Origin of the sequence: Caballeronia pedi, from assembly GCF_001544915.2 — a bacterium.
GTDB classification, from domain to species: Bacteria; Pseudomonadota; Gammaproteobacteria; order Burkholderiales; family Burkholderiaceae; genus Caballeronia; species Caballeronia pedi.
In genome coordinates, this window is sequence record NZ_FCOE02000028.1 from 1 (window position 1) to 106124 (window position 106124).

General features: G+C 62.3%; 91 protein-coding genes and 1 pseudogene. 44 read left to right on the forward strand and 48 right to left on the reverse strand.

Going from position 1 to position 106124, the window contains the following annotated elements; all coding sequences use genetic code 11:
* Window positions 1-383 precede the first annotated feature (383 nt).
* The 4 genes from AWB80_RS30050 to AWB80_RS30065 form a co-directional block, all read right to left on the reverse strand.
* A complete protein-coding gene (locus AWB80_RS30050; protein ID WP_061178408.1) occupies window positions 384-1304 on the reverse strand; it encodes an alpha/beta hydrolase in 921 nt (306 codons plus the stop codon).
* Window positions 1305-1348: 44 nt separating this feature from the next.
* Window positions 1349-2809, reverse strand: coding sequence for an aldehyde dehydrogenase (locus tag AWB80_RS30055; protein ID WP_087131687.1), 1461 nt, complete (start codon window positions 2807-2809; stop codon window positions 1349-1351).
* Window positions 2810-2823: 14 nt separating this feature from the next.
* Window positions 2824-3870: a zinc-dependent alcohol dehydrogenase family protein gene (locus AWB80_RS30060; protein ID WP_244206814.1), complete on the reverse strand. Its 1047-nt coding sequence runs from the start codon at window positions 3868-3870 to the stop codon at window positions 2824-2826.
* Window positions 3871-3938: 68 nt separating this feature from the next.
* The gene (locus AWB80_RS30065) at window positions 3939-4739 is read right to left on the reverse strand and encodes an SDR family NAD(P)-dependent oxidoreductase (RefSeq protein WP_061178338.1); all 801 of its coding nucleotides are present in this window, start codon (window positions 4737-4739) and stop codon (window positions 3939-3941) included.
* A 247-nt stretch (window positions 4740-4986) separates the two neighbouring features.
* Here AWB80_RS30065 and AWB80_RS30070 point away from each other — a divergent pair, with 247 nt between their 5' ends.
* The 3 genes from AWB80_RS30070 to AWB80_RS30080 all read left to right on the forward strand — a co-directional run bounded on the left by AWB80_RS30070 (window position 4987) and on the right by AWB80_RS30080 (window position 8985).
* Window positions 4987-6240 carry a CaiB/BaiF CoA transferase family protein gene (locus tag AWB80_RS30070; protein WP_061178339.1) on the forward strand — a complete coding sequence of 418 codons (1254 nt, stop codon included), beginning with the start codon at window positions 4987-4989 and terminating at the stop codon, window positions 6238-6240.
* A 72-nt stretch (window positions 6241-6312) separates the two neighbouring features.
* Entirely contained in the window at window positions 6313-7239 is a 927-nt protein-coding gene (locus AWB80_RS30075; RefSeq protein ID WP_061178340.1) for a LysR family transcriptional regulator, read from the forward strand.
* 468 nt (window positions 7240-7707) lie between these two features.
* Window positions 7708-8985 (forward strand): MFS transporter, encoded by a 1278-nt coding sequence (locus tag AWB80_RS30080; protein WP_244206816.1) that lies wholly within the window; start codon window positions 7708-7710, stop codon window positions 8983-8985.
* A 218-nt stretch (window positions 8986-9203) separates the two neighbouring features.
* On the opposite strand, the gene AWB80_RS30085 is transcribed toward AWB80_RS30080, so the two are convergent.
* Window positions 9204-10292 carry an alpha/beta fold hydrolase gene (locus AWB80_RS30085; protein WP_244206795.1) on the reverse strand — a complete coding sequence of 363 codons (1089 nt, stop codon included), beginning with the start codon at window positions 10290-10292 and terminating at the stop codon, window positions 9204-9206.
* Between the two features lie 90 nt (window positions 10293-10382).
* Between AWB80_RS30085 and AWB80_RS30090 the strand changes: the two genes are divergently transcribed.
* Window positions 10383-11339, forward strand: coding sequence for a LysR family transcriptional regulator (locus AWB80_RS30090; RefSeq protein WP_061178411.1), 957 nt, complete (start codon window positions 10383-10385; stop codon window positions 11337-11339).
* A 38-nt stretch (window positions 11340-11377) separates the two neighbouring features.
* On the opposite strand, the gene AWB80_RS30095 is transcribed toward AWB80_RS30090, so the two are convergent.
* Window positions 11378-12532, reverse strand: a complete 1155-nt coding sequence (locus AWB80_RS30095) for a porin (protein ID WP_087131689.1) — start codon at window positions 12530-12532, stop codon at window positions 11378-11380.
* A gap of 630 nt (window positions 12533-13162) precedes the next feature.
* Here AWB80_RS30095 and AWB80_RS30100 point away from each other — a divergent pair.
* A complete protein-coding gene (locus AWB80_RS30100; RefSeq protein WP_061178343.1) occupies window positions 13163-13531 on the forward strand; it encodes a BON domain-containing protein in 369 nt (122 codons plus the stop codon).
* Window positions 13532-13569: 38 nt separating this feature from the next.
* Here AWB80_RS30100 and AWB80_RS30105 read toward each other — a convergent pair whose 3' ends face one another.
* The 5 genes from AWB80_RS30105 to AWB80_RS30125 form a co-directional block, all read right to left on the reverse strand.
* Window positions 13570-14379: an enoyl-CoA hydratase/isomerase family protein gene (locus tag AWB80_RS30105; protein WP_061178344.1), complete on the reverse strand. Its 810-nt coding sequence runs from the start codon at window positions 14377-14379 to the stop codon at window positions 13570-13572.
* 187 nt (window positions 14380-14566) lie between these two features.
* Window positions 14567-14818: a hypothetical protein gene (locus AWB80_RS44465; protein WP_167390480.1), complete on the reverse strand. Its 252-nt coding sequence runs from the start codon at window positions 14816-14818 to the stop codon at window positions 14567-14569.
* Window positions 14819-15043: 225 nt separating this feature from the next.
* Complete coding sequence (locus tag AWB80_RS30115) at window positions 15044-15898, reverse strand: alpha/beta hydrolase (protein WP_244206797.1); 855 nt, start codon at window positions 15896-15898, stop codon at window positions 15044-15046.
* A gap of 249 nt (window positions 15899-16147) precedes the next feature.
* Window positions 16148-17080: an electron transfer flavoprotein subunit alpha/FixB family protein gene (locus tag AWB80_RS30120; RefSeq protein WP_061178346.1), complete on the reverse strand. Its 933-nt coding sequence runs from the start codon at window positions 17078-17080 to the stop codon at window positions 16148-16150.
* Between the two features lie 16 nt (window positions 17081-17096).
* A complete protein-coding gene (locus AWB80_RS30125; RefSeq protein WP_061178347.1) occupies window positions 17097-17846 on the reverse strand; it encodes an electron transfer flavoprotein subunit beta/FixA family protein in 750 nt (249 codons plus the stop codon).
* 253 nt (window positions 17847-18099) lie between these two features.
* Here AWB80_RS30125 and AWB80_RS30130 point away from each other — a divergent pair, with 253 nt between their 5' ends.
* The 8 genes from AWB80_RS30130 (at window position 18100) to AWB80_RS30165 (ending at window position 26297) form a co-directional block, all read left to right on the forward strand.
* Complete coding sequence (locus tag AWB80_RS30130) at window positions 18100-19254, forward strand: CaiB/BaiF CoA transferase family protein (RefSeq protein WP_061178348.1); 1155 nt, start codon at window positions 18100-18102, stop codon at window positions 19252-19254.
* A 153-nt stretch (window positions 19255-19407) separates the two neighbouring features.
* Window positions 19408-20550, forward strand: coding sequence for an acyl-CoA dehydrogenase family protein (locus AWB80_RS30135; RefSeq protein ID WP_061178349.1), 1143 nt, complete (start codon window positions 19408-19410; stop codon window positions 20548-20550).
* Between the two features lie 82 nt (window positions 20551-20632).
* Entirely contained in the window at window positions 20633-21130 is a 498-nt protein-coding gene (locus AWB80_RS30140) for a MaoC family dehydratase (protein WP_061178350.1), read from the forward strand.
* Window positions 21131-21141: 11 nt separating this feature from the next.
* Window positions 21142-22353 (forward strand): thiolase family protein, encoded by a 1212-nt coding sequence (locus tag AWB80_RS30145; RefSeq protein WP_061178351.1) that lies wholly within the window; start codon window positions 21142-21144, stop codon window positions 22351-22353.
* A 19-nt stretch (window positions 22354-22372) separates the two neighbouring features.
* Window positions 22373-22801 carry a Zn-ribbon domain-containing OB-fold protein gene (locus AWB80_RS30150; protein ID WP_061178352.1) on the forward strand — a complete coding sequence of 143 codons (429 nt, stop codon included), beginning with the start codon at window positions 22373-22375 and terminating at the stop codon, window positions 22799-22801.
* Between the two features lie 67 nt (window positions 22802-22868).
* Window positions 22869-24110, forward strand: a complete 1242-nt coding sequence (locus AWB80_RS30155; protein ID WP_061178353.1) for a CaiB/BaiF CoA transferase family protein — start codon at window positions 22869-22871, stop codon at window positions 24108-24110.
* Window position 24111: 1 nt separating this feature from the next.
* Window positions 24112-25260 (forward strand): CaiB/BaiF CoA transferase family protein, encoded by a 1149-nt coding sequence (locus AWB80_RS30160; protein WP_061178354.1) that lies wholly within the window; start codon window positions 24112-24114, stop codon window positions 25258-25260.
* A gap of 107 nt (window positions 25261-25367) precedes the next feature.
* The gene (locus tag AWB80_RS30165) at window positions 25368-26297 is read left to right on the forward strand and encodes a LysR family transcriptional regulator (protein ID WP_061178355.1); all 930 of its coding nucleotides are present in this window, start codon (window positions 25368-25370) and stop codon (window positions 26295-26297) included.
* A gap of 44 nt (window positions 26298-26341) precedes the next feature.
* On the opposite strand, the gene AWB80_RS30170 is transcribed toward AWB80_RS30165, so the two are convergent.
* The 5 genes from AWB80_RS30170 to AWB80_RS30190 all read right to left on the reverse strand — a co-directional run bounded on the left by AWB80_RS30170 (window position 26342) and on the right by AWB80_RS30190 (window position 32544).
* Window positions 26342-27523, reverse strand: coding sequence for a CaiB/BaiF CoA transferase family protein (locus AWB80_RS30170; protein WP_061178356.1), 1182 nt, complete (start codon window positions 27521-27523; stop codon window positions 26342-26344).
* A 91-nt stretch (window positions 27524-27614) separates the two neighbouring features.
* Complete coding sequence (locus AWB80_RS30175; RefSeq protein ID WP_061178357.1) at window positions 27615-29579, reverse strand: AMP-binding protein; 1965 nt, start codon at window positions 29577-29579, stop codon at window positions 27615-27617.
* A gap of 16 nt (window positions 29580-29595) precedes the next feature.
* A complete protein-coding gene (locus AWB80_RS30180; RefSeq protein WP_061178358.1) occupies window positions 29596-30801 on the reverse strand; it encodes an acetyl-CoA C-acetyltransferase in 1206 nt (401 codons plus the stop codon).
* Window positions 30802-30894: 93 nt separating this feature from the next.
* Window positions 30895-31644 (reverse strand): SDR family NAD(P)-dependent oxidoreductase, encoded by a 750-nt coding sequence (locus AWB80_RS30185; RefSeq protein ID WP_061178359.1) that lies wholly within the window; start codon window positions 31642-31644, stop codon window positions 30895-30897.
* A 24-nt stretch (window positions 31645-31668) separates the two neighbouring features.
* The gene (locus AWB80_RS30190; RefSeq protein ID WP_061178360.1) at window positions 31669-32544 is read right to left on the reverse strand and encodes a MaoC family dehydratase; all 876 of its coding nucleotides are present in this window, start codon (window positions 32542-32544) and stop codon (window positions 31669-31671) included.
* A 241-nt stretch (window positions 32545-32785) separates the two neighbouring features.
* On the opposite strand from AWB80_RS30190, the gene AWB80_RS30195 reads away from it, so the two are divergent.
* The 4 genes from AWB80_RS30195 (at window position 32786) to AWB80_RS30210 (ending at window position 36010) form a co-directional block, all read left to right on the forward strand.
* The gene (locus AWB80_RS30195) at window positions 32786-33937 is read left to right on the forward strand and encodes an acyl-CoA dehydrogenase family protein (protein ID WP_061178361.1); all 1152 of its coding nucleotides are present in this window, start codon (window positions 32786-32788) and stop codon (window positions 33935-33937) included.
* A gap of 19 nt (window positions 33938-33956) precedes the next feature.
* The gene (locus AWB80_RS30200; RefSeq protein WP_061178362.1) at window positions 33957-34160 is read left to right on the forward strand and encodes a hypothetical protein; all 204 of its coding nucleotides are present in this window, start codon (window positions 33957-33959) and stop codon (window positions 34158-34160) included.
* Between the two features lie 184 nt (window positions 34161-34344).
* A complete protein-coding gene (locus AWB80_RS30205; protein ID WP_061178412.1) occupies window positions 34345-35214 on the forward strand; it encodes an IclR family transcriptional regulator in 870 nt (289 codons plus the stop codon).
* A gap of 7 nt (window positions 35215-35221) precedes the next feature.
* Window positions 35222-36010, forward strand: a complete 789-nt coding sequence (locus tag AWB80_RS30210) for an IclR family transcriptional regulator (RefSeq protein ID WP_061178363.1) — start codon at window positions 35222-35224, stop codon at window positions 36008-36010.
* A gap of 42 nt (window positions 36011-36052) precedes the next feature.
* Here the strand turns inward: AWB80_RS30210 and AWB80_RS30215 are convergent, their stop codons facing one another.
* The 3 genes from AWB80_RS30215 to AWB80_RS43550 all read right to left on the reverse strand — a co-directional run bounded on the left by AWB80_RS30215 (window position 36053) and on the right by AWB80_RS43550 (window position 38685).
* Complete coding sequence (locus AWB80_RS30215) at window positions 36053-37345, reverse strand: acetyl-CoA hydrolase/transferase family protein (protein ID WP_061178364.1); 1293 nt, start codon at window positions 37343-37345, stop codon at window positions 36053-36055.
* A 76-nt stretch (window positions 37346-37421) separates the two neighbouring features.
* On the reverse strand, window positions 37422-37997 hold the full coding sequence (locus tag AWB80_RS30220; protein ID WP_061178365.1) for a DUF2889 domain-containing protein: 576 nt from the start codon (window positions 37995-37997) through the stop codon (window positions 37422-37424).
* 172 nt (window positions 37998-38169) lie between these two features.
* Window positions 38170-38685: a hypothetical protein gene (locus AWB80_RS43550; RefSeq protein ID WP_143328160.1), complete on the reverse strand. Its 516-nt coding sequence runs from the start codon at window positions 38683-38685 to the stop codon at window positions 38170-38172.
* 32 nt (window positions 38686-38717) lie between these two features.
* Between AWB80_RS43550 and AWB80_RS30230 the strand changes: the two genes are divergently transcribed.
* A complete protein-coding gene (locus AWB80_RS30230; protein WP_244206817.1) occupies window positions 38718-39155 on the forward strand; it encodes a YybH family protein in 438 nt (145 codons plus the stop codon).
* Between the two features lie 38 nt (window positions 39156-39193).
* Here the strand turns inward: AWB80_RS30230 and AWB80_RS30235 are convergent, their stop codons facing one another.
* Entirely contained in the window at window positions 39194-40189 is a 996-nt protein-coding gene (locus AWB80_RS30235) for a LysR family transcriptional regulator (protein WP_087131690.1), read from the reverse strand.
* Window positions 40190-40219: 30 nt separating this feature from the next.
* Between AWB80_RS30235 and AWB80_RS30240 the strand changes: the two genes are divergently transcribed.
* The 4 genes from AWB80_RS30240 (at window position 40220) to AWB80_RS30255 (ending at window position 44151) form a co-directional block, all read left to right on the forward strand.
* Window positions 40220-41245 (forward strand): alpha/beta hydrolase, encoded by a 1026-nt coding sequence (locus AWB80_RS30240; RefSeq protein ID WP_244206801.1) that lies wholly within the window; start codon window positions 40220-40222, stop codon window positions 41243-41245.
* A gap of 70 nt (window positions 41246-41315) precedes the next feature.
* Window positions 41316-42251, forward strand: a complete 936-nt coding sequence (locus AWB80_RS30245; protein ID WP_061178368.1) for an alpha/beta hydrolase — start codon at window positions 41316-41318, stop codon at window positions 42249-42251.
* Window positions 42252-42256: 5 nt separating this feature from the next.
* Window positions 42257-42976: an SDR family oxidoreductase gene (locus AWB80_RS30250; RefSeq protein WP_244206803.1), complete on the forward strand. Its 720-nt coding sequence runs from the start codon at window positions 42257-42259 to the stop codon at window positions 42974-42976.
* 17 nt (window positions 42977-42993) lie between these two features.
* The gene (locus AWB80_RS30255) at window positions 42994-44151 is read left to right on the forward strand and encodes an NADH-dependent flavin oxidoreductase (RefSeq protein WP_061178369.1); all 1158 of its coding nucleotides are present in this window, start codon (window positions 42994-42996) and stop codon (window positions 44149-44151) included.
* A gap of 37 nt (window positions 44152-44188) precedes the next feature.
* Here AWB80_RS30255 and AWB80_RS30260 read toward each other — a convergent pair whose 3' ends face one another.
* Together AWB80_RS30260 and AWB80_RS30265 are read right to left on the reverse strand one after the other, a co-directional pair.
* Window positions 44189-45886 carry a GMC family oxidoreductase gene (locus AWB80_RS30260; protein ID WP_087131692.1) on the reverse strand — a complete coding sequence of 566 codons (1698 nt, stop codon included), beginning with the start codon at window positions 45884-45886 and terminating at the stop codon, window positions 44189-44191.
* 54 nt (window positions 45887-45940) lie between these two features.
* Window positions 45941-47440: an aldehyde dehydrogenase family protein gene (locus AWB80_RS30265; RefSeq protein WP_061178370.1), complete on the reverse strand. Its 1500-nt coding sequence runs from the start codon at window positions 47438-47440 to the stop codon at window positions 45941-45943.
* Between the two features lie 270 nt (window positions 47441-47710).
* On the opposite strand from AWB80_RS30265, the gene AWB80_RS30270 reads away from it, so the two are divergent.
* Window positions 47711-48316: a TetR/AcrR family transcriptional regulator gene (locus AWB80_RS30270; protein WP_087131693.1), complete on the forward strand. Its 606-nt coding sequence runs from the start codon at window positions 47711-47713 to the stop codon at window positions 48314-48316.
* Between the two features lie 12 nt (window positions 48317-48328).
* On the opposite strand, the gene AWB80_RS30275 is transcribed toward AWB80_RS30270, so the two are convergent.
* The 3 genes from AWB80_RS30275 to AWB80_RS30285 all read right to left on the reverse strand — a co-directional run bounded on the left by AWB80_RS30275 (window position 48329) and on the right by AWB80_RS30285 (window position 52182).
* Window positions 48329-49222 (reverse strand): alpha/beta fold hydrolase, encoded by an 894-nt coding sequence (locus tag AWB80_RS30275; protein WP_061178372.1) that lies wholly within the window; start codon window positions 49220-49222, stop codon window positions 48329-48331.
* A 2-nt stretch (window positions 49223-49224) separates the two neighbouring features.
* Window positions 49225-50673 (reverse strand): MmgE/PrpD family protein, encoded by a 1449-nt coding sequence (locus tag AWB80_RS30280; protein ID WP_061178373.1) that lies wholly within the window; start codon window positions 50671-50673, stop codon window positions 49225-49227.
* Window positions 50674-50793: 120 nt separating this feature from the next.
* Window positions 50794-52182: an MFS transporter gene (locus AWB80_RS30285; protein ID WP_244206805.1), complete on the reverse strand. Its 1389-nt coding sequence runs from the start codon at window positions 52180-52182 to the stop codon at window positions 50794-50796.
* A 266-nt stretch (window positions 52183-52448) separates the two neighbouring features.
* Between AWB80_RS30285 and AWB80_RS30290 the strand changes: the two genes are divergently transcribed.
* The 8 genes from AWB80_RS30290 to AWB80_RS30325 all read left to right on the forward strand — a co-directional run bounded on the left by AWB80_RS30290 (window position 52449) and on the right by AWB80_RS30325 (window position 59515).
* Window positions 52449-53336 carry an HpcH/HpaI aldolase/citrate lyase family protein gene (locus AWB80_RS30290; protein WP_061178375.1) on the forward strand — a complete coding sequence of 296 codons (888 nt, stop codon included), beginning with the start codon at window positions 52449-52451 and terminating at the stop codon, window positions 53334-53336.
* Between the two features lie 31 nt (window positions 53337-53367).
* Window positions 53368-53829 carry a MaoC family dehydratase gene (locus AWB80_RS30295; protein WP_061178376.1) on the forward strand — a complete coding sequence of 154 codons (462 nt, stop codon included), beginning with the start codon at window positions 53368-53370 and terminating at the stop codon, window positions 53827-53829.
* A 26-nt stretch (window positions 53830-53855) separates the two neighbouring features.
* Entirely contained in the window at window positions 53856-55022 is a 1167-nt protein-coding gene (locus AWB80_RS30300) for an acyl-CoA dehydrogenase family protein (protein WP_061178377.1), read from the forward strand.
* Window positions 55023-55185: 163 nt separating this feature from the next.
* Complete coding sequence (locus AWB80_RS30305; RefSeq protein WP_061178378.1) at window positions 55186-56424, forward strand: CaiB/BaiF CoA transferase family protein; 1239 nt, start codon at window positions 55186-55188, stop codon at window positions 56422-56424.
* Window position 56425: 1 nt separating this feature from the next.
* On the forward strand, window positions 56426-57592 hold the full coding sequence (locus AWB80_RS30310; protein ID WP_061178379.1) for a CaiB/BaiF CoA transferase family protein: 1167 nt from the start codon (window positions 56426-56428) through the stop codon (window positions 57590-57592).
* Between the two features lie 3 nt (window positions 57593-57595).
* Window positions 57596-58393 (forward strand): nitroreductase family protein, encoded by a 798-nt coding sequence (locus AWB80_RS30315; RefSeq protein ID WP_244206806.1) that lies wholly within the window; start codon window positions 57596-57598, stop codon window positions 58391-58393.
* A gap of 11 nt (window positions 58394-58404) precedes the next feature.
* Window positions 58405-58728: a carboxymuconolactone decarboxylase family protein gene (locus tag AWB80_RS30320; protein ID WP_061178381.1), complete on the forward strand. Its 324-nt coding sequence runs from the start codon at window positions 58405-58407 to the stop codon at window positions 58726-58728.
* Between the two features lie 13 nt (window positions 58729-58741).
* Window positions 58742-59515: an enoyl-CoA hydratase-related protein gene (locus AWB80_RS30325; protein WP_087131704.1), complete on the forward strand. Its 774-nt coding sequence runs from the start codon at window positions 58742-58744 to the stop codon at window positions 59513-59515.
* 57 nt (window positions 59516-59572) lie between these two features.
* Here AWB80_RS30325 and AWB80_RS30330 read toward each other — a convergent pair whose 3' ends face one another.
* From AWB80_RS30330 to AWB80_RS30340, 3 genes are all read right to left on the reverse strand, one after another.
* Complete coding sequence (locus AWB80_RS30330; protein ID WP_061178382.1) at window positions 59573-60370, reverse strand: IclR family transcriptional regulator; 798 nt, start codon at window positions 60368-60370, stop codon at window positions 59573-59575.
* Window positions 60367-61125: an IclR family transcriptional regulator gene (locus AWB80_RS30335; protein ID WP_244206810.1), complete on the reverse strand. Its 759-nt coding sequence runs from the start codon at window positions 61123-61125 to the stop codon at window positions 60367-60369. Before AWB80_RS30335 ends, AWB80_RS30330 begins: the two co-directional genes overlap by 4 nt.
* Window positions 61126-61360: 235 nt before the next feature.
* Window positions 61361-62290 (reverse strand): LysR substrate-binding domain-containing protein, encoded by a 930-nt coding sequence (locus tag AWB80_RS30340; RefSeq protein WP_061178384.1) that lies wholly within the window; start codon window positions 62288-62290, stop codon window positions 61361-61363.
* A gap of 111 nt (window positions 62291-62401) precedes the next feature.
* Here AWB80_RS30340 and AWB80_RS30345 point away from each other — a divergent pair, with 111 nt between their 5' ends.
* From AWB80_RS30345 to AWB80_RS30375, 7 genes are read left to right on the forward strand one after another with little or no spacing between them, the layout of a single operon-like run.
* Window positions 62402-63574, forward strand: a complete 1173-nt coding sequence (locus AWB80_RS30345; protein ID WP_208635711.1) for an acyl-CoA dehydrogenase family protein — start codon at window positions 62402-62404, stop codon at window positions 63572-63574.
* Window positions 63575-63595: 21 nt separating this feature from the next.
* On the forward strand, window positions 63596-64345 hold the full coding sequence (locus AWB80_RS30350) for an electron transfer flavoprotein subunit beta/FixA family protein (RefSeq protein ID WP_061178386.1): 750 nt from the start codon (window positions 63596-63598) through the stop codon (window positions 64343-64345).
* Between the two features lie 13 nt (window positions 64346-64358).
* Entirely contained in the window at window positions 64359-65291 is a 933-nt protein-coding gene (locus tag AWB80_RS30355; RefSeq protein ID WP_061178416.1) for an electron transfer flavoprotein subunit alpha/FixB family protein, read from the forward strand.
* Window positions 65292-65333: 42 nt separating this feature from the next.
* Entirely contained in the window at window positions 65334-66188 is an 855-nt protein-coding gene (locus tag AWB80_RS30360) for an HTD2 family dehydratase (RefSeq protein ID WP_061178387.1), read from the forward strand.
* A gap of 34 nt (window positions 66189-66222) precedes the next feature.
* Window positions 66223-67419: a CaiB/BaiF CoA transferase family protein gene (locus AWB80_RS30365; protein ID WP_061178388.1), complete on the forward strand. Its 1197-nt coding sequence runs from the start codon at window positions 66223-66225 to the stop codon at window positions 67417-67419.
* Window positions 67420-67422: 3 nt separating this feature from the next.
* Window positions 67423-68277 carry an HpcH/HpaI aldolase/citrate lyase family protein gene (locus AWB80_RS30370; protein ID WP_061178389.1) on the forward strand — a complete coding sequence of 285 codons (855 nt, stop codon included), beginning with the start codon at window positions 67423-67425 and terminating at the stop codon, window positions 68275-68277.
* 56 nt (window positions 68278-68333) lie between these two features.
* On the forward strand, window positions 68334-70028 hold the full coding sequence (locus AWB80_RS30375) for an electron transfer flavoprotein-ubiquinone oxidoreductase (RefSeq protein ID WP_061178390.1): 1695 nt from the start codon (window positions 68334-68336) through the stop codon (window positions 70026-70028).
* Between the two features lie 120 nt (window positions 70029-70148).
* Here the strand turns inward: AWB80_RS30375 and AWB80_RS30380 are convergent, their stop codons facing one another.
* From AWB80_RS30380 to AWB80_RS30425, 9 genes and pseudogenes are all read right to left on the reverse strand, one after another.
* Window positions 70149-71573 carry an MmgE/PrpD family protein gene (locus tag AWB80_RS30380; RefSeq protein ID WP_061178391.1) on the reverse strand — a complete coding sequence of 475 codons (1425 nt, stop codon included), beginning with the start codon at window positions 71571-71573 and terminating at the stop codon, window positions 70149-70151.
* Between the two features lie 33 nt (window positions 71574-71606).
* Window positions 71607-72896 (reverse strand): MFS transporter, encoded by a 1290-nt coding sequence (locus AWB80_RS30385; protein ID WP_061178392.1) that lies wholly within the window; start codon window positions 72894-72896, stop codon window positions 71607-71609.
* Between the two features lie 79 nt (window positions 72897-72975).
* Entirely contained in the window at window positions 72976-74385 is a 1410-nt protein-coding gene (locus AWB80_RS30390; RefSeq protein WP_061178393.1) for an MmgE/PrpD family protein, read from the reverse strand.
* A gap of 212 nt (window positions 74386-74597) precedes the next feature.
* Window positions 74598-75668, reverse strand: a complete 1071-nt coding sequence (locus tag AWB80_RS30395) for a zinc-dependent alcohol dehydrogenase family protein (protein ID WP_061178394.1) — start codon at window positions 75666-75668, stop codon at window positions 74598-74600.
* Window positions 75669-75727: 59 nt separating this feature from the next.
* On the reverse strand, window positions 75728-77218 hold the full coding sequence (locus AWB80_RS30400) for an aldehyde dehydrogenase family protein (protein WP_061178395.1): 1491 nt from the start codon (window positions 77216-77218) through the stop codon (window positions 75728-75730).
* 27 nt (window positions 77219-77245) lie between these two features.
* Window positions 77246-78136, reverse strand: coding sequence for an SMP-30/gluconolactonase/LRE family protein (locus AWB80_RS30405; RefSeq protein ID WP_061178396.1), 891 nt, complete (start codon window positions 78134-78136; stop codon window positions 77246-77248).
* A gap of 65 nt (window positions 78137-78201) precedes the next feature.
* Window positions 78202-79009 (reverse strand): annotated as a pseudogene (locus tag AWB80_RS30410) (enoyl-CoA hydratase/isomerase family protein).
* A gap of 154 nt (window positions 79010-79163) precedes the next feature.
* Window positions 79164-79961 carry an SDR family NAD(P)-dependent oxidoreductase gene (locus tag AWB80_RS30415; RefSeq protein WP_061178397.1) on the reverse strand — a complete coding sequence of 266 codons (798 nt, stop codon included), beginning with the start codon at window positions 79959-79961 and terminating at the stop codon, window positions 79164-79166.
* A 706-nt stretch (window positions 79962-80667) separates the two neighbouring features.
* Window positions 80668-81777 carry a porin gene (locus AWB80_RS30425; protein ID WP_087131695.1) on the reverse strand — a complete coding sequence of 370 codons (1110 nt, stop codon included), beginning with the start codon at window positions 81775-81777 and terminating at the stop codon, window positions 80668-80670.
* Between the two features lie 448 nt (window positions 81778-82225).
* Between AWB80_RS30425 and AWB80_RS30430 the strand changes: the two genes are divergently transcribed.
* The 5 genes from AWB80_RS30430 to AWB80_RS30450 all read left to right on the forward strand — a co-directional run bounded on the left by AWB80_RS30430 (window position 82226) and on the right by AWB80_RS30450 (window position 88953).
* The gene (locus AWB80_RS30430) at window positions 82226-83725 is read left to right on the forward strand and encodes an aldehyde dehydrogenase family protein (RefSeq protein ID WP_061178398.1); all 1500 of its coding nucleotides are present in this window, start codon (window positions 82226-82228) and stop codon (window positions 83723-83725) included.
* 33 nt (window positions 83726-83758) lie between these two features.
* Entirely contained in the window at window positions 83759-83980 is a 222-nt protein-coding gene (locus AWB80_RS30435) for a hypothetical protein (RefSeq protein ID WP_061178399.1), read from the forward strand.
* 9 nt (window positions 83981-83989) lie between these two features.
* A complete protein-coding gene (locus AWB80_RS30440) occupies window positions 83990-86035 on the forward strand; it encodes a hydantoinase/oxoprolinase family protein (protein WP_061178400.1) in 2046 nt (681 codons plus the stop codon).
* Window positions 86036-86042: 7 nt separating this feature from the next.
* Window positions 86043-88013: a hydantoinase B/oxoprolinase family protein gene (locus tag AWB80_RS30445; protein WP_061178401.1), complete on the forward strand. Its 1971-nt coding sequence runs from the start codon at window positions 86043-86045 to the stop codon at window positions 88011-88013.
* Between the two features lie 148 nt (window positions 88014-88161).
* Window positions 88162-88953 (forward strand): helix-turn-helix transcriptional regulator, encoded by a 792-nt coding sequence (locus AWB80_RS30450; protein ID WP_160147484.1) that lies wholly within the window; start codon window positions 88162-88164, stop codon window positions 88951-88953.
* Between the two features lie 273 nt (window positions 88954-89226).
* On the opposite strand, the gene AWB80_RS30455 is transcribed toward AWB80_RS30450, so the two are convergent.
* The 11 genes from AWB80_RS30455 to AWB80_RS44110 all read right to left on the reverse strand — a co-directional run bounded on the left by AWB80_RS30455 (window position 89227) and on the right by AWB80_RS44110 (window position 105070).
* Window positions 89227-90435: a pectate lyase family protein gene (locus AWB80_RS30455; RefSeq protein ID WP_425266901.1), complete on the reverse strand. Its 1209-nt coding sequence runs from the start codon at window positions 90433-90435 to the stop codon at window positions 89227-89229.
* A 24-nt stretch (window positions 90436-90459) separates the two neighbouring features.
* On the reverse strand, window positions 90460-91512 hold the full coding sequence (locus AWB80_RS30460) for an SDR family oxidoreductase (RefSeq protein ID WP_061178420.1): 1053 nt from the start codon (window positions 91510-91512) through the stop codon (window positions 90460-90462).
* A 73-nt stretch (window positions 91513-91585) separates the two neighbouring features.
* Window positions 91586-93649, reverse strand: a complete 2064-nt coding sequence (locus AWB80_RS30465; protein WP_087131696.1) for a BTAD domain-containing putative transcriptional regulator — start codon at window positions 93647-93649, stop codon at window positions 91586-91588.
* Window positions 93642-94775: a KpsE/RkpR family capsule polysaccharide export protein gene (locus tag AWB80_RS30470; protein ID WP_244206811.1), complete on the reverse strand. Its 1134-nt coding sequence runs from the start codon at window positions 94773-94775 to the stop codon at window positions 93642-93644. The genes AWB80_RS30465 and AWB80_RS30470 overlap by 8 nt, the downstream gene beginning before the upstream one ends.
* 19 nt (window positions 94776-94794) lie before the next feature.
* A complete protein-coding gene (locus AWB80_RS30475) occupies window positions 94795-95514 on the reverse strand; it encodes a P-loop NTPase family protein (protein ID WP_061178423.1) in 720 nt (239 codons plus the stop codon).
* Between the two features lie 5 nt (window positions 95515-95519).
* Window positions 95520-96992 (reverse strand): ABC transporter permease, encoded by a 1473-nt coding sequence (locus tag AWB80_RS30480; RefSeq protein WP_061178403.1) that lies wholly within the window; start codon window positions 96990-96992, stop codon window positions 95520-95522.
* Between the two features lie 10 nt (window positions 96993-97002).
* Window positions 97003-98148, reverse strand: a complete 1146-nt coding sequence (locus AWB80_RS30485) for a polysaccharide biosynthesis/export family protein (RefSeq protein ID WP_061178404.1) — start codon at window positions 98146-98148, stop codon at window positions 97003-97005.
* A 55-nt stretch (window positions 98149-98203) separates the two neighbouring features.
* A complete protein-coding gene (locus tag AWB80_RS30490; protein WP_244206813.1) occupies window positions 98204-100321 on the reverse strand; it encodes a glycosyltransferase in 2118 nt (705 codons plus the stop codon).
* Between the two features lie 83 nt (window positions 100322-100404).
* The gene (locus AWB80_RS30495; RefSeq protein WP_061178405.1) at window positions 100405-102882 is read right to left on the reverse strand and encodes a hypothetical protein; all 2478 of its coding nucleotides are present in this window, start codon (window positions 102880-102882) and stop codon (window positions 100405-100407) included.
* Window positions 102883-102916: 34 nt separating this feature from the next.
* Window positions 102917-104176 (reverse strand): nucleotide sugar dehydrogenase, encoded by a 1260-nt coding sequence (locus tag AWB80_RS30500; protein ID WP_061178425.1) that lies wholly within the window; start codon window positions 104174-104176, stop codon window positions 102917-102919.
* Window positions 104177-104518: 342 nt separating this feature from the next.
* A complete protein-coding gene (locus tag AWB80_RS44110) occupies window positions 104519-105070 on the reverse strand; it encodes a tyrosine phosphatase family protein (RefSeq protein ID WP_061178406.1) in 552 nt (183 codons plus the stop codon).
* Between AWB80_RS44110 and AWB80_RS44115 the strand changes: the two genes are divergently transcribed.
* Window positions 105071-105499 (forward strand): NUDIX domain-containing protein, encoded by a 429-nt coding sequence (locus tag AWB80_RS44115; RefSeq protein WP_061178407.1) that lies wholly within the window; start codon window positions 105071-105073, stop codon window positions 105497-105499. It abuts the gene before it with no gap.
* The last annotated feature ends 625 nt before the right edge of the window (window positions 105500-106124 follow it).

Here is a 106124-nt window from a genome sequence, read left to right on the forward strand (position 1 = left end):
TCTCGGCCGCTGCTTCATTTGCAACACCTCCGCTCTCACGCAGATTCTAGGCGTTGCATCGACCGGTTGAATCCGCGGTTCCGAATGGTGCAATGTTGGCATGAGAACGCAATCCCTTCGCTTCGTGTTGGCTCATATCGTGGCCAACAGGCTCCGACTGCAAAGGTCGCCGCAGCAGGTTGCTGGGTGGCTCAAACACGTCCGGCTGGGCAACGACAATTACCACGTGTCGCATGAGACCATCTATCACAGTCGTTTCATTCTGGCGGGGGGGCGTTGCGCAAAGGAGCTGACCTCCGAGAAGCGTATTTATTCGCTCCACTAAAGCATCGCCATGCTGTCCGGGCTACCTGGCGCACGCTGAACCCGGACAGCAAGGACCCTCATACGTACTGTTTATAAAACGGGATCAGTCTGGCAAGAGCCTGGGCGACCGGCTCCGGTTTGTCGTACAGATCGTAATGCGACCAACCTTCGACGACGACAAGCTCCTTTTTCTTCGACGCTGCACGGCCAATAATTTCGCAGCCGTCTCGATACGCCCCAAAGGCACCCACCTTGTCCCCGACCACGACCATCAGCGGCTGTGTAAGCAGTACTTCCGCCAGGTGGAACGCGTCCCAGCCGACCGCTGCGGCCTGGTGCGAGAACAACGAACGATTTAGACCGTTCGGTTTCTGTCCGCGAGGCGTGCGATAGTACTCGGTCGCGCCCGTTACGTCAGTCTCCGTGATTCCGCGTTTCTTTGCCTCCTCGGGGGACGGCGGGAGAAGATCATCGACGCGCAATGAAGTACCGCGTGCTTCGGCCGTGCGCTGCTTCGCCATTGCTTCCAGCGCACCGATGGGATCGTAGCCGCTGAATCCCTCACGCATAAGTCTGCCATAGTTGGCGCCTGTAACGGTTCCCACTGCCTTGATGCGACGCTCGGTCATCGCCGCGTTGATCGCGTAGCCGCCACCGCCGCAGATGCCGAGCACGCCGATGCGCTCTTCGTCGACATAGGGTAGCGTCACCATATAGTCCGCGACATGGCGGAAATCCTCCACGCGCAGCGTCGGATCTTCAATGAAGCGCGGCGCGCCTCCACTTGCTCCCTGAAAGCTGGCGTCGAAAGCGACGACGACGAAACCTTCCCTGGCCAGCGCCTCACCGTAGACGTTGCCGGACGTCTGCTCCTTGCAGCTACCGATCGGGTGAGCACTGATGATTGCAGGATACTTCCCGGCTTCGTTAAAGCGGGGAGGAAAATGAACGTCGGCCGCAATATCCCAGTACGGTGTTTTGATGCTAACGGTCTTCATATAACTTACCTCGATGGACATAGCTAGGTTTCATCTTGCAGGCGTCAGGCCATGACGATTGTCTTGGATTCCATGAAAGCCACCAAGCCCTCGATGCCGCCTTCTCGCCCGATTCCAGACTGTTTGAAGCCCCCGAAGCCAATCGAAAAATCGGTGCGAGGACCGTTATGTCCGACCGTGCCGGATCGGAGTTGCCTGGCCGCTCGCATCGCTCGCTCTCGATCGTTGGTGAAGACGGCCGCGTTAAGACCAAAGGGCGTGTCATTGGCGACACGGATTGCGTCTGCTTCGTCGTTGACCGGAATAACGCTGAGCACCGGGCCGAAGATTTCTTCCTGAGCGATCGCCGACCGGTTATCGACGTTGCCGAACACGGTCGGTTCGAAGAAGAATCCACGTTTGATATGCGGCGGTCTTCTGCCTCCCGTCGCAAGCAAGGCGCCTTCTGCTACGCCCTTGGCGACAAATCGATCGACCGTATCGCGCTGGCGAGCGCTTGCGAGCGGGCCCGACGTCGTTTCTACCTCGAACGGGTCGCCCAGCACGATTTTTCCCGCGACGTCGGACAGCGCCTGGACCATCAAGTCGTGTTTGTCGCGCGGTACGATCACACGGGTAAGGCTGTGACAGATCTGCCCGGTGTTGTAGCCAAAGTAAGACTCTCCTAGCGTCCGGGCGGCGGTCTCGATATCGTAGTCGTCGAGGACGATTGCGGGCGATTTGCCGCCGAGTTCGAGCGTGACGCGCGCCACGCGATCGCCGGCAATGGACGCGATTCTCCGGCCGGCGGCAGTCGAGCCGGTGAAAGTGATCTTGTCGACCCCGGGATGACGAACGAGTTCTTCGGAAACGTCGCGATCCGCCGTTACGACGTTAATCACGCCGGGGGGAAGGCCGATTTCCTCGCAAATCTCCGCGAACATATAGGCAGAGCATGGTGCTTCCGGAGGTGACTTGACGACAACTGTGCATCCCGCAAGCAAGGCGGGTGCTGTCTTGTAGGCCATCAGTCCGGCAGGGCCGTTCCAGGGAATGATTTCAGCGACGACGCCGACCGGTTCGAATACGCGGTATGCCTGGTTTCCCGTGACCGCGCGATGTTCCTCCTCGAACGCGAACGTCGATGCCATTGCCGCATACTGACGGAAGGCGCCGCTAATGAACAAGCCGATACGCGGCTGAGCGACCTTGTATACGATGCCTGTTTCGGTCGACCATACGCGCGCGAAATCATCGTTGCGCTCTTCAAGACGCTGCGCGAACCGTTCGAGATACGCCGCGCGTTCCTGCGGACTCAGGCGCGGCCATGGTCCCGTGTCGAAGGCCTCACGAGCCGCGGCCACGGCGCGCTGCATATCCGCTGACGAAGCCTTGGCCACCGTTGCAACCACTTCCTCCGTCGAGCAGTCGAGCACTTCGAACGTTTCTTCGGTCGACGGTGCAACCCATTCACCGCCGATGAAAAGGCGCCGCGGATGCTTCAGTTGAATTGTTCTTGCTGACATTGATACCTCTTTCGTCAGAATAGGAAGACGCCTTTGCCACCCGTCTGATTGTTGAAGTTTGCGTAGGCTTCACTCGCTTGCTCGAGCTTCCACTCGTGGGTGAAAAGCCGATCCACTTCCACGCCGTGATGCGCGATAAAGCGAGCACACTCCCGCATGGCAATTTCGGAGAAGGTGAAGGATCCCACCAGCATCCTTTGCTTGCCGATGAGATCTTTCATGACGTCGAGGGTGACATTTCCGCCCACGGCGACGAGAGCAATACGCCCCCAAACCTGCGTGCTGCGCACCGCCTGACTCCTCGCTGATTCGACGCCCGCGCACTCCACGGCGCACGAGACACCCTTACCACCAGTGAGCTTGAGAATTTCATCGACCGGGTCCACCCTGCTTGCATCGATCGCGTGCGCGACGCCGAACCCCTTCGAGCGTTCGACGCGTTGCGGGTTGATGTCGATACCGAACACCTCGACGCCCATCGCGGCCGCGAGTTGCGCGGTCGAGAGTCCCACAGGACCCAGGCCGTAGACTGCGAGCGAATCGCGTGCGCTGATATTCAGGCGCAAAAGGGCACCATACGCCGTACCGGTGCCGCAGGCCACGGCGGCGCCGCCTTTGAACGAGACGTCCGCAGTCAAATGCACCAGCGACGAGACGGGCACCTTCATGAAATCCGCGTGCCCACCGTGGCTCGATACGCCATAAATACGTGCATCGTGCTCGCAGAGCTGAGTCCAGCCGGTTCTGCAGTGATCGCAGCAGCTACAGCCTGCGTAGTGAAAAACAATCACACGATCGCCGACCTTGAATGACCTCCGGTCGACGTCCGGTCCGACAGCCGCTATGACACCGCAGGGTTCATGTCCGCCGATAACCCTGTCGGACTCGGCGCGATCCGCAAGTCCGAGCATGGCGAGCGAATGCTTCATCCCATCCCGGTAGTAATGCAAGTCTGTGCCGCACATTCCTGAAGCCTTCATTTCGATGATGGCCTCTCCCGTGCCGGGAACGGGATCGTCGAAGTCACCGACTTCGACCCTGCAATCGCCTTGAAAAATCATGCCGCGCACTGAAGTCTCCAGTTCGTCACATCCGTCTTCGCGGATGGTTTCACGCTCTTGCGAGCGGATCAATGAATGGTGAGGCCGCCGGTCGGACTGAGCGTTGCGCCCGTGAGATAAGCCGATTCGTCGGAAGCGAGAAACGCCACCACACGACCGATATCTGTCGGCGCCGCGACGCCGAGCGGACAACCGGCGACGATCTTTTCGTATTGTTTGCGGTGATGTTCCGATACCTTGCTTGCCTCACCGAACACGGCCTCCCAGGAGGGACTGTCGCGCACGACCGTGACGCAAACGCAGTTGACGCGTATCCGGTCGCGAGCGAGTTCTCTGGCAATCACCTTGCTTGCGCGGATCAGTCCCCCCGCGAATGTCGACACGGCGGTTTGCCCCGGTGTCGGCACGCGGCCACCTTCGGAGGTCAGGAAGATGACGCTGCCTCCTCCGCGAGGGCGCATGAAGGGCAGTGCCGCCTGAACCGGTAACAGCTTCGCGCTCGTATTCTCAGCGACGACGGCTGCCACGCGCGCCAGATCGATTTCGACGAATGGACCGCGCACTTGCGGCGAGCGGGCCTCGTCGTCGTTGCCGCCCGCATTTGCGACGACGATGTCGATGCCGCCGTATCTGCTCGCGGTCTCTTCAGCGAGTGCTGTCATATCGTCTTTGGATCGCACGTCGCCTGCGATGAAATCGGCGGTGGCGCCGCTTTGCCGCAATTCCGCGAGGACAGCGTCGGCTTTTGCAACGCTGCGCCCGCTGATCACCACGGTGGCTCCGGCCGCCGCGAGCTGCAACGCGACGCCCTTGCCGATGCCGCCGGTGCCGCCGGTGACGACGGCCACCTTCCCTTCCAGATTGCTCATTGCTGTGCGCCTTCGATGGTTTAACAAAGTCGGCTCGCGCGAGCCCGAAATCAATCCTAGTCGCGCGGCTCATCCAAAGCGATTGCCGTTTTTCGAACCTGTGCTTGATGTTCCGTGAATCGGTTCGTCGACGAATGCATTCGTATCTTTGCAACGCCGCTTTCACGAACCGTCAATCGTCACTACAGATCGCTGGGGATAGCATTCGAGGCAGGTCGAAAAGCACAGACAGAGCAAGGAGACAGATATGGAAGCAGCCGTTCAATCCGAGCGCGCCACGCAAGCGACAGCAGCCGACCGTCCGCTGTCGGGCATTCGCGTTCTGACCGTCGAAAACTTCATCGCCGCGCCGTTCGCGTCGATGTGGCTCGCCGATGCTGGCGCTGAAGTGGTCAAGATCGAAACGCCCGACGGCGGAGACTTTGCACGCAGCACCAGCCCGACGAAGCCCGGCGTCGACGGCAGGCCGAGCGGCTTGTCGTTCCTGCGCGCGAACCGCAACAAGAAGAGCGTAACCCTCGATCTCAAGCATCCCGAAGGCAAGCAGGTGTTCACGTCGCTTGCGGCCGAGGCGGACGTGGTGCTCGAAAACCTGCGGCCGAACGTGATGGACCGCCTCGGCCTCGGTTATGCGGAACTCAGCCGCATCAATCCACGGCTCATCTACGCCGCCATCTCCGGTTTCGGGCACGCCGATAATCAACCGAGCCCATACGGCGACTTGCCGGCATTCGATATCGTCGGCCAGGCGATGAGCGGCCTCATGTATCGCCCTGAACGCAGCGGAGATCGCCCCGTCTATCTCGGCTTTTCGCTCGCGGATATTCAATGTGGCAATCTCGCGCTGCATGGAATCATGCTGGCGCTGCTTCATCGGGCACGCAGCGGCCGTGGCAAGAAGATCGATATCTCGATGGTCGACGCATCGCTCGTCCTCAACGAAATCTCGGTCACCATGTATTCGGCGACGAAACAGGTCGCGCCGCCGGGCGTACACGCGGTCACCGCACCCTTCGGCACGTATCGGGTGGCGGACGGCTATATCGTCATAGCGGTGATCGGTGAGCACATCTGGAAACGCTTCTGCGAGGTCATCGGCCGGCCCGAACTCGTCGGCGAGGCCTGCTTCGAAAGTGGCACATCCCGGCGGCAGAACATGAACGCGCTGAATGCGCATATCGACGCATGGCTCGACGGCAAGTGCCGCGACGAAGCCCTGGGCCTGCTTCGCGCGGGCGGCGTGCCATGCTCGACGGTGAACGATGTCCCCGATCTTTTCGCCTGCCCGCACGTCGCCGCGCGCAACATGCTGATGCAACTCGACGATCCCGTGTGGGGCACCATTCACGTCACGGGCAACCCGATCAAGATGTCCGACGTGCCCGAGCCGGAAAGCAACTTGCCGCCGCTGCTCGGCGAGCACAGCGAGGGCGTCTTACGCGACTGGCTAGGCATGAACGAAGCGCAGATCGGAGCGCTGCGCGAACGGCATGCGATCTGAACGTGTCCGGCTCCATGCCGATTGACGACCGATTAGGGCGGGCATAGGCTCTGAACTATTCAGGGAGCCGCCATGACCGGACTGAGCGTCCACACACTGACCCGACGCGTCGATTTGTTCACGTTGCGCCTGTTTCTCTCGGTCGTCGAGGAGCAGCAGATGCGGCGCGCCGCTCAGCGCGAGAACATTACCCCGCCCGCCGCAACGCGGCGCATCCAGGAGCTCGAGGAAGTCGCGGGCATCGCGCTGTTCGAGCGCATGCCGGGCGGCATGACGCCCAGCCCGGCGGGTGAAGTACTCGCGCGTCACGTGCGTCTCATGTTCGCCAATTTCGATGTCATGCGACGGGAGATCGCCGAATTCACCGAAGGTGTCCGCGGGCAGGTCGGCATCAGTTCGACGAGCACGATCATCGTTCATTTTCTGGCGAGAGAGATAGCCGATTTCCGGCGCGACTTTCCGCTCGTGGATATCGATCTGCACGAGGATGCCAACGTCAATGTCGTCGGCGCCGTGCTGTCGGGCAAGGCCGATCTCGCGATGTTCTATGCGACGAACGACGTTCACCACGAGGGTCTCGATATCGTCGAATACCGCACGGACCGGCTCGCCGCAATCGTGCCACGCAAACATCCGCTCGGCGAGCGCGCCAGCGTAACCACGGGCGATCTGCTCGACGAAGACCTGATCGGCATCTCGCCGACTACGTCGATGATGACCCAGTTGCGCCAGGCGGCGGCCGCGCTTGGCCGAGACCTGCGCCTGAAGTACACGGTGACGACCATCGAAGCGGCGCGCAGTCTCGTCAGGGCCGGGCTCGGCGTAACGATCCAGCCGGAGAGCATGCTGCCGAAGGAAGAACTCGCCGCGCTGACGATAGTGGCGCTGGACGAACCGTGGGCGAAGCGGCAACTGTGCATCGGTTCGAAGCGCGGCGTGTCGCTGACGCCCGCGGCGAGGGCGCTCATCGCGCAACTCACGGCTTCGGCCGGGGAGTGAGCGCACAGCCTCGGACTGTAGCCCGCACCGCACTTCGAACTCGCGATTTCTTCGGCCGGATCATGTCCGTGCATCCCTTCGACAACGGCCTTGGGCTCGTGGCGCAATCATTCGCCGATCGTACGGGCCGCGCGGCGCGTGCGAGCCGCATCACTGTGTGAACGCCGACTGTCATCGCCCCCCTGATTGCGTGCGCAATCGTATAGAACAACCACCTTAGGCGCGCAATCGCGTTCGAGCAATTGCAATGATTCGAATTGGCGATTCGAATCATTCGAATCGACAGGCCGTGGCGGAATTCGGGAATATCGAAGAGGCGATTCGAAAACCATCACTAGGTTGGCCGATTTCGCCTGCCTATATTAAAGCGGCTCATTCGAAGCGTCCGCCATCAGGCATCCAAATAAACAGACAGGAGACGATGTGAACCCTTCTTCACCCCCGACACGAAGCAGCCTATTCGTGGTCATGCTGTGTTTTTTGACGATCGCGGTCGACGGCTACGATCTCATCGTCTACGGCGCGACCATCCCGCGTTTATTGGAAGAGCCCGGCTGGAACCTGAGTCCCGCGAGCGCGGGGATGATCGGCAGCTGGACCCTCGCCGGACTGATGGTGGGCCTGCTCGGCGCAGGTCCGCTGTCGGATCGCATCGGGCGTCGCAAGCTCATGATGGCAGGCGTGTTGTGGTTCTCGCTCGGCTCGCTGCTCTGCGCGATCGCGCATTCGCCGCAGGCGCTCGGCATCGCGCGTTTCGTCACCGGGATCGGGCTCGGCGGCGTTGTGCCGTCGTCGGTGGCACTGACTATCGAATACGCACCGCGCAGCCGTCGCCAGCTCTACAGCGCGATCGCGCTCACGGGCTATCCGGTCGGCGGCGTGTTATGCGCGCTGCTCGCCATCGCGACGCTGCAAAGTCAAGGCTGGCGTCTGCTGTACGGCTACGGCGCGTTGTATGTATTGATCTTGCCGGTCATGTGGTTCTTCCTTCCTGAATCCGTGAGCTATTTGCTGGACCGCGGCCGCACCGATGAAGCGCGTACGCTCGCGGCACGCTACGCAATCGATCTCGATGAAGTTGCGCGCGATGAAGAGGAGCATCGTCGAACACGCGTCGCGGCTGCGGGCGCGCGGGGGTACAGGTTGCTGACATCGCCCGAATTCCGGTCGGCGCTGCTTCTGTTCGCGCTGGTGTGCTTCTGCGGGCAACTCGTCGTCTATGGCCTCAACGCGTGGTTGCCGCAGTTGATGCGCAAGTCCGGTTATGCGCTCGGCTCGTCGCTGCAGTTTCTGCTGGTGATGCAGTGCGGCGCCGTGTTGGGGAACCTGACAGGATCGTGGCTCGCGGACCGGCTGGGACCGAAGCGCGTACTCGTGCCGTTCTTTCTGATCGGCGCGGTCTCGTTGCTCGTGCTGAGCCAGAAGCCGGATTACGTGTGGCTCACGCTCGCGGTATTCGGCGCGGGCCTCGGTTCGATCGGCTCGGTGACGCTCGGCTACGGTTATATCGGCGCATACTTTCCGGCATCGTGCCGTGGCTCTGCGATCGGCGCCGCGCAAGGTATCGGGCGCATCGGCTCGATTCTCGGACCGATGATCGGCGGATGGGTGCTCGGCTCGAACCTCGATCATCACTGGAACTTCTACGCGTTCGCGATTCCCGCCGTGATCGCCGCAGTGGTCGTGACGTTGATTCCGAGGGCCGCGCCATGCGAAGTCGAGTATGTGCAGGCAAAGAGCACATGACGGCGGTGAGCGATAGGTGAAATGCACGCGCGATGATTGGTGCACGCTCGCCAAGGGGAGGGGGAGTGTGCATCCCGCCGGTACATCGATGGTCGAAGCGCCGGCTTATTCGCGTTTGCGTGCGCGTGAGACGTGCGCAATTCGAAAAGTAGGCCACATGCACGGTTAAATCTCCTGCTTGCGACGCAATCCAGACTGGCGAGGCAAGTAAGGCGCCGTCACGCGCAGTCGTAGAGACGCCGGGTACGCGGCCCTTCAGCTTGTGCAATCCTCACGATGTATCGCATCGCCTCTTCACCATATATGTCGTTGCCTTCCCAAGCGCTTGCGTGTCCCGCGTCCCGCAAGTTCACATACTCGGCATGTGGGCACAACCTAAGAAACTCCGCGACGCCCGTGTCGCTCACCACATCGGAGTGTTCGCCACGCATGAGCATCGTGGGCAACGTGAGCTTGCGCGCGGATGCGCACAGCCGTTGACGGCGGCGACCCATGTCGCGTGGCCATGCAACAAAATGCGGATCCCAGCGCCAGCGATTGATACTCTCGTCCTTCGGCCGCAAACAAAGCGCGGTCGGCGAGTGGATGGCATCGTCGCGTGGTTCGAAGCGACTGGACCCGCGCCGCAGCGATGACTGGATACGCGCTACGCCCGCGGGTTCCGTTTGCGGCGCAATGTTGACGAGAATGAGGGCACGCGCGTCCACATAGCCTTCTCCGACCGCGAGCAGGCTGGTCGCACCGCCCGTCGCTGCGCCGACGAGCACGGGACGCAGCATGCCCAACGACGACGCGATGCTTTCCAGATCGCGCACCATGGCAAGCTGGCTGTAGTTTGCGTCCGGCGGCCAACCAGAGTCTCCGTGACCGCGGGCATCGAATGAGACGGCGAAGAAGCCTGCCTCGCCGAGCATCATGCCCGTCCGGCGCCATGAGTGGCGTGTCTGTCCCGCGCCGTGCAGCAAAATCACAGGAATGCCGCCGGGGTCGCCCCACGAGTCGCCAGCCAGAAGAACGCCGTCCGCGCTTCTCAACCGATGCATGGGTCGGGAATCGTTTATCGGAAGCGTGCGTGCGTGGACTGAGGACATCATTTTCATCTGCTTGCTCTTGACCTTGTTTCGAGGGCGTAGACCGAATCTCTTTCGGCTACGCATATGTCCAATCTCAAGCCGAAGCGTGCCCGTGTCAACCGCTTGACCCATATTGTTCCGTATATCGAATTGACCGCGATAATTCCTCAGCATGGCCAGGAGCGCGTCGAGAGGCGATCGACGATTGGCTTGAACGGTGCTTTCCGCTACCATCAGGCTCTCTCGATTCTTCCGCAAGCGGCGCTCTCCACCGCTTCATGTTCGCGGACCGACTTCTTTTCGACACTCAACACAGAACCCAAGATGGACAGGCTCCAAGCGATGCGCACATTCGTCCGGGTGGCGGAAGAGGGCAGCTTCACCGTCGCAGCAGAGCGCATGGGCATCGCCACGGCGGTCGCGTCGCGCGCCGTATCCAGCCTGGAAGCGCACTTGCGCACGCGGCTCTTCAATCGCAGCACGCGGCGTGTCGCGCTAACGGAAGCCGGACAGCGCTATCTGCAACGCTGCCAGCACATTCTCGGCTACATCGAGGAAACGGAGGCAGAAGCGGCAGACGCCCAGGCGCGACCTTCCGGGCGCTTGCGCGTGCATGCCACGACGGGCTTCGGGCAGGCCCACATGGTGCCGGGCATTATCCGCTATCAGGAGCAATATCCTTCAGTCACGGTCGATCTGACGCTCTCGCAGCATGTGCCCGACATCCTCGACGAAGGTTACGACGTCACGCTCCAGGTGAGTCCCGCCGAACTGCCCGATTCAGGGCTGGTTTCGCTGCGGCTCGGCACGGTGCACAGCGTGCTGTGCGCCGCTCCCGAATATCTGCGCGATCACGGCACGCCGCAATGCGTCGAGGACCTGGCGGAACACCCTTGCCTGCAGATCGTCACGCATGTTTTTCCACGAGACTGCTGGCATCTGGACGGACCCAACGGTCGCGAAACGCTCGCGCTCAAGCCGACGACGTTTCAGGTGAACATTGCCGAAGCGCTTGCAGGCGCATTGCGAGAGGGAATCGGCATCGGAGCCCTGCCGATGTCGTCAGCCGTGCCCGCGCTCGCGAACGGGGCACTCGTGCGCGTGCTGCCGGAGTACCAGTTGCAGCAGTTGACGGTATACGCGCTATACGCCTCGCGCGAGTATCTCGACGCGAAAATCAGGACCTTCGTCGACTTTCTCAAAGACTACATTCCGATGTCGCTCGCCGCCGGCGACACCGCGCTGAGCGTACAGAAAAAAGCGGCCCGCAAGGGCCGCTAGTCACCTATGCGCACGTGCGCCGGCGCATTCCGGCGTACTTAGAACTTGTGCCGCATCGCGATGCGCACGAGCACCTGATTCTTTGTCGTCGATGCATCCGGCGCGGCCGTCCCGCCCGTACCGAAAGTGTCCGGAGCGAGCGATGCAACGGGCGCATCGCCGACCGCGCGCTGCCACGCGCCGAGCAGGTAGACATCGGTGCGCTTGCTGAGGAAGTAGTCAGCGATCAACTGGAACTGGTGATACTTCGGGTTCGCATCGGTCGAATGCAGCTTGCCGTCGGTGAAGCTATAAATGCCGGCGAGCGATAGGGCCGGTGTGAGAAAGTAGTTGGCATTGACTTCGTAGTTATCGAAGGAAAGCCGGTCGGTCGCCGAATCGAATTTCGAGTGGCTGTAGACGAATGCCACCCTGCCGCCATTGAACGAATACGCGCCGCCCCCGGCTATCACGTCTTCCTTGGTCACGGCCGAGGGCAGCCCGCTGGTTCCCAGGGCGGAGGTGCGGGTTACGTTGATGTAGTCGCCGGAAATCGCGCCCACCGTGTTGCTGTTGGGCGAATTCAGGTGGAGGTAACCCACGGCGAGATTGACCGACGAAACAGCATACGATGCCCCGAGGCTCCAGACACGATTGCTCGCGAAACCGGAGTTCGCGGCGCCAGTATTGGCACTGTTGCTAAAGCCGTACAGGCCGCCGAACTTGAGGCCGCGAAAATCGGGACTCGCGTACTTCACCGAATTGTTGATGCGAAAGTCGTTGTCGAGATTGTCGTTGTCGAACGGGTGCGCGAGGCCGGTATAGGGAATGCCGCTCAGCGCCTGGACGTAGTCGACGACGGAGTCGTACTGCCGTCCGAAGGTGAGGCTGCCGAACCTGTCGTGGCTCACGCCGACCCATGCCTGACGGCCGAACTCGCGACCGCCCTGCTGGAGCGAGCCTGTGGCGAGCGCAAAGCCGTTCTCCAGCTGGAAGATGGCTTTCAGTCCGCCTCCGAGATCTTCGACGCCCTTCAAGCCCCAGCGGTTGCCCTGGAGCACGCCGGTCGTCATCGTGAAATTGGACTTTCCGCCGTCGTTATTGATGTAGTTGAAGCCCGCATCGAGCAGGCCATATAACGTCACGCTGCTTTGCGCGTGGGCCACGCCCGCGCAGGAACCGAGTGCCGCAACCATTAGAATTCGCTTCTTCATCGACCAGTCTCCATGTTATGTCGGTAAGGAATGTGTTCCAAACTCGTGACACTTTCGAATTGATTAGGCATCCGGAAGTTGCAAGCGTGTGCTGTTCTCGTGAAGACACACGTCACGTCTTTTTTGCACACAATGAAGCTCGCGGCCGTCGCCCGTCAACGCAGACCCGCAAAACATTCCGTACTTCGAGACGCCGAAGTTTTCTTCGAACCCTGTGAGGAGAAATTCGGCACGAAACCGCAGCGACAACTTGAATCTGGCCGTTGGAATACATGAAGAGAAGAGGGGGATACGTCCTCGAAGCCACGCTGCTTCGCGGCAATTGGATGGTAAGGCCGCGAGCGGCGGCCCAGCCTGCCTGATCGGGCCAACGGACATAGACGTCTGGCGTATTTCCGAAGAACGGAACAGAAAGCCGCAGTCCGTTGACCCGCGGCGCGGCGCGTCTATGATCAAACACTGCTCGCTGCGGAATGGATCGCTTCCCGGCGAGCTTTTTTTGCGTCGTCGAAATAGCGTTACACGCCATTACCAGCATGAGGAAGGCGGCTATTCGAAGCGACACATAACACCATCCAATGGCTCTTCTTCCCGGAAGTAGCGCAGCATCTCGACAGGAGGAAACACTCTATGAAGGCAACTCAGGCATTCAAGCTGGCTGTCAGTGTCATGTTAATCGGCGCGTCGCTTCAGGCGTACGGTCAGGATGCCTCCGCACCCGTCGGAGGCGCGAGCGAGACGGCTCGCACCGCTGCGCAGCAGAACAAGGCTGCAAGAGCCGCCAACCGGGCGCTCTCCCGTAGGGTGCGCGCCGCGCTCGCAAAGGACAAGAATATCGATGTCGCCAACGTTACCGTGCGCGCGAAAGAGGGTGCAGTGACGCTGCAGGGTACGGTGCCGGATTCATCACAAATCGACCGCGCTACCGGGGTTGCGCAGAGGGTAGCCGGCGTCACCTCGCTTAAGAACGCGCTCACGGTTCGCCCTGCGGGAAGTTGAGCGAGCGCGGTTGACACCGCGCATCGCCGTGCCGCTGCCTACTGGGGTAACCGGGCTGAAGGAAAGTCCGGCTGTCGCTTGCCGCGCATTGCTGCCACGCCTTCTTTTACGTCTCCGCTGAGGAAGCACAACATCTCCATGGCGAGCGAGTTGTCGAAAATGGGTCCCGCCATGCGCATCCAGTTGTTGAGCGACTTCTTGGTCGCGCGGATCGCGGTCTGGCTACCGCGCGCCAGATTGGCCGCGATGGCGAGCGATTTGGTCAGCACGTTGGAACGCGGCGCACAGAAGGAGACGAGGCCGATACGTTCGGCCTCTTTGCCGTCGACGAAGTCCGCCGTCATCAGGTAGTACTTGGCCTTGGCCATGCCGCAGAGCAGCGGCCATATGATGGCGCCGTGATCGCCCGCCGACACGCCCAGACGCGCGTGGCCGTCGGTCAGGCGTGCGTCTTCCGCCATCACGCTGACGTCCGCGAGCAGCGCGACGACAAGCCCCGCTCCCACGGCTGTTCCGTTGATGGCGGAGATGATGGGCTTATCGCAGGCCAGCATGTTGTAGACGAGGTCGGAGGCTTCCTTCATCACACGCATGGTTGCTTCTTGACTGGTCGACATCTCTTCGACCACGGATAGATCTCCGCCCGCAGAAAAGGCTCGATCGCCCGCACCCGTTACCACGATCGCCTTGACCGTTGGATCATCGTTGGCCACGCCCCAAACCTGCGTGAGTTCCCAGTGCATTCTGTTATTGGTCGCGTTCATGACCTCCGGACGGTTCAGTGTGATGAGCAATACGCCGTCAGCCTGGCGCTCGAACAGAAGGAACTGAAAGTCTTCGTATCGCATGTGTGATTCCAGAGTTGAGTTGAACGATGACGACGTACATTGAACTCGCCAACATCGAAGGCTGCAATGCATGTGGCGCGGTCGTTCCGTACTTTGACCATCGTGCGAAATCGGTCTGCTCAAACCGGGGACGGCCCCTTGGAACACCGCAGATGCTGCCGCCGCGCTCATTAGCTCCGTCGCTTGCTCAATCAAACATACGTTCGCGAGATGAACGTTCGTGATGCTCATTCACCTGGCGAGTTGTGCAGTCAAAGTACGGAACGGGTTGATCGGCGCCGTTGACACTAGGTTGCGGCGGGTCGCACGATGAATGCAATGACAAACGCATTTGCAGCGGGTGGCCGAAGCGGGAGATGGTGATGGACGTGACGAGAAAGACCTTGCGCGACGCAATCGAGAGTTGGCTGACACCGAACGGCGCGATCCCTTTTCGCATTCACTTTCTGCGGCGTGCGGCATGCAGACGATGCGTGAGGATCGATGCCCGGGCGGCGAAGGGCGACGTCGCGATCTGCTTCTTCCAGCACGAAGACGGCGCGTGGCATGTATTCCCGCCGCTGCCGCGTCACGCGACGATGCGCATCGCCTAGCCGTCGCCGATGCATGTGCTCGGTTAGTTCGAAACGCGTTAGTCAGACAGCAGCGCACGTCGACGCAGCGATCACGCGACGAGGCCGCGGAGCCGTTCACAGATGAAGCCGAGCGCGCGGCGGCTGCCGGGAAGCACGCCGATCATCATCAGAAAGCCATGCATCTGCCCCTGTGCACGAAGATGATGAACAGGCACGCCTGCCTGTTCGAGGCGCCGAGCATACGCTTCACCCTCGTCGCGCAGTACGTCGTGTTCCGCGGTGACGATGATCGCCTCCGGCAATGTGGAGAGATCGGCTTCACGCAATGGCGATGCGAGACTCGCATGTCGGGCCGTGTCGGTTGGCGCATAGTGCGTCCAATACCACATCATCACCTCGCGATTGGTCAGAAGCTGATTCTCCGGTGCGACGTACGACGGTCGATCGAAAGTGCAGTCGGTCACTGGATAGACGAGCAGCTGACCTTTGAGTCGCACCGTGCGTTCGTGACGGGCGAGCAGCGTCACCGCGATCGCGAGATTCGCGCCCGCGCTGTCGCCGCCCACGAGCACCGGCAATTCGACGCCGAGCAACGCGATCCGTTGCGCGGCGAGCCACTGCGTCGCTTGCCATGCATTGTGTACCGGCCCCGGGAACGCGTGCTCCGGCGCCTTCCGGTATTCGACAAGCGCAACGGCGACACCCGCTCCCGCAGCGATCTCCCGGCAGAGCGGCGTGAATTCGTCGACTCCACCGACGACCCAGCCGCCGCCATGGAAGTACACGACCAGTGCTTGCGGTCTTTCGTCCGGCACGAAGAGGCGCGCACGGAGTATGCCGCCGTCGACGGGGATATCAAGTGGAACGATGGCGCGTACCTCGGCGCCGGCGGACAGGATCGTAGTGATTTGCGCAAATGCGGCGCGCGCCTCCTCCGGCGTCATCTAATGACGTGGCTTCGATGCTACCGCGGCGAGCTTGTCCATGAACGCGCGGGTTTCGAGGTCCAGGCTCATGACTCAAAGCGCCTGACGGCGTGACGAAGCGCGGTATTGCGGGAGACGGACGGCGGGCGGTGCGATGCGGGCTTCGGGTGCATCGGGTGCCTCTCTGGTTTTATCGTGCGTCACGTACACGTCACGCACACGTTACGCACGGTTGCTCGATGTCCGTCCGCGCTTGCGCGGGTGGCTCTATAGTTCGCTTGCGAGTTCCGGCACGAGCGCGAAGAGATCGCCGACGACACCGTAATCGGCCACGCTGAAGATCGGCGCTTCCGCATCCTTGTTGATCGCGACGATCACCTTCGAATCCTTCATACCCGCCAGATGCTGGATCGCGCCGGAGATGCCGACCGCGATATAGAGCTGCGGTGCGACGATCTTGCCGGTCTGGCCGACCTGATAATCGTTCGGCACGTAGCCCGCATCGACTGCAGCGCGCGATGCGCCCAGCGCTGCGCCCAGCTTGTCCGCCAGCGGCTCCAGCACCTTCGTGTAATTTTCGCCGCTGCCCAGGCCGCGACCGCCCGACACGATGATCGTCGCGCTCGTGAGTTCCGGGCGATCCAGCTTCGTCACTTCACGGCTGACGAACTGCGACTTGCCCGCGTCCGGCGACGCGTCGATTTTCTCGACCGATGCGCTGCCGCCTACCGCAGCGACCGGATCGAACCCCGTCGCGCGCACCGTGATGACCTTGATCGGATCGCTCGACTGAACCGTTGCTATCGCGTTGCCCGCGTAGATCGGACGCTCGAAGGTATCGGCACTGTCGACTTTCGTGATGTCGGAGATCTGTGCGACGTCCAGCATCGCCGCGATGCGCGGCGCGACGTTCTTGCCATACGCAGTGGCCGGCGCGAGGACGTGCGAATAATCCTTCGCGATGTTCAGCACGGTCGCCTCGACGTTTTCCGCCAGCCCCGCTTCGAGCTGGGGCGCGTCGGCCAGCAGCACTCTGGAAACGCCTGCGATTTTCGCCGCCGCGTCCGCCGCGCCTTGGGCGTCGTGGCCCGCGACGAGCACGTGAATGTCGCCGCCGATCTTCGCTGCTGCCGCAACCGTATTCAGCGTCGCGGCCTTGAGCGACGCGTTGTCGTGTTCCGCGATTACGAGAATCGTCATGTCTTTCTGCTCCCTCTCACAGTACCTTGGCCTCGGTCTTCAGCTTTTCGACCAGTGTCTTCACATCCGGCACCTTCACGCCGGCTGCCCGCTTCGCTGGTTCGGCAACTTTTAGCGTCCTGATCCGCGGCGCGACATCTACGCCGAGGTCTTCGGGCTTCACGGTTTCCAGCGGCTTCTTTTTCGCCTTCATGATGTTCGGCAGCGTCACGTAGCGCGGCTCATTCAGGCGCAGGTCGGTCGTGACGACGGCCGGCAGCGTCAGCGAAAGCGTTTCCGTGCCGCCGTCCACTTCGCGCGAGACAGTTGCGAAGCCGTCGGCGATTGTTATCTTCGATGCGAACGTCGCTTGCGGGAAGCCGGCCAGCGCAGCCAGCATCTGCCCCGTCTGGTTCGAGTCGTCGTCGATGGCCTGCTTGCCGAGGATCACCAACTGCGGTTGCTCCTTGTCGACCAGCGCTTTGAGCACCTTTGCGACGCCCAGCGGCTCGACGCTGTCGTTCGACTGCACGAGGATCGCGCGATCCGCGCCGATCGCCAGCGCCGTGCGCAGCGTTTCCTGCGCCTGCGCGACGCCGACCGACACGGCGATCACTTCGGTTGCGACGCCCGCTTCCTTCAGCCGGACCGCTTCTTCCACTGCGATTTCATCGAACGGGTTCATCGACATCTTCACACTCGCGATGTCGACGCCCGACTGATCTGATTTGACGCTGACCTTCACGTTCGCGTCCACGACACGCTTGACGGGGACCAATACCTTCACTTTGCATCTCCTTTCCATTCAACATTGAACCGAAGGCCGCGTGTGCGGCCATTGCATTGGTATGGTGTTCACAGTGGCGGTTCGATCGGCGTTGCGTCAATACCGCTCGAACGATGGTTCCGTACTTCGGAAGGCTGCGGGATCGCCTAATTCGCGGTTTCGACTGCAGCGAAATGCCGGTTCGACAAATCGAAATTGGACTGCCTGCCTGACACGGGTAAGCTCAACGGGCGCTTCCATGGAGACACTCGCGATGCACAACGCTAAAGGGCCGCTTGCAGGTATCAGGATCGTGGAACTAGGTGGTATAGGGCCTGTGCCGTTCTGCTGCATGCTGTTGTCGGATCTTGGCGCCGATGTCATTCGTATCGACCGGCCGCCCGGCTACGACGGCGGTCAGCCCGGCGATCCCCGCTTCAACCTGCTGAATCGCGGCCGACGCAGCGCCGCACTCGATCTGAAGAAAAAGGAAGCGGCCGAGGCGATCCTCAAGCTCGCCGGTCAGGCCGACGCGTTGATCGAGGGCTTTCGCCCGGGCGTCGCGGAGAAGCTGGGACTCGGCCCCGACGCTTGCCTTGCGGCGAACCCCGCGCTCGTCTATGGCCGCATGACCGGTTGGGGGCAGCATGGGCCGCTCGCGCAGGCGCCGGGCCACGACATCAACTACATCTCTCTGAGCGGCGTGCTGCACTCAGTCGGCGTGGTCGGCGGACCGCCCGTGATTCCCCTCAATCTGGCGGGCGATTTCGGCGGCGGCTCGCTGTATCTTGCGCTCGGCGTGGTATCGGCGATTCTCGAGAGCAAGCGCTCGGGGAAGGGGCAGGTAGTGGACGCCGCGATGGTCGACGGCTCCGCTTCGCTGATGACGCTCTTCTACGGAATGTTCGCGAGCGGGTACTGGAAGGACGAGCGCGGCAGCAATCGTCTGGACTCCGGTGCGCCCTGGTACAACGTGTACGAGACTGCCGACGGCCGCTGGCTCAGCATCGGCTCGAACGAAGCGCGTTTCTGGCGCAATACACTGGCGATGCTGGGCTTGCGCGAAGAAGAGATGCCTGACCAGCACGATCGTTCCCGCTGGCCGGAGATGCATGCGAAGTTCACAGCGATCTTCCGAACGCGTACCCGCGACGAATGGTGCGCGCTCGCCGAGGGCCGCGATGTCTGCATCGCGCCGGTCATGTCGCTGGCGGAAGCGCCGGACCATCCGCACTTGCGCGCACGGCAGACGTTCGTCGAACGCGACGGAGTCATCCAGCCGGCGCCCGCGCCACGCTTCAGCAGAACGCCCGGCGAGATCCAGTCGGCGCCTGCGCTGCCCGGCGAGCATACCGACGAGGTGCTCGGCGACTGGGGATTTACCGCCATCGAACTCGAAAGGCTGCGCGAGGCCGGCGCGATCGCGTGACGTCGCCGCGGCCGTATGGGCCGCAGCCGATTTCGATATTTCGAATCGTCACTTCAGAAACGGTCAGTTGGTTTGCGGCGCGTGAAGTCATAAGCTCGTTCCACGATGAACATGCGGCTGCTTCAGCAGACGTCAACACATGGAGCGAAGACAATGGCTAACTTTCTCGACGACTCGCAAACGATGTGGCTCGAAACCGTGAACAAGTTCATGGACAACGAGATCACGGTCGAATACGTGCGCAAATGCGACACGAACCGCGACTACCCCTACGAAGCGTATGAAAAAATCGCGCAGCAAGGTTGGCTCGGCATCCTGATTCCGGAAACCGAAGGCGGTTCGGGCGGCGACATCTTCGACTATTCGCTGATGGCCGAAGGGCTCGGCAAGTTCGGCTTCGACTTCGCGTGCTCGGTGCTGGTGCCGACGTTCACCGCGATGAACATCACCAAATTCGGCACGCCGGCGCAGAAGAAGCAATACGTGCAGCCATTCATCGACGGCAAGATCCGCTTCTCGGTGTCCATCTCCGAACCCGATGCAGGCTCCGACGCCGCGAACACGAAGACGCGCGCACGTCGCGACAGCAACGGCGACTGGGTCGTCAGCGGCCAGAAGCTCTGGTGCAGCGGCGCCGCCGCGAAGAACACAGTGATCGCGATGCTGGTGCGAACGAGCACGGATGACAAGCACAAGGGCCTGTCGGTGCTGCTCATTCCGAACGACACGCCGGGGATGGTGATCAACAAGCTGCCGACGTTGTCGCGTCACGCGACGGGCACCACCGAGATCTTCCTCGACGAAGTGCGCGTGCCTGCCGATGCGCTGCTGGGCGAGGAAGGGCAGGGCTGGAAAATCATCACCGAACACCTCGAACTCGAACGTTGTGCGGTGGCCGCGGCTTATACGGGCAATGCACAGCAGGCCGTCTCGACGGCCACACGTTACGCACACGACCGCATTCAGTTCGACCACCAACTGTACGACTTCCAGGTGATTCGCCACATGCTCGCCGACTGCCAGACCAAGGTCGAGGCCGCGCGCCTGCTGTGCTATCGCGCCGCGCGGATGGCAGCCGATCACGTGCCGTGCAGCCGCGAAGTCTCGATGGCGAAGCTGTATGGCTCGGAAACGCTGAAGGAATGCGCGCTGGCCGGCATGCAGATTCTCGGGGGCTACGCGAATCTGCCGGAAGCGGACATGGAGCGTTATCTGCGCGAGAGCATCCAGTCGACGATCGGCGGTGGCACGTCGCAGATCCAGCGCACGATCATCGCGAAATCGATGCGCCAGTAACCTCTTTCCATCTGTCGCCGGCGCGGCGCGCTTGACGCCGCCGCGCCGTATTCGAGCATCCAACTGATCAGGAGACCCCGCCATGAGCGGCATCAACAACAGCATCAACATTCCCCTCGACGAACTGGAAGTCGGCATGAAGTTCCGCTCGCCCGGCCGCACCGTGACCGAAAGCGACGTCGTGATGTTCTGCATGTTCACGGGCAACTGGATCGAAATCCACTCGAACAAGGAATATGCGGAGAAGACGCGCTGGGGCGAGCGCATCGTGCAGGGCATGCTGACGTTCTCGCTGATCTCCGGCCTCCTGCAATTCGGCCCCGCGATCCAGGCAAATTATGGCGTCGACAAGATGCGCTTCCTGAATCCGGTGAAGATCGGCGACACGGTCTACGCGAGCGCCGAGGTCATCGCCAAGAAGGAAAAGGACGACAAGTTCGGCGTCGGCACGATGCTGATCCAGGCGTACAACCAGCGCGGCGAAGTCGTGCAGCGCAGCGAATGGAGCCTGTTGATGCTGCGCAAGCGCGCGGACCTCGATGCGCTGATCGCCGAAGCGCAACCCGAGTTCAAGGTCTGAGGAGCGCAGCCATGACTCCTCGTCCAGTTGCGGCGATCGTCGGCATGGGCGATGCCTATGCATCGCGCGCGAATCGCAAGGATCCGCTGCAGTTGGCCGCCGAGGCAACGCTCGACGCGCTTGCGGAAGCGGGCATCCGCAAGGATCAGGTCGATGCGGTGTTCACGGGACGTTCGCCATGGGCCGACAAGCGTTCGCAGTGGAGCAACATCTTCATCTCGCACATGCAGATGCCGGTGACGATCACAAGCGAGGTGACGATGCATGGCGCGGGCCTGACGTCCACGCTTGCCATCGCTTCGCAGATGATCGCGGCGGGGCGCGCGGAATACGTGCTGTGCCTGCAGAGCGACGCCACCGAGTTGTTCGTCGACGCGGTCGCGATGGGCGCGGAAGCCGATGCCGATCCGCAGTTCGAGATTCCGTACGGCCCGACGATTCCCGCGCTCTACGCGCAGGCCGCGCAGCGCTACTTTCACGAATTCGGCATCACTGAAAGCGATCTCGCCGACGTCGCGATCGCGAACCAGCGCTGGGGGCGCCATCATCCGCACGCGGCGAAGGCGAAGTTCGGCGAGATCGATCGTGCGACGGTGCTGTCGTCCCCCTATGTCGCGACGCCGCTGCGCCGCTGGATGTGTTCGACGTGGGGCGGCGGCACGGGTGGCGCGTTCGTCGTGACGTCGCCGGAGCATGCGCGCCATGCACGCGATCCCGTGTATTTGCTCGGGTACGGATCGGCGACGACGCACGAATATCTGACCGACCGGATGAACATGCGCCATTGCCGCTACGAAAGCCTCGGCGCATTCCCGAACCTGACCACCACGGCCACGGCCGAAGCGGCACGCCAGGCCTATGCGATGTCGGGGCTGGCACCGTCCGATATCGACATGGCGCAGATCTCGGTGAATTTTGCGCACATGGGGCCGATCGTGATGGAGGACCTGGGGTTCGCGAAGAAAGGGCACGGCATCGACCTCTATCGCGAAGGACGAACCGGAGTCGACGGCGACCTGCCGACCGACACGAACGGCGGCTGGCTGTCGTTCGGGCAACCCGGTATCTCGTGCAACATGGACAGCATGATCGAGGCCGTCCGGCAACTGCGCGGGAAGGCACTGGGGCTTGCGCCCTCGCGCCGTCCCGAGACCGTGCTGGTGCAGGGCGCGGGCGGGATGCTGGCCGCCGGCGCGGTGGTGCTGCTGTCTACCGCAACGTGATACCCGATCGAGAACTTCCATGACCGAAACGCACTCGCCGCATTTGCCACTTTCCTGGCCGCAGCCGTACCGGCTGCTCGATGCGCAACCCTACTGGGATGCGCTGGCAGAAGAAAAGCTGACGTTCCAGCGCTGCACCTCATGCAGCGAAGCCGTGTGGCCGGCTCACTCGTTCTGCACGCACTGCGGTGCGAAGTCGCTCGACTGGATCGAGTCGTCCGGCCGCGGCGAGATCTATTCTCACAGCACGGTTCTACGTGGGCCGACACCCGTGTGGGCCGAGATCGCGCCGTACACGGTCGGCTTCATCCGGATGGACGAAGGCTACTACCTCTTCGCGCAGATAGACGAAGCACCCGAAGCGATCCGGATCGGGCAGCGCGTCGAAGTCCGGTTCGTGCAGCGTGGCGCACAAAAGCTGCCTGTGTTCGTACTAGCGTCATCCTGAAGGCCGTTCATTCACGGAGGAGAGATCGTGAATAAGCTGAACCACCACCTCGTCGATGGAGGCTGACATGGCCGGACCACTGGACGGTGTGCGCATACTCGACCTGACGTCGAATTTTATGGGCCCGTATGCATCGCTGTTGCTGGCGGACATGGGCGCTGACGTGTGCAAGATCGAATCGCGCGACGGCGACACCACGCGCAACATCGGACCCAGCCGCAATCCCGGCATGGGGCCGATCTTCCTGCATCTGAATCGCAACAAGCGCAGCCTCGTGCTGGACCTGAAGCATCCGGACGGCATCGCCGCGCTCAAGCGCATGGCGCAAGCCGCCGACGTGCTGCTCTACAGCATGCGTCCGCATACGATGGCGAGGCTCGGCGTCGGCTACGAGGATGTGCGCAAGCTCAACCCCCGCATCATCTACTGCGGCGCATTCGGCTTCGGGCAAAACGGCCCCTATGCGACGCGCCCGGCCTACGACGATCTGATTCAGGCTGCGGTCGGCATGCCGGTGCTGCAGAGCCGCAAGAGCGGGCCGCCGGCCTATGTCGCGACGGCAGTCGCTGATCGTGTCGTAGGCATGGCGACCAGCAATGCAGTCGCCATGGCGCTGTACCGGCGCGAGAAGACCGGCATCGGCCAGCAGGTATTCGTGCCGATGATGGAAACCTTCGCGCATTTCGTGCTCGGCGATCACCTGTACGGACACACATTCGTGCCGCCCATCGGCGACTGGGGCTATGCGCGGATGATGAATCCGGATCGCCGTCCGTATCGCACGCGCGATGGCTACATCGGCGTGAACGTGTACGCGGACCATCACTGGAAGCGCTTCTTCGTGCTGTCCGGGCATCCGGAGATGGCCGAAGATCCGCGCTTCAACAACATCGGCGGACGCACCGAGCATATCGCGCAGTTGTACGCGTTTCTCGCAGACGTCTTCGAGACGCGGACCACGGCCGAATGGGTGAGCACGCTGACCGAAGCCGACATTCCGGTGATCGAGATGAATACGCCCGAGACGGTCATCGACGATCCGCACATGAAAGCGGTCGGCTTCTTCGCGGAGCAGGATCACCCGTCCGAAGGGCGGATCCGCACGCTCGGCATTGCGCAGGAATGGAGCCAGAGTGTGCCGGAACTTCGCCATCCGGCGCCACGGCTCGGCGAACACTCGGTGGCGCTGCTGACGGAGTATGGCTTCAGCCGTGCTGAAATCGACGGGATGCTGCGCTCCGGCGGCGTCCATGCGCCCGAGACGGATACCGTGCCGCAATCTCGAAACGTACTGGATCAGGAGAATTGACATGTTGCGCGATCTGCCGCTGTCGGGTGTCGTGGTGGTCGAACTGAGCGACAGCGCGTCGGCGCCGTTCGCCGGAAGGATCCTGGCGGCTCTGGGTGCCGAGGTGTGGAAGGTCGAGCGCCCTACGGGCGATTCGGCACGCGGCTGGGGGCCGAGCGAGTGGAAGGGCAGCGGTGCCGCCTACCACGGCCTGAATCGCGGCAAGCGCGCGGTCTCGATCGATATCAAGGATCGCGAGCAACTCGCGACGCTGCATCGGCTGATCGCGGAGCATGCGGACGTGTTCCTCCACAACCTGCGGCCGGGCTCGAGCGCGCAATACGGGCTCGACGCCGATAGCCTGCGCGTAACCAAGCCGGAACTCGTCTACTGCGAGATCGGTGCATTCGGCCATCTCGGGCCGATGAACACGCTGCCCGGCTACGATCCGCTGATGCAGGCGTTTTCGGGGATCATGAGCATCACCGGCGAGGACGGGCAGGCGCCGGTTCGCGCCGGCGTGTCGATCGTCGATTTCGGCTCGGGCTTGTGGGCGGCAATCGGGATCCTGTCGGCGTTGTATCGCCGTCAGGTCAAGCATTGCGGCGCGACCGTCAACGGATCGCTGCTGGAAACAGCGCTGGCATGGATGACGGTCAATATCGCGAACTACAGCGCCGATGGCGATATGGGCGGCCGGCACGGCTCCGGCGTCGCGTTCATCGTGCCGCATCGCGCGTACTCGGCGAGCGACGGCCATCTGATCATCAGCGCCGCGAACGATGCGCTATTCGCGAAGCTGTGCGCGGCGCTGGATCACCCCGAGTGGGCGCTCGACGACCGGTTCGCGACCAATGCGGGGCGGCTGAAGAACCGGACGGCGATCGATCGCCTGATCGGCGAGCGCCTGGCGACCAATTCCCGCGCGGCCTGGCAGGCGAAGCTCCAGGCGGCCGGGGTACCCGTGGCGCCGATCCAGACGACGGCGGAAGTGCTCGAGCATGCGCAGACGCATGCGCTCGGAATTATCGAAAAACCGGCGGACGACGAGATCGGACTGGTCGGGCTGCCGCTGTCATTCGACGGCAAGCGCGCGCCGCCTTTGCATGCGGCACGGGACATCGGTGCCGATAACCCATTGCTCGAAACGTTGCTCGATTCGAGCCGCTAGGCTGTCGCCGGTCGCATCTCGTAAGATAATCCCGATACGGATCACGCGCGGCGCGCTATGTCGGCCGCAGGGTCCGACAACGTCACGAAGACGTGCATGAGGGAGACATGAGTACTTTCAATCGCCTGCATCTGATCCGGCAGGTCGATCTGCTCACCTTGAAGCTGTTCTTGTCGGCGGTCGAGGAACAGCAGATCGGGCTGGCGGCGATTCGCGAAAACGTGGCCGCATCGACGGCGACCAAGCGCATTCAGGATCTCGAGGACGTTGCGGGAATCAAACTGCTCGAACGCGGCCCGAAGGGGGTTGTGCCGAGTCCCGCGGGCGAGGTCCTCGTCCGTTATATCCGCCGGATTTTCGATAACCTCGACGGCATGCGCGCGGAGATCGCAACGTTCACCGACGGCATGCGCGGCGAGCTGACGATCGCGTCGGCGCGATCGATCATCGTGCCGTTTCTCGCGCGTGAAGTAGGCGACTTCCAGCGCGAGTATCCACTCGTGGATCTCGTGATCAGCGAATTGGAGAATGCCGAAGTCGTGCAGGCGGTCGCGCGCGGCGAGGCCGATGTCGGCGTATTCGCGGCTGCGCACAAGCTCGATCTCGGCGGTGTCGACGTGACGCCGTACCGGGAGGATCGCCTGATTGCCGTCGTTCCGCAGGGACACCCCCTCGCCGGCCGCGCGAGCGTCACGATCGAGGATCTGCTGGAGGAGAATCTGATCGTGGTTGGCGCGATGCTCGGCGCGATCCAGGCCGCTGCGGGTCGGCTCGGCAGAGCGTTTCAGCCGCGATACGGCGTCCGTAGCGCAGGGGTGGCCGTCAGTCTGGTGCAGGCCGGGCTCGGTGTGACGGTTCAGCCGGAATGCCTGGTGAGTCATGAACTGTTCAACCGTGTTGCCGTGCTGGACCTGACGGAGCCGTGGGCCGTTCGGCGCGTACAGATCGCGACAGCGCGCGGTCGTGAGTTGAATCCGATCGCACGCGCGCTGATCGAGCAACTGCTCGATCAGCCGGGAGACACGCGGGCCGAGTGAGGGATCGTCGACACGCGCCGGCCATCGGCATGACATGCGGCCGGTCAGACGATCTTGCGCGATCGCAAATCGGCGACCCTCTGCGCATCGAGGCCGAGCCCCGCCAGAATCTCGTCGGTATGCTCGCCCGTCAGCGGCGGCCGCGTATGGATTTCCGGCGGCGTGCGTGAAAGCGAAACGGGCGTGGCGAAGATCGGCACCTTCTTCGGCGCGCCGGGGTAATCCATCCAGTGGATCACATCGGCGGCCCTGATGGTGTCGTCTTCCAGCACCTGACGCGGCGAGTTGACCGGGCTGGCCGGAATGCGCGCCGCTTCCAGCGCGCTCAGCGCCTCGGCCTGGGTCTTGTCCGCGCACCATCGGCTCATGAGATCGCTCAGGATCTCGCCGTTTTCGCCACGCAGCCTATCGTCGGCAAAACGCGGATCGTCGAGCAGCTCGCGCTGGCCAACTAACTGAGTCCAGCGCTTGAACATTGGCCGCCCGATGACCTGGGTGATGAACCATCCGTCCCTGGCTTTGAAGATGTCGGAAGGCGCATAACCCGACGCGCGATTCGCCGTGGCCTGGCGGTCCAGGCCGAGCAATGCTTCCTCAATCAGCGCGCCGCTTGCCATGTTCAGGCCCGTGCACAGTAGCGAAGCGGTGACTTCCTGACCCATGCCGCTGCGCTGACGCTCGTAGAGCGCCAGCATGACGCCGAGTGCGCAGGAAAACGCCGTGGCGAAGTCCACGACAGGCACCATGGCCTTTTGCGGCCGGTCGGGCGTGCCCGCGATGTACACGGCGCCGCTCAGCGCCTGGCCGACGCCATCGAAGCCCACGCGGTCGCGCACGGCCTCGCTGTTGCCGAACGCGTTGGAGGCGACGAGGATGATGTCGCGCTTGATCTCGCACAGGCTTTCGTAGTCGAGACCCAGGCTCTTGAGCGTGCGTGGCGGCATGTTGGCGATCACCACGTCGGCATCGGCCACCAGCTTGCGCACGATCTCCCGTCCCTCGGGACTATCGAGGTCGAGCGTCATGGAGCGCTTGTTGCGGTTGACTTGCAGAAACAGCGCGCCTTCGCCCTGTTCGGTCACGGGCACGATGAAGCGGTCTTCGCCGCCGCCGACGCGGTCGATGCGGATCACGTCGGCGCCATAGTCGGCCAGCAGCGCCGAACAGAACGGCCCGGCGATGAAGCGTCCGAAATCGAGGACCTTGATGCCTTCGAGTACTTTCATGTGTGGTTCACGTTTCGTTGAATGTCCCGGCAGCTGAGCGTTGCCCGGGCTCGCGCGGCCAGCGTCAGCCCGGGTTCCGACACTGCACGAATCAGCCTGCGTTCGCCGCCGTGCGAACTTCTTCGAGCGCGGCCGGATTGTCCAGCGACGACAGATCGCCCGGCGGCAGCCCGCAATACACGCTGCGAATCACACGCCGCATGATCTTGGAGCTGCGTGTCTTCGGCAGTTGAGCGACGACATGCACGTGGCCGGGGCGGAACGGCCGGCCCAGGCGCTTGTCGACATGACTCGAAACAATGTTCTCCAGATCGGCCTCGGCGATACTTGAGTCGGGCTTCGGCACGACGAAGACGACGAGCTTCTGACCCTTGTCGGCATCGGCCACGCCGATTGCGGCGGCTTCGGATACGTCGGACAGTTCCAGCACGACTTCTTCCACCTCCGCCGGCCCCAGGCGCTTGCCGGCGACCTTGAGCGTGTCGTCGGAGCGGCCCATCATGAAGTAGTTGCCCTCGGGCGTGCGCAGCGCCAGATCGCCATGCACCCAGATGCCGGGAATGGTCTGCCAGTACGTTTCCAGATAGCGCTCGTCGTCGCGCCAGAACGATTGCGTCATGCCGACGAAGGGTGCCCGGATCGCCAGTTCGCCGACCACGCCCGTCACGCTCTGGCCATCGGCATCGACTACGTCCGCAGCGACGCCGGGCGACACTGTGTTGAAGCCGCTCGGCGGAATCGGACGGATCGGCACGCTCGCGAGCAAGGCGCCGGAAGCCTCAGTGCCGCCCGTGTAGTTGATGACGGGCGCCGTGCCGTCGCCGAAGCGCTGCAGGAACCAGTTGAAGTGCTCGGGCGCGATGCCTTCGCCTGCCGTGATCAGCAGGCGGACGGTCGAGCGGTCGCCCTTGAGCGCCAGGTCTTCGTGGCCGGCCATCCCGCGAATCAGCGTGGGGGCCGAACCGAAGTGCGTGACCCGGTGGCGTTCGACCACGCGCGACATGCGCGACCAGTCGGGATAATCGGGCGCGCCGTCATAGCACACCAGCGTCGCACCGCGCAGCAGCGCGCAGCCGAGCACCAGCGTGCCCGCGATCCAGCCCATGTCGGCAGGCCAGCAGTAGACATCGCCGGGATGCACGTCGAAGTGAATCAGCGAATCGTGCGCGATCTTGATGGGGAAGCTGCCGTGCGTGTGCACCACGCCCTTCGGCTTGCCGGTGGTGCCGGATGTGTAGATCACCATGAACGGCGTGTCGGGAGTAACGGTAACCGGATCCGTGCCTTGCCCCTGTGCCGCGGTCGCGGTTCCCTGCCAGTCGAGGTCACGCGCATCCTGCGCGGTTTCGCCCTCGGCGCGTTTCCAGATCACGTGTTGGAGCAGCGGCAACTGGCGCCATGCGTCGCGCAGCGCACCTTCCACGTTCACGCGCTTGGTGCGGCGTGCAAAGCCCGTGGACGCGATCACGATGCGCGCTTCGGCCGCCGACAGGCGCGCGACGATCGCGTCGACGCCGAAGCCGCTGAACAGCGGCACGACCAGCGCGCCGAGATGCACGATGGCCAGCAGCGAGACGGTCGCTTCGATGCCGTTTTCCATCAGCAGGCCGACGCGGTCGCCCTCTCTGACGCCGTGCCGCGCGAGGCCCGCCGCGAAATCGCGCACGCGCTGCTCCAGTTCTGCGTAGGTCAGTGTGCTCACGCTGCCGTCTTCGCGTTCGGCCACCACGGCGTTTTGCCCAGACGTCGCAGGATGGCGGGCCCACGCATGGATCGTGTTGACCCAGTTTAGCCTGCCGCCCGGGAACCAGCTCGGAAACTGCGGGCCGCGCGAGAGGTCCGCATAGCCGCTCGGCGGCACATCCCACGCGATCGCGCATTCGCGCATCACGGTTTGCCAATAGCGCTCGGGCTCCGAAATAGACACGCGCATCAGTTCGTCATACGAAGGCACGTCCAGCGCGCGCATCAGCTTGACGATGCCGGCGTTCTGCAGTTCGCGCTCGCCCGGCTGCCAGATGTGGCTGGATGAGTGGCCGGCTTCGAGGTTGTTCATGATCGGTCTCCTGCGTTCAAGCGCGTTCAAAAATCATCGCGATGCCCTGGCCGCCGCCGATGCACATCGTCTCCAGCCCATAACGGGCCTGGCGGCGCTGCATCTCGTGCAGTAGCGTGCTCATGATGCGTACGCCCGTGGCGCCCACCGGATGGCCCAGCGAGATGCCCGAGCCGTTCACGTTGAGCTTTTCTTCCAGCGCTTCCATGGAGCTGCCCCATCCCTTGACGCAGGCGAGCGCCTGACACGCGAAGGCCTCGTTGAGCTCGATCAGGTCCATCTGGTCGAACGTCAGACCCGTGCGCGCAAGTACTTTCTGTACGGCGGGCACGGGACCGATACCCATGCGCGCCGGATCGCAGCCCGCGGCGGCCCAGCCGACCAGCCAGCCCATCGGTGTGAGGCCCAGTTCGTCGAGCTTATCTTCGGCCACGATCAGGCAGGCAGCGGCGGCGTCGTTCTGCTGGCAGGCGTTGCCCGCGGTGACGACGCCTTCCTTCATGATGCTACGCAGCTTGGCGAGGCTCTCCGGCGTCGTCTCGCCACGCACGCCTTCGTCCTGCTTCACGATCAGCGCATCGCCCTTGCGCTGCGGCACCGCGACGGGAACGATCTCCGCATCGAAATGCCCGGCTTGCTGCGCGGCGGCCGCACGCCGATGGCTGCGCGCGGCGAAGCGGTCGGATGCCTCGCGCGTGATGTCGTACTCGCGCGCCAGCGTTTCGGCGGTCTCGATCATGCCGCTGATGCGGCCGAAACGGCTCTCCGGTTGCGAACGTTCGCGGCCGCGGTCCAGACGGTCGTGCATCTTCACCGTGCCGGCGCGCTTGCCCCAGCGCATGTCGGTCGTGTAGTACTCGACTTGGCTCATGCTTTCCACGCCGCCCGCCATCACCACGTCGGCCGCGCCGGTCTGCACCATCATCGCCGCCGTGGCGAGCGCCTGCACGCCGCCGCCGCAGCGCCGGTCCAGCTGCATGCCGGCCACCTCGATGGGAAAACCCGCCTGCAGCGCCACCCAGCGTCCGGTGCACGGCGTCTCGCCGCTGGCATAGCTTTGCGCGAACACGACGTCGTCGATGCGGGCGGGATCGAGTCCGGTACGGTCCACGATGGCGCGCGCGACGCTGGCGCCGAGTTCCTCGACAGGAACGCCCTTCAACGCACCGCCGAACGCGCCCACGGGGGAGCGCAGCGGGGAGACGATGGCTGCTCGTTTCATTTCGAATGCCTCTTCAATGTCATCAATGTTCCGCCGCCATCGCTCGCCTGTCATGCGCTGGCAGCTATCGTTTCTTGATCTTGCGACGCGCGATCAGCCGTAGCGTCCGCCCGTCACATGCAGCACTTCACCGCTGATGAAGCCCGCGCGCTCGCTGGCGAGGAAGGCCACCGCGTCCGCGATGTCGTCCGGGCGTCCGGCGCGCTTGATCGGCTGGGCGGACACGGCGCGCTCCTTGATCGTTTCGTAGGTCGGCAGCGCCTGCACCATTTCCGTATCCATGAAGCCTGGCGCGACGCAGTTCGAAGTGATGCCGTAGCGGCCTTCCTCCATCGACAGCGCTTTGGCCATGCCGATCAGGCCTGCCTTGGCAGCGGAATAGTTCGCTTGCGTGGGGTTGCCCAGATGCGCGCGCGAGCTGATGTTGATCAGCCGGCCCCAGCCCTGATCGATGAAATGCGGCATGACGGCCCGGGCGGCCAGAAAGGCGCCCTTGAGCATCACGTTCATGACGAAATCCCAGTCGTCCGCGCTCATCTTCACGAGGTACTTGTCGCGCGGCGCGCCGGCGTTGTTCACGAGAATGTGCACGCGGCCGAAATGGGCGACGGTTTCATCGACAAGACGCTGGACATCGGCTTCGCGCGTGATGTCACCCACGATGCAGTGCGCGGCCAGTCCTTCATTCTCCAGCGCTTTCGCGGTGGCTTGCGCCAGTTCCGCGTTGATGTCGGTGATGACGACCTTCGCGCCCTCTTGTGCGAGACGCCGCGCCGTGGCGGCGCCGAGCCCGCGCGCCGAGCCGGTGACGATGGCGACCTTGCCGGTTAAACCGAGATCCATGTGCTTCTCCTAAGAACAAATTGGTCAGCGCAGGTCGACCCGCGCATGGTTCAAAACCACTACGTCGCGCTCGACGGCGATTACGCGCAGCGACACCGTGTTGCCCCGCACCCACATCTCGGTACGCAGCGTGTCACCCGGCCACGCCGGCGCCGTGAAGCGCACGCGCATGCCCGCGAAGCGCACGTCGTCGTAATCGAGCACGGTGCGCAGCACCGCGTGCGCCGCTACGCCCATCAGGGCCATGCCGTGCAGAATGGGACGGGGAAAGCCGGCCGCGGCGGCGATGGTGGGATCGGCATGCAGCGGATTCAGGTCGCCGCTCAGGCGGTAGATCAACGCAAGCTGCTCGGGTGTCGCGAGATCGCATACATGATCGGGCGCGCCGTCGGGCATCGCATGGGGCGCGGGCGGCGCATCGGCGCTGCCGCCTGCGCCGAAGCCACCGTCTGCGCGCAAGAGGCTCAGTTGCACGACGGTCGCCAGCGGGCGGCCCGTTTGCGCTTCGGTGATCTCGCGCGTCTGCTGCAAAAACGCACCCTTGTCGGGACCTTTGTCCCACAGCCCGGTAATGCGCGTCGTGCCGTTAATGCGCCCCATGGCCGGCAAAGGTGCGTGGATCCTGATCTCCTGCTCGGCATGCAGGATCTTTTGCCAAGTAATACCCGTGTCCGCTTCACGTGCCCAGAAACCCGGGTATGCGAGCACGTTCGCCATCGTCGGAAACGCACGCAGCGACTGACGGTCGCTGCCCTCGTAGACATAACGCAATTGCCTTGCGTCGAGCGGATCGGCCCCGATGCCCAGACCGAGGGCATAGATCTGGCTATCGCGCAGCGAGTAAGCGTGCTCGATGGGGGGAAAGTGACGGTCCAACAAGTGATCGGCTCGAAGCGGCATGGCGAACGTGATGTCGTTTGATTCGAGTTCGTACGATGAGTCCGCTCCGCTCGCCGGTCAACGTAACCGCGACCATTGTTCCGTACCTTGGCAGACGTCCTGCCAGCATCGAAGTCGACGCCAGTGCCGGTCTTATGGACGCGATTTCATTTTCCGGAACATATTCGTCAATAAGGTTGTTCCGGGTGGACCGCCCGGCGCAGCATCCTGTTGTCCTCCTCTATTTTTTAAGCGTACCGACATGATTCGCGATCAAGAAACGCTCAACGGCCTGCTCGACTCTATCGCCCGATTCGTGCGCGAGCGCCTCGTGCCCAACGAGGAACTGGTGGCCGACACCGACGAGATTCCCGAGGATATCGTCGCCGACATGAAGGCGATGGGCCTGTTCGGTCTCACCATTCCTGAGCGCTTCGGCGGCCTGGAACTGACGATGGAAGAGGAAGTGCTCGCGGTGTTCGAACTGTGCCGCGCTTCACCCGTATTCCGCTCGCTGCTGGGGACCACCGTGGGCATCGGTTCGCAGGGCATCCTGTTCGATGGTACGCCCGAGCAACAGGAGAAATATCTGCCGCGCCTCGCAACCGGCGAGCTGATCGCCTCGTTTGCGCTGACCGAGCCGGAAGCCGGCTCCGACGCGGCCTCGCTTCGCACGACCGCCGTCAGGGACGGCGACGACTACGTGGTCAACGGCACCAAGCGCTTCATCACGAACGCGCCCCATGCGGGCATCTTCACGCTCATGGCGCGAACCAATTCGGAGGACAAAGGCTCGGGCGGCATTTCGGCTTTCATCGTCGATGCAAAGACGCCCGGCATCAGCTTCGGCAAACGCGACAAGAAGATGGGACAGAAGGGCGCGCATACCTGCGACGTGATCTTCGAAGACGTGCGCGTGCCGGCCGCCAACCTGATCGGCGGGAAGGAAGGGCAAGGCTTCAAGACGGCGATGAAGGTTCTGGACAAGGGCCGCATTCACATCGCCGCCGTGTGTGTGGCCGTGGCCGAACGCATGTTGTCGATGGCGTTGTCGTACGCGGTGGAGCGCACGCAGTTCGGCAAGCCTATCGCCGATTTCCAGCTCGTGCAGGCCATGCTGGCCGACAGCAAGGCCGAAATCTATGCGGCCCGCTGCATGGTGGTCGACGCCGCGCGCCGCCGCGACGACAAACTGCCGGTGAGCACCGAGGCGTCCTGCGCCAAGCTGTTCGCGTCCGAGATGTGCGGCCGCGTGGCTGACCGCGCCGTGCAGATTTTCGGCGGCGCAGGCTATATGGCCGAGTATGGCATCGAGCGCTTCTACCGCGATGTGCGCCTGTTCCGCATCTATGAAGGCACGACCCAGATTCAGCAACTGGTCATCGCACGGGCCATGATTCGTGACGCTAATTAAGGATGAGGCAGAAGACGCAATGACGAATTTCAGCAAGCGTTGTGACACATCGCGCAGCGGCGAGCAGCGTGCCGTGGATGAACAGGCGATCGACGCCGGAGAGTCATCGGTCGGCGTGCATTCCAGCGTTGTACGGAGCGATAACGTGAACTGGGCATGGACGGGAACCACTGGCCATTACGACTGGATGGATCACGCGCCGCTCTTTCATCACCGCGACTGAGTTCCAGAGTACGGAACGCGACGACGCTTTGTTTTGACTCGTTTGCGCCTCGCCCGTGTAATGCAAGGCATCGGATGGACGCACGTTGCGCCGTTCCCGTCGATGCGTGGCGTTCCGCCGCGACCCATGCGTCCGCGCATTTTCATGGCCGCTCAGAAGCCAGATCGAAACAATGGAGCTATCGATGTCGTTGCAGGCAAATCGGACAGCGCTGCGTTCGTCAGTGCATGAAGATGCGAATCGGTACGATGCGCCAATCGGAGGCCGCGAGAGTGCGGACGGCGCGCGCGCGTCGTCGGGCATGGTCGTGCCGCTGGCTCGAAGTCTCGCGATACTGGCGGCGTTTCCACCGCACGAAGCCTGGCTCGGCAACCACGAGCTCGTGATCGAAACGGGCATTCCGGCACCTACGATTTCGCGGATCGCTCGCTCGCTCGTGACACTCGGATACCTGCATTATTCGCCGGAGCGCCGCAAGTATCGACTCGCCGCGCCCGTGCTGTCGCTGGGTTATGCGGCGACGGCCCATTCCAACGTGCAACTGCTTGCACGACTCGAAATGCAGGCATTCGCGACGCAAAGCGAAACTTACGTGATGCTCGGCTCGCGGGACCGTCTCGACGTGATCGTGCTGGCAACGTGTGTGAACAAACCGGCATCGGTCGATCTCAAGCTGTATGCTGGTACGCGCCTGCGCATCGCATCGTCGCCGATGGGCTGGGCCTTGCTTGCAGCAGTGCCGGAACTAGAACGCTTCTATCTGCTCGGGAACATCGAACGCAAGGCGGGACGCGACTGGGCCGGCCTGCGTCGCCGTATCAGCCAGGGCATCTCGCAGGTGCATAACGTCGGCTATTGCATGTCGATCGGCGAATGGGAGCCGGACCTCACGATTCTCGCCGTGCCACTGGTGGTTCAGGACCAGACGCCGCTCGTACTTGCCTGCATCGGGCACAGCGCCCGGCTGGGGCGTGCGCGGGTCGAACGGGAACTCGGGCCACGGCTGGTTGCGGCCGCGCAGCGCTTGCAGGAGCAGGCAGGCGTCATCGACTGAAGCGAACATGGACAAGACCGACATGCACAAAGGCGTGACGCTGACCGTCGAACGCGGACTCGAGGTGCTCCACGCGTTTCGCGCGAACCGCGCTCCGTTGTCGAACGCGGAACTCGTGCGTCGCACGGGTCTGCCGAAAGCTACCGTATCCCGGTTGACGACGACACTGATCTCGATCGGTTATCTGCGCCGCGTGGGCGGCGGGCGCCAGTTCGAACTGAGTGCCGGCCCACTGAGCATTGGTCACGCCTATCTGGAAGCGAATGTCGTACCGCGGCTGGTCGCGCCCGTCATGCAGCAGCTTGCCGACAAGCTGAATCTGTCGGTCGCGCTGGCGGTGCCGCATCGACTCGACATGGTGTATATCGCGTGGCGAGCAAGTGCCAACATCGCCACGCTGAGGCTCGGCGTCGGTTCGCTCCTGCCGATGGCATCGACTGCCGTGGGGCGCGCCTATCTGTATGCACTGCCCGACGCGGTGCGCGAACCTTTGATTTCGGAGTTGCTCGATGCGGCCGGAGACGATGCGGAAACGGTGCGCGCGAACCTCGATGCCGCATTCAGCGATCTGAAGGAAACGGGTGTATGCATGTCGGTAGGCGAGTATCAGCGCAACGCGTTTGGCATTGCCTTGCCAATCGTGGTTGGCCGAACCTGCACGTTGATGGCGCTTAACTGTGGAGCGGTGGAACTGGAGCCGGACATGACGGCGATCCGTCGGCGTGTGGCGCCTGCATTGAAGGCCGCGGCGTTGACGGTGTCCGGTATCCTGAGCGACGTCGACTGCGAGCCTTGACGGGCCGCGCGTCGCATCGCATCGCGCTAGCCTTGCGACCGCTCAACTGCGTGCATGAGATTCGCGGGCCAGCCGTTCGCGATGATCCGGATGCGCGAGCGCGATGAGCTTCGGAATGCGCTCGGCGATCGAGAGGCCGCGCAGATCGGCAATCCCATATTCTGTGACGATCACGCACGCGTCGCTGCGCGGCACCGTCACGGGCCCTGTTACGCGCGTCACGATGCGGCTGTGCCGCCCGGCGGTCGACGGCAGCGCGACCACGGGCACGCCTCCACGGCTGATCTGCGCCGCGCGCAGAAAATCGCCGACCCCACCCACCGCACCGACATAGGTGCCACCGATGGCCTCGGCGTTGACCTGGCCTGTGAGATCGACCTCCACCGCCGAATTGATCGCGACGAAGCGATCGATCCGGCGCAGCACGTACGGATCATGCGTGTATTCCGTGCCGCGCAGCTGGAGCGCAGGATTGCGGTGCGCGAAACGGCGCGTGCGCTCCGAGCCCATGATGACGCCTCCGATGGTGATCCCAGTATCGATCGTCTTCCTCGCATTCGTCACGACACCCGCCTCGCACAACGCCGCGACGCCGTCTCCGATGCTGCCGGTGTGCACGCCGAGATCCCGCCTGTCGTGGAGTTGCGCCATCACCGCGTCCGGGATCGAGCCGATTCCCGTCTGCAGCGTCGCTCCGTCTTCTACCAGCGAAGCGACGTTCCGTCCGATCATCTGCTCCACAGGTCCGGCCTCTGCCGCACGTGTCTCCGGGAACGAGGCGTCCGACGCCACCAGCAGGTCGATGTCACCGTCTTGGAGATAAGGGCCGCCGTAGGTCCACGGCACGTCGGGGTGCACTTCCGCGACGATCGCGCGCGCGTGCCTGACTGCTTCGACCAGATACTCGCGCGCGAGCCCGAGGCTGTATCGGCCGTGTTCGTCCGGAGGTGATACCTGTAGCAGCACGACATCAATCCGCAGTCGACCGCTGCGAATCAGCTCCGGAAGCCGGGAGTAATGCACCGGAAGAATGTCGAGCACGCCCGCGCGCGCAAGGCTGCGATTGGTTCCGCTGCCGCAGTATGCGAGGAAGTCGAAGGCGTCGGCATGTTCGGGGCCGAGTATCTCCGTCAGGCCGATGCCGAGGAAGATGCGGATTCGCTTTATCTGTTCGCGCTGGGCAACCAGCGCGCGCATGAGCGTCACAGGCTCCGCATGCGACTGACCCCACATCACGGTGTCGCCTGGCCGAACGAGCGCGCTGAGTTCGCGGCAGTCGCCCGGTCGGCGGTCAGGGTTCGCAGAACGCGCGATCACGGTGTTGGTGTGGTTCATGCGTGGAGGAAGTGAGTTTCGATGTTGGGTGATCCGGAGCACGAAGGGCTGCGTACCGGCCCGCATTGCGATCCCGCTACATCTTCTTCAGCGTGTGATACTCGGGCCATAGTGCCTTGACGAGTTCGCGCGACGCGCCGTACGCATGACAGCTATCGATCTTGCGCGGCTTGCCCTGTTCGTCACGCTCACTGAACCTGGATGGCCGTTCGGTAACCATGGTCTGATAGGCGGCGCTCGCAAGTGGCCCGAGCAGTTCCTTCAGGTGCGTGCACGTATCGCCGGATGGCAGACGCTTGCGCACCTCGGCGTTCCAGCCTGGTCCGATGCGCAAGCCGACCAAAGTCTGCAGCGTGTCGCCGCCGCCCTGGCACGGCGCATACGGATGAGACTGGATGAACGTATGGACCTCGCGAACGATCATGTCCTTGTCGAACATCAGCGTAACGCCGAGATCGTGAATGGGCGTTTGAGCGGCTACCAGACGCGCCCCGCCGGGCGGCGTGAAGTCGTGCGTCTTGCGATCCACGAGACGCGCGCTTACCTCGAACAGGCCATCGTTGCGTCGATAGCCGCGCATCTCGATCTGTCGTAGATGCAGTTCTTCGCGCGTGACGACTGGTTCGGCAGCGGAATCATCGTTGCAGGCCATGCTTCTACTCCAGTCGTGAGAACGCTTTTTATCTGTGGCGCAAGCTGAAAATCGACCGTCGCCAGAAGCACACGGTCGCGGCCTCGGCTGGCCGTTGCCAGTTTGACTCTCGAATTCGCGAGCAGGCAATCACACCGGCGCGGTTCTTCCGTACTTTGGAAACAACGAGATGTTATAGCCGCGACGCCAGTCCTTGCGCGGTCTCCTTGAGCGCTGGCACGACGCGCGCTCTGATCGACGCGGTGTCGCGGGTGACATCGACCCCGCCGCAACTCAGTGCCATGCCGTTCTGCGGACGACCGGGCGCGACCGGCAACGCGATGCCGTGTGCATGGCGTTGATATTCCCCGAACGCCATGCATAGGCCGTCCGCATCCAGATCACGGAAAGACGTTCGATCGACTTGCGGAATTCGCCAGCCTTCGGACCGGCCGCCGCCAGCAGTTGTTCGACATGTGACCGTGACCACATCGAAGGCTGCTTCGCGAGGCGGCCATTCCGTGACCAGTCCTGCTCGCAATTCCCCCGGCGACGTGCGGATTCCAAAGTACGGCACACCGCTGCCGCCGCGATTGCCCCGATGCCGCCTTCGCTCATCAAATAGAAGGTTAGAAAAGCAGCCCTTTTCGGGAGGCGAGGAAATAACAGATTCCGGGTTGGAGACGTTCGAGCCGGGTACGGCTCTCATTTGCAGCGCATATTGAATTACAGTTGAATCCGATGCTTGCTGACTACGATAGGTTTCAGGCGATGAAAGATTGGCTCGAACAAGATATCTTGAGTGATGTTCAGACTCGATGGAACGTGGCTGCGCGACGATGGGATGCACACGCGTTGACCTCGATCTACGAGCAAGATGCGTTGTTTTTCGGTGGCAGGCAAGGACAGTCGGTCGGCGCGGACGAGATCCTCGCCTACTTCGAGTCGTATCGAGGCGTGATCGAATCGGCGTGTCTCACGTTTGCGGAACAAAGGTTCATTCGTCTGACGGGTGACTGTTTTCTGGCGCAGGGGTTCGGCGAGTTCGATTTCGTCTTGTGCGGCAACAAGGCGACTCGGTCGCGATTGCGTACCACGCTCGTCATCACGCGACGCGGAGACACGTGGCGCATCCGCCAACATCATTTTTCCAGCGAGCCGTTATCGCCGCCTATTTAGGCACGCTGAACGCGCGATGGCCTGACGATAGCGAGATTTCAGATGCGATTCGAGCGCGAGGAGGCGAGCGAGCGTTGCCTAGACTTACGCATCGGGTGATTTGAAGGCTCTTGTCCTGGTGCAGGCAGGAGTTCGCGCTTTTCAACGAGAAAATCCATGAGGACGCGCACCTTTGGAGGCATGCGCTCACGCGTCGGGACATAGAGATAGAAGCCTGCGAACGGCTTGCACCATTCGCGCAGTACGCGAATGAGTAAGCCGTCTGCCAGCTCGCGACGTACCGCAATATCGACGTGCTGAACGAGACCGGCACCCTGGAGGGCCGCGCGAATCATGCTGTCGTCGTCGTTCGTGATCAGTGTGCCTTGAGGTTCGACGACGAAGCTATGGCCCTTTGCTTCGGGCGAGCTGAACTCCCATCGGAAAATGGCCCCGCTGCTCGTATGCCGATACGCCACGCAATCATGTGTCGCGAGGTCCGCCGGTGTTGCGGGAACACCGTGGCGTTCGAAATATTGGGGCGAGGCTACCACCGCCATTTCAAGCATGGGCGAGATCGGCATAGCAACCACGTGCGCCGCGAGACTCTCGCCCATGCGGATACCCGCGTCGCATCCCTCCGCAATGATGTTCGAAAGTCCGTCGTCCATCACGAGTTCCAGTTTCAACTGAGGAAATCGCGAGAAGAACTCGGATAGATGCGGCTCCAGCAGATTCCGCGCGGCGATCCTCGACGTGTTGACGCGCAGAAGGCCAGAAGGCGCCGCGTTCGTTTCGCCGACGTCGCGCACGGCCTGCTCGATCGCGCCAAGCGCTGGACGCAGTTGATCAAAAAGCCGCTGGCCCTCTTCCGTGAGCGACATCTCGCGCGTCGTGCGATAGATAAGCTTGACGTTCAGTTGCTCTTCGAGCGCCTTCAGGCTTTGCGACAACGCCGCCCGCGAAACACCCATCTCGGCGGCGGCCTTGGTGAAGCTGCCGTGTTGGGCGATGTGGGCGAATGCGGCCAACGAGGGGAGACGCGAAAAGTCCATCGGTCCTATTGGTAAGCCTGGCTTACGACTGTGATTGGTTATTTGATCTTGTTGTGCAGCAATGCAGGTTCTAACATTTTCCCCATCGAGAACGCAATGACTTTTGCGGGCGCTCGCTCAACAAAGGAGTTCAGAACCATGCAGAAAACCGGAATCACGAATCGGAACGGTCAGGGCATCACGCTTGCGGCGGTGATTAATTTCCCACAAGGATTCGATGAGGGCAGGACCTATCCCGTCGTGGTCGTCGCTCATCCGGGCGGCGGCGTGAAGGAGCAGACCGCAGGGCTCTATGCGCGCAAGCTGGCGGAGCATGGCTTCGTCACGGTCGCTTTCGATGCGTCTTATCAAGGCGAAAGCACTGGGGAGCCGCGACAGTTGGAGAATCCCTATGTCCGAACGGAGGATATCAGCGCCGTCGTCGACTATATGACCACGCTGCCGTATATCGCCAAGGACAAGATCGGTGCGATGGGCATTTGCGCTGGCGGTGGCTATACGGCCAACGCCGCGATCAACGATCGCCGCATCAAGGCAGTAGGGACGGTGAGCGCGGTGAATATCGGCTCGATGTTCCGCAATGGCTGGGAAAACACCGTCAAGGATGCCGACGCTATCCCGATGCTCGAACTTGGCGCCGATGCGCGCACGGCCGACGCCGGGAAGGCAGAACACGCCGCGCTCCCGCTCGCGCCGATGCGCAAGGAGGACGCGCCGAACAAGGAGCTTGAAGAGGCGTGGGAGTACTACCACACGCCGCGTTGCGAACACCCGAACGCGCCGGGCTTCATGACGGCGCGCAGCCTCACGCAGATCATCACGTACGACGCTTACAACAAGGCCGAGGCGTTCCTCACGCAGCCGCTGCAGATCGTGGCGGGCAGCGTGGCCGGGAGCAAATGGATGAGCGACGACCTGTTTGCGCGGGCGGCCAGCAAGGACAAGCATTTTCACGTGGTCGAGGGTGCCAATCACATGTCGCTGTATGACGGGGAAAAGTTCGTCGACGAGGCCGTTGAGGTGCTCGCGCCATTCTTCCAGCGTACGTTGAAGTAAGCGGCGAGGCCATTTCGGGAAGGTCCGCTTCGCCCAAACCTTCGAACCACTTCGACAAGGAACTCATGTCATGGCTTCAGACAAGATCCGAAGCGTCACTTATCGCAATCTGGGATGGGACTCTGCGGCGGACATCCACCTGCCGCCGAACTTCGACGAGACGAAGAAGTATCCCGCCATCGTGAGCACGCATCCTATCGGCAGTTGCAAGGAGCAGACCTCCGGCAATGTGTACGGCGCGGCGCTCGCCAAGGAAGGTTTCGTCGTCATCGCCTTCGACGCGAGCTTTCAGGGCGCGAGTGGCGGCGAGCCGCGCTTCATCGAAGATCCATCGATTCGGGTCTCCGATATCCGCTTCGCGATCGACTATCTGGTCACGCTGCCTTATGTAGATGCAGACCGGATCGGTGCGATCGGCGTGTGCGGCGGCGGCGCCTACACGATACACGCGGCGATGACCGACCATCGGATCAAGGTTGTGACATCGATTACCGGGGTCAACTTCGGCAGACTGATTCGCGAAGGCTTCAGCAACTTCGATCCGGTCGCGGCGCTGGAAGCCATGGGCAAACAGCGCACGGCGGAAGCGCGTGGCGCAGAGCGCAATGTGATCGACTACCTTCCCCCGTCGGTGGAAGAGGGTAAGAAAGCCGGGGTGACGGATATCGACGTGCTGGAGGCCACCGACTACTACAAGACCGCACGTGGCCAGCAACCGCACGGCGCTACGAGCGGGCTGTTTTCATTCAATAGCGCCGCGATGGGGTGGGATGCGTTCCTGCATGCCGAAGTCCTTCTCACCCAGCCACTGATGGTCGTCATCGGTGACAAGCCCGGTGGTTTCGGCGCATATCGTGACGGTTGGAAGATCTACGGCCGCGCGGCGTCGAAGGACAAACAAATCGTGGTGGCCGAAGGCTGGTCGCACTACGATCTCTACGACCGCCCAGAACCGGTGGCACTGGCGCTCGCCAAGGCCATACCGTTTTTCAAGGAACGCCTCTAAGGGCTATGGTGCCTGCTGATGTGTTGCCTGCATCGGCGGGTCCCTCGCGCATTTCCGCATTTCCTATAACCGGCTCCAGGATGACCATGACGAGCGTATTGATTCTCGGCGCGAGCGGGCAAATCGCGAAGTGGGTAATCGAATCGCTCGCGGCGCGCAACGACACGAAGTTGACCTTGCTTTTGCGCGATCCGAAAAAGATCTCCGGCAATGAGCCGGCGAACGCGAAACTTGCCATCGGTGACGTGCTGGACAAGGACTTTCTGAAGCAGATCATGCCCGGCCACGAGATCGTCTATGCGAACCTCACAGGAGAAGATCTCGACATGCAGGCGCGCGCCGTCATCTCGACGATGCGGGCGATCGGCGTCAAGCGGCTGATATTTGTCCTTTCATTGGGCATCTACGACGAAGTGCCGGGCAAGTTCGGCGAGTGGAACAACGCGGCCATCGGCGAAGCGCTTGCGCCTTTCAGGCAGGCTGCCGATGCCATCGAGGCATCAGGGCTGGACTACACCCTTCTGCGCCCGGCATGGCTGACCGACGAGGACGAAGTCGACTACGAGTTGACCGAGCGCCATGAACCCTTCAAGGGCACGGTGGTGTCACGCAAGAGCGTGGCCGACCTTGTCGTCAGGATCATGGCCTCGCCGTCGCTCCATGTCGGCGCAAACCTCGGCGTGAACAAGCCCGACACCGACGGCGACAAGCCGTATTTCATGTAAGTGGGAAATTCTTTCGAATGGCATCGACAACAGACCCGATTTTCCAGGCATTCTCCTTCTCCAACGGCATCACCCTTCGTAACCGCGTCGTGATGGCTCCAATGACGACGTGGTCATCCAACGCCGATGGCACCGTCTCTGATCAGGAACTGACCTATTATCGTGCACGAGCCGGGAGTGTCGGCATGGTTTTGACCGGGTGCACGCACGTGATGGAAAACGGCGTCGGCTTCACGCACGAGTTCGCCGCGCATCACGATCGATTCATCCCCGGATTGCGGAAGCTGGCTCAAGCCGCCAAAAGCGGCGGCGCGCCTGCGGTGCTGCAAATCTTCCACGCGGGCAACAAGGCCGTACCGGGATTGATTCCGGATGGCGAACTTGTGAGCGCGAGCGCGACAAAGGCACCTCCGGGTCCTTTCAACGACGGCGTGACGAGCAGCCGCGCCCTGACTCACGATGAGATTCTCGACGTGATCCAAGCGTTCGGACAGGCCACGCGGCGGGCGATCGAAGCCGGATTCGATGGCATCGAACTACATGGTGCGCATGGTTTTCTGATTCAGAATTTTTCCTCGCCTTTCTTCAATCAGCGCACCGACGATTGGGGCGGCTCGCTCGAAAGCAGAATGCGTTTCCCGCTTGCCGTGGTTCAGGAGGTCAGATGCGTGATTGAGGCTCATGCGGAGAGGCCGTTTCTCGTCGGTTACCGTATTTCTCCGGAAGAGGCCGGCGAAGGCGCATTGCGTATCGACGATACGTTCGTGTTCATCGATCGTCTCATCGAGGCCGGCATCAATTATCTGCATGTCTCGCTCTATGACCTGCTGCGCAACAAGCCGCAGGATCATACGGGCGCGAATACCACGATCGAGCACATCATCGAGCGGGTCGGGCAACGTGTGCCGCTTATCGCGGCGGGCTCGATCAGCACCGCTGCGCAAGCTCGGCAGGCGCGCACTCTGGGGCTGCCGCTGGTGGCCGTGGGGCGAGGTCTTGTCGCAAGACCCGATTGGGTCGAGCGCAGTGCGTCAGAGCATGGCACTGAAGTCGATATCGCACTGGATCTGTCACGGCATCCTGCCGAGCTCGAAATTCCCGACAAGCTCTGGGACATCATTTCGGTCACGACAGGGTGGTTTCGTTCGCGCGACGCTTCGCTCGCGACGAGCTGACGAGTTCTTGGATTCCTCGTCGCTCGCATCCAGCCTGTCAGGACGTCATCTCCCACGCATGGGTTGTCCCAATCCGGTTCGCAGGATGTTCGACACCCCGACGCAACGGTTGCGCGACGTCCTGTAGGATCAGGTCGGACGCCTTCTCACCGATCATGATCACCGATGCGTTGGTCGGGCCGGAAATCGGCGCGGGCATGACCGATGCATCGGCTACGCGCAGGCCTTCGACGCCACGCACGCGCAGCCGTGCATCGACGACCGCATAGGGGTCGCTGTCCGGCCCCATCCGCGCGGTGCCGTTGTGGTGATACACGGTGCCGCCGCGTTGCCGCGCGAAGTCGAGGATCTCCTGGTCGGTGCGGATCTCGTTGCCAGGAAAGATCTCATTGACGTAATAGGGCGCGAAAGGTCGCGCCTGCAACACCGCGCGCGCCATCTTGACGACCGCGACCATCGCCTTCCGATCCGACTCGGTCGCCAGATAGTTCGGCTGGATCAAGGGATCGATGTCGATGCTGGTCGAGCGCGCCTTCACGTAACCGCGGCTTTCCGGACGCTGCTTGTGACCGCCGAGCGTCATGCCCGGATAGTGATCCAGAAGGCCCGGCAGACCTTCACGATAGCTGCCGGGCGTGAACGATACCTGGAGATCCGGCGTCGGCATCGACGGGTCCGAGCGGAAGAAGAAGCGCATCGGCACCGGCCCCATGCTGAGAATGCTGGGCCGGCCCGCGAAGTACTTCGTGATTTCCCATAGTAGCGGCAGTCCGCGCCCGCGCTCGTTGACCGTGGAGATGTCCCTGACCTGCGCGGCGACCCGCAGGTTGTAGTGATCGCAGAGGTTCGCGCCGACGCCCGGCAGATTCAGTTCGACGTCCACGCCTATCGAACGCAGATGATCGGCGCAACCGATGCCGGAAATCTGCAGCAGGCGCGGCGTGTTCAGCGCACCGGACGAGACGATCACTTCACGCCGTGCGCGCACCTCGCGCTCCGGAGTGCCGCTCGCGCCCGCGCGATAGCGGACGCCGACGGCCCGGCGGTTCTCGAACAGCACGCGTATAGCGGGACTGTCCGTGCGCACATCGACGCGGCCGGTCTTTACCGCGGGGCGCAAATATGCGCGGGCGGCGCTCATGCGGCGCATCGTGTGGCCGCGCGAATCGATCGTGAATTGCCACGGACCGACGCCGTCCTGAGCTTCGGCGTTGTGATCCTGCACGTACGGATAGCCGAGGCTTTTCGCCGCTTCGACGAAGAAGTCGCAAAGCGGGCTGGAGCGCACCGGATCGGTGACCGTCAACGGGCCGCTTCTGCCGCGATAGCGGTCATCGCCGTCACCGATGCGCGTTTCCGCCTTCTTGAAGTACGGGAGCACTTCGTTATAGCTCCAGCCCGGATTGCCGAGCCCGGCCCAGCCGTCGAAATCGGCGCGCTGGCCGCGGTTATAGACCATCCCGTTGATCGAACCGGAGCCGCCGAGCACGCGGCCCTGCGTGAGGCTGAGCGCGCGGTTGCCTGTCGCGGCGCTGGGCTCGCTCTTGAAATCCCAGATGAGATTCGGATTGAAGAGGTTCTTGATATAGCCGGCCGGAACGTGAATATAAGGGCTGCGGTCCTTGGGCCCGGCTTCCAGCACGCAAACGGAATGGCCCGCCTCGGACAGCCGCATGGCGAGCACGCAGCCGGCACTGCCCGCGCCGACAATCACGTAGTCGAAGGTATCACTCATGGTTGTGGCATCCGCGTTGATGGGCACGCGCGCCGACGGAGTCTCGCGCGTCCGTCAACTGCCCAGGTTGAAGTTGATGGTCTTGAGTTCGGTGAATGCTTCGATCGTCGACCAGCCGCCTTCACGGCCGACACCGGAGCGCCTGATGCCGCCCATCGGCGCATTGGGTACACTCGCGTATCCATTCACGCCGATCGAGCCGCTGCGCATGGCGCGGGCGACGCGAAACGCCCGCTTCACGTTCGACGTGTACACGCAGCCTGCCAGGCCGTAATCGCTGTCGTTGGCAATCCGGATTGCTTCCTCTTCCGTGTCGAACGGAATCACGGAAAGCACCGGACCGAAAATTTCCTCGCGCGCGATCGTCATGTTGTTGCTTACTTTCGCGAAAAGCGCCGGATCGATCCAGTTTCCGTTCGCGAGTTCGCCTCCCGGCGTACCGCCGCCGAACATCAGCTCCGCGCCTTCGCGTCTGCCGCTGTCGATATAGGCGAGAATCTTGTCCTTCTGCCGCTTTGAGATGATCGGTGCGGATGTCGTCGCCGGATCAAACGGATCACCGAAACGCACGGTCTTCACCTGCTCGGCCGCATGATGCAGGAACTCGTCCATGATCGAGCGATGCACGACCGCGCGCGACGGTGTCGTGCATACCTGGCCGGAGAGGAAGGTCGAGCACAGGCCCATCAGCGTGGTGGCTGCGCCCGCGACGCTCTCCGCATCGGGAAAAACGAGCGCCGCGCTCTTGCCACCGAGTTCGAGTGACAGGCGCTTCATGGTCGATGCGCCCGCTATCGTGATTTTCTCGCCTGCGATCGGGCTGCCCGTGAACGTGACCTTGTCCACGTGCGGATGCGCCGATAACGCCGCGCCGGTTTCAGCGCCGCCCGTCACGACGTTGAACACGCCTGGCGGCAGATCGCTCTCCGCCACGATCTCGGCGAGCTTCAATACGACGAGATTGGTGTATTCGGACGGCTTGACGACAACCGTGCAGCCACAGACAAGCGCGGGCGCGATCTTCATCGCGAACGTCATGACGGGGCCGTTGTACGGCAGGATCGCCGCCACCACACCGACCGGCTCGCGGAACGTCATGTACTGCATGTCCGAGGCGCTGGAGAACTGCGGGTATGTCTCGCCGTTGATCTTGTCGATCCAGCCGAGAAAGTGATCGAAGATGTCCGCCGCCGACTTGGGCGACACGCGCGAGTTGCGGCTGAACGTGAACGGGATGCCGTTATCGAGCGTCTGCAACTGCGCAATCTCTCTTTCGGCGGCGTAGATTTTCTCGACGATGGGTTGTAGCATCCGCTTGCGATCCTGCGCGCGCATACGCGGCCACGGTCCTTCGTCGAAGGCGCGTCGCGCGGCAACGACCGCCTGATCGACGCCACGCGCGCCGGCTTCGACGAACGTCGTCATCACTTCATTGGTCGCCGGGTGAATCTGTTCGAAGCGATCGTAGTGTCCATCGAGCCAGTTTCCATCGATGAACAATCTACCGGGCACGACGTTCAGATCGTCACGGATGCGGATGAGGCTAAGGGGCATGAAATGTCCTGCCGAGTTTGAGAACCGAGAAAAGCGTTTGATCTAACAAACGATAGATAGCCTAAGTTGCGGGGGCGTGTCTTTGCATTGGGGATAGCCCGGATGCAAAGATGTTCGTTCCGTACAGTGAACGCGCTGGCCCGTCAAAAAGAAATGCGGTAATCTCTCAAACGAACATTAGATCGTCGTGAGTGCTTCCGCGACATTGGGAACGAGGAAAGAGACGTGCGAAAGCGAAATGTAAAACCCAGTGCGGATACTCGGGAAATCTTGCTACGGCTGGCGGCCCGCTCGTTTGCGACGCAGGGCTATACGGCAACCACGATGCGCTCGATTGCGGACCAGGCCGGCATCGAGGCAGCCAGCATCTACTATCACTTTTCGTCGAAGGAAGAACTCGTCGACGTGGTGATGGAGCATGGGGCGGATAGCATCGTGCAGCACATCAATGAGCATTTCGGTGCGCTGCCCGAAAATGCGAACGCCGAGGACCGCTTCAGAGCGGCGGTGGTCGGTCAGATGAGTGCGCTGATCAAGTTTGGCGACTATGCGCTCGCACATGGCCGCCTGCTGAGCCAATTGCCGGATCAGGTGCGTGAGCGGCAGATCAAGCGTCGCGAGCGGCATCAGCGGCTGTGGACCACCGTGTTCGACGATCTGCGTGAGGAAGGTTTTCTGCGCGACGATATCGACATCGCGCTGAGCCGTATCTATGTGCTCGGCTTCATCAATTCCGTTCAGACGTGGTTCGATCCCAAGAAGGGGTCGCTAGAAAAAATCGCAGATCAGTTCATCTCGATGTTCTTCGAAGGCGCACAGCCACCGGGCAAGCCGCGGCGTCGCGGTCGCAAGAAGGAACTGGCCACTGCGTCCTGACCGGCAGTCGATTCATCTCCCGTGCGCATGGCGCAGCAGGAAAGCCAGGATCGCTTCGCCAAACGCGTTGTTGCTTTCGGCGGCGATCGTGTGGCCAGCATTTCGCACGTCTGCATATTCGGCGTGCGGACAAAAATCAAGAAATGCGCGCGCGCCTGCTTCACTGACGACCTCTGAACGCGCGCCGCGCACGAGCAGTGTCGGGGGGCGCACGTTGCGCGCGCTCGCGGCAAGACGCGACTGGCGGCGTGAAAGGTCGTGCGGCCACGCCGCGAATGCCGGATCCCAGTGCCAGCGATACTTCCCGTCGTCGCAGCAGCGCACGCTTTGCATCAACGCTTCCCGCTTGGACAGGCGCGCACCTGTCGGAACGGCTTGCCGAAACGCGTCGATCAGTTCGTCGAGCGCTGCAAAACCTCGCGAATGTTGCCGCATGAACGTCTGTAATCGGGTCACGGCGGGTGGCTCAATGTGCGGCGCGAAGTTGACCAGCACGAGCGCGTGCGCTTCCAGATAGCGTTCGCCGACCGCGAGCAAGCTCGTATTGCCCCCCATACCTGCGCCGACGAGTACGGGGCGCCGCACATCGAGTTGCGCAGCGATGGCTTCGAGATCGCGCACCATCGCCCCTTGGCTGTAATTGCAGATTGGGGACCAGTCTGAGTCGCCGTGTCCCCTCGCGTCGAATGTGATCGCATGAAAGCCCGCTTTCGCCAGCGCTCGCGCGGTGTCACTCCACGCATGACGGGTTTGGCCGCTGCTGTGCAGCAAGATCACCGGTACGCCTGCCGGATTGCCCCACGCGGTCCCGGCCAGACGGTTGCCATCCGCGCCGGTCCACACTTGGGTCTGCGCGGATGCGCCATGCAAGGGTTTCTCCGCGCTCATCGAAAACGTCGTGATCATGTTCAAGCCGAAACCCGTGTAAGCGCTCCATTCTTGCCGGGGCGGAGCAAGCTCAACAGGGTCGCAACATTTTCGAGCTTTTCGAGGCTGAAGACGCGCTCGATGATGTCGTCGATACGCGCGGAGGACAACACGTCTTCCGTGTTGCGGCGAAACTTGCCGACAAGTTCATCGTTGCTCATGTAGCTGGACGGTTCCGGCGACGGACTGCCTTTGGGATAGCGACGCTCTCCGGCGAACGTCCGGCCGCGCGCGCGAACCTCGATATTAGCGGGACGGCTGGCGGCATGACTCGTCAACAGCTCCACGTAATCCGGATGCACTTCGTGCGTGACGCGATCCATCAGTCTCATCACAGACGCGCCGAACACGAGCTCGGGGTCCTGCCACGCCTTTCCAGGCGGGACGCGATGTGCACCGAGCGCAAGCCCGTGCGCGATGCTGAACTGCGCGTCGTGAACGTGGCCGATATCGCGATTGAGCCATACTGGTTGTTCGACGAAGCCTTCGACCCAAGCCTTGATGCTCTCGATCTCGTGCGGCTCGATATCGTTCGATTCGACGATTTCGATGAGCGCGTCGAGCAATGCATGGAGGATCCGGCAGTGAGGGTAGGGTTTATACGCCTGTTCCGTAATAAACCGCCAGGCTTCACCGAGTTCCGCGGTGATGCACTCGGGCTCCCAACGACGTGTGCCGATGAAGCGCGGAAAGCCGAATTCCCGGTCGTCCAGGATCTGTAGATCGCCACGGTGGCCAAGCTCCGCCATGTGAGCGGCGGTCATCGCTGATTGCGTCAGCGCGCCTGCGAGCAGGTACTTGATCGTCGAACTGGGCGCGTGCTGAAACCACGCAACTTGCGAATTCACCGGCGAGATGCTTCCGGCGATGCCGAGCGCGTTCGCAACCACCGTCGCCGGCAGCGCCTTGAGCTTGACGATCGCCGCCGTCGCGCCGAATACGGTGCTGCTATAACCGTAGACCGGCGGCGGCGACACCTTGCCATCCTTCGTGTCTCGCAGATAATCCATCGCCTTGCCGAGCCGATACGACATTTCGTGCGAAACCGCTATCGCCTCTACAAGCGCCTTGCCCGTTACGCATCGCGCTTCACCGACGGCGAGCGCGCCCGGCAGCACATAAGGCGTGACGTGACCAGGCGGCACGACGGCGTCCATGTCGAGCGCGTTGATCAGTTCGCCGTTGGCGAACGCCGCGCCGAAAATCGATGTTCGTTCGTCGGTTCCGATGACGGTCGCGTCGCCGTTGCCGCCCATCATGCGAGCGTAGTCGATGCCGATCCGCCCCTTGGGCTGTTCGATCGCGGCCACCGCGCAGCCGATCGAGTCGAGCAGGAGGCGTTTGCATTCTTCAACGACGGCTGTGGGCAGATGGTCGAATCGGACGTTCGATGCGAACGTGCCCAACTGCTGAATGAGACTGTCGGCCATGCTGGAATCTCCTGAAACGTTGTCGGCAGCTGCGGAATCATGTTCGGCGAATCCGAGACGCGTCCGGCCGGTGTCGACAGCGAGGGAACGCATCGCTGAAAGGGCAACGGAAATTGAGACTTACTTCACCTGTGCCGCGCGCTCTTCAGCCAGCAAGCGCCTGTAATGCGGCAACGCGGTCAGAAGCAGCGTCGCCGCGATCGCAGACGCAATCGCGCACACGATAGCGATCGAATGTCCGACCATCTTCGGATTCTGGAATACACGATCGGTCAAGAGTGCAATCAGCGTCGGGCCTGCACCGAATCCAACCAGTTGAGCGACGAACGAATAAATGGCGCCGACGGTGCCACGCATGCGACTTGGCGCGACGAGTTGCAATGCAGCGGCCATGCAGCCGGTGGGCAGACTGAAGAAGAACACGATGCCAGCTGCCGCGGCTAGCGCACCAGTCGTTCCCGGTACGAATGGAATGCTCGCGCAACAGAGCATCATCGGAATCATGGCGATCGCGGCGGTGCGCAGCGGAGCATCCTCATAGCCACGTTTCTCCAATTGACGTGCAACCCAGGGACCGGTCAGCGCGCCGGCAATGCCAAAGACCACAACCAGCCCGCCGAAGCGGAACCCGACCAGCGAAGCCGGCATGCCATGCGTGCGAATCAGATAGGAGGGCATCCATGCGGGCATGCCGAGCACGACGATCGCAAGCATGCCGACGCCCAGCAAAATCCTCGCGTAGAACGCGCGGCGCTGCCAAAGATAGCTGGCCGAAGCGCCAGTCGAGAAGTGCCGCTCGTCTTCGCGCGCGCTCATCACGCTGCTACGTGCGGGTTCGCGCATGGTGAGCAATACGACCAGCGCGAAAAGTATCCCGGGCAGCCCGATGATGACGAACGCGAGTTGCCAGGTCTGGAACTGCGTGAGGATCGGAAAGTGCTCGTGAAAAGCGCGTGCGAATTCGATCACAAAGCCGCCCGCGACAAGCGAGAGCCCGCCGCCGAGCATCGGGCCGAGGATGAAGATGCTCATCGCGCGCGGCATCTTCTTCGCCGAAAAGCAGTCGGCGATCATCGAGAGCGCGAGCGGGAATACGCACGCTTCGCTGGCGCCGACGCCCAGTCGGGCGAGGAAAAGCCCGCGATACGTATCCGCGGTGCCGCACAATGCAGTGAAAACACACCACAGGCAGATGGAGACGAGAAGAAGATTGCGCCGGTTGGTCACATCGACGAGCCGACCGAACAGCGGCGATGCAGCCAGATAGGCGGCAATGAAAGCGAAGCCCTGAACCAGGCTCAGTTGCGTGTCGGAGATGGCGAGCGAGCGCTTGATCGGTTCGACCAGCAGATTGAGAAGCTGTCGATCGATGTAGGCGAGGGAATACGCGAGCGTCAGCATCACCAGTACATACCACGCGCGGCCGCTGTCATGGATGACGTGATCGCGAGATAGATGCAAGGGCGTTTGCGCGCTGGCAGCAGCGGCGTCGGACGGCATGTCGTTCATGGCGTTTCTCATTTCTCCTCCGATAAGAGCATTCAAATGTACCTAATTAATGTTAGGTAGTTTGTGCATTGTTTGAACGGTGTTCCATGGGTGTTATCCATGAGTCGGGTGCGTCTACTTGTTATCGGCTCGTGCGTAGGACTGCATCCGGTCCGATGTCGGTGTAAACCCCAAATGACACCTCCAGATGTGAAGAGGAAACTAACTACCAATCGTTAGGTAAAACCTGACGATGCAGGACGAGACTCTCTACAGGCCGAGACAGGATGACCACCCAGATGAAACCCATACGCTCCTTCCTCTTCGTTCCGGGCAACAAGCCGACGTGGATCGAAAAGTCCATCAATTCCAGGGCCGATGCGCTGATCCTGGATCTGGAGGACAGCGTGCCGCCCGCGCAGAAAGTCGAAGGGCGCGAGATCGTGAAGTCCAAACTGGGCTGGCTGGCGGAGCAGAAGCAGCGCGTCTGGGTGCGCATCAACCGCAGCGCACACCTGTACGATTTCGAAGACATTCTGGCTATCGTCAGCCCCGTGGTTGAAGGCATCGTGATTTCCAAGCCCTGCGGGCCGGAAGACATCCACACCGTTTCATCGATGCTCGCCGAAGCCGAGTTTCGCGCCGGCGTGGAAGTGGGTCATACGAAGGTGATTCCGCTGCTGGAGACGGCCCGCTCACTGCAACTGGCCTATGAGATCGCCCAGCACGAGCGCGTGCCCGCCATCGTAGGCGCGACGGCCAAGAACGCCGACGTGGCCCGCGCGCTCAAGACCGTCTGGTCACTCGGCGGTCGCGAGACGCAGTACCTCAAATCACGCATCGTCATGGCCGCGCGCGCCGCGGGCAAACTGCCGATCGGCGGCGTCTGGCAACAGGTGCACGACCTCGACGGACTCAAGATCTCCGCGGCCAACGACAGGCAACTGGGCATGAGCGGAGAACTGGTGCTGCATCCCTCCAACGTCGAGATCGTCAATCAGACCTACAGCCCCGCCGAGGAAGAGGTGGCGTTCTATCAAGGGATGATCGACGCGCTCGACAAGGCCCAGGCCGAAGGCCGCGCATCGTGCCTCTACGACGGCGAACACATCGACATTGCGCATGCCAAGACGGCGCGCGAAATCATCGAACTCGCGCAGTCGTTCAACGGCTGATTGCTGACCAGAATCCCAGGAGACAAACAACATGGCTGGCCTTTACTTCGAAGAATTCAAGCCCGGCATGGTCATCGAACATGCCATCCGCCGCACCGTGACCGAGACCGACAACATCCTGTTCTCGGCCATGACGTACAACTGTGCGCCGCTGCATATCGATGCCGAATACAGCAAGAACACCATGTACGGTCAGCGTCTGGTGAACAGCATGTTCCTGCTGGCGCTGGTGGCGGGTATCACCGTGTATGAAACGACACTGGGCACCACGCTGGGCAATCTCGGCTTTGGCGAGATTGCTTTCCCCAAGCCTACGTTTCATGGCGACACGGTCCGCGTCGAGACGGAGATCGTCGAGACGCGCCTGTCGAAGAGCCGCAAGGACTCGGGCATCGTGACCTTCAGACACATTGCCCGGAACCAGCGCGACGAGATCGTATGCACCGCTGTTCGCACCGGCCTGATGATGCTGCGTCCCGCCGACAAGGCTTGATTTCATCTTCGGAGAAGGACTAGGTCATGGACTACCAACTCAGCGCCGATCAACACGCCATCGTCGATGCAGCTCAGAAGATCTGTACTGACTTCCCGCTCGAATACTGGCGCAACAAGGACAAGAACCACGAATTTCCGCACGAGTTCTTTGAAGCCGTCGCGAGCGGAGGGTGGCTCGGCATCTGCATGCCGGAAGATGTGGGCGGGGCGAATCTGGGCGTGACGGAAGCGGCGCTCTTCATGCGCGCGGTCGCCGAGTGCGGCGGACAGGCGGCGGCGTCCACCATCCACATGAATATCTTCGGCCTGCAGCCCGTCGTGCATTTCGGCACGGAGGCGCAGAAAAAGGCCTGGCTGCCGCCTTTTGCGCGAGGCGAAAACAAGGCGTGCTTTGCAGTGACCGAACCGGACACGGGCCTCGATACCACCAAGCTCAAGGTGACGGCGAAGAAGCAGGCCGATGGCAATTATCTGATTTCGGGCAAGAAGGTTTTCATCTCGACCGCACAGGTTGCCGATCACATTTTGATCCTCGCGCGGACCACGCCGATCGAACAGGTGAAGAAGCACAGCGAAGGACTGAGCCTGTTCTACACGAAGCTCGACCGCGATTACGTCGACATTCGGGAGATCGATAAACTCGGTCGTGCGGCCGTCGATACGAACGAACTGTTCATCGATAACCTGCCGGTGTCGAAAGACGCGCTGATCGGTGAGGAAGGCAAGGGCCTGAGCTATATCTTCCATGGCATGAATGCCGAGCGCGTGCTGGTCGCGGCGGAGCAGATCGGGATCGGCCGCGCCGTGCTCAAGCTGGCGACGCAGTATGCGAAGGAACGCGTGGTGTTCGGCCGGCCGATCGGCAAGAATCAGGGCGTGCAACATCCGCTCGCGCGCAACTGGGCCGAGCTGGAAGCGGCAAATCACATGATTTTTGCCGCCGCGGATCTGTACGACAAGGGTCTGTCCTGCGGCTCCGAAGCGAACGCCGCGAAGCTGCTGGCATCGGAGGCCTGCATGAACGCGTGCCAGACGTCGATCCTCACGCATGGCGGCTTCGGTTACGCGAAGGAGTATCACGTGGAGCGGTTCATGCGCGAAGCCTGGATCGGCTACATCGCGCCGGTCACCCCGCAACTGATCCTGTCGAACATCGCGGAGCGTAAGCTCGACTTGCCCAAGTCATACTAGGCACGGCGGTTCGGGGCATCCCGGGCGTACGAAGAAGAACAATTTGGCGGCAGCCGTTAATCCAACCGTTATCGGTCGCCAATCAGGCAAACGGAAGTCTGTATCAGGCGGTCCCGGTGTATACAAGCCAGATTCCGCTTGCATGCGGGTTTAGGAGACAAGCATGTCAGCTGCAAAACCCCTGCAGGGTATTCGTGTTCTCGATCTGACCGTGGCGTTGGCCGGGCCCTATGGATCACTGCTACTCGGTGGTCTGGGCGCCGAAGTCATTCGCGTCGAATCGCCCGGCGGCAGCGATATCGCGCGTAGCAACCCGCCTTATGTGGGCAAGGAAGGCATCCACTTCGGTGTCAGGCGCGAGGAAGAGGTTTCGCTAACCATCCTGAATCGCGCACGCAACAAGAAAAGCATTACGCTCGATCTGAAATCCGAGCAGGGCCTGGCTCTCTTCATGGATTTGGTCAAGGAATGCGACGTCGTCATTGAAAACGCCAGCGAAGGCGCGACCGCGCGCCTCGGCGTGGACTACGAAAGCGTGCGCAAGGCCAATCCTAAAATCATCTACGCATCGATCAAGGCTTTTGGCGAGCCTAGCCCTTACCCCAATCTCAAGGGGATGGACATCATCGTGCAGGCGCTGTCCGGCATCATGGACGTGACCGGTGTCGCCGACGGCCCTCCCACGCGATGGGGCCTGCCGATCGCCGATCTCGTCGCGCCGTTGTATGCGGTCAATGGCATCCTCGCCGCGCTCATTCATCGCGGCAAGACGGGTGAAGGGCAACGAGTACAGGTCTCGATGCTCGACTGCCTGTCGTCGATGGTGGCCGAGGAGCACTTCGATGTGTTCCTCGCGAACGGTTATCCGAAGCGCTCGGGCAATTTCCACGATCGCCTGGTGCCGTTCGGCGTATACGCGACGCTCGATGGTCACGTGGCCATGGTCGCTTTCCAGCCCGACTGGTTCCAGAACCTCATGGAAGCCTTGGGCAAACCCGAGCTGGCCAAGGATCCGCGCTACGCCACGCGTGGTCCGCGCATGAAGCATGCGGCCGAGATCAACGCCATGATCGAAGAGTGGGCACGGCAGCGCAGCACGGAAGAGGTCATCCGCGAGTTGCAGGAAAAGCGCGGCGTGCCCGCGGCCCCGGTGCGCTCGCCGCTCGACGTGCTCAAGGACCCGGAATTGCAGGAGCGCGGCGCCGTGGTCAAACTGCAGCATCCGGGTCTCTCCGATGTCCACGCCATAGGCATGGGACTGCCCATCAGCTTCTCACAAACGCCGGTGCAGTTCGACCAGCCGGCACAGGAACTCGGCGCATCGAATGAAGAGATTTATCGTGATCTTCTGAAGCTGCCGGACGATCGGCTGCGGCAACTGCGCGACGAAGGAGTGATCTGACATGTTCGCCGCATCTTCCCGTGGAGGCCCGCTTGCAGGCGTCAGGGTTGTCGAGATCGCAGGCATCGGTCCCGGGCCGCTGGCGGCGATGTTTCTGGCAGACCTCGGCGCGACCGTGATCCGTGTCGATCGCAAGGAGCCTTCGGGCCTCGGCGCGCCGCGTCCTGCGCAGTTCGATCTGGGGCTGCGCAATCGCAAGTCCATCCGCGTCGATCTGAAAGACCCGGACGCCGTAGAGATGGTGCTTGAGTTGATTGCGCAGGCCGACGCGCTGATCGAAGGCTTTCGTCCCGGCGTGATGGAACGGCTGGGTCTCGGGCCGGACACGTGTCTCACGCGCAATCCGCGTCTCGTGTACGGCCGTGTGACGGGCTGGGGGCAGGACGGACCGCTCTCGCAGGTGGCCGGGCACGATCTGAACTACATCTCGATCACGGGAGCCTTGCATGCGATGGGGCGCGCGGGGCAGGCGCCCACGCCGCCGCTCAACGTGCTCGGCGACTATGCGGGCGGCGCGTTGTATCTGGCGTTCGGACTGCTCGCGGGCATCATCGAGGCGCGCGGTTCCGGCAAGGGCCAGGTCGTGGACGCCGCGATGGTGGACGGCGTGGCCTCCATCATGACGGTGACGATGGGTCTTCACGCGGCAGGCATGCTCGGCAAGGAACGTGGCACCAATCTGCTCGATACCGGCGCGCACTTCTACGAGGTGTATGAATGCGCCGATGGAAAGTTCGTGAGCGTCGCGCCGATCGAGGGCAAGTTCTACAGGCTCTTGCTTGAAAAGCTCGAGTTACAGGACCATCCGCTGCTTCAAAAGCAGATGGATCGCACGCAATGGCCGCAAGCCAAAGCGGTGCTTGCCGCGAAGTTCAAGGAACAGTCGCGCGATGAGTGGACGCGGCGCTTCGGGCAACTGGACGTCTGCCTTGCGCCGGTGCTCGACTTCGACGAGGCATCGAGTCATCCACACATCGAGGCGCGCGGAACGTTGATCGATCTGGACGGAGTGACGCACCCCGCGCCCGGCCCACGTTTTTCACGAACGCCCGCCGCGCGACCCGAGTCGCCAGCGGCATTGAGCACCGACAACGCCGTCGATGCGCTGCGTGGGTGGCTGCCGGACGAACGCATCGAAACTTTGCGCGCGCACGAGACCTTCATCTGAGGCATGGTGCATACAAACCCGATCAACCGCCGGCGCACCGCCGGGCAACTTCGCTCCACGGTTCCAACGCACGTTGAGGGCAGGGAACAGGGAGCAGGCAACGAGCTTACCGAAATGACATCGCATACTTCCGATCTGACCGCGCTGGATCGCCTCACGCGCGGCCGCTCCACGTGTCGTGCCTACGAACACAAGGCGCTGGATGCCGACCTCATACGCAGCATCGTAGGCATGGCGAGTCGCTCGGCTTCCTGGTGCAACGTGCAACCGTGGAAACTGGTCATCACTGAAACCCTGGAGAGCACGGAGCGCTTCCGCGAGGCGCTGATGGAGCGCGCGCAGAACCATCCGGAAACAGAGTCCGATTTGCCATTTCCGCCGGGCTATAAGGGCATTTACGGCGAGCGGCGGCGCGGGGCGGGCATCGCGCTTTATTCGTCCCTCGGCATCGGCCCTAAGGATACCGAACGCAGCGCCCAGCAAGCATTCCGCAATTTCCGCATGTTCGATGCGCCGCACGTGGCCATCATCACGGTGCCTGCGGAGCTGGGTCCTTATGCGCTCGTGGATGCAGGCGGCTTCGTCTCCTCGTTTCTGCTCGCGGCTTATGCACATGGCGTGGCCACCACGCCTCAGGGCGCGCTCGCTCGCCACGCGCACTTCGTGCGCGAGTACTTCGGTATCCCCGATACACAGCATATGATTTGCGGCATTTCGTTCGGCTTTGCGCAGGCCGGACACCCGGTCAACCAGTTTCGCACCACCCGCGCTGGCGTAGACGATCTGGTGCGCTTCACCTGAGCGATGCACGCATGAGCGACACGAATACTGCAGCCCGGCGACTGCTGGGCGACATCGCGCCCGGTCTGGCGAAACTGACCGACGACGTCCTGTTCGGCCAGATCTGGGAACGCCCGGGACTGTCGAAACGCGATCGCAGTCTCATCACCTGTGCCGCGCTCGTCGTCACAGGAAAAACCGAGCAGGTGAGCGGGCACTTCCGACGCGCCATCGAGAACGGCGTCACGCGTGAGGAACTGATCGAACTCATTACGCACCTGGCCTTTTATGGCGGATGGCCCAACGCGGTCAGCGCCGCCGTGCGCGCGAGAGAAGCGCTGGGCGCGAATGAATAACAAGGGGAACATCGTGTCACTGCTGATTGACCACCCCGCGCCGCAGGTGCGCCGCTTCACGCTGAATCGCGCCGAGCGCATGAACGCGCTCGATGGTCCAACCTTGCAGAGTCTCAACGACGCGGTGCGCGACTGTGCTTCGGCTGCCGGCCAAGTCAAGGTGCTGGTGATACGGGGCAGCGGTCGGGCGTTCTGCGCGGGCAACGACCTCAAATGGCTCGCGAGCGGCGTGCTGGCTGACCGCGCTGCGCACATGCGTCATCAGGATCTGATGCAGGACACCTATGAACGCTTGGAGTCCGTACCGCAGATCGTGTTGGCGAGCATCAACGGCTATGCCCTCGCGGGAGGCTTCGAGCTGGCGCTGGCCTGCGACGTGATGATCGCCGATGAAGCGGCTGAACTCGGCGACGAGCATATTCGGCGCAGCCTTCTTCCGAGCGGCGGCAGTTCTCAACGGCTGCCGCGCAAGCTGCGCTTGCAGCGTGCCATGTACTATCTCGTCACGGGTCGTCGCATGACGGGACGTGAAGCTGCGGACATGGGGCTGGCTGCCTTGGCTGCTCCCTCTCTGCAACTGGAGAGCATCACGCTCGAGCTGGCGCAGGAGATCGCCCAAGCCGACGCACTCGCGCTGGCGTCCATGAAGCAGATGGCGCGCCGCGCGATGGAGCTGCCACTCTCCGATGGCCTGCGCTACGAGCGCTGGATGCAGCATCGCTACCGCACGCAGTCGCCGTCCCTGGAGGCGGGCGTACAGGGCTTTGCCGGCACTACGGGGAGCTGAATCGAACGAGAACGTTTGATGACGTTCTGTCCGGTATGCCCGGCGAACCCGATTGGATCAAAGCGCACCATCGAAATCGGCGAGCTGCGCTTGCAGAAGCGCGGCCGTTTCCTTCAATGCGGGCGCGATGCGGTCGCGCTCGAACTCCAGATCCAGCTCGACGTCGGCTTTCCCGCAGCTCATTCCCAGGAGAATGCCCTCGCGACCGATGCGTACAGGCAGCGCAACGCCCCACGTGCCGCGCTGGAAGCCGCCCATCACGGCACATGTGCCGGTGGTTTCGAGCTCATGGAACGAGGCGTGAATGGCGTCGCCCAATGCGTCGCCCTGGGGTCCCGCGTGCCGCTTGTGTGCTTCTATCAGTAGCGCCTGCTCTTCCTGAGGCAGTCCCCAAAGATATGCCCTGCCGATGGACGTCGTGCTCATAGGCAATACCGAACCGACGCCGAGCCGCAAGGTGGCCACTTTGCGGCTCACCCGATAGTCGACGTAGAGCATGTCCAGGCCATCCTGCAGACCAAGCGCGACCGAGACATCGAGCCGATCAGCCAGTTCCTGCAGAAGAGGCTGCGCCGCCTGCAGCAATGCGTTAGACCCGAGATAGGCGTGACCGATGGCCAATGCACCCGTCGATAGTTCGAATCCGCGGCTGCCCGGGACGGATCGCAAGAATCCCACCTGCAGCAACGTAGATGTCAATCTGGACACGGTCGCTTTGGGGAGTCCCGTGCGTCTGACGAGTTCGGCATTGGTGAGCGGTGTACGATCCGACTGAAACGCACGCAGGACGTGCAGTCCGCGCTCGACCGTCATCAGCGTGGATCTATCGGCGGCATGTCCCTGTGGCGTGTTCATGGCAATCTGCTCGACGGTGTGATTTCCCCAGCCATTCGTACAAGCGCAGGTCCCAGTTCACGCATGCTCCGCGCCCGGCCGAGCAGCATCGACGGTCCCATGCAGCTCACGGCCAGCGGAGCTTCGCCGGGTAACCGGACCGGCGCGGACACCATGGTCATGGGCCGGCCCGATTCTCCCAACGCGACACAGAAGCCGCTTTCCCGCACCTGCCCGATGGCATCCGCGGAACGACGGCGAACGTGCTTCCATGTCTCGGTCGTGTCGGACGAGCGGTGAAGCTCGGCGCTTTTGAACAGAAAATCACGCTCGGCGTCCGGAAGGCTGGCGAGCAAGGCCCAGCCCGCCGCGGATGAAGCAAGTCCCGATCTCGATCCGATTTCCAACTGGAGCGCGGCGGGGATCGAGTTCGTGCAGCAACCGTCGATCACGACCAGGTCCAGCCGGTTGCGAACGCTCAGTTGCACGTGTACCTGATGGCGATCGGCAAACAGGCGCATCCGGTCATGCGCCGCTTCGCGGATTTCGATGTCTGCCGCCGCGCGGTATCCCAAAGCGAGCGCCGAAGGATTGAGACAGAAACGTCTGCTGCTCGAATCGCAGCGCAGATAGCCCAGCGCGATCAGCGTGCGAGTCAGACGTGTCACCGTAGAGGCGGGAAGCCCGGCGCGCACGGCGAGTTCACGGTTGCACAGCCAACGATCCGCTGGCGTGAAAGATGAAAGGATGGCCAATGCGCGGGCAAATGGCGTCACCACAGGGCGCGATTGCCCCGAGGGCTGCGAACTCGAACTACCAGAGATTGAGCATGAATGTTGCATAACGTTGCCCGCTACAAAACCGGCTCGTCAAACTAACATTCATTAGAATGCAAATGGCCTCCGAAGTCGATTGGGGTTAACCTGATCCAGCCGGCTGTCGCTCACGAGCGGTGAGGGCATCGGTTTGGATCGATCAGCAGATTGCCGATCCGCGCTGCCGCCAGGCTGCCTAACCAAGCCAGCGTGCATCGGGCCAGCGGCCGCTCTCGAATGTGGACTTGACGCAGTCCAGCAGCACCTCGACGACGCAGCGCACGGGCGCCGTGGCTTGTCGGCTGGCGGGCGCTGCCAGCACGATGGTTCGCTTGAGCGCAGGGGAGATCAGCGGGGCCGCGCTGAGGGTTCGCCGCGCGACCTCCTGCGTGACACCCACCGCCGGAAGGATGGTCCAGCCGTGTCCTTGTGCAACCAGTTCCTTCTGAACGCTCAGCGCATTGGTTTCGGCGAACACCTGCAGTGTCACGCCAGCCTCGGTCGCGGCGTGCTCGATGACGGCACGCAAGCCCTGTGGCGCGGCGGGGAGGATGAAAAGCTCGCGTGCAACGCGCGCGAGCGTGAGCGGTCGCTTGCGGGACAGCATCGCCGAGGGCGCCGCCACTGCCCAGAGACTCTCCTCGAGCAGCGGCTTTACGTGCAGCGCGGAGGTTTCCTTCTGCCCATAGAGCAAGGCGGCATCCACATCGCCGGCCTGGAGCCAGTCCTGAAGGTGCCCCGCATAACCGATGGTCAGTCGCAGACGGATGTGCGGGTAACGCTTCGCCACTTCGCCTGCCAGCAGCGTGGCCAGAACGTCCGACGTGCTGGCAAGCAGGCCGATACTGACGATGCCCGAAACCGGCCCCTCGACAGGCTGAATTTCTGCCTTGGCGCGCGCGACTTCGTCGAGGATGCGGCGAGCGTATTCGAGCATGGTTTTGCCCGAAGCCGTGAGCTGCATGCCATGGCGGCTGCGGTCGAAGAACTCCGTGCCCATGTCCTCTTCGAGCAGTCGCAGTTGCCGGGATACCGCGGGCTGCACGAGGTTGAGAAGGGTGGACGCCCGGGTTACGTTGCCGGTTTCGGCCACGGTGACGAAGGCGCGCAGTTGCTTGAGATCCATCACACATACCTCGATGCCGAAAAATGATGGTGCGATCAGTTATTTCTATTTTTCCAATGATCCATCAAATATTACTATGACTCGACCAAAGCTACTTACGGATTTCCCTTCATGAGCGCTTCCATGCTTTCCGCCCCGGACCAATACCAGGAGATTCGTGACGCCGTGCGCGCCCTGTGTAGTCAGTTTCCCGCTGACTATCACCGCAAGATCGACGAGGCGCGTAGTTATCCGGAGGAATTCGTCAACGCCCTGACGAAGGCCGGCTGGCTTGCCGCGCTGATTCCGCAGGACTATGACGGCCCCGGTCTGTCGATGGCCGAAGCCTCCGTCATCATGGAGGAGATCAACCGCTCAGGCGGCAACTCTGGCGCGTGCCACGGTCAGATGTACGTAATGAATACGATCGTGTTCAGTGGCACGGAGGCGCAGAAGCAACGCTATTTGCCCCGCATCGCCGCGGGCGAGTTGCGTGTGCAATCGATGGGCGTGACCGAGCCCTCCACGGGCAGCGACACCACCAAGCTCAAGACCACGGCCGTAAAAAAGGACGGCCGCTGGGTCATCAATGGCCAGAAAGTCTGGATATCACGCGTGCAGCACAGTGACCTGCTGATCCTGCTGGCGCGCACCACGCCACTCGACCAGGTGCAAAAGAAGAGCGATGGCCTGTCGTGTTTCATCGTCGAGCTGGACAAGGCTATCGGCAATGGTCTGACAGTGCAGCCTATTCTCAACATGGTCAACCACGAGACCAACGAGCTGTTCTTCGACAACCTCGAATTGCCTGAGGATGCACTGCTGGGCACTGAGGGCAAGGGCCTGAAGGTGATCTTCGACGGATTGAACGCAGAGCGCACGCTGATTGCCGCCGAATGCATCGGAGACGGTTACTGGTTCCTCGAAAAGGCGCGGGATTACGCGAACGAACGCAAGGTCTTCGGCCGTCCCATCGGTCAGAACCAGGGTATCCAGTTCCCGCTCGCCGAATCGTTCATCGAGCTCGAGGCCGCCAATCTGATGCGCTGGCGCGCCTGCCAGAAGATCGATGCGCGCGAGAACGCGGGCGTCGAAGCCAACATGGCCAAGTACCTGGCGGCCAAGGCCAGTTGGGAAGCTGCCAATGCGTGCCTGCAAACACATGGCGGGTTCGGCTTCGCTTGCGAATACGACGTGGAGCGCAAGTTCCGTGAAACCCGTCTGTATCAGGTCGCGCCCATCTCCACCAACATGATTCTCGGACACGTGGCCGAACACGTGCTGCACCTTCCGCGTTCTTACTGATATCTGATTGGAATACCGGTCATGAAAATTATCGTACCCGTCAAGCGAGTGGTCGATTACAACGTCAAGGTTCGCGTCAGAAGCGATGGCGCCGGCGTGGACATCGGCAACGTCAAGATGAGTATGAACCCGTTCGATGAAATTGCCGTCGAGGAAGCGGTGCGGCTCAAGGAAAAAGGCGTGGCGACCGAAGTCGTCGCGGTGTCCTGCGGTGCGGCGCAGTGTCAGGAAACGTTGCGCACGGCGATGGCCATCGGCGCTGATCGCGGCATTCTCGTGGAGACCAACGCCGAGCTTCAACCGCTGGCCGTGGCGAAGCTCCTGAAGGCGCTTGTGGACAAGGAGCAGCCGAGCCTCATCATCCTCGGCAAGCAGGCTATCGACGACGACGCCAACCAGACCGGGCAGATGCTCGCGGCGCTCGCCGAACTGCCGCAGGCCACGTTTGCGTCGAAAGTGGAATTAGCCGGCGATTGGGTCGATGTAACACGCGAAGTGGATGGCGGCCTGGAAACACTGTCGCTGTCCATCCCGGCGGTCATCACCACCGACCTGCGCCTGAATGCACCACGCTACGTGACGCTGCCCAACATCATGAAGGCCAAGAAAAAGCCGCTGGACACTGTCAGCCCCGGCGACCTCGGTGTCGATGTGACGCCGCGCCTGAAGACGCTCAAAGTGGCGGAGCCGGCAGGGCGCAAGGCCGGCGTGAAAGTGGCCGATGTGGCCGCGCTTGTGGACAAGCTCAAGAACGAAGTAAAGGTAATTTAAGGAGACGATGGAAATGACTGCCCTCGTTATTGCAGAACACGACAATGCGTCCATCAAGCTGGCTACGTTGAACGCTGTCACGGCTGCCACGGCCTGTGGCGGCGAGGTGCATGTGCTCGTGGCCGGGGAAAACGCTGCGGCGGCGGCTCAGGCGGCCGCGCAGATCACGGGCGTGGCAAAAGTTGTCCACGCCGACGGCGCATCGCTCAAGGAGGGTCTTGCAGAGAATGTCGCGGCTCAGGTATTGGCGATCGCGGGCACTTACAGCCATATTTTGTTTCCGGCCACACCAAGCGGCAAAAACGTCGCGCCGCGCGTGGCAGCAAGGCTGGACGTGGCGCAAATCAGCGACATCATCAGGGTAGACAGCCCCGACACCTTCGAGCGTCCGATCTACGCCGGCAATGCGATTGCCACGGTGCAAAGCGGCGACGGCGTCAAGGTGATCACGGTTCGGACAACCGGTTTCGATGCCGCCGCCGCAACGGGCGGAAGTGCCCTCATTGAAACGATCAAGGCCGAGTCCGACACGGGCAAGAGCCGCTTCCTGAATCGTGAAGTCACCAAGAGCGACCGGCCCGAATTGACAGCGGCCAAGATCATCGTCTCAGGGGGACGAGCGCTGGGCAGCGAAGCGATGTTCCAGCAGCTAATCACGCCGCTGGCCGACAAACTCGGCGCAGCGATCGGCGCGTCGCGCGCCGCCGTGGACGCGGGCTATGCGCCGAACGACCTGCAGGTGGGGCAGACGGGCAAGATCGTGGCGCCGCAGTTGTATGTCGCCTGCGGAATCTCCGGGGCGATCCAGCATCTGGCGGGGATGAAGGATTCCAAGGTGATCGTGGCAATCAACAAGGACCCGGAAGCACCGATCTTCAGCGTCGCCGACTACGGCCTGGAGGTTGATCTGTTCACAGCGGTGCCAGAACTGGTCAACCTGCTGTAGTGCGTGACCGGCTGTCATATCGATCTTCCCTGGTAGAGCGCGATGCATACGAGCCTCAAAAATCCCGATTCCTACGATGCCTGGGCCGGCCGCAGCGAAGAAAATGCGGATCATGTCACCGAGGCGCCTGTGCGCCTCATGCAGGCCACGCTGGACTACCCCGATCCGGCGAAGTTGCCCGCCGAACTGCCGCCGTTGTGGCATTGGCTCTATTTTCTGCCGGGCGAGCGTCAATCCAACATCGGCCTGGACGGGCATCCCCAGCGCGGCGGCTTTCTTCCGCCGATCACCCTTCCGCGGCGCATGTGGGCGGGAGGACGGCTGCAGTTTCTGCGTCCACTGACGTTGGGCGAGCCAGTACGCCGCGTATCGACAATCAAAAGCATCCAGACCAAGTCCGGGCGCAGTGGGGAACTGGTGTTCGTGACCGTGCTGCATGAAGTCGCCGACGCCAAGGGCCTCGCGATCCGCGAGGAGCAGGACCTCGTCTATCGCGATGCACCGGTGCCGGGCGCGCCCGCGCCACAGCCTGCTGCGGCTCGGTCCGACGAACAGTTCAGCCGCACGGTCACCCCCGACCCCGTGCTGCTGATGCGCTATTCGGCGCTGACCTTCAATGGCCATCGCATTCACTATGACCGTCCCTATGCGATGCAGGAAGAAGGCTATCCGGGACTCGTCGTGCATGGGCCGCTGATCGCGACACTGCTCATGGAGGAGCTGCGTCGAGGTCATCCGCAAAGGACAGTTCGCAGCTTCGAATTCAAGGCAGTCGGTCCTTTGTTCGATACCGCGCCGTTCGCGCTCAACGGCAAGCTCGAGGGTGCGACGGCAAGACTGTGGGCGCGCGGTCCTCAAGGCCAGCTGGCGATGCAGGCCAGCGCAGAACTCGAATGAGACCGAGACGATAACCCGAGAGACGATACACGCAATGTCAGAACCCAAACGCAGTGGCCCGCTCAGCGGCATGACCGTCATCACTCTGGAACACGCGATCGCCGCGCCGTTCTGCACACGCCAGCTCGCCGACCTCGGAGCGCGCGTGATCAAGATCGAGCGGCCCGGTGTCGGCGATTTCGCGCGCGCCTATGATCACCGCACGCGCGGTCTGGCCTCGCATTTCGTCTGGACCAATCGCTCCAAGGAAAGCCTGACGCTGGACCTCAAGCAGTCCGCCGCGCTCGAAGTGCTGGACGAACTGATCGCCCACGCCGACGTGCTGGTGCAAAACCTGGCGCCCGGCGCAGCGGCGCGAATGGGTCTGTCGTTCGAAACGCTACACGCGAAATACCCGAAGCTCATCGTCTGCGATATTTCGGGCTACGGCGCGGACGGACCCTACCGCGACAAGAAGGCCTACGACCTGCTGATCCAGAGCGAGGCCGCCTTTCTTTCCATCACGGGCACGCCCGAGGAGCCCAGCAAGGCGGGCAACTCGATCGCCGACATCGCGGCGGGCATGTACGCCTATACGGGCATTCTTAGCGCACTGCTTCAGCGTGGCATCAGCGGTGAAGGCTCGCATGTCGAAGTCTCCATGCTCGAAGCGCTGGGCGAGTGGATGGGCTTTCCCATGTACTACGCCTATGACGGCCAGCAGCCGCCCGGACGCAACGGTGCAGCGCATGCGACGATTTATCCCTATGGCCCATTCAAGGCTGGCGATGGCCGAGTCGTGATGCTGGGGCTGCAAAACGAGCGGGAATGGAAGCTGTTCTGCGACATCGTGTTGCGCCGTTCCGAACTCGCGACCGATCCACGCCTCGACTCCAATGTGCGTCGAGTGGAAAACCGTGCGGTCCTGAAGGAAGTCATCGAACAGGGTTTTGCGAGTCTCACGGCGCCAGATGTCATCGCGCGCCTCGACGAAGCCCAGATTGCCAACGCCGCGGTCAATCAAGTGGGCGATCTGTGGATTCACCCGCAGCTCCACGCGCGCCAGCGTTTCCGTCCCATCGGCTCACCCGCAGGCGAATTGCAGGCGCTGCTGCCGCCCGCAACCGTCAACACCTTCGATGCCCGCATGGATCCCGTGCCCGCGCTCGGCGAACACAGCGCGACGATTCTGCGCGAATTGGGGCGCTCGGATGCCGCCATCAGCAAATTGCAGGCTGACGGAGTGATCTGATCCATGCGCACAAAAACTGAGTCTCCCGTGTGCCATGCGCGCAGTCTGCTGTTTGTGCCGGCCACGAGACCTGAACGCTTCGCCAAGGCTTTGGGTTCGGGCGCGAATTGCATCATCATCGATCTGGAAGACGCCGTGGCCGATGACAGCAAGATCAGCGCGCGCGAGCAACTCGCACAGCACTTGCCTCAACTGACCCCTGCGCAACTGGCACGCACCCTGGTACGCGTCAACGCGGTAGACACGCGCTGGCACGACGCGGAGATTGCGCTGCTGCGAAACTGGTCGGACAAAGGCGTGACCGTGATGCTGCCAAAGTCCGATCACGCAGCCGCGATACGCGACGTGGCGCAAGCCCTCGGCCCCAAGGCGGCCATTGTGGCTCTGGTCGAGTCGTTGAGCGGTCTCGACGCAGCCGATTCGCTGGCGCGCGATCCTCAGGTGATACGTCTCGCCTTCGGCCATCTGGATTTTCAGTTGGACCTGGGCATGCACGCGTCGGCCGAGGAACCCGAACTGGCTTTCGCGCGCAACGCCTTGGTCGCGGCATCGCGCCGCGCGGGACTCACCGCACCCATCGATGGCGTGACGACCGACATCGGCAATACCGAGCGTCTGATTGCCGATGCCCGGCGCGCACGCGCGTTCGGCTTCAGCGGAAAGCTGTGCATCCACCCGTCTCAGGTGGACGCAGTGAACGAAGTGCTGGACTATTCCGATGCCGAAAAGGCGTGGGCGCTGCGCGTTCTGGGCGAGGCGGCGAAGCACGGTGGCGAAGCCTTCCGTCTGGAAGGTGTCATGGTCGATCTGCCGGTGATCCGCGCGGCCGAGGCGATCGTGGCAAGCATAGTTAAATGAGAGCCGAAAGCGCCTGATCAAAGGCGTGTGAGGCAAGATCCCCTGAAGAAGACACAATGAACAGCGAAGACCTTTTGGCCGAGTACGGACCGCGAGAGTCCATGGAGTACGACGTGGTGGTGGTGGGCGGTGGTCCCGGCGGCCTGTCGACAGCCATACGCATCAAGCAATGCGCGGCGGAAGAAGGCCGGGATGTGTCCGTCGTGGTGCTGGAAAAGGGATCCGAGCCGGGCGCTCACATCCTCTCTGGCGCGATCATGGATCCCAACGCACTGACCGAACTCTTTGCGGACTGGAAAGAGCGTGGGGCGCCATTGAAGCAGCCTGTAACTGACGAGGCCTACGTGTTTCTGAGCAAGGAATCGTCCGTGCGCGTTCCCAACATGTTGCTGCCGCCGTTCGCGCATAACCGGGGGAACTATGTCATCAGTCTAGGGGCTTTGACGAAGTGGCTGGCCGAACAGGCCGAATCGCTCGGTGTCGAAATATTTCCGGGATTCGCGGCCGCCGAAGTGCTCTATAACGAACACGGTGCGGTCATGGGTGTAGCGACGGGTAACCAGGGTATAGGCAAGGATGGCAAACCCAACGAGCACTTTCAGCTCGGCATGGAGCTTCATGCCAAGTACACGATTTTCGCCGAGGGCGCACGCGGCCATCTCGGGAAGCAGCTGATCGCACGATATGAACTCGCCGCCGGGCGTGATCCGCAGAGTTTCGGTATCGGCGTCAAGGAACTGTGGGAAATCGATCCCGCGCGCCACAAGCCGGGCTTTGTCATGCACACCGCCGGCTGGCCCATGGATAGCGCGACTTACGGCGGCTCCTTCCTTTACCACCTCGATGAAAACAGGGTCGCCGTGGGTTTCGTCACGGGTCTCGGCTACACGAATCCTTACTTGAGCCCGTTCGAGGAATTCCAGCGCTGGAAGACGCATCCGAGAATCCGCCACTACTTCGAGAACGACAAGGGCGAGATCACGGCGAAGCGCCTGTCCTATGGTGCGCGCGCCATCAATGCGAGCGGTATCAACGCGTTGCCCAAGTTCATCTTCCCGGGAGGGGCGATGGTAGGCTGCGAGGCGGGCTTTCTCAACGTGAGCCGCATCAAGGGCAGTCATGCCGCGATCAAGACCGGCATGCTCGCAGGCGAAGCCGCTTACGCGGCGGTGGCGGCGGGGCGCCAGCACGACGAACTGACGGAGTATCCCCAAGCGTTCGAAAAAAGCTGGCTCTGCGCTGAGCTGCACAAGGACCGCAACTTCAAGAACTGGTTTGCTCACGGGCTTGCTGTAGGTACGCTGATGAATGGCTTCGAGCAGCTCGTTCTGCGCGGTCGCATCCCCTGGACGCTGCGCCGCAAAAAACCTGACCACGCATATTTGAAGCCTGCAAGCGCTTGCCAACCCATCGACTATCCCAGGCCCGATGGCAAGCTGACGTTCGACCGGCTTTCCAGCGTGTTCATCAGCAACACCAACCACGAGGAAAACCAGCCCACGCATCTGACGCTCAAAAATCCGGACGTGCCCGTGAACGTCAACCTGATGACGTATGCAGGTCCGGAAGCGCGCTACTGTCCCGCAGGTGTGTACGAGTTCGTCGATGCCGACGTTCAGGGCGGCAAGCGACTACAGATCAACGCGCAGAACTGCGTGCATTGCAAGACCTGCGACATCAAGGACCCAACCCAGAATATCGTGTGGGTCACGCCTGAGGGTGGAGGCGGTCCCAACTATTCAGGCATGTAGATAAAGTGAGGAAGAGTTGTTTTACCGCATCAACCTTTGCATTTGACCGCGCGCCCATCGTGTGAATCGAAGGGCGCGCTGGTTTGGCTATTGGCCGAGTCTTTGGAAGCAAGCCGGGATTCAGTGCTCCGTGGAGCACATGGCCGTCAGCTCTGCGGCTTTCATCGCCGGATCCATCTCACGCAACGCAGCGAGCAGCTTCCGGGCTCTGCCCTCACCCAGTACGTCACCGGTGAGTTCCATGAACTTCGCGTCCTGCTCGTGTTCCGGCATGGGATTTTTGTCGGTGCCGATCGGATCTTCCACGAACACATGCTCGGAGGAGCCGTCTTTAAATGTGACCGTCACGTCCGCGACGAACTTGCCTGGGTAATCCCTCTCCAGCGCTGGTTCTTCAGTGATGCGGATGCTGCGCGCCATGTCGATCACCGGGGCCATGTCGACCTTGCCCGCGAGATAATCGCGATGGATCGGATAGCCATTCCCATTGCCCAACAGCGTGAACGCTGCCTGAATGGGCAAGCTGAATTGCACATGCTCGATGTTCTTGGGTTCGTAGGCATTCGCGTTGGACGTGCCGACGACGACGTTGAAGTGCGGCGTGATCTTCAGGTGCACGTCGGCAATCTCGTCGCGGCGCGCTGAAAACGGGCGCAGCGCGTCGATATAAGCATGCGTGCAGTAGCAGGCACAATAGGCTTTGAGCCAGACAGTAGCGATCTCGAAAGGCCGACCCGGCGCGAAGCGGTGTTCGGCGGCGTCGCCTGGTGTACGCTGCAGGAAAGCGCGGAAGAATCCCTTGTTTCCGCTCAGAAAAGCCCGCGGTCCGGTGATGCCTGCCGTGGCCATGTCGGCGGCCGCGATGCCATTGCGTGTGCCGATTCCCGCGTGGATGCGCTTGATGGAGCCGCCCGTGGAGGTGTATTCAGTCGTGCCCGAAACATGACTCAGCGCAATCGCCAGCGCTTGCAGCGTCGTTTCTGCATCGAAACCGCGCAGTTTGGCGGCAACGGCCGCGGCGCCGAAGTTGGACAGCGTGCAGTGCGGATGAAAACCGCGTTGCAGCAGGTCGGGCGCAGCAAGCAGTCCGATGCGCGCGTAGACCTCGTATCCGGCGACCATCGCGGTGATCACTTCTTCGAGCGACGAGCCGAGTTCCTCACCGATCGCCAGCGCAGCCGGGATTACGCAACTGCCCGGATGGCTGTAGCTGGGACCGTGGGCATCGTCGTATTCGAATCCATGCCCGTACGAACCGTTGACGAAAGCGGCGTCCATCGCGCTCATCGTAATTGTCGAGGCACTGACGCGGCTTTTGCCCGGTCGTTGCTGGCTCGTCGCGTATCCGAGTAATTGCTCGGACCACGGCATCTTGGAGATACCGATCTGCAGGGCGAGTTGATCGCGCATCAGCCTGTTGATGCCGGCGTGGGCGTGCGAGTCAATATCCTCGTATTTCAGATCCTGGATGAACTGCACCACCGCCTGTTCCAGCGGTGGGCAATTGGATGGCACGGAAGATGGATTTTGTTGTGCGGTTGTCATTGCTGTCTCCTTGGAAAATTATGAGAGTAGTGTTCAGACCCGGCGATAGACGGGCATCTTTCGACTCACCGATAACGCAATGCCGGCGGCGATCAGTGCAACGATAGCCATCAATATGAGCGCGGCGGTGTAGCTACCGGTTCGATCCTTGGTCAGGCCGAGCAGATAGGGTCCTGCAAAGCCGCCCAGATTGCCGACAGCGCCGATCCACGCGATGCTGGCCGCTGCGGCGGATCCCGAGAGCAGTTCCGTGTTGATGGCCCAGAACGCGGGCAGTGCGCCAAATACGCCGAAGGCCACGAGGCAGAAGAAAATGAGTTTCGCGGCGGGATCGTCGGACAAGCTGGCGCCGACGAGGGAAGCGGCGGCGATGAGCGCGGGCAACGCAATGTTCCAGCGGCGTTCCCCGGTGCGATCGGAGCGGCGCGCCCAGCCCACAAGACTGGCGGAGCCGATCACATAGGGAATGGCCGTGACGAAGCCCGTCTGCGCATTGCTCAAGCCGAAGGATTTAACGATCTGCGGCAAGAAGAAGCCTACACCGTAGATCGTCAGAAAGAAGCCGAAGGCCATGGTGGCGAGCGTCCAGACCCGTTTGTCGCTAAAGACTTGCGCGATGGGAATGTTGTGGTCCTCGCGTCGCTGCGCGTCTTCCTTGCTCATACGGTCGGATAGCCAGCCGCGCTCCTCTGCCTGGAGCCAGTGCGCGTTGTCGGGGGTGCCCTTGAGGTATTGAATGATGACGATGCCCAGAATGAGCGCGGGCAACGCCTCGATGAGGAACATCCACTGCCAGCCCTGCAGCCCGGCCAGGCCATTAAGCCCATGCAGGCTTAAGAGCATGCCTGATATGGGCGAACCAATCACCGACGACAGTGGCGCGGCAACCAGGAGATAACCCATGACACGTGCGCGATAAGCCGAGGGAAACCACAACGTGAGGAAATACGCTACGCCGGGGAAAAAGCCCGCTTCGGCCAGACCCAGCAGAAGGCGGACGGCATAGAAGCTATGCGGGCCGACAACAAAGGCTGTCGCGCCCGAGATCAAGCCCCACGTAATCATGATGCGCGCGAGCCACACGCGCGCTCCTACGCGAACCAGCAGCAGGTTCGAGGGCACCTCGAACAGGAAATAAAGGAGAAAGAACAGCCCTGAACCCAGACCGTATTGCGCGGCCGTCAGCCCAATGGCCTGATTCATCTGCAGACTGGCGAACCCGACGTTCACACGATCGAGAAAGGATACGAAATAGCACAGCGCAAAGAATGGCACCAGACGCCGAAATACCTTGCGCATGGTGGTTTGCTCAAGCGAATCCATGCTGTCTCCGAATAGTATTTGTATCGCGGGAAGGCGTTGTGTCACCTTCCGCGCGTAGCGATTCCGCTTTCTGCCGGGCTCAGGCTTCGGTCGGTATCAGCGGGTTGAGCAGGGCGCTAACAACGTCGTCCACTTCATCGAAATGAAGAATGTCGTTGACCATCCTATCCACGATTTCCGGGGCAAGCGGTATGGCAGAGTAGGGCACGCAGAGCTCGAACTTGGCCTTGAAATCCTTTTCATCGAACGGATTCCTAGGGTGCCCTTTCACGTATATGCATTCTTTCCTCGCCTCGCGTCCATCGCGCAGCTTCACAGTCAGGCGTGCACCCCAATCGGATACGCCAGGGTTTTCCTCGGCGGTGATGCGCGTCATCAGCTCGCGTATTTCGGGCCGGGCGCGCGCTTCTTCGCTATACGACTCCAGGAAAACCTTGTCGTCAAATGCGGCAATGGCCACGACATAAGCCAGGCTGAACTGGCACTCGGGCACAGTGACCGGATGCCACTTCTTATCCTGCGGCTCGCACACGGCGCGCCAACTTGGCGTGGAGGTCTCGATGTGAATGCTGGCGATGTCGAGCGCTCCGAACGCCTCTTCCTTCATGAGCGCGCGGATGGCGTCGATGGACGAATGCGAGAAATAGCAGGCGCTATAGCCCTTGGTGATGATGTTTTCCAGTTCCCAATGCTCACCGAGATCCCTGAGGATAAAATCTGGATCGGTCTCCCAGCGCGCCGTGGCGAAGTAGCCCTTGGGACCGAGCAACACCTCGGCGCGCGGCCCGGTGATGCCGCGTTGAGCCAGCTGGCAACAGGTGATGGCGGCCTGGCTGACGAGTCCGTGATGCATGCGCACCATCAGCGTGGCGGGCGAATAGATTCCCATGGTGTTGGGTTGCGTCATGGTGCGCGCGATGCCCTGGGCGTTTTCCAGTTCTTCCTGTGTCAGCCCGATCAGTTTGCCCACGGCGGCCACGGCGCCGAAGATGTAATGACCGCCGCATTCATGATGTTTGATCCCGCGGTTGATGACCTTATAGGCTGTTCCCAGCCGCACGAGAATTTCCTGACCGACGGCCATCGCGGCAACGAACGCCTTGCCCGAAACGGGGCCGCAAAGACCGGTGGCCGCGAGCAGCGTGGGCACGATGTATTCGGTTACGTGACCGGCCTCCTCGTGCAGATCGCCGCAGTCCATGGCGCGCGGCATCGGGCCCATGGCCAGCGCTGCCTCGTTGGCCGGCACCCGACCGCCATAGAAAGGCAGCGGCGTTTGAGGGTTGCCCCCGCGCTCTTTGACGAGCGAAACGATAGCGGGGATGCCTTCCATCGCGGATCCGCCAATCGTGACGCCCATGGCATCGAGCAGGGTATGTTTGACGTGACGCACGACGTCGGCCGGCAAGTCGGCGTACTGGGTTTGCAATGCCATTCGGCAGAGCGTGGCCATCGGGTCTTCGCCCTGTTGCGGCTTGAATTGGCTCATTCCAAAGTCTCCGTTTATTTGCTTTTCGCAATTTGTCGTTTGTGCCGATGCGGGCATTACCCGCCATCAGACGCTCGAACTTGTGCGGGCGTACTTCGACATGACGTCGTGCAGTTCTTCCGCTTGAGTCGCGGCGAAGTTCAATTCCGTTGTGTTGGGCAGGTTAGAGACGCCAGTCGGCCAGCCCGAGAGGCGGCTACATCACACGGAAGTTAAAATAGGAACACGCCTTTGCCGCCGGCCTGACTATCAAAGAGTCGATAGGCATCTTCCGCCTGATCCAGCTTCCAACGGTCGGTGAACAGCTTGTCCACGTCGACGCCGTGGTCCGCCACGAAATGGAGACAGTCCTTCATGCTGACTTCCGAGAACGTGTACGAGCCGATGATCGTGCGTTGCTTGCCGATCACGTCCTTCATGCCGTCCACGTTGAGGGTGCCTCCCACGGCCACTAACGCGATGCGTCCCCAAGCGCGGGTGCAGCGCACGGCTTGTTGCTTGGGAACGTCACCCCCCGCGCAGTCCATCGCACAAGTCGCACCCAAGCCCCCGGTGAGCTTGTGAATTTCTTCGATCGGATCCAGCGTGCTGCCGTCTATCACGTGTGCTGCACCGAAGGCTTTGGCGCGCGCGACACGATCGGCTGCGATGTCCACGCCGATAACCTCGACGCCCATGGCAGCCGCGAGTTGCACGGCCGACAGACCCACGGGACCCAAGCCGAACACAGCAAGCGTGTCGCGCGCACTGATTTCGAGTCGCAGGAGCGCGCCCCACGCCGTGCCCGTGCCGCATGACACGGCCGCTCCGGTGGCATACGAAACCTCTTCGGGGAGGTGGACGAGTGACGTAACGGGGACCTTCATGAAATGAGCGTGTCCGCCGTGCTTGATCACGCCGTGAATATCCGCGCCATGGCTGCACATCTGCGTCCAGCCCGTGCGGCAGTGGTCGCAGTGCTGGCAACCTTCGTAGTGAAACACTGCGACACGATCGCCTACGTTGAAGGTCCGGTGATCGACGGCCGAACCAAGGGCGATGATCTGGCCACAAGGCTCGTGGCCGCCGATCACGGGTGTGTCCTCCGACATGCCGCGCGAGGCCAGATCCTTGAAGCCCAGCGATCGAATCACGTCGGCGGGCTTGTTGCGGTAGAAGTGCAGATCGCTGCCGCACATGCCCGACGCCTTCATCTCGACGATGGCATCGCCGGGGCCAGGTACCGGATCGTCGAAATCCAGGATCTCCAGCTTTTTGTCGCCTCTGAAAACCACGCCTTTCATCTGTGTCTCCTCGTTGATAGATGACCCGATCGACGGAGTCCTTTTGCCGCGCGCGGCCGTTACAGGCGAACCATGATGGATTTGCTCTGCGTGTAGGCTTCGATCGATTCCTGGCCGAATTCGCGGCCCCATCCCGATTGCTTGTAGCCGCCGAACGCCATGGCCGGATCGGACTCACCGAAGGTGTTGATCCACAAGCGCCCCGCCTTCAGCGCGCGCACTACTTTGTGGGCGCGCGAGATGTTCCGGGTCCAGACGGCGGCCGAGAGGCCATAGGTGGTGTCGTTGCCTTGCAGCACGGCGTCCTCTTCATCCTTGAACGGGATGATGGACAGCACAGGGCCGAAGATTTCTTCCTGCGCGATCTTCATTCCGTTGCGCACGTTGTGGAACACCACGGGTTCGACAAAGTAACCGGGACCCGTCCAGGCGTTGCCGCCCGCGCGCAGCAACGCACCTTCATCCTGGCCCGCGCCGAGGTAGGACCAGACGCGGTCCCGCTGCTTCGCGGAGATCAGCGGACCGAGCCGCGTGTCCGCCGCGAACGGGTCACCGACCTTCCAGGTGGCGGCGACTTGGGCTACACGTTCGGCCACCTGGTCGTGGATGCTTTCCTGTACGAACAGGCGCGTGCCGGCCGAGCACACCTGGCCCGAGTTGCCGCAAAAAGTCTTGACCGCGGTCTGCACGGCCCGCTCAATATCGGCGTCGGCGAATATCACATTTGGCGCTTTGCCACCGAGTTCCAGCGTCACCTTCTTGAGATTGGAGGTCGCATCGCGCACGATCTGCTTGCCGATCGCCGTGGAACCCGTGAAGGCGATCTTGTCGACGCCCGGGTGTTGCGCCAGCGCCGCGCCCGCCGTGGCCCCGAAGCCCGGTAGCACGTTGACGACCCCGGGAGGCAGGTCCGTCTCCTGGATCAATTCGGCGAGACGGATGGAGGTCAGGCAGGCGAGTTCGGCGGGCTTGAGGATGACCGTATTTCCGCAGCACAACGCGTTCGCAAACTTGATGGCCGCCATGAGAATGGGCACATTCCACGGGATGATCTGTCCGCACACGCCCAGCGGCTCGCGCAACGTATAGATCAGTGTGCTGCCGTCCGATGGCACGGTGGTGCCGAGCACCTTGGAGCACCATCCCGCGTAGTAGCGGAAGATATCTACTGCGGCTGTCACGGCGCCCTGCGCAAACCATAGAGGCATGCCATTGTCCAGCGACTCGATGGCGGCCAACTCGTCGATGTGCTGCTCGATCTTGTCGGCGATCTTGAGCAGCACGCGCGTGCGGGCGTGAGGCGACATGGCCGCCCAGGACGGCGCCTCGAAGGCCCTGCGCGCAGCGATCACCGCGGCGTCGACGTCGGCGCTGTCCGCTTCGGCCACGCGGCAAAGCAGTTGCTCGGTTGCCGGATTGATAACCTCGAACGTCTTGCCCGATGCTGCGCCGATCCACTCGCCGCCAATCAGCAGGCGCTTGGAGCCCAGGTTGATCCATTCGAGCGCTTTTGCGCGTGCGGCTTGCGCAGTGTTGGTTGCGGTTGTCATGAAATCTCTCTGCGAAAGGGGTGTGGCTCAGGCAAGCGGGACGTCGACCCGGGCGGACACCACGGCGCTCATCGGGTGGGTGCGGCGCACCTCGGGGTTGAAGTCGGCGGGCGTCACGCACATAAACAACGTGCGTCCGTCGACGCCGCCCAGGGCGCACGCATAGCAATTGCGGTCATCCGTCTGGATTTCGTCGAGAATTGCTCCACCAGGAGCGACGCGTAATGCATGCGCCTTGGTGAAGTCGGCGACCCAGATAGCGCCTTCGGCGTCGACTTGCGAAATGCCGTCCGCTGCGACTGCGATTTCGGCCATGGAATGAATGACGTCGTCGTTCTGAGGGACTGCGCCGAAGGTTGCCCAATCCCGGCGTGGCGACAACGAGCCATCAGACTGAATATCGAATGCGGACATGCGATTGCCGAATGATTCGGCCACGACCAGCGTGCGGCCGTCGATTACGGTTGAACCGTTGGGAAAGTGCAGGGGCTCACTGACCATGACGACCGATCCGTCGGGATCGACGCGCGCCAATCTGCCCGGGCGACGAGGTGCGAGCTTCATTACGTCGAAACCGAGATTGCCTACCCACGCGCGGCCTTTTGCATCCACGACCATGTCGTTGGGCTCGAACTCGAGGAACGGGAATAGTTCGGCATGGGTGACCACGGCCCCGTCATGTTCGCGCCTTAGCAACTTGCGATCGTGCATGGACACCGCCAGCAGACGTCCGTCAGGCAGCCATCCAATGCCGGAGGGACACTGGGGCACGTCCATTTCCACGCGGACGTCCGTGCCGTCCTCGCGCATGGAGTAGATTCGCTCGGAGTACAGGTCGCTGAACCAGAACCGCCCGTCATGCCAGCGTGCGCCTTCCGTATGCGTCATACCGTCGAGCAAAACCGTCAGTTGTCTCATAGAATAACTATTATTAGTTAGGTGGAACAGATACGACGTGGCATTACGAATAGCCTGATCGTTTGTTACCGGGGCAATCGGGCCGAAGTAAAATCCGTCTGACGTTTGCCGCGAAATGCTGCCACGCCCTCCTTCACGTCCGCGCCGAGGAAGCACAACATCTCCATGGCGAGCGAGTTGTCGAAGATGGGCCCTGCCATGCGCATCCAGTTGTTAAGCGACTTCTTGGTCGCACGAATCGCGGTCTGGCTGCCGCGTGCCAAATTCGCGGCAATTGCGAGCGATTTGACCAGCACGTCGGCGCGCAGTGCGCAGAAGGTGACGAGGCCGATACGTTCGGCCTCTTTCCCGTCGACGAAATCTGCCGTCATAAGGTAATTCTTGGCCTTAGACATGCCGCAGAGCAGCGGCCATACGATGGCGGCGTGGTCGCCCGCCGACACGCCCAGACGCGCGTGGCCGTCGGTCAGGCGTGCGTCTTCAGCCATCACGCTGACATCCGCGAGCAGCGCCACGACGAGGCCTGCGCCTACCGCGGTCCCGTTAATCGCGGAAATGATGGGCTTATCGCAGGCCAGCATGTTATAGACAATGTCGGAGGCTTCCTTCATCACGCGCATGGTCGCCTCCGGCTGGTCGACATCTCTTCGACCACGGACAGATCGCCGCCCGCGGAAAAGGCGCGATCGCCCGCGCCCGTTATCACGATCGCCTTGACCGTTGGATCGTCGTTGACTACGCCCCAAACTTGGGTAAGTTCCCAGTGCATTCGGTTGTTCGTGGCATTCATGGCTTCCGGACGATTCAGTGTGACAAGCAATACGCCGTCGGGCTGGCGGTCGAACAGAAGGAATTGAAGTCGTTGTATTGCATGCGCGCTTCCAGAGTCGATTGAACGAGGGCACCATGTATTGAACGCGGCAACATCGATTGGCGCAATGTGCGTCATGCGAACGTTCCGTACTCTGGCGATCGCGGGACTCGACTGGTTGACGCCCGGCGCGGGTCCCTTCGTGCAGGGAGAACATCACCCTTGCCCATACCTGCGCTGGCGGTAGATTTCGGCCATGTATCCACCCGCCGCCGTGAAGCCACCATCAACCGGCAGCGTGACGCCGTTGACGAAAGCCGCACCCGGCGAGACCAGAAAACTTACTGCATGAGCGACTTCCTCGGGTTTGCCGATGCGCCGCGCCGGGATTCTGTCCGCGGCTTCCGCCACCATGTCCTCGGGCCAAACCGTGCGCAGCAGCTCGGTGTCGATCGGACCGGGCGCGACGGCATTCGCGGTAATGCCGAACGCCGCCAGTTCCAGCGCCATCGCACGCATGAGTCCCATTTGTCCAGCTTTCATAGAACCATAAACGGAAAGATTTACGGGCCCCGCGAGCCCTGTGACCGACGTGATGAAGACGATGCGTCCGTAGCCGGCGTTGCGCATCGGTTTTGCGCAAGCTTGTGCGCAGGTGAAGGCAGCGCCGAAATTCAGCGCCATCTGGGAGGCGAGGTCTGCCTGCGTCGTTTCCAGGAACGGGTTGGATTTCCCGCTACCCGCATTGCTGACCAACACGTCCACTTTGCCGAGTGCGCGTAACAAATCGTCCAAGACAGCATGAATCTGACCGGCATCGGTGACGTCCAGGTGCACTGCACTCGCTTTGCCACCCAATGCTTCGATGGCCGACGCGGTTTCACGAACCGCGTCGGCTGCGATATCCGCCAGAACCACATGTGCGCCGTCGGCGGCGAGACGCGTTGCGATCGCTTTTCCGATACCGCGCGCGGCGCCTGTCACCAGCGCAATCTGGCCTGCCAATTCACTCATGCATCGATCTCCCGGTTGTAAGTTTCAGGCTAGAGACAGTGCTTGTTGCGCGTGGCAACGTGAACGCACGATCGTCCGGGTTTGAACTTGTGTGGCTGAACTCGCACGCGCCCGGGTGCAGGCTTCGCCGTACCTCTTTTTCTTAATCTAACATATGTTAGTGACGTGCGCCCACACGAGGTGGGTGAACAGGCGGGTCGCCATCTCCGCTGGCCTACGTGGCATAGATGTCCGGTCGCAGCCGGATAGCCTCTCCAAAGTATGGAACACGTCGTGCAGCGACGTTGACCTTCGATTGCTGCGCGTCGCACGATGAGCGCGATGATGAAGATATTCGAAGCAACAGGCGGCAAGCAGGAGAGTGTAATGAACGTGACGCGGAAGACCTTGCGCGATACCATCGAAAGTTGGCCGACACCGAACGGGGCGATCCCGTTTCGCATCCATTTCCTTCAACGTACGGCGTGCAGGCGCTGTGTGAGAATCGACGCCAGAGCCCCTACTGGTGACGTCGCGCTCTGCTTCTTTCAGCATGAGGACGGCGCGTGGCATGTATTTCCGCCGCTGCCGCGTCACGCCACAATGCGTATTGCCTAGACGCCGCCGAATCGATTCGGCCGCTTCCCGATTGCGCTGATCTATTGATCGATATGATTGGTCATGACCGCACCCGCAGTGCGCCGGTGCGGTTTTTTGCATATGGCAATCAGAATCGCTTGTTGATCCCGAAGACAGCGCCGATGGTCGTGCCCGGCGCCCCGAACAACGCATTATCGATGGAAAGCCCGGTATGCTCGCGGCCGTGATTGTTCGCCGCGCCGACTTCGACATAAAGCGACGTCGATTTCGAAAGAAAGTAGCGCGTTGTCAGTGCTCCGACAATTGAATGATTGTCCGAGTCGTGCGGATCGCGGATATACCAGACACCCGAGTTTAGATCGAGCTGCGGAAGGGGAAAGTAGTCGAAGCCTACGTTCCAGACATTGTTGGCGCCCCCCATGAGAGCGCCGTTGACGCTGGTTGTCGGAATCTTGTAGCTCGTGAACGATCCTTTCACCGTCAACGGGCCGAAGTTGTAGCCAATTCCAATCATTCGGCCGTCGAACGGCTGCTGGAACGTGCCCAATGACGGTGTGCTGTTCCCCGAGGTGGAGTCATACATGGCCGCGTTCACGACAAGCCCGCCATAGCTGTATCGCGCGCTGATCGAGTACTGCTGCCCGGCCCGGAAGTCGCCTGCTACACCGCCAAGCGCATACATTACGCTGCCCGAAAATCCAGCGAAGCTTGGACTCGAATAGGTAATCGCGTTCGGGTTGAACGTGCCCACGAAAGTCTGGTCTCCATACACCGAGAATGCGGTGCCGAATTGTCCCGCGTTACGAGGGTCGGCTTCGTAGATTGCCAGTACGAAAGGTGAATACTGCACGCCAGCTTTCAATCGGCCGAAGACGCCGTCGAGCGCCAGCCAAGCCTGGCGCCCAAAGACGCCGCCGTTGCTGTTCTCGAAATGACCGTTGACTAGGCTGAAGCCGCTTTCCAGCTGAAACGTCGCCTTCATGCCGCCGCCCAGATCCTCCTGACCCTGAAAACCGAAATTGGAAGGCTCAAGCCCTGCATTGATCAGGCTGATTTGCTTGCCGCCGTTCTCACCGGTCGTGGTATTGAGCGTTTTGTTCGTGAAAAGTAAGCCAACGTCGAGCGTGCCATAAAGCGTGACGCTGCTCTGTGCCGAGGCGAGCGCGGGCAGAAGACACAGTCCGAGTGGGAGAATTTTCTGCTTTGAGGAAAGACGGATAGAACGATAATCATACATTTTGGAATCCAAAGTAAGGCGATTGATGCGTCTATAAGGTTTTCAAACCAGAATCGATAGCTGTTCGCAATAGCCCCACGTTTCGCGAAGAGTGCTCATCGCGGTTCCAGTGCAGTGCTTTGCCAATCGAAAGGCTGGCCGGATATCGCGCTCTAGCGGTTCTCGTCGACGATTACTCCAATTCCGTATAACTAACGGTCGGTAGGATGAGGGGCGGAATATGGAATCTCCATCGGGTGTAACCCGCAAATCGCTTTTGTCCCTCTGCAGGGGGATGGGCCTGAGCTGGCATTGTTTTTATCATCAGTTCCAGAAATTTCTTGGGCGCACTTTCTCAGCGCTGCGCTCTGGAAGCATCTCAACCGAAAAGCCGACAGTCGTCCGCGCCCCTTGTGTGTCGCGGCGCGATGACGCATAGACCGATCGAAACCAAACAGGAGACTTGTCGATGAACTTCAGTGTGCTGCCTATCCGCGACCGCTTTGGTGTCGGCCCTGGGCGTCTTTTCATCAACGGCCAATGGCGCGATGGAGGAGAAGGGCGATTTGACCAGATTCACCCGTCGACCAACGAGGTCGTGACGAATTTGATCGAAGCCGGCGTCAGCGGCGTCAACGAGGCCGTTGCAGCAGCGCGTCATGCGTTCGACAACGGACCGTGGCGCAAGATGGCCGCGCGCGAGCGCAAGCGAATACTGCAGCCGATCGTCGAGGCGATCTATGCCGCGGAAGAAGAGATCGCGTATCTGCAGACGCTGGACAACGGCATGCCGATTCATTTCAGCCGCCATTCGCGCGTTTCATCGCGTGTTGCCGCCGACAACTTCGATCACTATGCTGGCTGGATCGACAAGATTACGGGCGAGACCTTCCCACAATACACGGACGCCACCAATTTGCACTACCTCACGTTCCGGGATCCTGTCGGTGTAGTCGCCGCGATCACGCCATGGAACGGTCCCGTGATGACTTTTGCCATGAAGGTCGCGCCTGCACTGGCATGCGGCAATACCGTGGTACTGAAACCGTCTGAACTCGCGAGCCTGGCCGCGATCAGGTTAGCCGACATTCTTGCTCAATCCGACCTGCCGCCGGGCGTGTTCAACCTCGTCACCGGCGGTCCGATTACCGGCCAGGCCTTGTCAACGCATCCCGACGTCGACAAGGTCAGCTTCACAGGCAGTCCGGTAGTTGGCGAAAAGATCCTGTCTACGAGCGGCAGCAACATGAAGCGCATGTCGCTTGAACTCGGTGGCAAGAGCGCGGCGCTTGTGTTTCCCGATACACGCGACGTTCGTGTTGCCGCACGCAATCTGATGGGGCTGTGCTCCACCTTCCTGTCCGGTCAGGTATGTTCGACGCCTACTCGCGCGGTCGTGCACAAGTCGATCCTTGATGAGTTCGTTCATCACGCTCAAGAGCAGGTCCGGGAAATACGTTTCGGCGATCCATTCGATCCCGCCACGACGTCCGCTCCAATCATCTCGAAGCGTCAACTCGACCGCGTATGCAGCTACATCGAGAGCGGCAAGCAGGAGGGCGCCCGCCTCGTGTTCGGCGGCGATCGTCCGGGCGGTCATCTCGCGAACGGAAACTGGGTGAATCCAGCGCTATTCGTCGACGTCGACAACACGATGAAGATCGCTCGCGAGGAAATCTTCGGTCCCGTGCTGAGCGTGATTGGCTTCGAGACCGAGGACGAAGCGGTCGCGATCGCGAACGACAGCGAATACGGGCTTTCCGGCGGCATCTATACCACCGACCTGTCTCGCGCGTTCCGCGTCGCGCACGCCATGCGCACGGGTTCGATCGGGATCAACGGCTACTCGGTCATGCCCAATTCGCCGACAGGCGGGATCAAGCGCTCGGGCATCGGCCGCGAAGGCGGCTGGACCACTATCGAAGCGTTCACCGAACTCAAGACCGTGATGCTCAATCTCGACGCATGAATCATGACCGTGGCCACGTTCGAGGAGAGAGCAATGACTTTATCGACCAAGACAAGTGCCGCACTTCATCTGGAGCGCGAAGCGGTGAACGGCGCGTGCCCTGAATGCGGCGCGCTCGCGCTGAGGCGCTATCCCGTCCATTCCGAGGGCGGCTGGTTCGACGTCGTGAAGTGCCAGGCATGCCTGCATTCCGTCAGGCGCGAGCGCGGCGCCAGGCTCGGGCCCGCGCTCCGGCTCCTGTCCGACACACTCTGAGAGAGCAAGATGATTGCTATCGATGTAGGCGGTACCTTTACCGATGTGGTCTCGCTGCGCAACGGCCGGATCGAGACCACGAAAATCTCTACTGACTATGACGACGTGACTCGGCCGATTCTGGCCGGTGCGAGCGATCTCGGCGTTGCCGACGCGCAGGCCTTCAATCATGCCAGCACGCATGGCCTGAACGCGGTCATCACGCGGCGCCTGCCGAAGATCGGCTTTCTGACCACGGAAGGTCATCGCGACATCCTCGACATGGGACGTGTCTGGCGTCCGGCATCGGCGATTCTCGATCCGAGTTGGCGCCGCAGTTTCGGTGACGCGACGCGCCCGCTGGTGCCGCGCTATCTGCGGCGCGGGATTCGCGAACGCATGCTCGCGGACGGCTCGGCGCTGTTTCCGCTTGACGAAGATCAGGCGCGCGCGGAGCTTGACGTGCTGAAGCGCTGTGGCGTCGCGGGCGTCGCGATCTGCCTGCTGAATTCGTACGTGAATCCTGCCCACGAAGTCAGACTGAAGGCGCTCGTGCATGAAGTGCTGGGCGATGTAGCCTGCTCGATTTCGAGCGAGGTGTCACCTCTGGCGCGGGAATATCCGCGTGCATCGACGACGGTCATCGACACCTTCATGAAAATCATCTACTCGGACTACACCGAGCGCCTCGAAAGCGGTCTGAAGGCCGCTGGCTTCAAAGGGGAACTGAACTTCGCGGATTGCGCTGCGACGCTGGTGCCGGTGCGGCGTGCGATGGAACAGCCTTATCGTATTGTGTTTTCGGGCCCGTCTGCGGGTGCAATCGGTAGCGGGCATTTCGGCGCGATGATCGGCGAGAGCAACCTGTTGTGTGCTGACGTAGGCGGCACCTCTCTCGACATCAGCATCGTCACGGATGGCGCGCCTTTCGTGAACACCTCGTTCGAGCTCGAACACGACATGGTCGTGAATTCGCTTGCAATCGACGTGTCCGCGATCGGTGCGGGTGGCGGAAGTATCGTCGCGATCGGGCCAGCGGGCGAGATCCAGGTGGGTCCGGCCAGTGCGGGCTCGACGCCAGGACCGGCTTGCTATGGCCGTGGCGGCACTCAGCCCACCACCACCGACGCCTTCTTGATGATCGGGGTGATCGACCCCGACAGCTTTGCGAATGGCGCGCTCAAGCTCGATCGAGCGTTGTCGCAGCGGGCGTTTGAGGCCCTCGATACCGGCTTCACTCTCGCGCAGCGCGTGCGGTATGCGTATGAGATCGCGATACACAACATTTCGGAGGGGCTGCTGAACGTCGCGATCAAGAACGGCGTCGACCCGCGCGACTATAGCCTGATGGCGTACGGCGCGGCCGGTCCGATGCTGCTGCCCGCCGTACTCGATGTGCTCAAGTGCAAGCAGGTGATCGTGCCGCCGAATCCCGGACTGTTTTCGGCACTCGGGTTGTTGTCGGCGGATCAGGTTTTCACCGCGAGCCGCAGCCTGTACGCGATCTTGTCGGCGGATGTCGCACCCGAGATCGACGCGCTGTTTGCAGGGATGGAAGCGCAACTGCGCGAGGGGCTCGACGCCAACGCCAAGGTCACTTTCGAGCGCAGTTTCGACGCGCGTCTGGCGGGACAGAGTTGGGAAACGCCGTTTGTTCCCGCGCCGGACGGCAAGATCGACGCCGCAGCGGTCGCGACTCTTATCGCCTCGTTCCATCAGAGTTACGAGGCACGCTCGGGTAACCGCTTCGAAGCGTTGCCGGTGCAGGGAGTCACGTTCCGTGTGCGGGCGGTGCTCGAGACGCCGAAGGTGGTTTATCCGCAATTGCCGCCGCGCGTGGGAAAGCCGCTCGAGCCAGTGGGACGCGCGACGCTGCGCTATCTCGGCGATCTTGGCGATGCGTCCGGCGAAGGACTTCAGGAGGCGCTGGTCTACGACCGCGACGCACTGCGTCTGGACGATGTCATTCAGGGACCGGCGATCGTCAATGAGGGCTTGTCGACCACTCATATCGGGGCACGACAGTATGCGTCCGTTGGCCGTTTCGGTGAATTGCTGATCCGCAATAAGGAATGAGCTCATCATGAATCGCTTGAACGATTTCCCCGCTATGCCGCGTGCGTCCGACTCTCATGTGCCGATTCGCGATCTGTCAGACACGCAGTTCTTCGAACGCTACGCATGCGAGCGCTTTACCGCCTCCGTGCTGATCAACCGGCTGCGCTATGTGGTGGAGCATATGTCGACCGGCTTCATGCGCGAGGCGTTTTCGCCGATCATTCGCGACTGGTATGACTTTGCCTGCACCATCAGCGGGCCCCCGGATATGGATTACCCGATGCCGGTGGTGAGCAACAGTCTGATCGTGTTCCTCGGCACGATGGGCGATGCAGTGCGCAACGCAGTGCAGGAATACGGCCCCGAGAACCTCGCGCCGGGCGATATTCTGATCTGCAACGACCCGTATCGGGTCGGCACGCATGTCAACGACGTGTGCTTCATCCGGCCGGTCTTCGCCGACGGCCGGCTGGTGTCGTTCGTGAACATTCGCGCACATCAACTGGACATCGGCGGCATCGTGCCGGGTGGCTTCTCCGCGACCAAACGCAACGTCTACGAAAACGGCCTCGTCATTCCGCCGATGTTGCTGTGGTCGAAGGGCGAGCCCGTGCGCTCCACTTTCAGCCTGATCTTCGATAACTCGCGCTTTGGCGGCTTGCTACTGCCGGACTTCTACAGTATCGCGCATCAACTGGAACTGGGCGAACGGTTGGTGCGGGAGAACATCGCGCGTTACGGGCTGCAGGCGTTCTTCGGCAGCCTATCGTATGCGTGCGACGTTTCGACCGAGCGCATGCGCCGTGCAATCGAGCGAGTGCCCGACGGCGATTACACAGGTTCTGCGCTGATTGATGCCGATGGCGTGGATGACAGCCTCGACTATCGAGTAAACATTACGCTGCGCAAACGTGGCCACCGGATCGAGGCTGACCTTTCGGGCACCTCGGCGCAGGCGCGTTCGTCGATCAACTGCGGAATTCTTGATGCAAAGACCGCGCTCGGCGTCGCGCTGACGATCCTGCTCGATCCCGAGGCGCCGTTCACATCCGGGACATGGCGCGATATCGACCTCGTCGCGCCGGCCGGAACCTTGCTCACATCCCTTCCGCCCGAGGGGGCGATCATGATGTTCTGGGAGAGTAGCGGCGCACTCGTCGCCGCGATTCTGAAGGCACTCAATCCCGTCCTCGGCGAAAACGCTGTTGCAGGCGATTACGGATCGACGAGCACGCACAACGCTTACGGCGTCACGCTTGCAGGCACGCCATGGGCCAACGTGTGTCAATGCGGCGGCGAGCACGGACCGTGGGGCGCGACGAAGGAAGGCGACGGCGATAGCTACACCGTGCTGCTCACGCTGAACAACCTCGATCCGGCCACCGAGTCCATTGAGGCTGACGCACCCGTGGTGCTGCTGCGCAAGGAGCATGCGATTGACACGGGCGGGGCGGGTAAGCATCGGGGCGGTGCGGCCAACCTCAAGGACACGCTCTGGCTCACGTCGGCCGATCACCATAGCTCGCCGTTCCGTACACGCGAGCCGAGCGGCGTGGGCGCGAATGGCGGCCACGCCGGACCTTGCGGGGGAGTATGGTTTTTTCCGCCAGCAGGGGTGAGAACTGGTCGCCCCGAGACACTGCTCGGCACGGGTGAGGAGGTCTACTCCGCCAGCACGCCCGTTGCGGGCGTGTTAAATATGGAGTCGAAGGTGCTCGACCCGCACGGTGGTCACTACCATTACTACGCAAGCCGACCCGTGTGGAAGACGGAACCCGGGGCTGTGTCGCGTTACATCACGAACGGTGGCGGAGGCTGGGGCGATCCGTGCAGCCGCGATCCCGCGAAAGTGCTGGCCGACGTGCGCGATGAATACGTCAGTATCGCGAATGCGGCGCGCGATTATCGCGTGGTGGTGACTGGCGATCCGCGCAATGATCCCGAAGGTCTGCGGATCGACGAAGCGGCAACGCGGCGTCTGCGAATGGCGCGGTGAGTGCATTGACGATGGCGTTGCATGTCTACAGGTAAATACCAACTTGGAACTCCGCGTCCGAATGCCTAACATTTGATCGGTAGGTAGGCGGCTCCTGCATCACGAGGACCAACGTTATCGATCAACGCTGTTGGCGATGGAGGCTGGATTGACCAGTGCGGTGGCGGAGCGGCATGGTCCGCTCGATGACATGATCAACGCGATCGGTACCGCGGCGTTTCCCGAGCGCTTCGCATGGGGATTGCGTGAGATGTGTGGCGCGGAATTCGCGTTCATCTTTCGTCTCTTTGAAACACGGCCGGTGGAGTTTGCATCGGTCGATTGCGAAGGCACGCATCGAGTAGAGCACATCCGCGATGTCTACCTTGGAAATAGATGCTGGGAAGTCGACGATGGGATCAGTGCACTCGATACAGAGAACGCAACGTGCTTTCCGATGCTGAAGACGGATATCAAGCTATCGACATCGGGACGATTGCGTCAAACACTCTATGACCAGTTGAACATCCGGGACCGCGTATTGATGTGCACGCAGTTCGAGGGAAATCCGCTCGTCTTGAGTATCACGCGTTCCGAACAGCATGGTCCATTTGAAAAGCGTCAGGTAGACAAACTGGCGGTACATTCAGCGACGATCCTCTCGATTGTCGCCAAGCATTGCGACATCGCGATGCGCGCGCGCCGTCTGCCGGGCCTGCTAACTGAATTGCCAGCGATAGAGCAACGAGTTTTGGCGGCAGCGTACTCGCTGACTGCGCGGGAAGTGCAGGTGTGCGCCCGGTATCTTTATGGTGTGTCGACGGCCGGCATTGCGTCCGACCTTGGGATCGGTACCGAGACGGTCAATACATACCGGAAGCGCCTGTACGAACGGCTCGCCATCGGCAGCCATCGCGAATTGCTGCTGTGGTATCTTGGATTATGCGGGCAGCTACAGTAACGTGATATATCGCGCCTCTCTTCAGGCGATGTCTAAAAAGTTGCTATCGTAGGATGCCGGACCGGGAAGAGAGATCGGCGCCTCAATGATCGGCTCGTCGCCTATTTGACATAAACCTAATTAACGCATTTTAATTAGTTATCCTATACGAACGATCCACATACACAGGTCGAAGGCTCAGCGTCTACCGACCGCAGCCAATTGGTACGCGCACCGTAAGTGACAGGTCGCACTTTTGAGCAACGATTCAAACATTACATTCGGCTCTTTGCTCTAATCAAAGTTGCACGGCGTTACTTTGTCGGGCGGAACGTTACCAGCGTGCGCTCGAATGCGCCCAACCAACTGGAGATCGGGACGCTCGTACCCATAGCAATACGGGTGCGCGGGCACAACTTCAGGGTGATAGCTTTCCAGCACCGCTCGCGCATCGCCGAGATACAGGTTGTCGCGCACAGCGAGAAACGCCCGATAGTCCTGCGAATACTGATACTTCGCACGTGTGCGCTCGTAGCTCTTACGATCCGACTCGCCGTTAACCAGCGTGCTTCTCGCGGGCGCACCGGCGATATATGAGCAATAGCTCGCGTTCACGCCTTCCACGGTCGGGAAGAACGGCGGCTCAGTGCAGGCCCGCTGCGACTTGTTGATGAAGACATTGCCTTCCACCGTGGCCTTCGCTTCGAGGCTGAAGCTCATGCCGTAGAAGTCCCAGTTCTCCAGCAAATTGTTGTATAGGTGAAATGTGCCGAACTGCGCGCGCGGATTGCGCTGCGCCGTGTCGATGAACCAGTTGTGATGCAGCGTGACGCGCGCGATCACATCGCGGTCGTAGTTCTTGAACAGATTGTCCGACGTGATGTTGTTGAGCAGCATCACCTTGTCGTCGTCATGGAACTTGACCCACGAGACGGTGACATCGGTCGAGCCGTTCTTCACGTTCAGCAGCCGGTCGGCGAAGCGTGACAAATCCAGATGGTCGATCCACACATTGCGCGAGCCGTTCGCGACATTGATCGCCTGCGAGAAAGTGCGTAGACGTCCGTCGATGGTCAGATGCGTGACGATTACGTTCTCGGCGCCGTAGATGCCGAGGCCGTAGTCGAGCAACTTCACCGCGTGATCGCGGCCATCGATCGTCACATTGGACGGCACGCGAATCTGCGATTCGAGCGCGATCGTCATGTCCGATGCGAAGCGGATCCACGTCGGCCGCCTTTTCACCTCGCGCAACGCGTCGCGCAGGGTGCCGGGACCGGCATCTTCCGCCGATGTCACCACGACGACCTGCCCGCCCGCGCCGCCCGTTGCCGCGCGGCCGTAGCCCTCGCGCTGGCTCAGGAGCGACGACACCGTCGGGCACGACGCATTCGCCGTGCGGCAGTCTTCGGCGGCGTGAGCGGGCAGGCTCATCAGCGTCGACAGCAAGCCTGCCGTACAGATCGAGCGGGCCACGATGCGCCCGCTAGGAAAACCCCGCATGAACGTTGCGCTCATCATGCGCCTTTAGCCGGCTGCGCGCTGTGCTTCGCTGCGCAGGAAGTTCAGATACCACGGCAGCGCTTCGGCCATGCCGGCGCGCAGATCGAAGAGCGGCGCATACGACAGTTGCGCGCACGCCTTCGAGACATCGGCTTGCGAATGACGCACGTCCCCCGCGCGGAAGTCGCGATACGCCGGGCCCTTTTCATAAGTGACGCCAAGTCCCGCGAGACCGTCGCGGATCACGTAAAAGAGATCGTTGAGCGTGGTGCGCCCGCCGACCGCCACGTTATAGACCTCGCTCGCCGTGAGCTCCTTGCTGAGCGCGGCGCGCAGGTTCGCCTGCACGACGTTGCCGACGAAGCAGAAATCGCGGCTCGTCTCGCCGTCGCCGTTGATGTGAACGTCGTCGTTGGCGAGCATCGCGGCGATCCATTTCGGGATCACGGCGGCATACGCGCCATCCGGGTCCTGACGCGGACCGAACACGTTGAAGTAGCGCAGCCCGACCGACGCGAATCCATACGTGCGCGCATACACGCCGGCATAGATTTCGTTGACGAGCTTGGTCACCGCATAGGGCGACAGCGGATTGCCGATGCGCTCTTCGCGCTTCGGCAGGTTCGGCTCGTCCCCGTAAGTAGAGCTTGACGCCGCGTAGACGAAACGCTGCACGCCCGCGCGGCGCGCCGCATCGAGCATGTTGAGGAAGCCCGACGTATTCACGTCGTTCGTCGTGATCGGGTCTTTCACCGAGCGCGGCACGGAGCCGAGCGCGGCCTGATGCAGCACGTAATCGATGTCATCGACCGTGCGTTCGCAATCGCTCATCTCGCGAATGTCGGCGCGTTGGAACGAGAAGCGCGACCAACGGTCCGCGCCCACGCGCTTTTCGACCTCGTCCAGATTGCGCGGATGCCCAGACGCGAAGTTATCCATGCCGCGCACGTCCTGCCCGAGTAACAGCAGCGATTCGACCAGATTCGAGCCAATGAAACCCGCCGCGCCCGTCACTAGCCAGCGAAAGCGGTTGGCGAGCAGGAATTGGCACAGGCTCGCCTGGGTCTCGTCCCGCATCCAGCCGGGGACGTTCGATTCATTTGCAAAGAGTTCTGCTTTCACGTTCAATCAAACCGTTTCGTCGATGTTTTCAGTGATGTCGCCGCACCTGTGCTTCGATTCTGACGCTGCCGGCGCGGGCGGCACCCGCCTGCTTGCCGGCGTCCGAGCGGTCGACGCTCGTGACATGGCGCCAGATGCCGCCGCTCAGCCGCAGGTTTTCCGGCGGCCCCGCGATGTGATCGCGCAGATGCCCGAAGTACGCGGCTTGCCAACGCAGCGCGAACGCTTCGACATCTTCGCCAAGTTCGGGATTGGGCAGCATTTCGAACGTGTGCACGATCTCGCCCTTCTGCCAGCGCGGCGCATAGAAGAGCGACGGCAGGCCGAGACGATACGCGGCCCGCGATGCGAAGCTCGAATACGTGACTTCCTGGCCCTCGAACATCACACGCGGCGCGGACGGATTCGGCGCGCCTTCGACCGCGAGACACACCGCGTAGCCGGACTGGAGCGCGCGCAGGCATTCCTTCGCCACTTGCACTTCGGTCTGATCGGCGGTGGAGATCAGCGCCGACGCATAACTCGCGCGCGTCACGCTCGGCGTCGTCGACAGCCATCGCGACGGAATGCCGAGCAGTTCGAGCGTCATCAGGCCGGCGTACATCGGGCCGACGTGGGCCGTCGCGATCACGAAGCCCTTGCCGGTGGCGAGCAGCGGCGCGAAGAACGCTTCGGCCACGTCGAGATTGCCTAGCAGCGACATCGCCTCTTCGATCTGCGATTCGCGGCACTCCAGCCATTCCAGCAACAGATAGTCGACGAGATAGCCCCAGCGCGCCGCGCGTTCCCACTCCGCGCGATCGATATGGGCGGTGTCGCGTCTCATCGACCATGCCCAGTCGAGCCGCGCCTGCGTGATCGGCGTGGAGTCGATTTTCTGGTCGAGCTGCCGGAGCGCTTCGGAGAAGGTCGCGGGCAGCACGTCGGCGCGCTTTTGCAGATAGCTTTCATACAGCGTCGAGGCTTCGTCCTTGCGTCCCGTCTGCGACAGCGCCGCGACCGCCGCGCGCTGGAAGCGCAGGCGTTCGGGCTGCTGGCGCACGAGCGTCAGCAGTTCCTCGGCGGCGTCGCCGTGACGACCTGCGTAGCGCATCGCCCGCGCCAGCATCGCGCGCATGTGCTCCATCTCGGGCGCGAGCTCGCAGGCCTTCTTCAGCGGCTCGATCGACTCCGCGTATTGACCCGCGCGCAGCAAGGCTTCGCCATACGCCGACACCAGCCGCAGATCCTTCGGCGCGAGTTCCACGCCGCGCGCGAAGTGATTCAGCGCGTGCACGGTGCGGTCGTCGTGATGACCGCGCGCGAGGTACGCCTGTCCGATGACCGCGCGCAGCGCCGCGCCCTCGTGGCCCGCCGCAAGCGCGTACTCGCCCGCGGCGATGGCCGCGTCGATGCGCTTGTCCGCGAGCAGCGCCTGGACCGCCGCGGCCGCCGCCCGTTCGTTCGGCAGCACGGCGGCGTCGAGCGCCGAAGCCATCCGCGCCGCGAGCGCGCCGTCGCCGTTGCGGATCAGCGCAGTCAGCCAGAAGTGGGCGTTGGCGTCGCCGGCTTCGATCGTATCGAGCGTCGCGCGGGCGATGCGAGCCGCCTCCGCGACCTGCGACGCCTGGAGCCGCAACTGGATGCGCGAAGCCAGAAGGCCCGTGTCGTGCGGATCGATGCGCGATGCGGCATCGGCCTGTTCGATGGCTTCGTCCCAGCGCTTCAGACGGCCGAGCACGCTCGCCAGCAGGCGCCGGTCATCAACGAGATTCGGCCACGCTTGCACCAGCACGCGCAGGGCGGCGGCGGCGGGCGCGAGCGCGCCGTCGCGCACGAACGGCGTCACGACGATGCGGCGCACGTCCATGCGCGCCGCGTTGTCGGTCACCATCGACGGATCGAGTTCGGCGATACCCGCGAGCGGATCGCTCTCCGAGCGAATGCGCGCGATGACCCGATACAGCGTGTCCTGCGCCGACGGCACCGCGCCCGTGCCGAGCGCGTCGCGCCAGGCGGCGAGGCCATCGTTCCAGTTACCGGCGCGCACCGCCTTGCGGCAGGCGTCGAAGGCCGGCGCGAGGTTCGTTGCGGGCGTCGCGATCTCAGCCATGACGGAACTCCTTGCCGAGCGCGCAGCCGAAGCGCACGGCCAGCGCGAGCACGAAGCCCGCCGCCAGCGCTTCGAGCAGCAGCACGAACGTATCCGGGCTCGACGGCCGGTCGCCCGGCAGCGGCTTCGCAATCACGCTCAGATAGCGCTGCAGCCGCAGCGTATCGGTGAAGGCCTGCTGATAGCTTTGCTGCGCCGCGGTCAGCGCGGAATCCGCGAAGGTCTGCGCGTTGCGCAGCTCTTCGTATTCGCGCAACTGCGTCGCTTCGGTGTTGCCCGCGCCGCTCAGACGGCGGCGCGTATCGGCGAGGCGCTTTTCGAGCGTCGTCACGAGCGTTTGCGCGGGGCGCAGCATCGGGTGATCCGGATTGCCGACCGCGCGAATCTTGTCGAGATTGATCTGCGCGCCGTTCAGCTCGCCTTCGATCTGTCCGACGAGCGTGAGCAGCATGGTCGCGTCGGCGTTGGGGTCCATGTTGCCGTGCTGGACGCGCCACCTGGTCAGCGAAGCGCGCGCGGCGCGCGCATCGTTTTCGGCGAGCGACACCGCCTGACGGCTCACCTTCAGCGCATCGCTCACGCCCTTCTCGTCCATGCGATTGACGAATTCCTGCGCGGCCTCGAGCAGCGCGCCGGAGATCACGGCGGCGTCGCGCGGCGAGAAGGCGCTGACCTTCATCACGTCGACCTGCTCCATCATGTTGTACGAGACGTTCACCGAGGCCTTGTAGGCGCGGTACAGCTCGTCTTCCGTCGCGTCAGGCGCGAGCCGCGCCGCCGGATCGAGGCCGGTGTGTGCGAGACGCTGGCGCAGCTTGATCTTGCGATCGACCTGCTGCATGCAGTCGCGCGAGTTCAGGAAGTCGCTGACCGCCCAGCCGTCGACGAAACCGCCCGCGAGACCGGAGCTGTCGCCCGTCGTGAGTAGCCCGCCCGCCGCGCCCGGAAATGCGGGCGGGCTGCTGCTGGAGCGCACGGAGAAGCGCGCGTCGGCCGAATAGCGCGGCACCGCGATGAAATTTGCGTAGACGGCGGCGATCACGACCGGCGCGAGAATCACGCCGAGCGTGATCCAGCGGCTGCGGCGGCGCTCGCGCTGCGCGGCGGCGCGCGCCCGGGCGCGCACGTCGATCGCCGACTCGGTATCAGAGCCCGAACTGTCCGCCTGAGAAGGCGTCGGCCGGGAGCTCTTCTCCTGTGTCTGCGGATTCGCTTCTGGAACGCCGCGTAGGATATCGGCGGATGCACTCGTCGAGGTCTTCCTCGATTCGAAGGCCACTTCGCTCATAAACCAAACCTTTGGTGCAGTAGTCCGCCAGCTGATTCTGGCGGTAAGTGGAAAGTATCAACGTCCGGCCCACGAGACGCTCTTCGAACAGCGCGAGCCAAAGGCGCGTGAAACGGCACGGCTCGAACGGAATCGCGCCGTCGATCACATAGACGTCGAATGCCGGCGCGAGCGCCAGCGCAAAGGAAAACTCCTGCCGCGTGTAGAGCGGCCAATGCTCCATCGGCCGCGCCAGATGCTCCGGCGTCGTCAGCAGATCCGCGACGAGCTCGATGGTCGCCTTCGCATCGAGCTCATAGAGCGACGACACGAAGTGGATCATGTGCAGCCCGCTCGCCTTGCCGCGGATGAAGCCCTGACGGCCGAGCGGCCACGACACGAGGCCGTGATGCTTCACGAAGCCCTCGCGCGGCGGACGCAGGCCCGCGAGCACGTCGATCACGCTGCGATGCAGTTCGGGCGTACGCGACAGCAGCGCAAAGCGTCCCTGCGGCAGATCGAGATCGGCGTGGCTGAACAGCGACAGATGCGAGCCGAAGACCTTCGGCGAATCGGTGACGTCGATGAGACTGATCATGGCGCTCACATGGGCTGTACGCGGCTACGGGCGAGGCGTTCGCAGGCAAGCGCGACGACCATCAGCAACACGAGCGACGTCAGGTAATAGGGCAGGCTCGCGTCCGTCGACTTGTAGCTCTCGAAGTATGACGAGCGCAAAAGCTGCATGCCATGCGCGAACGGCGACCACAGAAAGTACGCGCGAAACTGCTCGGGCAACTGCTCCGAAACGAAGAACACGCCGCTGAACACTTCGAGAAAACGCTCGATCACGGCGGCGAGCCGCAGAAAGAAATGCCAGCTCGTCGCGATCGTGCCGAACAGGAGGCCCATCGCGGTGCCGCCGATCGCCATCGACACGACATAGCAGACGAAGGTCGGCCAGCTCGCGGGCAGGCTCACGAAGTCGTAGCGATAGCCGATGCCGATCAGAATCACGAAGACCAGCAGATAGATGACGAGATAGATCGTCGCCTGCACGATGACGTTCAAAAGCGGCGTGACGCTCGGCAGATTCAGCAGTCCGCGCGCTGAGACATACGCCGTGCTGCTGCGGAAGATGATCTGGCGGAACATGATCCAGGTCGTCGCGCCGAGCAGCGAAAACGTCGGCACGTCCATGCCGAGGATGAAGTGCGTGCCCGTCAGGAAATACAGCGACGAGATCAGCGCGAGCAGCACGGCGGGTCCGCACAGCGCCCACACGAGCGCAAAGCGGCTTTCGCCGTGGATCGTATGCAGTTGCAGGATCAGAAGCGGCAGCAGCGCGGACAGCTTCGAACGCTCGGTGTCCTGCGCGACGGCGCGCTGGCGCGCGTGCAGCATCGCGATGCGCCGGCTCAGCGTGGCGACGTCGGCGGCTTCGTCGGGCGCGAGCTCGACTTCGAAAGCGGTGTCCTGACGCGATGCGAGACGGCGTGCCTCGCGCGCCTGTTCGTCGCGGCGGCGTTGCGCGCGCACTCCGAAGGCGGACGCGAGACGCGCTTCGTGCGCCGCCAGCGTCGCGGGCGCGTAACCGGCGGCAAAGACATCGACGCCCGCGCGGATATCGTCTTCTAGGAGACGGATGGTGGTGCGCTGGGTGCGGCGGCGGAAGTCGGCGGTCTCTTCGTCAAGCTGATCGACGGCCGCTTCGTCGTCGAGTTGCGCGCTCACGGCCTCGTAAGCGGCGCGGCGGTCGGCGACCGTCTGACGCGGCAGACCGCGCAGCGCGGCGAGCATGCGCGCGAGCAGCGTCGCCGGACGCGCGCCGTCATGGGCGGCCGTGGTTTCCGGCTGCGCTTCCTGCGGCTCCGGCACGAAAGCGCGCATGTGCGCATGAAAAGCCACCGCGCCGACGGCTTCCGCCGGCGCCGCTTGCTTGCCTTCGACGGCGTCGACGAGTTTAGCGTCGATCTGCTCCGCCGCCGGATCGGGCCGGTCGAACCCGCCCGCGCCGATGGCGTTGCCCGCCGCCTGACGCGCGCGCCACTTCGAGATGCGATCGTTGTTGGTCATCGCGGCCGCGCTAGTTGGACAGCGCGCTGACCGAACGCGCGGTGCCGAGCGTCGCGCTGAAGGTCGACAGCAACTTCTGCACTTGCGTGAACGGCGCGTCGGAGATCAGGATCGCGTCGCCGTCGCGCACGACGAACTCGCCCGCCAGCACGATCTGGCCCGGCTGCGTGAAGTCGAACTGATAAACCTGCGGACGCGTATCGGCAGGCTCAACGTTCTCCGGCAACGCCGGACGGCGCAGCAGATAGACCGCGCGCGGGTTCGCAAGCGAATCGTTCAGGCCGCGCGAGTCGCCGAGCGCATCGAGCACGCTGTAATTGCGCTTGGACAGCTTGACGCGCCCTTGCACGCCCGCCGCGCCCAGCACCGTCAGGCGCTCGACGACATCGTTCACGACGATCGAGTCGCCCGGGCGCAGCGCCACATCCTCGGCGGGATTGCTGTAGATGTCGGCAAGCCGCACCGATCCCGCCACGCTGTTGCGCCGCACGGTGACCGAAAGCTGCTCCGGATTGGTCTGGTTCGGCGCGGCGAGTCCGAGCACACCGCTCAGACGTTCGGTGTCCTGGCCGAGCGGATAGACGCCCGGCTTCTTCAGATCGCCCTGCACGGTGATGGTTTGTCCGCGGCGCGGCGTCGCCTGCACGCTCACATCCGCACCAACGACGAGCCGGCTGACGCGCCGCATGATGGCGTCGCGCACTTGCGCGGGCGTCAGCCCCTGCGCCCGTACCTTGCCGATGTACGGCAGATGGATATCGCCGGCGCGATCGACGATCTGCTCGCCCAGATTCGACGAACCTTGATCGCCCGCGGCGAAGAGGCCGAGCCCGCCGTGCTCCCACAGCGTGACCTGGACGCCGTCGCCCGGCGCGAGACGCTCGTACTCGAACGGCGCGGCGCCGAGGAACTCGGCGGGGAAGCTCGCGCGGCCCGGCCCGCGGCTCGCGCGCGCGAGTTCCTCGGTCACCGGCACGAGCACGATGCTGCTGTTGTCCCGCGCGGCATCGACTTCGCTGCGCAGCGGCCCGCTGCGCGGCAGGCCGCAGCCTTGCAGCGCGAGCGCGCCGGATACAGCCAGGAGGAGCGCGGCCGCGCGGGTAGATGACGGTAGCCAGCGGGCGAACCGGTCGCGCCGGAGGTCAGTCGACTTCATGTTTCGTCTTCAAGAACAGTGAGAGACAAGCGTCTCTGAATATCGGTGGATCGCGTCAGGCCGGCAGCGGCTTTTCGGCGAGGTCGTGGTAATCGGCTTCGTCGGCGGCGACGATCTCGACGGGCGCGCAGAGCGCGGAGAACCGTTCGATCATCGCGTCCACCGAAAACAGCATGCGAGCGCGATGGCGCGCGTGCTCGCGCAGGGCGTCGTCCGCCTGGAATCCGTCGATGAGCACGGCGAGCTTGTCGCAAGCCGCGTTTAAATCGGGCTGCTCGGCGCAGTCGAGCAGATGCCCCGTCACGCCATCGACGAAGCATTCGCCCGCGCCGCCCGCGGGCGTCGACAAGGTCGCGATGCCGAGCAATTGCGCTTCGATCAGCACGTTCGGCAAGCCTTCGTAGCGCGACAGCAGCACCTTCGCGTCCATCTTCGAGTACCAGAAGCCGACGTGCGACGACAGGCCCACGAACAAGAGGCGCTGCGCGACACCCAGCTCGGCCGCGAGCTCCACGGCCTTGTCCTGAAGCCGCCCGTCGCCGACGATCATGAAGCGCGCGTGCGGACGGCGCTTCAGATAGCGCGCGGCCAGCTTGATGAACAGCAGCGGACGCTTGTCCGGCTCGAAACGGAACACGCCGCCGATGGTTTCGGTCGCGTCCGGCGTCGCTTCGGCGAACGCTTGCCAGCGGGCCTGCTCGTCGCCGGGCGCATGCGTGTCGAGATCCGGCACGCCGTTGTAGAGAATCTGGAAGCGCGTGAGCGGCAGATCGAGCCAGCGCGCGTACTCCTCGGCGGCCGTGCGGCTGTTGCTGACGAACTGGACGCCCGGCACCTGCGCGAGCGCGCGGTACAGCACTTCGTACTCGGGGCGGTCGCGTTCCTTGCGGATGCTCGGCGGCAAACCGCGAAACGTCAGATGAATGACGGGCACGCCCGCGAGCAGCGCGGCGAGCGCGCCGAACAGGCAGGTGCCGTCCTGCCAAAGGCTGACGACGTCGAAGCCACGCTCGCGCAGGCGCGGCGCGAGGCGCGTCACGCCGTAGTGAACCGGCGCGGGCAGCATTTCAAGCAGATGGCGCAGATCGGGGTCATCGACCGGCTGATGGCTCACCGCCACGGCGGGCAGCGCATTGATCTCCGTGAGCGGCACGCCCGCTTCGTGCAGGTTGCCGGCGAAGAAGTCCATGCGATGCTTGCCCGTGCCGCCCTGATCCGTGTATTGCTTCACGAGCACTTCGACCGCCTTCGGCCGCGTGATCGCCACGTCTTCGGGGCCGCGCTCCGCGTCCGCCGACAGCTTCGACAACCTTTGCAGATTGCACGCGAGCCGCGTCAGTTGCCGCTCCGCGCCGCCGGGTCCGAGACTGCCCGTGAGCAGCGCGATCGACGGCGCGCTCTGCGCATCGGGCTCGACGATCACGCGATCGCGGAATGCGAGAATCGCGTGCTTCATCGACACGATCTTGATGTCGCGGCCCGCGAGCCCGTCTTCCGACTCGAAGCGCCGGAAGAACGCATAGTCTTTCGCGAGCGATGCGGCGAGCTGGCCCGCCTTCGTTTCCGGCGCGAGCGTCGCGGCCACGGGCGCAAGCGTCTCGACGGCATCCGCGAGCAGGCCGCGCTTCGCGAGGCGCTTCGCGAACGCAACGCGCAATTCACGGCGGCCATGCAGCTCGATCAGCTTCCGATAGAGCGCATCGGACGGGGCGAAGGCGCGGATATCCGCGAGGAGTTCGGCGCGCGCGAGACCCGCGCGGTGATCGCCGAGCGTTTCGGGCATGTACTGATCGATGAGCGCGAGCGCCTCGGCGTCGCGATGCTCCCTAACGAGATGGGTCGCGCAATAACGCACGATGCGCAGATTGTCCGGCTGCTCGGGCAGCAGTTCGGACCATTGCTCGAACATCTGCACCGTATGACCGGCCGCCTCCTTCAACTGAAGCAGCATGAAGCGCACGGTCCAGTCGCCGAGATGACCGGCCGCGAGCTGCTCCGCCTGCACGAGCGCTTTCCGCGCGGCCTGAACGGCGCTCGCGTGCGCGACCAGATGCGCGAGCCCATCGCGCACCGACTGGAGCGCGTCGTTGGTCACCGCGTCCGCGTTCATCCCCGGCTCATCCGTCGAATAGCCGACGACAGCCAGGTTCTGCTCGTTGTTTTTTTCTTTCATCGATGAGCTTGAGGTCGTAAGGAGTACAGACAAGTAACGCGCGTTGCACATGAGTACGATCGATCGGTACCCGCGGGTCTGGGTCAGTCGGACGGAACGAGCGTTCTAGGCGCGGCTCTGGCCGGACGGTTCGCTCGCGCGATGAGCGTCTCGCATCGTTTGATGTTGCTTTCGATGTAATCAGCGTTCTCGGACGACCGGCGCAGCGCCTGCCAGCGAGGCAAGGCCTCGGTGTAGCGTTGCAGGCGCATCGCGGCGACGGCGGCGGCTTTGAGCGCCACCTGGTCGCCGGGTGCGAGACCGAGGATGGTCCGGGCGATTGCGATGCGCGCACTCGCCTCGGACGAGTCGACCAACCGCAGTCTGGCGTGCAGAGACGAAAGGACGCGCTTGCGTTCGGACGCGACATCGATCTCGCCACCGATCAGGTCGAGCAACGCCCACGCCTCGCAGTGCGCTCCACGCGCATTCAGCTCACGTGCGGCACGCACGCATCGCGTCCTGACGATTCCGAGCTGGCGCAGCGCCTCGTTCTGCACGGCCTGATCGGCATGGCGGTCCGACGCGAGTTGCTCGAAGGCCTCAAGCGCTGCCTTATAGCAGTCGCTGCGCGCGGCCACGCGTGCGAGATAGAGACGCGCGGAAATCGGAGCACCGGGCTGATCCGCCGCACGCCGCAGATAATTTACCGCCGCGTTCACGTCACCGAGCGCTTCCGCGGCCCGACCGCGATACATGTCCATTTCCGGGAAAGACAAACGCGCCTCGGCAACGCTGTCGACCAGGTCCGCCAGCCACTGGTGGTTGCGCTCGTTAAATGCAGCGCGGACATCTTTCTGCAAGCGCTTTTCGAGCGTCCATTCCGCGCGCATGGCCGGCCTGTTCGTCGGATCGAGCAGACAACTCGCCCCGATGCGATCGACCGCGACGAGCAAGTCGTTACGCTCGAGCGCCCGTTCGGCATCCAGGAGCCACTGCGGCATCTGTGTTGCGATCCATTGCGCGACTTCCGCGTTGCGGTTGTCCGCGTCCTGTGCCTCGATCAACCCCGCCGCCGCCAGCGCGAAGCCTTCGCTCGAAGCAAGGCTTGCGAGCGAAAGAAGCAGTTGATCGTCGAGATCAGGTGCGTTGCCGGCAAGCGCACGCAACGCGGACCGGTTGCCAGACGCAACACCGAGCTTCCATTGCACGGCGTAGCTCGGCGCGTGAGACGGCAACGCGTCTCGTACTTCGTTCGCCCATTCACCAACGGCTTCCTCATCGCCCGAGGCTTCGAGAAGTTCGAGCACCGCGCTCGCGGCCTCGACGCTGTCCTGCGAGAGACGGAAAAAACGCTTCCAGTTGACGATCGCGGTTTCACGCTCCTCGATCCGCGTCGCCGACAGCGCGCAGATACGCAGGATTTCCGCAGTCTCGTGTTCACCGCGCAGCAGGCCGGCGGCGATGCCGTAGGCTTGCGCATAACGCCCGAGCTCAAAATTGCATCGCATCAATATTTCGTCGGCCTGCTCGGTCGTTCCGCTTTCACTTCTCGACCTTTCCGCATGTGCGATGGCGCTTTCGTAATCGCCCAACTCCGACTGCATGCGCGCGAGCAGCATGCGATGCCCGGCTTGCGCCGGATTCGCGCGCAAGACCGCGTGCACGCGACGCGATGCGCCGCAAAGATCGCCTGCGCTCCATGCCGCTTCGATGGCCGTGACCGGATCGACGCGCGAGCGTATCGGTAATGGGGCCGACGGACCGATGCGCTGGATGAGGTAATTCACATACCAGTCATCGAAAAGCCGCTCTGAGAATTCCGGCGTGTAATGCGTCAGGTCGCGCCCGCCTTGTTCCAGCGCATTTGCCTGCCCGAGTTCCAACATCGCCAAGGTAGGATCGTAGCAACGTACGCCAAGGCGCTCCGTGCGCGACTTCACCAATTCAATCAGTTCATGCCGCTGCTCGATCAGGTTGCCGTCGGGCGTCCTCGCATCGACATGCGTGACGAATACGAGCTTATCTTTGCCGACGATCTCGGCGATCTCGCCCATCTCGCGCTCGACTTCCGCATCCGGCTGCACGCGCCGGAAGATGCTCGCGAGCAGGTCGCGGTCATCGGCCGACAGACGGCGAAACACAGGATCCGTATCGAGCCACGCGCGGCGCTCTGCGTGCTGCTCGACCGACGCCATCGACCAGAACGTGCGCGCGCGGTTGCGGTCGGCGAAGAAATCGCCGAAATAGCGCCCCGTGTAGTTCGCCTGGATCGGGTATCCATCCGCCGTCAGCAACTTGCGCGACGACAGTTCGACCACGTACACATCCGCCGGAACATACGGCTTTTCCAGCTCGGCCGTGGACATGTCCGGCCGGAACGTCAGCCGCTGAATGTGAGCCGGCACGGATTGCGTGCCGAACATGAAGCGCAATTGCTGGAGCACTTCCGCGCTGGAGTGCACGAATCCATAGTTGCGCGACGTATGCGCCTCCACCGGATAACGCGGCACGCCCTTGCGGAGCGGACCGTGAATCCGGCATGTACCGATAGGCGCAATCAGCAGCTTTGAAACGGCCATGACAAGTTCTGATTAGAAGATCGAAAATGCTCGCTTACAGCGACCAGTACTGGATATCGGACTTGAGGCGGCTGCGATCCAGCCCGGACTTCAGATCGCACAGCACGCCGCCGTCGTTGATCATGTGCGGCAGATCGGTCCAGATGCTGTCCATGATGTCGCGATGCGGCACCGCCAGAATCAGCACGTCCAGATTGACGAGTTCCGACTTCTCGACGAGCTCGATGCCGTACTCGTGCTCCATCTGCGCCTTGTCGGCCATCGGGTCGTAGGCGAGCGGCGCGATGCCGAAACGCTCTAGACCGCGATACAGATCGACGACCTTCGAGTTGCGGATATCTGGCACGTTCTCTTTGAACGTCATGCCGAGCACGCCCACGCGGGTCGTCGGCGAAAGACGGTGGCTCTGCGCGAGAATCTGCACGAGACGTGACGCGACGTGATCGGCCATGCCGTCGTTGATGCGCCGGCCGGCGAGGATCACTTCGGGGTGGTAACCGAGTTCCTGCGCCTTCGAAGTCAGATAGTATGGATCGACGCCGATGCAATGACCGCCGACGAGACCCGGCGTGAAGCGCAGGAAGTTCCACTTCGTGCCCGCCGCCGCCAACACTTCCGAAGTCGAGATGCCGACCAGATCGCAGATCTTCGACATTTCGTTCATCAGCGCGATGTTGATGTCGCGCTGCGTGTTCTCCAGCACCTTCGCGGCTTCGGCGACCTTGATCGACGACGCGCGATGCACGCCCGCCTCGATGATCTGGCTGTACACGTCGGCGATGATCTCGGACGATTCGTCGTCCTGACCCGACACGATCTTCACGATCTTTTCGAGCGGATGCTCGCGGTCGCCCGGATTGATACGCTCGGGGCTATAGCCAAGCTTGAAGTCGATGCCGCAACGCAGGCCCGACACTCTTTCGAGCTCGGGACCGCAGATTTCCTCGGTCGCGCCCGGATGAACGGTCGACTCGAACACGACGATGCTGCCCGCGCGAAGCACTGGTCCGATCGTCTGGCACGCGCGCACCAGCAGCGAGAAATCCGGGCTGCACTTTTCGTCGACGGGAGTCGGCACGGCAACCACGAAGAAATTGCAGTCGGAGAGATCCGCTGCCTGATCGGTGAAGCGCATCGTCGACGCGCTCAACACCTCTGATTCGATTTCGCCGGTCCAGTCTTCCCCGCTGCGAAGAGACTCGATACGACGGCTATCCACGTCGAAACCAATTACGTCGAAACGGCGCGCAAATGCCACAGCAACCGGCAGGCCCACATAACCCAAGCCACACACGGCAATCTTATCGATAACCAAGAGAACCCTCGAATCGCCTTAAGCGGGTTTAACCGCTTCAATTTTCTGACGTGCCGGCTTGTCGCTATCGCGGAAATGGAAAAGAGATCAAGCGGAACGTCCCCGGAAATAGTCCGCTCAACATAACTTCAGGAAGCTCGTCTTACGCATGGCCACGTTATATTCGACCGACTATAGGCGTAGATAGTAACTGAATACTTAAAAATCGGCCAAACTTTCTTACAGAACTGTGAGCGCGTTTCAAAATTGCGACGGTAAGGTTTTCCGGACGATATATACGTGCGCGCTTTGCACGCGCCGCAGACTTTGAGAGGGCCTTGCCTAAAGTATGATTTCGGCCGAACGGCCCATGCGGCGCAATGAATAGGCCCAGTCGGGATTGGCCTTCAGACCTTGCCGATAGAGGTTATGGACGGCATCCACCAGTGCGCCGTTGCGGTTGAGCATTTCGTCGGCGTACTGGATCATCAGCAGGTTGGGCCACGCCTGCGGACGTTTGCGCAGCAGATGCGCGACGATGGTTTCCGCGTCGCAGTCGGGCAAGGCCTGCGCCCAGATCATCGTGGCCGCGGCGGTCGAGCGCGACGTTCCAGACAGGCAATGAATGAACAGGCGCACATCGGGCCCGGCGCAGGCGCGGCGCCCGAAAGCGAGAATGTCGGCCACGTGCTGACGCGTCGGCAACGAGCGTTCGTCACGCTGCTCGATGTCGTCGTAAAAGCGCAGCAAGAGCCAGCGGTCGGGCTGCCACGCCGTGAATTCGATCGGGTCCGCCCAGTCCGGATCGATCAGCGACAGTACGTGCGTGTGTCCGGCGGGATCGCTCAGCTTGCGCAATCCGCAAATGGTTGTTTCTTCGAGAAGGTGAAGCATATGCAAGGCAGTCCGGTCAGATTGTGCAGCGTGAATATCGTCGTTCGGGACTCGCGGGGGCGCACGCTGCTGCAGATGCGCGATAGCGCGGCAAAGAGCTCGCCGTTGCTGTGGGGTTTCTGGGGCGGCGCAGTCGATGCCGACGACGAGAGTGCGCATCATGCCGCAGCCCGCGAATTATGTGAAGAGTTGTGCGTTACCGCGCAGCCCGGCGACTTCGAGCCGATCGGCGAGCGCGTCGACAGCCGCGGACGCCTGGCCGCCCTCTTCCTCTATGGGCCCTTCTTGCGCTGGGAAGATATCCGCGTGAACGAGGGCGCGGGCGCTGCGTTCTTCTGGCGCGAAGAAATCGACCGGCTGTCCGTTTCCAACGCCGTCGCGTGGTATCTGGAACGCCATCCCCACATCTTTCCGGGCGTCGATCGCTGAATTTGCTGTCGCAAACAGGCACACTTCATAAGAATTTTCTTATCACGATGACAACAAGATGATACGATGCCGCTCGCAACGAGAATCCACCTGCAATATGAATAACGCCGGTGTGCGATTCACGCGGCTTTTGAAGTTTGCGTTGCCGGCCTTCTCATCGATGGAGAATCGGCTGCGGCGAAGCGAAGAAACGCTTTAAAAAGTAATGCGTCGATTCTTTTCCGTTATGCCTAAAGTTTTGCCAAAATATTCCGTTAACGTTTTCCGGACGAATCTGGTCATGGGAGCGATCCCTATAATGGACGGTATAATCGGTAATTAGCTCGTCATTCAAGAGCGTGCGATGGCACTTTCGTCGGTGCTTCGTTTTTCTTTTCGCCCGCGAGTGAGCATTCGACAAAGAAGCGCCCGGCCGAAATCGCCTGCCACGCCTGAACTTTCGATTTCCAAGGAAAAGCGCCATGTGCGGAATTGTCGGCGCGGTAGCGCAACGTAACATCGTCTCGGTGCTGGTCGAGGGTCTGCGCCGCCTCGAGTATCGCGGCTATGACTCGTGCGGCGTGGCCGTGCTGAGCCACGGCGAGCCGCGCCGCGCGCGCAGTGTCGCGCGTGTGTCCGATCTCGA

Coding starts and splice junctions, on each gene's coding strand:
- AWB80_RS30485 (WP_061178404.1), bottom strand. CDS start 98,148: ATGAAGTCGACTGACCTCCGGCGCGACCGGTTCGCCCGCTGGCTACCG.
- AWB80_RS30315 (WP_244206806.1), top strand. CDS start 57,596: ATGGTGCATACAAACCCGATCAACCGCCGGCGCACCGCCGGGCAACTT.
- AWB80_RS30455 (WP_425266901.1), bottom strand. CDS start 90,435: ATGCGGGGTTTTCCTAGCGGGCGCATCGTGGCCCGCTCGATCTGTACG.
- AWB80_RS30440 (WP_061178400.1), top strand. CDS start 83,990: ATGATTGCTATCGATGTAGGCGGTACCTTTACCGATGTGGTCTCGCTG.
- AWB80_RS30370 (WP_061178389.1), top strand. CDS start 67,423: ATGCGCACAAAAACTGAGTCTCCCGTGTGCCATGCGCGCAGTCTGCTG.
- AWB80_RS30445 (WP_061178401.1), top strand. CDS start 86,043: ATGAATCGCTTGAACGATTTCCCCGCTATGCCGCGTGCGTCCGACTCT.
- AWB80_RS30280 (WP_061178373.1), bottom strand. CDS start 50,673: ATGGCCGACAGTCTCATTCAGCAGTTGGGCACGTTCGCATCGAACGTC.
- AWB80_RS30310 (WP_061178379.1), top strand. CDS start 56,426: ATGTTCGCCGCATCTTCCCGTGGAGGCCCGCTTGCAGGCGTCAGGGTT.
- AWB80_RS30155 (WP_061178353.1), top strand. CDS start 22,869: ATGGCCGGACCACTGGACGGTGTGCGCATACTCGACCTGACGTCGAAT.
- AWB80_RS30130 (WP_061178348.1), top strand. CDS start 18,100: ATGCACAACGCTAAAGGGCCGCTTGCAGGTATCAGGATCGTGGAACTA.
- AWB80_RS30140 (WP_061178350.1), top strand. CDS start 20,633: ATGAGCGGCATCAACAACAGCATCAACATTCCCCTCGACGAACTGGAA.
- AWB80_RS30145 (WP_061178351.1), top strand. CDS start 21,142: ATGACTCCTCGTCCAGTTGCGGCGATCGTCGGCATGGGCGATGCCTAT.
- AWB80_RS30095 (WP_087131689.1), bottom strand. CDS start 12,532: ATGAAGAAGCGAATTCTAATGGTTGCGGCACTCGGTTCCTGCGCGGGC.
- AWB80_RS43550 (WP_143328160.1), bottom strand. CDS start 38,685: ATGAGAGCCGTACCCGGCTCGAACGTCTCCAACCCGGAATCTGTTATT.
- AWB80_RS30350 (WP_061178386.1), top strand. CDS start 63,596: ATGAAAATTATCGTACCCGTCAAGCGAGTGGTCGATTACAACGTCAAG.
- AWB80_RS30195 (WP_061178361.1), top strand. CDS start 32,786: ATGATTCGCGATCAAGAAACGCTCAACGGCCTGCTCGACTCTATCGCC.
- AWB80_RS30250 (WP_244206803.1), top strand. CDS start 42,257: ATGGTGCCTGCTGATGTGTTGCCTGCATCGGCGGGTCCCTCGCGCATT.
- AWB80_RS30180 (WP_061178358.1), bottom strand. CDS start 30,801: ATGAAACGAGCAGCCATCGTCTCCCCGCTGCGCTCCCCCGTGGGCGCG.
- AWB80_RS30255 (WP_061178369.1), top strand. CDS start 42,994: ATGGCATCGACAACAGACCCGATTTTCCAGGCATTCTCCTTCTCCAAC.
- AWB80_RS30065 (WP_061178338.1), bottom strand. CDS start 4,739: ATGAGCAATCTGGAAGGGAAGGTGGCCGTCGTCACCGGCGGCACCGGC.
- AWB80_RS30465 (WP_087131696.1), bottom strand. CDS start 93,649: ATGGCTGAGATCGCGACGCCCGCAACGAACCTCGCGCCGGCCTTCGAC.
- AWB80_RS30120 (WP_061178346.1), bottom strand. CDS start 17,080: ATGACGATTCTCGTAATCGCGGAACACGACAACGCGTCGCTCAAGGCC.
- AWB80_RS30050 (WP_061178408.1), bottom strand. CDS start 1,304: ATGAAGACCGTTAGCATCAAAACACCGTACTGGGATATTGCGGCCGAC.
- AWB80_RS30260 (WP_087131692.1), bottom strand. CDS start 45,886: ATGAGTGATACCTTCGACTACGTGATTGTCGGCGCGGGCAGTGCCGGC.
- AWB80_RS30385 (WP_061178392.1), bottom strand. CDS start 72,896: ATGGATTCGCTTGAGCAAACCACCATGCGCAAGGTATTTCGGCGTCTG.
- AWB80_RS30490 (WP_244206813.1), bottom strand. CDS start 100,321: ATGAAAGAAAAAAACAACGAGCAGAACCTGGCTGTCGTCGGCTATTCG.
- AWB80_RS30360 (WP_061178387.1), top strand. CDS start 65,334: ATGCATACGAGCCTCAAAAATCCCGATTCCTACGATGCCTGGGCCGGC.
- AWB80_RS30495 (WP_061178405.1), bottom strand. CDS start 102,882: ATGGCCGTTTCAAAGCTGCTGATTGCGCCTATCGGTACATGCCGGATT.
- AWB80_RS30425 (WP_087131695.1), bottom strand. CDS start 81,777: ATGTATGATTATCGTTCTATCCGTCTTTCCTCAAAGCAGAAAATTCTC.
- AWB80_RS30330 (WP_061178382.1), bottom strand. CDS start 60,370: ATGAACACGCCACAGGGACATGCCGCCGATAGATCCACGCTGATGACG.
- AWB80_RS30345 (WP_208635711.1), top strand. CDS start 62,402: ATGAGCGCTTCCATGCTTTCCGCCCCGGACCAATACCAGGAGATTCGT.
- AWB80_RS30355 (WP_061178416.1), top strand. CDS start 64,359: ATGACTGCCCTCGTTATTGCAGAACACGACAATGCGTCCATCAAGCTG.
- AWB80_RS30475 (WP_061178423.1), bottom strand. CDS start 95,514: ATGATCAGTCTCATCGACGTCACCGATTCGCCGAAGGTCTTCGGCTCG.
- AWB80_RS30060 (WP_244206814.1), bottom strand. CDS start 3,870: ATGATTTTTCAAGGCGATTGCAGGGTCGAAGTCGGTGACTTCGACGAT.
- AWB80_RS30235 (WP_087131690.1), bottom strand. CDS start 40,189: ATGGACTTTTCGCGTCTCCCCTCGTTGGCCGCATTCGCCCACATCGCC.
- AWB80_RS30105 (WP_061178344.1), bottom strand. CDS start 14,379: ATGCGATACGAAGACTTTCAGTTCCTTCTGTTCGAGCGCCAGGCTGAC.
- AWB80_RS30380 (WP_061178391.1), bottom strand. CDS start 71,573: ATGACAACCGCACAACAAAATCCATCTTCCGTGCCATCCAATTGCCCA.
- AWB80_RS30295 (WP_061178376.1), top strand. CDS start 53,368: ATGGCTGGCCTTTACTTCGAAGAATTCAAGCCCGGCATGGTCATCGAA.
- AWB80_RS30055 (WP_087131687.1), bottom strand. CDS start 2,809: ATGTCAGCAAGAACAATTCAACTGAAGCATCCGCGGCGCCTTTTCATC.
- AWB80_RS30300 (WP_061178377.1), top strand. CDS start 53,856: ATGGACTACCAACTCAGCGCCGATCAACACGCCATCGTCGATGCAGCT.
- AWB80_RS30115 (WP_244206797.1), bottom strand. CDS start 15,898: ATGACGCCGGAGGAGGCGCGCGCCGCATTTGCGCAAATCACTACGATC.
- AWB80_RS30415 (WP_061178397.1), bottom strand. CDS start 79,961: ATGAGTGAATTGGCAGGCCAGATTGCGCTGGTGACAGGCGCCGCGCGC.
- AWB80_RS30085 (WP_244206795.1), bottom strand. CDS start 10,292: ATGGTAGCGGAAAGCACCGTTCAAGCCAATCGTCGATCGCCTCTCGAC.
- AWB80_RS30430 (WP_061178398.1), top strand. CDS start 82,226: ATGAACTTCAGTGTGCTGCCTATCCGCGACCGCTTTGGTGTCGGCCCT.
- AWB80_RS30375 (WP_061178390.1), top strand. CDS start 68,334: ATGAACAGCGAAGACCTTTTGGCCGAGTACGGACCGCGAGAGTCCATG.
- AWB80_RS30090 (WP_061178411.1), top strand. CDS start 10,383: ATGGACAGGCTCCAAGCGATGCGCACATTCGTCCGGGTGGCGGAAGAG.
- AWB80_RS30340 (WP_061178384.1), bottom strand. CDS start 62,290: ATGGATCTCAAGCAACTGCGCGCCTTCGTCACCGTGGCCGAAACCGGC.
- AWB80_RS30075 (WP_061178340.1), top strand. CDS start 6,313: ATGACCGGACTGAGCGTCCACACACTGACCCGACGCGTCGATTTGTTC.
- AWB80_RS30175 (WP_061178357.1), bottom strand. CDS start 29,579: ATGAACAACCTCGAAGCCGGCCACTCATCCAGCCACATCTGGCAGCCG.
- AWB80_RS30080 (WP_244206816.1), top strand. CDS start 7,708: ATGCTGTGTTTTTTGACGATCGCGGTCGACGGCTACGATCTCATCGTC.
- AWB80_RS30135 (WP_061178349.1), top strand. CDS start 19,408: ATGGCTAACTTTCTCGACGACTCGCAAACGATGTGGCTCGAAACCGTG.
- AWB80_RS30320 (WP_061178381.1), top strand. CDS start 58,405: ATGAGCGACACGAATACTGCAGCCCGGCGACTGCTGGGCGACATCGCG.
- AWB80_RS30230 (WP_244206817.1), top strand. CDS start 38,718: ATGCTTGCTGACTACGATAGGTTTCAGGCGATGAAAGATTGGCTCGAA.
- AWB80_RS30390 (WP_061178393.1), bottom strand. CDS start 74,385: ATGAGCCAATTCAAGCCGCAACAGGGCGAAGACCCGATGGCCACGCTC.
- AWB80_RS30070 (WP_061178339.1), top strand. CDS start 4,987: ATGGAAGCAGCCGTTCAATCCGAGCGCGCCACGCAAGCGACAGCAGCC.
- AWB80_RS30205 (WP_061178412.1), top strand. CDS start 34,345: ATGTCGTTGCAGGCAAATCGGACAGCGCTGCGTTCGTCAGTGCATGAA.
- AWB80_RS30160 (WP_061178354.1), top strand. CDS start 24,112: ATGTTGCGCGATCTGCCGCTGTCGGGTGTCGTGGTGGTCGAACTGAGC.
- AWB80_RS30190 (WP_061178360.1), bottom strand. CDS start 32,544: ATGCCGCTTCGAGCCGATCACTTGTTGGACCGTCACTTTCCCCCCATC.
- AWB80_RS30165 (WP_061178355.1), top strand. CDS start 25,368: ATGAGTACTTTCAATCGCCTGCATCTGATCCGGCAGGTCGATCTGCTC.
- AWB80_RS30400 (WP_061178395.1), bottom strand. CDS start 77,218: ATGACAACCGCAACCAACACTGCGCAAGCCGCACGCGCAAAAGCGCTC.
- AWB80_RS30265 (WP_061178370.1), bottom strand. CDS start 47,440: ATGCCCCTTAGCCTCATCCGCATCCGTGACGATCTGAACGTCGTGCCC.
- AWB80_RS30435 (WP_061178399.1), top strand. CDS start 83,759: ATGACTTTATCGACCAAGACAAGTGCCGCACTTCATCTGGAGCGCGAA.
- AWB80_RS30480 (WP_061178403.1), bottom strand. CDS start 96,992: ATGACCAACAACGATCGCATCTCGAAGTGGCGCGCGCGTCAGGCGGCG.
- AWB80_RS30365 (WP_061178388.1), top strand. CDS start 66,223: ATGTCAGAACCCAAACGCAGTGGCCCGCTCAGCGGCATGACCGTCATC.
- AWB80_RS44115 (WP_061178407.1), top strand. CDS start 105,071: ATGCAAGGCAGTCCGGTCAGATTGTGCAGCGTGAATATCGTCGTTCGG.
- AWB80_RS30290 (WP_061178375.1), top strand. CDS start 52,449: ATGACCACCCAGATGAAACCCATACGCTCCTTCCTCTTCGTTCCGGGC.
- AWB80_RS30210 (WP_061178363.1), top strand. CDS start 35,222: ATGGACAAGACCGACATGCACAAAGGCGTGACGCTGACCGTCGAACGC.
- AWB80_RS30305 (WP_061178378.1), top strand. CDS start 55,186: ATGTCAGCTGCAAAACCCCTGCAGGGTATTCGTGTTCTCGATCTGACC.
- AWB80_RS30395 (WP_061178394.1), bottom strand. CDS start 75,668: ATGAAAGGCGTGGTTTTCAGAGGCGACAAAAAGCTGGAGATCCTGGAT.
- AWB80_RS30170 (WP_061178356.1), bottom strand. CDS start 27,523: ATGAAAGTACTCGAAGGCATCAAGGTCCTCGATTTCGGACGCTTCATC.
- AWB80_RS30405 (WP_061178396.1), bottom strand. CDS start 78,136: ATGAGACAACTGACGGTTTTGCTCGACGGTATGACGCATACGGAAGGC.
- AWB80_RS30150 (WP_061178352.1), top strand. CDS start 22,373: ATGACCGAAACGCACTCGCCGCATTTGCCACTTTCCTGGCCGCAGCCG.
- AWB80_RS30245 (WP_061178368.1), top strand. CDS start 41,316: ATGGCTTCAGACAAGATCCGAAGCGTCACTTATCGCAATCTGGGATGG.
- AWB80_RS44465 (WP_167390480.1), bottom strand. CDS start 14,818: ATGCGAAAAGGGATCGCGCCGTTCGGTGTCAGCCAACTCTCGATTGCG.
- AWB80_RS30185 (WP_061178359.1), bottom strand. CDS start 31,644: ATGGATCTCGGTTTAACCGGCAAGGTCGCCATCGTCACCGGCTCGGCG.
- AWB80_RS30285 (WP_244206805.1), bottom strand. CDS start 52,182: ATGAACGACATGCCGTCCGACGCCGCTGCTGCCAGCGCGCAAACGCCC.
- AWB80_RS30200 (WP_061178362.1), top strand. CDS start 33,957: ATGACGAATTTCAGCAAGCGTTGTGACACATCGCGCAGCGGCGAGCAG.
- AWB80_RS30100 (WP_061178343.1), top strand. CDS start 13,163: ATGAAGGCAACTCAGGCATTCAAGCTGGCTGTCAGTGTCATGTTAATC.
- AWB80_RS44110 (WP_061178406.1), bottom strand. CDS start 105,070: ATGCTTCACCTTCTCGAAGAAACAACCATTTGCGGATTGCGCAAGCTG.
- AWB80_RS30460 (WP_061178420.1), bottom strand. CDS start 91,512: ATGCGGGACGAGACCCAGGCGAGCCTGTGCCAATTCCTGCTCGCCAAC.
- AWB80_RS30215 (WP_061178364.1), bottom strand. CDS start 37,345: ATGAACCACACCAACACCGTGATCGCGCGTTCTGCGAACCCTGACCGC.
- AWB80_RS30220 (WP_061178365.1), bottom strand. CDS start 37,997: ATGGCCTGCAACGATGATTCCGCTGCCGAACCAGTCGTCACGCGCGAA.
- AWB80_RS30275 (WP_061178372.1), bottom strand. CDS start 49,222: ATGATCACGACGTTTTCGATGAGCGCGGAGAAACCCTTGCATGGCGCA.